We start from the raw sequence: 112,772 nt of genomic DNA on the forward strand, positions 1-112,772 counted from the left end.
GGCCGGTGGCGTTCACCAGGCGGTTCAGCTGGCCATTACGCGAGTAGTACACCTGGCCGTCGGTATTGGTCAGGCGGAAGAAGCCCTTGCCGTTGCTGATGGCCACGTCGAGATTGCGGCCCGACGTCGAGATGTTGCCGTTGGTGAACGATTGCACCACGGCGTTCACACGCGTGCCCAGGCCGATCTTCGAGCCTGCGTACACGTCCGCGAACTGCGCGGTCGATTGCTTGAAACCAACGGTGTTCGCGTTGGCGATGTTGTTACCGATCACGTCCAGGTTGGACGCCGCGGCGTTGAGGCCGCTTACCCCTTGACCAAAACCCATGATGTTTTCCCTAAGTAGGCTGTCGTTCGTGAAATGCCCGCGCGTATGCCCGGACCGGGTGATTCGTTATCAGGAAATGCGGCGCACGTCGTCGACGTTGGCCTTCTTGCCGTCGCCCAGTTCGACCAGCACGCCAGTGCTGTCGCCGCTGATGGCCTGTACCTTGCCGTAGACCAGCGCGATCGGCGTCACGTCCTTGCCGTTGGCGGTGGCGGCTACCTTGAAGGTGTAGTCGCCGTCTTCCACGGCGTTGCCCTGGTCGTTCTTGCCGTCCCAGGCGATGTCATGCACGCCTGCGGTCTGACCCTTCATGTCGATGTTGCGCACCACGTTGCCGTTCTTGTCCAGCACCTGCACGGTCACGCTGTCGGCCGTCGACGGCACGTCCACGCCGATCTTGCCGGCTGCGCCGTCGGCCACGCTCACGGTGGAGCCCGGCACCATCACGGTCTTGCCGATCAGGCTGGCGGAGTCCATGGCGCGGCTGGCGGCGGTCTGCGTCAGCAGCTGCGTCATGGTTTCGTTCATGGTCTGCAGGCCGCTCACGGTGCTGATCTGCGCCAATTGCGACGTCAGCTGCGCGTTGTCCATCGGATTGAGCGGATCCTGGTTGTTCATCTGCGTGACCAGCATCTTCAGGAAGTTGCTTTGCAGGTCGGCTGCGCTGGCGCTGCCGCTTTGCAGGGCCTGGTTCACGCCCGAGTTGGAAGTGCTGTTGCCTACGGTGGAAGTTGCCATGGTTGTTCGGTTGATTCCGGAAGAGATTTCGTTCGGGACTTGCTGCCGTTACTGACCGATCGTCAGCGTCTTGAGCATCATGTTCTTGGCGGTGTTGAGCACCTCCACGTTGGCCTGGTACGAACGCGACGCTGAGATCATGTTGACCATCTCTTCCACCGGGTTCACGTTGGGCATCGTCACGTAGCCGTTGGCGTCGGCCAGCGGGTGCGTGGGGTTATGGATCATGCGAGCCGGCGCGGTGTCCTCCATCACGCCGGCCACCTGCACACCGCCCACGTCGCTCTGGCCGGGCGTGGGTGCCATCTCGAAGATGACCTGCTTGGCGCGATACGGCTGACCGTTCGGCGCCACGGCGCTGTCGGCGTTGGCGAGGTTCGACGCCGTCACGTTCATGCGCTGCGACTGCGCGGCCATGGCCGAGCCGGCCACGTCGAAAATGTTCATGGAAGCCATGGTGTCTCTCCGTTACTGCTGGATGGCGGACAACATCGTCTTGATCTTCGAGCTCATCACCGTCAGGCCCGCTTCGTAGTGCACCGTGTTGTCGGCAAACGCCACACGCTCGGTGTCCATTTCCACGGTGTTGCCGTCGATGCTCGACTGCAGCGGAATGCGGTACTCCAGATTGCGGTCGCTCGTGCTCATGGCCGGGGCCTGGGCGGGCAGATGGCGCGCGGACGTGGTCGACAACGACACGCCATCGCGCTGCTGGTTGCCGCGCTCCACCGACTGGGCCAGCGTGCTGGCGAAGTCGAAATCGCGTGCCTTGTAGCCCGGCGTGTCCGCGTGGGCGATGTTGGAGGCAATTACCCCTTGCCGCTGGGTCCGCAGGCTCAGCGCTTCCTGCTGGAAGCGGAACGCCGCATCGAGTCTGTCCATGATGTCTGCCTTTCCTGCAATGGCTTCATTTCGGGGAGAGAGCTGCCGTAGACCTGGGTATACCTGTTGGACACCGCCGGCCGGGCTTCTTCAGGGTTGCCATCTTAGGGGCCGGGTTGTCACGCCAATCGTCTGAATAGGGACGAGAAACCTGCGCATTTCCGGTTCGGCTTCTCGCGCGAGGCTGCCTACAATGGGTCCCACTGACTGGCATGGCCAAACGCTGCGTAGCGGCGCCTGGCGCGCCACGCAAGGCGCTCCGGTCAGGCGCGCAACACGGCTCCATTCACGGTGAGCACGCGGCGCGCAACGTTTTCAGATGTTCAACTGTTGTGCGACGGCATCGCACGCCGGACGGGTATATGCGGCACGCCGCCAGATACCCCGGCAGTGGCTGCCGTCTCCATCCTTGCTGGGATGCCCCTATGAATTTCCATCTGCAGGCCATCGGGCTGATGGCACTGGCCGGTATTGCGCTGGCTGGTCCCGTGTCGGCCGCCGCCCAGGTCACGCCGGTGGCGTCGCCGGGCGCCGCCCCGGCGCAAGCCGCCCACAATCCTTTTGCGAACGACGACCCCGCCCGGGTTGCCGTCGAGCAGTTCCTGCTGCGCCAGTCCAACGGACTGCCGGGCAAGGTCAGCGTGCAGGTCGTGCCGCCTTCTGGCGGCCGCGCACCCGAATGCGTGGACCCGGAACCGTTCCTCCCCGCCGGCGCCGCGCCGTATGGGCGCGTGAACGTGGGGCTCCGCTGCGGCGGTGAGCGCCCCTGGACGCGCTATATGCAAGCCCGTGTGTCAGTACTGACTGACTACTACGTGGCCGGGCGCGCCATGGGTCCGGGCGAAACTATCACCGCAGCCGATCTGGAGTTGCGCCAAGGCGACCTGGGTGCACTGCCGCGCGCCGTGGTGACGGATCCGTCGCAGGTGGACGGGTCGGTCGTCGCCAACCGCATCGCCGCCGGTTCGCCCATGCGCACCGACCTGCTCAAGAAGCCGATCGCCGTGAAATCGGGCCAGACCGTCAATGTGACCGTGGTGGGAGATGCGTTCCAGCTGTCCAGCGAAGGCAAGGTACTGACCGACGCTGCCACCGGCAACGCGGTGCAGGTGCGGCTGCGCAACGGCCAGGTGGTCAGCGGCGTGGTGCGCAACGGCGACACGGTCGTGCTGCAGCAGTAAGCCAGTGAAGCAGCAAATACGTCACTTTTTGTAGTTCTCGCAGTAACGGGAAGTTAGTCATCACACGGGCTGGGATCCCCGAAGCAGCAGGAAGCAGTCTGCCGTATCAACCGGCGCAGGCGGACCGTGCGAGAATGCGGGCCATCTACTCCGGGGTCGACCTAAAAACACCGGAATTCGCCAGCGAACCGCCTAAAGTTTCCGGTGGCCAGGTCGATAACTCAGAGGAACCCAGCAAGGATTTCACCGTGAAGATCAACAACTCCACTCCGTCCCGGCCCGCCGACACTGCGGCTACCGAAGGCAACGCCCGTGCGGGCGCCAACGGTGCCACGTCTACGGATCCCTCCGCCCTGACCGGCGTGCGCGTCAGCCCGCTGGCCGCACAGGTACGCGACATTGGTGCGCGCCTGATGCAGGACAGCGATAGCGACATCGACGCCGCCAAGGTAGCGGAAGTCCGTCAGGCCATTGCGGAAGGCCGGATCAAGATCGATCCCAGCAAGATCGCCGATGGCCTGCTCGCCTCTTTGCATGAGCTGAGCCAGGGCGGTAGCCAATCCTGAACCTGACATGAGCCAAGCAGCGCTGATCCAGTCCCTTTCGGTTGAAGCCAACGCCATTGCCGCTTTCGGGCGCACCCTCTCTGAAGAGCGCGACGCCATCAAGCGGCAGGATTTCCAGGCACTGAGCGAACTGCTCAATAAGAAGATGGAACTGGCTCAGGCGCTGACCCGCGCCTCGGCCACTCGCGAGGCGCAGATGATCGCGCTTGGCCTGCGCATGGGCGACGGCGGCCTGCTGGTTGGCCGTGAGGTGGAACCCGCGGTCGTCGAGGCATGGCGCAAGGTGGTGTTCTTCGCCCACAAGGCCAAGGACGCCAACGACCTGAACGGCGCCATCGTCAACGCCCATCTGGAATTCACGCAGGAAGCCATCCAGGTACTGCGCCAGGGCGGCATGGTGCCGAACGAGATGTACGGCCGCGACGGCAAGGCCCAGGCGGCTGCCAGCGGCGTGAGCTTGGCAGCGGGCTGACGCATCACCTCGCCCGGCCTGCGCGTCAGAGCCTGCCTACGTCAGGCTCGGCCATTGCCTGATCGCGAACGGCGGGCATCCTCCCTACATTGACATTGAGCCACCCCGCTGTTGCCTGCCGGTGCAGCGGTGTGACGTCCGGTAACCAAAACAATGTCCGGAGGTACAGCCATGTCATTCCTGCTCTATGTGATCGGTCTCGTGGTGCTGGTGGGCGGCATCGCCTGGGGGCTTTCCGTCGCCGGCGTGGCCCATGTCTATATCGGCATTGCCTGCGTGATCGTGCTCGGCATCGGCATCATGATGGCGGTTTCGCGTACGCGCGCCAAAGATCCTTCCTGATTGCCGCGGCTGGCTGACACCGCCGTGGACCTCGATCGCCCAACGCCGGGCCTGCCCCGGCCAGCCCATCCGCAGAATGTAAACATTGCGGAACATGGGCCCCGCTCTATACACTCGAAGCGTTCAGATCTCCGCACGGTGATCGCCGCCATGTTCGAGGCACTGCGAAAAACAACCAGCGCGCTGTTAGACCCCGACCGACGATTCCGGCAAGCCCGCATCTTCCACGCCACGCGCGTGGCGCTGGCCTTGCTGGTGTCGATAGCGCTCACTACCGGCATCAATATCCCCCACGGCGAATGGGCCACGATCACCGTGCTGGTGGTCATCGGGGGGCTGCAGCACCACGGCAATATCCGCCGCCGGGCCGCCGAGCGGGGCGCCGGCACGGTGATCGGCGCCCTGATCGGCCTGTTCCTGATCATCCAGGAAAACTACTTCGGCATTCCCACCCTGACGTGGGGCCTGATGGCTGTCATCTGCGGCTACTGCGCCTATCACGCCGTAGGCAAGGGCGGATACATCGCCTTGCTGGCGGCGGTGACGGTGGTCATCACGGCCGGGCACGGCAACCAAGACGTTTATGACGCGCTGTGGCGCACCGTGGATGTCCTGATCGGCACCGCCATCGCGCTAGTCTTCTCGTTCGCATTTCCGGCGTATGCGTCATATTCGTGGCGGTTCAAGCTGGCCAGCCTGTTGCGTGGCTGTGCGGCGGTACACGCCAAGATCGAGCGCGGCCAGCGCGACGAGAAGGAGCGGCAGCAGGACATGATGAAGCTGTCGGGCCTGCTGGTGCAGATGCGCAGCCTGATTCCGTCGGTGTCCAAGGAAACCAAGGTGCCGACGGCCGACCTGGAAGAGGTGCAGCACAGCGCCCGCGTCTGCATCAGCGCGCTGGAGATGCTGGCCGCCATCGACCCCGATGCCACCGAAGAAACCAGCGACGAGCGCAACATCCGCGACCTGTTGCTTGAAATGGCGTCCGCGCTGGAAGCCGGCGACGAAACGATGGTGCATCAGCACGCCTCGCTGCCGTCGCCGCACCCCGACGATCCGTCGATCGGGCACAGCTCCCACGCCTTCCTGACGTTGCAGCTATCGGCCGAACTGGGACATCTGCGCGATCACCTGTCGCAAATGGCCGTGCAAACCCGCTTTCCGTACGGGGGCCGCTAAACGGCTGCAGCGCCACCGCCCGCATCTCCTACTCGCTTACTTCCGGTCCGACATCGCGATCCGCAACGCCAGCGCACCCAGCACCGTCCCCATGACGTAGCGCTGGGCGCGCAGCCATCGCTCGCTGCGTGACAGGAATGCGGTGATGCCCGATGCGCCAAGCACCAGCAGGCAGTTCACCGCGCCACTGACACCGATCTGCACGGCGCCAAGCTGCAGGCTCTGCGTCAGTACCGAGCCGTTTTCCGGGTGCAGGAATTGCGGGAAGAAGGACAGGTAGAACATGGCCACCTTGGGATTCAGCAGGTTCGTGACGAATCCCATGCTGAACAGCTTGCGCGGCGGATCGGCCGGCAACATCCGCGCCTGGAACGGCGCGGTGCCACCCGGGCGCACGGCTTGCCAGGCCAGCCATAACAGGTACGCCGCGCCCATCAGCCGGATCGCATCGAACGCGAATGGCACCGCCATCAGCAGGGCGGTCAGGCCCAGCGACGCCGCCATCAGGTGGACGACAAACCCAAGCAGCACGCCGGCTAGGGAGACCAGCCCGGCGCCGCGACCCTGGCACAAGGCGCGCGACACGCAATAGATCATGTTCGGCCCCGGCGTCAGCACCAGGATCAGACAGGCCAACGAGAAGAACGCGAGTTCGTGCCAGGTAAGCATGGTGGGGGCTTTCCGATGGGAGGTTCTTGTCGGTTTTGCAGAAAGGGCCGAGCCATTATAGGGTGGCGTCCGGCACCGTGTCAGACAACATCCCCTTGCCTAATGCCCTGCGCTCGGCCACATTGAGGGCACTCCGTCCCGGTGTGCCGCCATGCAACTCCTCGACGCCCGCATCCGCCTGGTGCTTCGGCACCCCGGCCGGTTCCTGCTCGATGCGCTGGGCCACTTTCGCGCCAACCAGGGCCTGTTGCTGGCCGGCGCCGTGGCCTACTACGCGCTGCTTTCCATCGTGCCGCTGCTGATCCTGATGCTGATCGGGCTGTCGCAGCTCGTCGACCCCGTCGAACTGCTGGAAACCGTGGAGCGCTACCTAGAGTGGTTGCTGCCGGGACAATCGCATGCGCTGGTCACGGAACTGGCGCGATTTCTCAACAATCGCGGCGTGATCGGCTGGGTGCTGGGGATCACGATGATTTTCTTCAGCTCGCTGGCATTCACGGTGCTGGAGAACGCGATGTCGGTGATCTTCATCCATCGCGTGGCCATCCGGCGACGCCATTTCCTGGTGTCCGCGATCCTGCCCTACTGCTACATCCTCGTGCTCAGTGTCGGGCTGCTGATCGTGACCGTGGTGGCGGGCGGCCTGCAGACCATCGGCGAACGGCACCTGGAGGTACTGGGCCACGACTGGTCGCTGGGCCGCCTGTCCGGCTGGCTGCTGTATGGGCTGGGCTTCCTGGGCGAGATCCTGTTGCTGACCTCGATCTACCTGGTGATGCCGGTCGGACGACTATCCGTGCGGCATGCGCTGGCCGGCGCCGTCTTCGCGGCCGTGCTGTGGGAAATCTCGCGCCATGTGCTGGTTTGGTACTTTTCGACACTTTCCCAGGTCGGCAAGGTCTATGGATCGTTGACCACGGCCATCGTCGTGCTGCTGAGCCTGGAGATCGCCGCCACCCTGCTGCTGTTCGGCGCGCAGATCATTGCCGACTTCGAGCGAGGCGGCGAGACAACCCACCCGACCAACGAACCCAAGACATTCCATACCTGAGTGCCCCGGGTTAAAAGTTGATTAACAAGCACTTGTGGCAACCGAATACCCGAGCGCCGCACTCGAACTCTTCTATAAGACATAAGAATCGAGAATTTTGCGACTTCCGGATTCCGACCTAAATTGATGAACTTGCATGCCATTGCACGCTGAAGCCTGAAAGATGCGCAATGCAGCGTTGAATGCCGCTGCATACAGCACACAAATTTCACATGAAGGAGCGTACCTCCGCCATGCAAAATCAGGCAAAATTCAAACCTTGCCCCGCACCGCAACCCGGGCGTGGCATTTCCCAACCCGAATTTGATGCGAGATAAGCGATGAGTAACCAGCAGCCCACCATCATCTACACCCTAACCGACGAAGCTCCGCTGCTGGCCACCAGTGCCTTCCTGCCTATCATCCGCACGTTCACCGGCCCGGCCGGCGTCAACGTGGAAACCAGCGACATCTCGGTGGCTGGCCGTATCCTGGGCGAATTCTCCGAATTCCTGACCGAAGAACAGCGCGTGCCGGACAACCTGGCCGAGCTGGGCCGTCTGACGCAGGACCCGGACACCAACATCATCAAGCTGCCGAACATCAGCGCGTCGGTGTTCCAGCTGGTCAGCGCGATCAAGGAACTGCAGTCGAAGGGCTACAAGATCCCCGACTTCCCCGAAGATCCGAAGACCGACGAAGAAAAGGCCATCCAGAAACGCTACTCGAAGTGCCTGGGCAGCGCCGTGAACCCGGTGCTGCGCGAAGGTAACTCCGACCGCCGCGCCCCGGCCGCCGTCAAGAACTACGCCCGCAAGCACCCGCACAGCATGGGCGACTGGAGCATGGCGTCGCGCACGCACGTGGCCCACATGAAGCACGGCGACTTCTATCACGGCGAAAAGTCGATCACGCTCGACGGCGCACGTGAAGTCCGCATGGAGCTGGTGACCAAGAGCGGCAAGACCGTGGTGCTGAAGTCCAAGGTCGCGCTGCAGGACGGCGAGGTCATCGACAGCATGTTCATGAGCAAGAAGGCCCTACTGGCCTTCTACGAAGACCAGATGGAAGACGCGCGCAAGACCGGCGTCATGCTGAGCCTGCACGTCAAGGCCACGATGATGAAGGTGTCGCACCCCATCGTGTTCGGCCACGCCGTCAAGGTCTTTTACAAGGACGCCTTCGCCAAGCACCAGAAGCTGTTCGACGAACTGGGCGTGAACGTCAACAACGGCCTGGTGGACCTGTACACCAAGATCGAGACGCTGCCCGAGTCGAAGAAGGAAGAAGTCATCCGCGACATGCACGCCTGCCACGAGCATCGTCCGGAACTGGCCATGGTGGATTCGGCCAAGGGCATCTCGAACCTGCACGCGCCGAACGACGTGATCGTCGACGCATCGATGCCGGCCATGATCCGTATCGGCGGCAAGATGTGGGGCGCCGACGGCCGCACCAAGGACACCAAGTGCCTGATTCCGGAATCGACGTTCGCCCGCATCTATCAGGAAATCATCAATTTCTGCAAGACCAACGGCGCATTCGACCCGGTGACCATGGGTACGGTGCCGAACGTCGGCCTGATGGCGCAGAAGGCTGAAGAGTACGGTTCGCACGACAAGACCTTCGAGATTCCCGAAGACGGCGAAGCCCGCATCGTCGACAACGCCACCGGCGAAGTGCTGACGGCGCTGACGCAGCAGGTCGAGCAGGGCGACATCTGGCGCATGTGCCAGGTCAAGGATGCCCCGATCCGCGACTGGGTCAAGCTGGCCGTCACGCGCGCCCGCAACTCGGGCATGCCGGCCGTGTTCTGGCTGGACCCGTACCGTCCGCACGAGGCCGAGCTGATCAAGAAGGTAGAAACCTACCTGAAGGATTACGACACCAAGGGCCTGGAAATCCAGATCATGTCGCAGGTGCGCGCCATGCGCTACACGCTGGAGCGCGTGATCCGCGGCCTGGACACCATCTCGGTAACCGGCAACATCCTGCGCGACTACCTGACCGACCTGTTCCCGATCATGGAACTGGGCACCAGCGCCAAGATGCTGTCGATCGTGCCGCTGATGGCCGGTGGCGGCATGTACGAAACCGGCGCCGGCGGTTCGGCTCCGAAGCACGTGCAGCAGTTGGTGGAAGAAAACCACCTGCGCTGGGATTCGCTGGGCGAGTTCCTGGCCCTGGCCGTGTCGCTGGAAGAGCTCGGCATTAAGTCGGGTAACAACCGCGCGAAGCTGCTGGCCAAGACGCTTGACGCCGCAACCGGCAAGCTGCTGGACAACGCCAAGAGCCCATCGCCGAAGACCGGCCAGCTCGACAACCGCGGCAGCCAGTTCTACCTGTCCATGTACTGGGCCCAGGAACTGGCCGCGCAAACGGAAGACGCCGACCTGGCAAAGACGTTCGCCCCGCTGGCCAAGACGCTGACGGAAAACGAGAAGACCATCATTGGCGAACTGGGCGACGTGCAGGGCAAGCCGGTGGATATCGGCGGCTACTACAAGCCGGACGAAGCCAAGCTCGAAGCCATCATGCGCCCGAGCAAGACGCTGAACGCAGCGCTGGAAGCGGTCAAGGGCTAAGCGCCTCTGACCTGACCGTCATGTGGGCTGCCCGCTAGGCCGCATGACGCGTCGGCACCCAATAAAACGCCCCGTGGCAGAGATGCTACGGGGCGTTTTTTCTGACTGACCGCGTGCCGTACGGGAACTGGAGGATCCCCGATATCGCCATTCCGCAGCCAAATTACGCTCATGCGGTGATATGAGTGTTTATCGCATTTCTCATGCTTTTGGATGAGATGTTTCGCGCAGATGGATTGCCTATGCTGTCTTCAGTTTTCACGCATTCCCATTCCATCCCCCAGGCGCGACAGCATCCATCCTGAAGGAGGGCGAACATGCCGATCTTTCGTTATGCCGGCGACCTCAGGCCGCTGGACCGTGGTCCGGACATCCTCGCCATTGGAGACTCCTGGCACTGGTATCCCGAAAACAACCTGCTCAACGTCGTCGACCAGTACTGCCCGGGTACTTTCACGTACTGCGTCGGGGCGAATGGCGCAGAGGCCGTTCAGCTCTCCGGCGGCCGCTATCTGCAGGATGTGCAATCGGCGCTCGAATACGCCTCGATCCGCGTCGTCCTGATCAGTGCCGGCGGCAATGACTTCGCCGGCATGGACGATTTCGCGGCCATCCTGAAATCCGACTGCTCGAACTGCAAGTCACCGGAAGAGTGCTTTGCCATCGACGAGCCGCGCGACCTGTTCAACGATGTGATGAAGGCCTATGAGACGTTGATCACGACGATCCTGGCCAAGCGTCCGGATGCTATCGTCCTTCTCCATGCGTATGACTATGCGGTGCCCGACGGACGCACCTTTCATGGATTGTCCGGACAGTGGCTCAAGGTGCCGATGGATAATTGCCGGGTACCGTTCCCCGGCCTGTGGACGCCGGATTCGTTCCGCCGGAAGCTCGTCAAGCAGTTGATCGATGAACTCGCCAAGCGCCACCAGCAGCTTGCCGCCACCTTCGGCAACCAGGTCCGCTTTATCGATACGCGCGGCGTGCTCGCCGATGACGAGTGGGCGAACGAGCTTCATCCCACACGTGAAGGTTTCACACGGCTCGGCAAGATGCACTTCGCCCCGGCCGTCAACACCGCCCTGACATAGCACGTAGTCCCGAATTAACCTACGTGGCAAACCGCCCCGGGCATCGCTGCGCCGGAGCGTTCTGGCATCGTTCCGGCCCGGCTCAGCTCAACCGGCCTTGCTGCATTTCCCCTGGACCAGCGCCGGGAAGGTAATGGTCGTATTCTCGACCGGCATCTGGATGTCGACGTAGTAGGCCATCGTTGCGGCGTCCAGCGGCAGGAATACCTGCGAACGAAGTCCTACTGTCCCCGGGGGCACCGTCCATTCGGTCGACATGATGCCGTTGATGGCTACTATCTGCGCGATCCCACCCACCGAGTCCCTGGCGACGTTCATATAAAGCGTGGTCGCGGTATTGGTGGCCATGTCCGTGATTTCGCCATCGGCGGAAATCGTGAACACATTGGACTGCATCGCGCCATCCAGGAAGACCGGCAAGCCTAGCCCTGCGGGCCGCAAATACGACACCGCCGGCTGCGAACACGTCCAGCGTCCGGCCACCTGCGCGGCGGTCAGCGTCTGCACGGGGCGGAAGATCGCAGTTCCGGTGATCAAGTCTCCTTGGTCGTTCGGGAAAATCGAGTCCATGTAGAGCGTCTGTACACCGCCGTTGGCTTTCAGTGCGAACACGCGCCCCTGGCGCTGTCCGCCCAGCGTCAGTTCGTACGCGCCGGGGTAGCGGGTCTGGTCTGCCAGCGTCAGACTGCCTGGCAGCCCGTTGACACAGGTGTCGCTGTAGTCGGCCTGGCACATGCGCACCGACCCATCGGCGTTCACCCGCATCTGGCTGCCGATGCCGTTCTGCCCCTTCAGGTTGCCGCTGGTCGCGTAGTACGTGGATTGCGTGGTGATCAGGCTGTACGTGCCGGCCAGACTGGCGGGCGTAGTGGCTGACGACACGCTGCTGGCGCTGACGTGCCCCGACAGCTTGCCCCCGCCCAGCTGCTTGGGCAGCCCGGCGATTTCGCCGGTCAACGTGGTGCCGGACACCGTGAACGTCGCCGTGATCGAGGCAAGCAATGCCGATACGAAGGCCGGTGGCGGATCGGCGCCATCTGCTGCCAGATTGGCGACGGTGTAGACGGCACCGTTCTTCGTATAATCGCCAATCAGCGTGCCGCTCAGACCGAAGGCGGAATCCGCAAAGCGGATCTTGAGCTTGCCAGCTGCCGGGGCATCGAGCGTGATGGCGATCGTGTCCCCAAAACTCATGACGCCCATGTAGGTGACGGCAGCGGGCGTGACCGATCCTCCGCCATCCCCCGTACCACCGGTGCCGCCGGTGCCGCCGGTGCCGCCGGTTCCTATCGAGCCATTGCCGGCATTGCCGCCAGCCCCGCTGCTTCCCCCATCGCCCCCGCCGCACCCGGCCAATGCCAGGCTGACGATCAATGCACGCGCCAGTGCACCCAATCCCCGTTGCGTTGTCGCAATCTTCATGCTGCCCCTCTTCCCCGTCTGTTGTGTGTTGTTTTGCTGCATGCACGTTTTGCGCCGTGGTTTCGCATCCGCGCAACGCGTGCAACAATTCGGGCGGATCGTAGCCTTATCCTCGCGGCATGTATGTCCCCCGAACAAGTGACATTGAAGCCGTTTCCCCTCTTGAGTGGGGACGTTCGCGGTTGCACGAGCCGCTGCCAGTGTCGTGCGCAGCCTTGACGACTTCGCAATCCGACGCCTCGTGACGAACACCCATTCCACGCCCCCTGACCACCTTGCCAAGCCAATCCGTGTCGCCCTGATCGAGGACGATGCGCGCTTCAGCACCGCGTTCATGCAGGCCCTGGCAAGCGCGCCGGACATGCAGGCGGCCGGTACGGCCGCCACGCTGGCCGCCGGGCTGTCGATGCTGCGCGAAGCCATTCCGGCCGACATCCTCGTCGTCGATCTGGGCCTGCCCGACGGTTCCGGCATCGATGCCATCCACGCCACCCGTGGCGCCTGGCCCCGCTGCGAGATCATGGTGGCCACCGTGTTCGGCGATGAGTCCCACGTCATGCGCTCGATCGCCGCTGGCGCCACCGGGTATCTCCTCAAGGACAGCAGCGCGGTCGATATCGTGCGTGAACTCCGGTCGCTGCATCTGGGTGGCAGTCCGATGAGTCCGCTGATCGCCCGACAGGTGCTGCTGCGAATGCGTACGCCGGCCTTGGACGCCCTCGCAAAACCGCAACCGGCGGCGCCGGCCCCCATGCCGTCGACGACGCTGTCGCCGCGTGAATATCAGGTGCTGACCGATATCACGCGTGGCTTCTCCCACGACGAGATCGCGCAGCGCCTGCAGGTATCGCGTCATACCCTGCTGACATATGTGCGCCGCATCTACATCAAACTGGACGTCCACTCGAAAGTGGAAGCCATCAACGTGGCGCGCACGCAGGGCTTGCTCGATGACAGGTAGGCGCGGCTGGCATCGATGGCTGGCCATGGCCCTGTGCCTGACGGCCGTGATTACCAGGTCGCTCGCCGGGGCCCACGCCACCGGTCTGCCCCAGCATCTCACCAGCGCTCAAATGCGCATTACGCCGGGCGGATCGCTCGAATCGCCGCCAGTGCAGTTAGCCATGCCGCCGGACGCCGGGCCCTGGCAGCAGACGTCCCTTCCGCTCGTGGTGCCACGCCAGATCACGCCCGATACCCTCGACAACGGTGCCGTGAAAACCGTGTGGGTGCGCGTGCCCGTGCCCGATGCCGCCCGCACTGGCCAGGCTGATGATCGGCTCTATCTCTACGCGTCGCGCTGGCAGACGGTTGGCCGCCTGGCCGTCTACGTCGACGGCCAGTTGCGCTGGCATTCGCGCGCCGGCCCCGTCTGGAACAGCTACAACTATCCGCTGTGGATTCCGCTGGGGCCCGACCCGCATGAGATCGTCGTGCGCATGGATATGGCCGGGCAGGTCGGCGGCGCCTTGTCGACGATGCGCATTGACACGAACGGGCAGTTGCTGTGGCGCTATGCCCTGCGCAGCTTCCTGCAGACCCAGTTTCCCTACCTTTCCAGCGGCGCGTTGCTGGCCATCGGCATTTTCTCGCTGATGATCTGGTGCCGGCGCCGCGCAGAATCCCGCTATCTGCTTTGCTTCCTGGCTGCCGGCAGCTATTTCCTGCATACGCTGCAGTACCTGGTCGGGCAGGACCCGTTGCCGTTTCCCGAGGCCTGGTTCACATGGCTGGCCTTCAACAGCATCGCCTGGCTGATCCTCACGTGCTACGTCTTCATCTTCCGCTACCTCGACGTGCGCTACCGGCGGCTCGAAGCGGGGCTGATCTGCGTCGTCGTCTTTCTGGCCACCAGCACGCTGCCGCTGTCGTGGTTCACGCACGCGGTCTTCCTGTTTCCGCTGGCGCAACTGCTGCTGGTCTGCCTGAACCTGACCGCGTCGATCGCGGCGCTGCAGGCGTCGTGGCGTGCCCGCTCGCGCGAGGCGCTGCTGTTCTCGATCTGGAACGCGATGAGTACGCCCATCGCCGTCCATGACGTGCTACTGCAGAACTACCGCATCAGCATCGAGGGCATCTACCTGCTGTCATACCTAGGCTGTGTACAGCTGCTGCTGTTCATGTACCTGATGTACCACCGCTACATTGGCGCGCTGGAGCAGGTGGCACAGGTCAATGCGAGCCTGGCGATGCGGCTGGCGCAGCGCGAGGCGGAGCTCAATGAAAGCCACCGTCAGCTACGCGACATCGAGCGCCGCGAGACGCTGGCGCAGGAGCGCCAGCGCTTGCTGGAGGATATGCATGACGGGCTGGGCTCTTCGCTGATGAGCGCCCTGCGTGTAGTCGAACAGCGTAGTGCGGAGATCGATGTCGCGCAGCTGCTGCGCGAGTGCATTGACGACCTGAAGCTCACCATCGACTCGCTGGAGCCCGACTCCGCAGATCTGCTCCTGCTGCTGGCCACGCTGCGCTACCGGCTGGGTCCGCGCCTGGAAGCGGCGGGCATCCGGCTGGTATGGGAAGTGGAAGACGTGCCACCGCTGCAGTGGCTCGATCCGCAGGGCGCGTTGCACGTGCTGCGGATCGTCCAGGAGGTATTCACCAATATCCTGAAGCACGCCAATGCCACCGTGATCCGCGTTCAGACACGCGTCGCGGACGCCACGGTGAGGGTCAGCATCCATGACAACGGTGCGCCGTTCGAGCCCGACACGACTTCGCCCGCGCGCGGCGGACGAGGGCTGACCAATCTGCACCGACGCGCCCAGGCCATTGGCGCCACGATTGGCTGGCAGGCCGATGCCAACGGCACGTGGTTCGCGCTGAACCTTGCCGTGGCACGGGCAACGACCGACGCTTGAGCGGCGTTGGTCGTTGCCGCTACCGCAACGCCACTAGCGCGCGTCGTGCGAATGCACCTGCAGCGCCTCCAGGAAGCGCGACACCATGTTGTAAGCCGCGACGGTGGCGGTCAGCTCCACCACCTGCCGATGCGGGAAGCGCTGGCGGATGGCCTCAGACACCGCTGCCGGTACCTGGATATCGCGGGTCATGGCATCGGTATAGGCCAGCACAGCGCGTTCCGTGTCGTCGAACAGGCTGCTGTCCTGCCAGGACGACAGATCATCCAGCTGTGCCTGCGTCATGCCTTCCTTGAGCGCAATGGGCGCGTGCTGGTCCGCCTCGTAGGGGGCGCCGTTGAGAATGGCCACACGCATGATGACCAGTTCGCGCAGGGCGCCCGGCAAGCTGGACTTCTGCCGGATCGCCGTCAGGTAGGTCAGCCAGCCTTCGGCCACAGGCGGCGCGTGCAGCAGCATCTGGTACAGATGCAGCACGCCGCCGCGTTCGGCCGTGATGCGGTCCACCAGCGGACGTACCGCCGCATCGGACAGATCGGCATAGGGAATGTTTGCCATGGTGCTGTGGTCTCCTGTATTCCTGTATTCCTGGGCTGACGGCTTATTCCGCCACGATGATCTTGCGCTTGACCAGGTCGGCCATCACGTCCGAATCCTTCTTCACGCGCGCCGAGAACGCTTCGGGACTGTTGTTGACGATATCGAACGCATTCTCCGCGAACCGCTTCGACACGTCGGGATCATGCATGACTTCGCGGATGGCCGCCAGGATCTTCTCACGCACGTCGGACGGCAAGCCCTTGGGCGCCACCAAGCCGATCCAGGTTGGATACTCGAAGCCCGGGATCGACTCGCTCATGGTCGGCACGTCGGGCAGCATCGCCGAGCGCTTGGGCGAACTCACTGCCAGCGCGCGAATTTTGCCCGCCTGGATGTGGGGCAGCATCACCGACAGGCCCGCGAACGCGTACTGGATATGCCCGCCGAGCAGGTCGGTCAGCAGCGGCGCGGCGCCCTTGTACGGAATGTGCGTGGTCGACAGCTGCTTCGCGATGTTCAGTTGGGCGCTGTTGACGTGGCCCGCCGATGCCGTGCCCGCCGAACCGTACGATGTCTCCGGATGCATCTTCAGGTAGGCCACCAGCTGGTCGACTGTTTTTACCTGCATGTCGCTGCGCACCACCAGCACCTGCGGTGTGGTCACCAGCAGGCTCAGGTAATCGAACGAGGTGAACGTGTCGAAGCGCAGGTTCTTCACCGTGTAGTGGTTCACCGCCTGGGAATCCAGGGCCAGCATCAACGTGTACCCGTCAGGGCGGGCCCGTGCCAGATCCCCGGCCCCCAGCGACCCGCTGGCGCCGGGCTTGTTCTCGATCACCACGGTTTGCCCCAGTTGCTTACCAAGCGCGTTGGAAATGGTGCGCGCGGTCTGGTCGACGGCGCCACCCGGCGCGAACGGCACGATCAGGCGGATGGGCTGGTTCGGATAGGGCTGCTGCGCCCGGGCGGGCGCCGTGCCCAGCATCGCGGCCACGGCAGTCGCCACCAGCGCGGCGGCACCAAACAGACGTCGTGAAATGCGTGTCATCGTTGTCTCCTTTCTTGATAGGGCGATGCCGGCGGACTCTGCGGTCCGTCGCGGCGGATGCGTACGAGAAACCGATCAGCGCGTTGCGGCCACCAGCCCGCCGTCGACCACGATCTCCGTACCGGTCACATAGCGGCTTTCGTCCGCCGCAAGGAACAGCACCGCGTGCGCGGTATCCCAGCCGTCTCCCATGCGCTTCATCGGCACCTGGCTGTTGCGGTGCGCGATGAAACCTTCGGTGTCGCCCTTCGCGTATTTGGCGGCCAGTCCCTCGATCAGCGGCGTGTGCATCAGCCCCGGCACCACGCAGTTAAGGCGGATGTTGTCGGGGGCGTGGATCACTGCCGTGGTGCGCGTGAAATGCATGAGCCCCGCCTTGGCAGCGGCATAGGCAACCTGCGGCTTGCCCACGTAGCGCAAGCCCGCCACCGATGCCACGTTGATGACGGAGCCCCCACCCTGCCGCTGCATGATGGGCAACACATGCTTGCAGCCCAGGAAAGCGCCCTTGAGGTTGACCTGCATCTGGGCGTCCCACACGGCTTCGTCCATGTCGATGGGGCCGCCGGGCTGCGACAGCCCGACGTTGTTGACCAGGATGTCGATCCGGCCAAAGCGCGCCATGCAGGCCTGGACGGCTTTTTCGACCTGGTCCGCCCTGGTGCTGTCGCAAGCCATGACTTCGGTCTCGAACCCTTCCGCCACGATCAGGTCGCGCGTCTCGTTGGCGTGGTCGAGGTGCAGGTCGGTCCCGAACACGCTGGCCCCCTGGCGCGCCATCAGTACCGCCGTGGCGCGGCCGTTGCCCCAGCCCCTTGCCACCGCGCCGCAGCCCATCACCAGGGCTACCTTGCCATTCAGATCCAGCATGCCGCGTCTCCGTGTGTCGTTGTCCTGAAATTTGCCGGCCCATTCTAGGCAGGCTACATTTATTGCGGAAATTCCATTTATCGATAAATTGATAGGTACCAGGAATGAATGTCACGCCGCGTCAGTTGCGCATCTTCCTTGCGCTGGCCCAGTCGCTGAACTTCAGCCGCACCGCCGAGCAGTTCTTTGTCACCCAGCCATCGCTGAGCAAGACGGTGAAGGATCTGGAGGATGAACTCGGTGTCGCGCTATTCGAGCGGTCCACGCGCAGCGTGCGCTTGACACCTGCTGGCGAGCAGCTTGTGCCGATGGCACGCCGCATCGTCGGGGAATTCGACACCGGCCTGCAGCAGATGCAGAGCCGGGCCGAACAGGAAGCGCATCGGCTGGCCGTGGCGGCGCTGCCGTCGCTGGCCAACGTGCTGCTGCCCGGCGTTTGCGCGGCGCTGGAGCGACGCTATCCACAGCCGCATATCACCGTTCACGATTGCGCGGACCAGGCCGCCGTGCGCCGCGTGATCAACTATCAGGTTGACTTTGCGCTGGCATCGGCCTCGCCGTCGAATCCCGATCTGCACTACGAAGAGATCCTGCGCGACCGCTTTGTGCTGCTGGCGCCGGCGGCCTGGCGGCGGCGGCTGGGCACGCGGACGCGAATGGAAGACCTGAACGATCTGCCGCTGATCAGCATGACCGATGCCAGTACGGCGATGAAGTACATGAGCGCGGCCTTCCTGCAGCGCGGCGTGGTATTCCGTCCCAAGCTGCAGCTCGACCAGATCGGCACCATTGCCGGTTTCGTCAAGCAGGGGCTGGGCATCGCGGTGCTGCCCTACCTGGGCATCATGCCGCTGCTGTCGCTGACGGGCATGTCGGTAGCCGAGATCGTGGACGGCCCGGTGCGGTCGGTGGGCATCGTCAGCCGCAGGGCATCCACGGCATCGGGTATCGCCACGCAGGCCATGGCCGAAGTCCACGCCATCGCGGACCGCCTGATCCAGCAGGCGCCGGAATGGATCTGGCCGCCTGGCGGCGCCTAGCGTGCCGTCGCCCCGCTACCTCGTTACCTCGTTACCCTCGCTATTTGAACGTCGACATCCAGTACGCCCGGATCTGCTTGACCACGGGTTCCGGCAGCGCCACGTAGTTCTCGGCCGAGGCATCGGCCTGTCCTTCCATCAGCGCCCATTGGAAGAATGCCAGCGCATCGCGCGTGGCGGCTGGCGTGCCGGGTCCGCGCGGCATCAGCACGAACACCGTGCCGGTGATGGGCCAGACCGTCTGGCCTGGCGGATTCGTCAGCACCTGATAGAAGTCCTGCTGAGGGTTCCATTCCGCTGCGGCGGCCGCGGCGCTGAACGACTCGCGCGATGGCAGCACGTAGTGGCCGTCGCGATTCTGCACCGAGGCGTAGGGCAGCTTGCGCTGCAGCGCGTAGGTCAGCTCGACATAGCCCAGCGCCCCCTTGACATTACGGATATAGACGGCGACACCGTCATTGCCGCTGGCACTCATGCCCAGCGGCCATTTCACCGTGGTGCCGGCGCCCACCGCGTCTTGCCACTCCGGGCTGACCTTGGAGAGAAAATCGGTCCAGTTGAACGTGGTGCCGGAACTGTCGCTGCGATGCACGACCGTGATGGCCATGTCTGGCAGCAACACCCCGGGGTTGACCGCCACAATGGCCGGATCATTCCACTTGACGATACGGCCCTGGAAAATCGCCGCCAGCAACGATCCCGTCAGGCGCAACTGCCCGGGTGCGACACCTGGCAGGTTGAGCACCGGCACCACGCCGCCCACCACGATCGGAAACTGCGCCAGGCCGGCGCGCTGCAGTTCGTCGGGCTTGAGCGGCATATCGGTAGCGCCGAACGTGACGTTGGCCGCCTTGATCTGCCGGATTCCATTGCCCGAGCCCACGGGCTGGTAGTTGACCTGCTGCCCCGTCTTCGCGTAGTACGTGGCCGCCCATTTCGACATTAGCGGATAGACGAACGTGGACCCGGCACCGGTCACATCGCCGGCCTGCACCGGCCCAGACCATGCACCACAGATCAGCATCGTCGCCATGATCGCGCGCACCGCGCACTGGAAAGCCGTGGGCACACGCGACGCGTCCATGATCGTTCTTCCTTGTTTTTCGCGTGCGACAGGCGCGCCGCTCAAGGACTCAGGCTAGCAGATGGCGTGCGAAGCGAAAGGACTTTCCAACCGCCGCGCGGCGGCGCGCCAGTGGTTTTTGCAGGCGGTGTGATTCATCCGCGCAAAACTGTCAAAAAAGCTTCACGCATCGCGCTGCGGATCAGGGGGAATCAGGGCTGCGCGGCCCACGCATCGCGCGTCAGCCGGTAAAGCACATGCCGTTCGAGCCGATGCCCGGGCGGCAGCGCGGGATGGTCGAAATCGCCGGCTGCGTCATGGTGCATGCCCAGCCGCTGCATCACGCGCTCAGACCGCTGGTTGATCGCCGCCGTGAACGACACGATCTCGTCAAGCTGCAGAACATCGAATCCATAGGCCAGGGCGGCCCGGGCGGCCTCCGTGGCATAGCCATGCCCCCATTGGTCATGGGCCAGTCGCCAGCCGATCTCCACGCAAGGCCCGAAGGGCGGCTGCCATGCCGGAATGCCGAGCCCGGCAAAGCCGATGAACGTGGCGGCCCCCGACATCGCCTTCAGCGCCACCGCCCACAGGCCAAAGCCATGTTGCGCATGATGGGCCACGATGCGGTCGAACAGGGCATCGCTCTGGGCATCGGTCAACGTGGACGGGAAGCAGGCCATCACGCGCGGATCGGCATTCATGGCGCGAAACGGCGCGCGGTCTGCCTCGCGCCAGGGTCGCAGCAGCAGCCGCGCCGTCGGCGCGGGCCACTGCACGGTCATCGGGAATGCACCTTGAAGGCGTCGCCCTGCATGCCGGCGCGATCCACGGCCGCGATGCGATTGCGGCCATTGTCCTTGGCGTGGTAAAGCTGCGCGTCGATCAGGTTCAGGAAGGCCGTGGCATCGCTGCGGTCGTTGGGCACCATCGTGCCCACCCCGAAGCTGGCCGTCACGCGCTGGTCGTAGGGCGAGCGCAGGTGCGGAATGGCGGCCGCCGCAATCAGTTCGCGGCAGAGCTCGGCCACCTTCACGGCGTTGTCGGCATCGGTGTCGCCGAGCACCATCGCGAATTCCTCGCCGCCAAAGCGGCCCAGGAAGTGGTGTTCGCCCAGCGCGTCGCGCAGCACGGACGCAATCCGCTTCAGGCAGGCATCCCCCTGCACGTGCCCGTAGTAGTCGTTGAAGGACTTGAAGAAATCGATGTCCATGATGATCAGCGACAACGGCGTGCCCGCCACCGCCGCCGCGTCCCATTGGGCCTGCAGCACGGCATCGAACTTGCGGCGATTGCCCACGCCGGTCAGGCCATCGGTGAACGACAGGCGCTCCAGCTCCTGCTGCAACTGGGCCAGCATCTCCTCGGTGCGCTTGCGCTCGCTGATATCGAACATGAAGCCAATCAGCGACTCGACCTCGCCTTGCGCGTTGCGCACCACGTGGACCACGTCGCGCAGCCACACATAGCCGCCGTCGCGCGTCAGCGCGCGGTAGTCGGCCTCGTGATCGGTGCCGGCCTGCGACTGCGCCACGCAGAAGTTGACCACCTGCTCGCGGTCGTCCGGATGCATGCGGTCGGCCCAGTCGTTCACGGTCTTCCATGTCGACGGCGCCCAACCCAGCAGCGTTTCGATCTGCGGGCCGATGTAGGCGAACGCCATCGTCGCCCAGTCGATCTTCCACGGAATGGCCTTGGTCGATTCGAGCAGCGTCCGGTAGACGGCGTGATCGTCCTCCCCAGGCGCGTGCCCCGGCGGCGCAAGCGATTGCTCATGGCGCAGGAACGCAGCCTGAAGGGCGCTGTTGGCGGGGTCGTTGGCCGGCTCGCCGGCGGGGTGTCGAGGGTCGTCCTGCTTGGTCATGGCGTGATCGGGTGACGGAGGAGAGACTGGAGGCGGCTATGATGGCACGAACGCGAACAGGAAAGGAGACAACCATGCTGGAACTGCGCCCCACGTGCGAACACTGCAACACCCGCCTGCCGCCGGCCTCCACGCAGGCCCGCATCTGCAGCTTCGAGTGCACGTTCTGCGCCGATTGCGTGGACAACGTGCTCGGCAACGTCTGCCCGAACTGCGGCGGCGGCTTCACGGCCCGCCCCGTCCGCCCGTCGCGCGACTGGAAGAACGGCAACACGGTGGGCAAGTACCCACCTTCCGCCACGGTCAGGCACCGCCCGGTGGACGCCGCCACGCACGAGGCGTTCGCGGCGGCCATTCGCGGCGTGGCACCGCAGGATCGATAGCACTGCCCCGCCACCGCCCGGACGGATCTGGCTCCGCACGGCCTGCACGCTGACGCCGGGCGCGCGAGTGACCGGCACCAGCGCGCAGGCGTCGGCGCGAACTGGCTGCGGGCTAGCCGCCTGCCCTGGCGCCCCGTTCGGCGGGCACCGCACGCCGCCGCTTGCCGGCGTCCAGCCGCAACGCATCGGCAAACGCGCGCACCGCTGGTGGCAGGTGACGCCCGGCCATGGTCTGGATCTGCAGCGCCCGCTGCTGCATCGCCCGGCCGGTGATGGGAACCAGCACCCGGCGGTCGGCCCGCAGGGTATTGCGCACCGCCAGCGATCCGGTCAGGTACACCACATCCACATGGTTCTGATAGGCCACCAGCGCGCCCAGCGAATTGCTGGTCAGCAGCACGTTGGGCCGCAGGCCCTCCAGGCTGCAGGCCAGGTCGAACAGCTGCCGCAGCGTATGCACCGTGCTGGGCAGCACCAGCGGATGCGTCACCAGTTCTCGCAGCGGCACGCGCGCCATGCCCGCAATGGGGTGATTCCTGCTGACGCATGCGAACACCGGCGCCACCTCGGAGTATTCCACCGCGATGCCGTCCTGATCTGCAATCGCGAAGGTCAGGGCGATGTCGACCTCGCCCTCGCGCACCAGCCGCGTGGCTTCCGCCGCCGTCACCACTTCCAGCGCGAACGCCACCCCCGGGTAGCGTCGCTGGAATGATGCGATCAACGTCGGCACGTACTCCCTGGCAAACCCCTCAGTACATGCCACGCGCACGGTACTGTGCGTCAGGCTCATCAGGCCCTGCAGGTCGGCCTGTAGCGTTTCGGTGTCCAGGAGCGCCCGCCGCCCGTACTGTTGCACCACGCGGCCGGCCTCGGTCAGGCGCATGCCGCGCGGCTCGCGATCGAACAGCACCACGCCCAGCTCCTCTTCGAGCCGCGCAATCTGCCGGCTGATCGCCGACACCGCGACATGCAGTGTCTTTGAGGCTGCGGACAGCGAACCTGTCTGCGCCACTTCAAGGAAATAGGCCAGCGGCACGGCGTGGATCGACGTCAGTTTCATGGCGGCTTTGGGGGCGGGATCGGGGACGGCGTGAAAGCAGCTTCGAGGTGGATGGCCATCCGAATTCTGCTTTCCACATGATACGTGCGGGGCCACCGTTGCGTTGCCAATTTTAGAAAGGTCCGTTGCAGCGCCCACGCCCGCTTCTGGTGCCGGCATCGTGCGGATTCCGACGCGCGGGTGGCAGCATGTGCCGTCTTTGCACCGACGGCGAGCGATTGATGGCGCAGTGCGCGCCAATCGTGTGCCGCGATCTGCGCGCCCAGGCAGCCGTCACTGTCACGTTCTGGACACCTCGCTGCCATGCGGCTGTGCCACGCGACCCTGGCCGGCGGTATCGTTGCCATCGCCGACAAGAAAAGGAGACCGTGCAGTGAGCGAAATCTGTTTCATGGACGCCGTATCGATGGCCCGCGCCATCCGTACGCGCGAAGTGTCCGTCAGCGAAGTCATCGAAGCCCATATCGCACAGATCGAACGGGTAAACCCCACGGTCAACGCGATCGTCACGCAGACCCTCGATGTGGCGCGCATCGAAGCTACCGCCGCCGACGTGGCGCTCGCGGCCGGACATCAGCCGGGCCCGCTGTTCGGCCTGCCCGTGGCGCACAAGGATTCGTACCTGACGGCCGGCGTGCGGACGACGTTCGGCTCCGAGGCCTATCGCGACTTCGTGCCGGCGCATGACAGCGCCGTGGTGGCGCGCCAGAAGGCGGCGGGCGCCATCACGCTGGGCAAGACCAACCTGCCGGAATTCGGCGCCGGCTCGCACACGTTCAACACGGTATTTGGCGCGACGCACAATCCGTATCGCCATGGCGTATCGGCTGGTGGCAGCAGCGGTGGCAGTGCAGCCGCGCTGGCCGCCGGCATGGTGGCGCTGGCGGACGGCTCGGACATGGGCGGCTCGCTACGCAATCCGGCCAGCTTCTGCAATATCGTCGGCCTGCGCCCGTCGATGGGCCGCGTGCCGATGGCGCCCTCGGCCTTCGCATTCAATACGCAGACGGTGGGCGGACCCATGGGCCGCACCGTATCAGACGTGGCGCTGCTGATGAGCGTCATTGCCGGGCAGACCGCCGCCGACCCGCTGTCAGTCAGCGAACCCGGCGCGCAGTTTGCCGACCTGCCCGAGATGTCGTGCATGGGCCTGCGCGTGGCGGTCAGCCCCACGCTCGGCGGCCTGCCCTTCGCCCCCGCCGTACGACGTGCGCTGGACGAAGGGGTGCGCATGTGCGAGTCGCTGGGTTGCGTGGTCGACGAAGCCGAGCCGGATTTCACCGGCGCCGACCACGCCTTTGAAGTATTCCGTGCGCTGGCCTTCGCCACAAGCTACGGGTCGGTACGTGCGGAGCATGGCGAACGGATCAAGGAAGCAGTACGCTGGAACGTGGACCTGGGCCTGTCTTTGGACGGCGCGGCCGTGGCCGAAGCCGAGCGGGCCCGTACGCGGCTGTTCGCGCTCATGCAGGCGCTGCTGGAGCAGTACGATTTCCTGATCGCGCCGGTATCTCAGGTACTGCCGTTTTCGGTGGAGACCGAGTATCCGGCGGAGATCGCCGGCGTGGCCATGGAAAGCTACATCGCCTGGATGCGCTCGTGCTACCGGATCACGATCACCGGTCACCCGGCCTTGTCGCTGCCCTGCGCGTTCACGGACAGCGGCCTGCCGGTCGGGCTGCAGATCGTGGGCAAGTATCGCGGCGAGCGCAATCTGCTGGCTTTCGCGCGCATGCTGGAGCGCGCCAATCCGACCGGCCGGCGGCGCCCGCCCGGCATGTAGCCCCGGTGGGCCTGGCCGCCACCTGTTGCATTGCATCCTGTCTTGTTACGTCACCGAAAGGAAAAACATGGTTGGAAGATCGATGAACCGCTGGGGCCAAGCCTGCCTGCTTGCCACCGCATGTGTTGCCGCCACGCCGGCCAGTGCCGAGTCATTCCCGGACAAGCCGATCAAGCTGGTGGTGCCGTTCACGCCGGGCGGGTCCACCGACGTACTGGGCCGGCTGCTGGCCAAGAAACTCACGGAAACGCTCAATGCCACCGTCGTCGTTGAAAATCGCGCCGGGGCCGGCACCATCGTCGGGGCCGACTACGTCGCCAAGTCGGCACCCGATGGCTACACCCTGCTACTGAGCGCGGCCACGACGTTCACGATCAATCCGGTCACCTACTCGAAGCTGCCCTACGACTCGTTGAAGAGTTTCGATGCCATCGGCCTGGTGGGTTCGACGGGGCTGGTGCTGCTGGCCAATCCGTCGGTGAAGGCGAACTCGCTCAAGGAACTGGTAGCCAACGCAAAAGGCGCACAGCCGCTGACCTATGGATCGTTCGGCGCAGGCACGACCGCGCACTTTGCCGGCGAGATGATCAACGCTGCCACGGGGCTGCGCATGCTGCACGTGCCGTACAAGGGCAGCGCGCCGGCGATGACTGACCTGATCGGCAACCAGATTCCGCTCAGCGTCGATACCGTGGTGGCCGCCGCGCCAATGGTCAAGGGCGGCAAGGTCAAGGCGCTGGCGCTGACGTCGGCCACGCGTTCCGCCCTGCTGCCCGACGTGCCGACCGCCGCGGAGAGCGGGTATCCGGATGTGAACCTGTCGACCTGGTTTGCGGTGGTCGGTCCCAAGGGATTGCCCGCGCCGGTCAGGCAGAAGCTCGAAGGCGCGCTGGCCACCGTCATGAAGGACCCCGACATGCGCAAGAGCATGACCGCCAACGGCTTCGAGCCCGAATACGGCACGGCCGCCGATTACGCGAAGCGTGTCAGCGCCGAGATTCCGCGACTCAGGAAGATTGCCGAGACGGCCAATATCAAGGCGGATTGACGCCAGCCCCGGCGGCATCGCCGCCGGGCCGCTTCCCGCTCCGCGGATAGCGGCATCTCCTCGGCGGCTTGACAATCTCCGGCCTTTCGGCGCAGCATTAACGGAACATCGTTCTAACCAATAGAACGAAAGAATTCCAAATGCTGCAGGAGACTCCATGACACGTCGCGCCTTTCTGGGTGCCGTTGCGCTGGCCGCCGCCAGTGCAACGGTGGCCCCCATCCACGCCATTGCCGCCGACACCTTCCCGTCCAAGCCGATCACCGTGATCGTGCCCTACGCCGTGGGCGGCTCCGCAGACCTGATTACACGCCTGGTCACCACGGGCATGAGCGCCAATGGCACCAGCACGGTGGTGGACAACCGCACTGGCGGGGGTGGCGTGATCGGCTGGAGCACGGCGGCGCGCGCCAATCCGGACGGCTACACGCTGCTGACCATGGAGATGTCCTACGCCATCGCGGCGACGCTGCAACCCAAGCTGCTGCCGTTCGATCCGAAGACCGCCTTCCGCCACATCTCCGTCGTGGCATCGGTGCCGCACGTACTGGTGGTCAATCCCAACGTGCCTGCCAAGACCGTGCAGGAGTTCATCGCACTGGCCAAGGCCAACCCGGGCAAGTACTACTATGGTTCCGGCGGCAACGGCACCAATACCCACTTGGGCGGTGCGCTGTTCAACAGCGTGGCTGGCATCAACCTGGTTCACGTGCCCTATCGCGGCGCCGGCGCGGCGCTGCAGGACGTGATGGGTGGCCAGATCCAGGCGCTGATCACCTCGCTGCCGACGGCACTGCAATACATCAAGAGCGGCAAGCTGCGCGCGCTGATGCTGGCCAACGATGTGCGCTCGCCCGTGCTGCCCGACGTGCCGGCCGCACCCGAAGTGGGCATGCCCAGGATGGTGATGAAATACTGGGTGGCGTTCTCGGCGCCGGCCGGCACGCCTCAGCCGGTGATCGACCGCCTGAACAAGGACATCGTGGCGGCCGTCAACACGCCCGAGGTCAAGAAGCAACTGCAATCGCAAGGCCTCGACCCCGAAGGCACCACGCCCGCGCAGGCCAGCAAGCTGGTCGAAGACGAGATCAAGCGCTGGGCCGCCGTGATCAAGACCGCCAACATCAAGGCAGACTGACATCGCCATGTGGAACGTCAACTTCACGCCCCCGCAGATCATTGAAGCACGCGTGCTGACGCGCATGCCCGACCCATTGCGGCTGCCCCAGCGCAGCGCCTGGGCCGACGCGAACAAGCCCGGGCAGATCGCCGACAGCTTCCTGGAAGGACCGACCTTCGACCGCGACGGCAACCTGTACCTGACCGATATCCCGCATGGCCGGCTGTTCCGGATCACGCCGGATCTGCAATGGCACTTTGTCGGCGACACCGGCGGCTGGCCCAACGGCATTGCCTTGCACCGCGGCGGCAGCCTGTGGATTGCCGACTATCGGCGCGGCATCCTGCGGATGACTCCGGGCCGCGGCGATGTCGAAGTGGTGCTCGGCCATCGCAATTCGGAGAGCTTCAAGGGCGTCAACGATCTGACGTTCGACGCGCAGGGCAACCTGTATTTCACCGATCAGGGCCAGACCGGCCTACACGATCCGTCCGGCCGCGTCTACCGGCTGCGCCCTTCCGGCCAGCTCGACCTGCTGCTGTCGAACGTGCCGAGCCCCAACGGCATCGTCATCGATCCGTCAGGCCGCTTCCTTTTCGTGGCTGCCACGCGCGGCAACGCGGTATGGCGCATGCCGCTGCTGCCCGATGGATCGGTATCGAAGGCCGGCGCCTTCCAGACGTTCTTCGGCACCAGCGGCCCCGACGGCCTGGCCATGGACGCCGACGGCCGGCTGGTGGTGGCACACGCCAGCCTGGGCGGCGCATTTGTCATCGACGCGCACGGCTGGTGTACCCATTTCGTGCGAAGCCCGATGGGCGGCACCGTGACCAACGTGGCATTCCGACCCGGCACGAACCGGCTGGTGATGACCGAATCGGCCAGCGGCTCGGTATTGGAAGCAGAGTTGCCGGGGGTTGGGGCGGTGTTGTTTGGGGAAGGCGGGGCCGCCTAGCGCTGACGTCCATCCGCGCCGCTGAAGCGTCACCCAGCGGCCCTATGCATGCCGTCATGCGCTCATCCACTCATGCACTATCTTTGGAAGGCCCTGCCCAACCCATCGTACGCAACCAAAGCGGACGAAAGGAGACTTCCAGATGGCATATATCGACGGATTCCTGCTGGCCGTACCCAACGCCAACCGTGACACCTACCGCCAGGTGGCGCAGAAGGCCTCGGCAGTATTCAAGGAACACGGCGCGCTGAAAGTGGTGGAGTGCTGGGGCGATGACGTACCCGAGGGCAAGGTGACCTCGTTCACGATGGCCGTGCAGCGCAAGGATGACGAGAGCGTGGTGTTCTCGTGGATCTGGTGGCCGTCAAAGGAAAAGCGCGACGCGGGCATGGCCGCAGCCATGCAGGACCCACGCCTGAAGGAGGGCATGGATCCGATGCCGTTCGATGGCCAGCGGATGATCTATGGGGGATTCGAGGTCATCGTCGACGCCTAGGCGCCGGGTCCACAAAAAAGCCAGGTGCCGCGATGGCTCAGAACTCCACCATCGCAAAGTCTTCCTTGCCGACATCGCATTCCGGGCAACGCCAGTCGTCCGGAATGTCTTCCCAGCGCGTGCCGGGCGCGATGCCGTCTTCGGGCAGGCCGGCGGCTTCATCGTAGACCCAGCCGCAGATGATGCAGACCCACTGCTTGAACTCGGCCTCCGCTGCGGCCGACACCGGCTGCCCGCCCGGTACGGGCGCCGCCTTGGATTCCGGCTCCGCCGGCCCTTCGAGGCTGAACACCAGCGGCGCGGCGGTGCCTTCGGTGGCCTGGGTCAGGTGCGTCTGCAGGCGTTCAAGCAGCGCCTGCGCCTCGTCGATCGACAAATCCACCCAATACGGATCGCCGGCGGCGTCGTTCAGGCGTTGCGGGGGAAACTGGATTTCGACGGAAGTGCCTTTCTGGTACATGCGGGGGCTGAGAGAACTTGAGGACGTGAGGAAAGCAAACAGGCCCCAGATGGGGCCTGTTTGCAAGATTTCAAGACTTCCGCGTCTCGTGGCGGGCGTTACGGCTTGCCGCCCGCCCACTGCGTGCCGCTGCCCGCGTCGCCGGCCACGGAATACAGTGCGCCCGGCGCATTGCGCGTCTTCTGGAAGTCTTCCAGCGATTGCCCGCGCATGGCCGCGTAGATATGCAGGTTCGACACCCCGCTGACCGCGCCGAGCTTTTCCAGCAGGAAGAAGATCACGCCGTAGTGGATCATGCCGCGCCAGTCGCGCCGCGAAATCAGGTCGCGTTCCTCATCGGTCAGCCCGGCCGCGTCGTAGGTGGCAGCCGGATCGCTCCGGAAGCGCTCGCGGAAAGCCGGGTCGATCAGCTGGTGCAGATAGCTGTTGATGCGATACGCGCGTACGCTGCGTTCGAGCGTGAACGGGTACGTACCCTCCAGATCGTCGATGCCCTTGAGCTGATGGCCGATATGCGCGCGCTGTTGTGCCGATCGCGCGGCCACCACGTCAGCGTCCTCGGTGGCCACATTCTCGTACACCGCCACGGCGATGCCGGTCATCGAGGGCAGGTAGTAATCGCGATGCAGGCAGCGCACGTCGCCCATCGCGCCACGCATCACCATCCACATCACCACCTCGGCGCTCTCGAAGCCGCCACGTCTGGCAAATTCGGCGTGCGTGATGTCCAGCAGCTTCTGCGGCTCGCGCTCGAACAGGTCCAGGAATTCGTGGTCCCAGGTCGTGTTGTTGAAGCCCGCCCGCTCGCCATGCACCTGGTGCGACAGCCCGCCGGTGGCAACGATCGCCACCTTGAGGTCTTCCGGATAGCTCTCCACGGCACGGCGAATGGCCTGGCCCAGCTTGAAGCAGCGTCGCGCGGACGGCGCCGGGAACTGCAGCACGCCCACCTGCAGCGGCAGGATCTTCACCGGCCATGCACCGTCGTGCGGCAGCATCACCGACATTGGCGAGAAGCAGCCGTGATCGAGCGGCTTGTCCTGGAAGAACGACATGTCGAACTCGTCGGCCACCAGCGACGCGCCAACGTGCCGGGCCAGTTCGGCGTGCCCGTATGCCGGCGGCAGGTTGCGCGGGCCGCCCCCTTCGTCGGCGGCCTCGTACTTCTCGCCGATGCCCAGCGCGAAGGCCGAGTAGTGATCGAAGAAGAACGACGTGACGTGATCGTTGTAGATCACCAGCAGCACGTCGGGCTTCTTTTGCTGCAGCCACTCGCTCACCGGCGCATATGCCGCGAAAATCGGGGCCCATGCGGGGTCTTGCTGCTTGCCCGCGTCCAGCGCAAAGCCGATGGTGGGCGTATGGGATGAGGCGATTGCGCCGATGATGGTGGCCATAAGTCAGTACGTCAGGCTGTGACCGCGCGAAGCTGTGCCCGCTTGGTCGAAACAATGGAAATCGCTGCCACGGTGGCGGGGATGGCCAGGATGGCAATCACTGCGCTGAAGCTCCAGCCCATCGACAGCAGCACACCACCGGCCATCGAGCCCGTGATGCTGCCGAAGCGGCCGATGCCGAGCATCCAGCTCACGCCGGTGGCACGCACCAGCGTCGGGTAGCACTGCGGTGCGAACGCGTTCAGGCCGGTCTGCGCACCGCTCATGCAGAAGCCAGCCAGCAGCACATAGGCGGCGAACGTCGACGACATCACGCTGCCCGAAGCCAGCAGCAGGATGAATACCGCGCCCGTCACATAGGCCACGCCAATCACGCGATGCGGCGCAAAGCGGTCCATGCAGTATCCCACCACCAGCGCGCCGACGGTGCCGCCGAGCTGGAACAGCGCCGTCAGGTTGGCGGCGCGTTCGATCGGCAGGCCAGCGTCCTTGATCAGCGTGGGCAGCCAGCCGCTGAGCAGGTAGATCACCAGCAGGCCCATGAAATAGGTCACCCACAGCGCCAGCGTCATGCCGCGGTAGCCCGTCGACAGCAGCGTGCGCACCGGTTGCTTGCCCGGCACGGCCGGCTCGCTGATCGTGAACGTCGTGCCTTCCGCAATCTCGCTGCCCACCACGCGCCGCAGCGTACGGGCGATGCGGTCGGGTGACGCATTGCGCGCCACCAGAAAGCGTGCCGACTCCGGAACCAGCAGGATGTAAAGCGGCAGGCAGACCAGCGGAAGCGCACCGCCAACGATCAGCACCGCGCGCCAGCCGTGCTCTGGCAAGATGGCGGCGGCACCGAAGCCAACCAGCGCCGAACCCAGATTGAAGCCCGTGAACATCGTCGCCAGCAGCATGCTGCGCGAGCGCTCAGGTACGTATTCGGACAGCAGCGTGGTAGTGCTCGGCATTGCCGCGCCCAGGCCCAGCCCGGTCAGAAAGCGCAGCAGCGACAGTTGCGTGGTGTTCTCCGCGAACGCGCACAGCAGGTTGAACACGCCGAACAGGAAGACCGAGCCGATCAGCAGCTTCTTGCGGCCGAAGCGGTCGGACATCGGGCCTACCAGCAGCGCGCCGATCGCCAGGCCGATCGGTGCGGCGCTCATCACCACGCCGAACGCCGCCTTGGAAATCCCCCACTCCTTGGTAATGCCCGGCGCCAGGAAGCCCATGATGGCCACGTCGATGCCGTCGGTGGCCACGATCATGAAACACAGCACCAGCAGCAGCCACTGGTAGCCGGACATCTTTCGGTCGTTGATATGGGCCCGGATATCGAGCCGTTGGGTGGTCATGTGCCGTCTCCTGGCATGGTTCCGCCGTGCAGGCCGCAGCGGAATCTTGTTATCAATAAGCTAATCGCCGCATGGGCGACTTGCCGCACACCCCCTGTGTACGGCAACGGCAGTCTACGTTCGGGCAGCGTCTGCAGTATTGCTTTGTAGGGCGGCCCGCGTTGCCTTTTACTTATCGACTGGGGTTTCCATGGATTGGCTGGCGTGCCGCAGCGCGGCGATCAGGGCGTCAGCGCCCGGAGACAGGCGCGCGCCGGCGCGCGTGGTGATGCCGATGCTGCGCGTGGTGTCAGGCAGCGGCAGGTCCAGCTCGACCAGCCAGCCGGCCTCGATCTCATGGTGCAGCTGGTGCGCCGACAGCGCTGTGACCAGATCGCCCTGCAGCAGCAGCCCGCGCACCAGCGCCAGATCGCCCGTTTCCACCAGCGGCTGGGGCAGCGGCAGACCACGCGATGCGAAAACGCCATCCAGCGCCTGCCGCGAAGGCGATGCGGCGCGCGACAGCACCCATGGATAGGGCTCCAGGTCGGCCAGCGTGACGCGCTTGCGGTTGGCCAGGGGATGCGAGGCGCGCGCGATCAGCGCAATACGGTCGCCAAACAGGACTTCCGTGGCCAGGCCCTGCGACGGGTGGGGCCGCAGCGCACCGAGGATGAAATCGATGCGCCCGCTGAGCAGGCCAGCGGTCAGTTCCTCATAAGGGCTTTCCAGCGAGCGGAAGCACAGGCGCGGATGCCGGTGGTGGACATCCGCGATGGCCATCGGCAGCAGCAGCGTACGGCCCAGCGGCAACGCGCCGATGGTCACCGCGCCTTCCAGCACGCCTTGCAGCGCAGCAATATCGGCCCGGATATGGCGCAGTTCCGCCAGGGCGCGTTCAAAACGCACCACCCATCGGCTGCCTGCATCGGTGGGCACCATGCCGCGCGCCGTCCGTGTAAACACGGGTTGGCCCAGCGCATCCTCCAGCCTGGCGATGGCTTGGCTCACCGCCGATTGCGAGACGCCCACCGATGCCGCCACGCTAGGCATATGGTGGACCTCCGCCAGCATCACGGCCACTTCCAGGCGCCGCTCGTTGTGCAGGGCTTCCAGGCTGGCCACCGTCACGCCGGGCCGCACACGCAGGCGCACCGCTTCCTCGCGCACCTCGCGCAATGCGGCCTCGATATGGCGGGCACGCTCCAGCACGATTTCGCCGGCGCGCGTCAGCAACATGCCACGACCCTTGCGCTCGAACAGCGCCACACCCAGCGTCTGTTCCAGTGCCGCCACCGATCGCGCAATGGCCGACGACGCACGGTGCAGCGATTCGGACGAGCGGCGCACGCCGCCCGCGGCGGCCACACCGGCAAAGACGTGCAGGTGATGCAGGCTGATTGTCTCCATATCGCTATTGTCGTATCGGTGTGGCATGGCGCCTACGGGCGATAAGCAGATTAGAACAATTGTCCCGCGACATCGCAACCAAGGACTTGTACCGGGCGCGGATACTGCGGGCACCTGATAACGCCCGAGCCTGCCAGCGCCGCCCGCCATGACGCCATGCCTTGATTCCGACCTGCGCGCCATCCCCTGCACCCTGATGCGGGGCGGCACGTCGCGTGGGCCGTTCTTCCTGGCCAGTGACCTTCCCGCCGACACCGCCGCACGCGACCGCGTGCTGCTGGCGGCCATGGGCTGCCCCGATCCGCGCCAGATCGACGGCCTTGGCGGCGCGCATCCGCTGACCAGCAAGGCCGGCATCGTGGCGCACGGCACGCCCGGACAGGCCGACCTCGACTTCACGTTCGCGCAGTTGCAGCCGAACGCGGACACCGTCGACACCACGCCGAACTGCGGCAACATGCTGGCCGCCGTATTGCCATACGCTATCGAACGCGGTCTGGTTGCGCCGCAAGACGGCGTCACCCGTGCCCGCGTGCTGACGCGCAACACGGGCATGCTGTGCGACATCACGATGCAAACGCCATTACGCGTGCCCCGCTTCGGCGGCGAAGCCCGGATCGACGGCGTGCCGGGCACTGCGGCGCCCATCGTGATCGACTTCCTCGACACCGCTGGCTCGGTGTGCCGCGCGCTGCTGCCCACGGGCAACACCGTGGACAAGCTCACGATCATCGATTCCGAATCCGGCAAGCCGCTCACCATCGACGCCACGCTGATCGACAACGGCATGCCCATGGTGCTCATGCGCGCGGCAGACCTCGACCGCACGGCCCGTGAGACCGTGGCCGACCTGAACGCGGACACTTCGCTGAAGCAGCGCATCGAAGCCTTGCGACTGGTCGCTGGCGAATTGATGGGCCTGGGCAACGTGGCACAGAAGAGCTATCCGAAGATGTGCCTGATTGCCGCGCCGCGCGCCGGCGGCAGCATTGCCACGCGCTGCTTTATCCCGCGCGTCTGCCACGACGCCATCGGCGTACTGGCTGCCATCACGGTGGGCACGGCCTGCGTACTGCCCGGCACGATTGCAGCCGGCGTGGCCGTCGTCGAGGCAGGCCCGGTCCACGCCATCAGCGTCGAACACCCCACTGGCGAGTTTGCGGTGGAACTCGAAACCGATCCCGCCGATCCCGGCACGATCCTCCGCAGCGCGCTGATCCGTACGGCGCGTCCCATCATGCGCGGCGAGGTACTGGTCCCGTCCAGCACCTGGCCACTCTGAGCACTTCTTCATGATCATTGATTGCCACGGGCATTTCACCACCGCCCCGAAAGCACTGGAAATCTGGCGCCAGCGCCAGATTGCAGGCCTTACCGCACCGGAGCTGGCGCCGTCCGTCAGCGACCTGCAAATCAGCGACGACGCACTGTGCGAGGCCATCGAAGGCAACCAGTTGCGCCTGATGCGCGAGCGCGGCGCCGACCTGACGATCTTCTCGCCGCGCGCCTCGTTCATGGCGCACCACATCGGCAACTTCGAGACCAGCGCCACCTGGGCCGCCATCTGTAACCTACTCTGCCATCGCGTCAGCGAACTGTTTCCCGATCACTTCGTGGGTGCCGCCATGCTGCCCCAGTCGCCGGGTGTGGATACACGGAGCTGCGTGGCCGAGCTGGAACGCTGCGTGCTGGAGTACGGCTTTGTCGGCGTGAACCTGAATCCCGATCCGTCGGGCGGCCACTGGACGTCGCCGCCCCTGTCCGACCCGTACTGGTTCCCCCTCTACGAAAAGATGGTGGAGCTTGACGTGCCGGCCATGATTCACGTCAGCACCAGTTGCAACGCGTGCTTCCACACCACTGGCGCGCACTACCTGAACGCCGACACCACGGCCTTCATGCAGGTGCTGACCAGTGACCTGTTCCAGCGCTTTCCCACACTGAAGTTCGTGATTCCGCACGGCGGCGGCGCGGTGCCCTATCACTGGGGCCGCTTCCGTGGCCTTGCGCAGGAACTGAAGCTGCCGCCGCTGCAGGAGCATCTGCTGAACAACGTGTTTTTCGATACGTGCGTCTATCACCAGCCGGGCATCGACCTGCTGACGCACGTGATCCCGGTGCGCAACGTCCTGTTTGCCTCGGAAATGATCGGCGCCGTGCGCGGCATCGATCCCGAAACCGGCCACTACTACGACGACACGCGCCGCTACATCGACCAGGCCGCGTTGTCCGCCGAAGAACGACATCTGATCTACGAAGGCAACGCGCGCCGCATCTACACCCGCCTGGATGCGCGCCTGAAGGCCCGCGGGTTGTAGCAACACGGAAGTACGCGGCACAGACCGAACAAGAATATCAACGGAGGAGAAAACGATGAAACTGCGCCACCTGGCGTTTTCGATCGCGCTTGGGCTGCCTGCCCTGGCGCAGGCCCAGTCCGTGACGCTGTACGGCGTCATCGATACGGGCATCGAGTACCTGAACCACGTCGGCACCGCAGGCAATTCCGTGGTGAAGATGGCCAACCTGAGCGGCACGGTGCCGTCGCGCTGGGGCCTGCGCGGCACCGAGGATCTTGGCGGCGGCATGAAGGCCAACTTCGTGCTGGAATCGGGCTTCGCGCCGGACAGCGGCGTTACCAACCAAGGCGGCCGCCTGTTCGGCCGGCAAGCCTGGGTAGGCCTGAGCGGCAACTGGGGCCAGATCAGCCTGGGCCGCCAGTACACGATGCTGTTCTGGGCGATGCTCGATACCGATATCCTGGGGCCCAACGCCTATGGTTCTAGCTCGCTCGACAACTACCTGCCCAACGCGCGCGCTGACAATGCGATCGGCTACAAGGGCAAGTTCGGCGGCTTCACTGTCGGGGCAACCTATAGCTTCGGCCGCGATTCGGTCAACGCCGGCCCCAGCCCGTCAGGCACCAACTGCGCCGGCGAGACGGCGGGAAGCATGGCCACCTGCCGCGAATGGTCGGCCATGCTCGGCTACGAGACCAACTGGTGGGGCGTGCTCGGTGCCTACGATTCACTGCGGGGCGGTCCCGGCGCCTTCGCCGGCCTGACGTCGAGCGAACTCAAGGACGACCGCGCCACGGTGGGTGGCTACATGCTGGTGGGCCACGCCAAGATCGGCGCCGGCTGGCTGGCCCGCCGCAACGGCGCGCTGACCACGCCGCGCAGCAACATGTACTACGCCGGCGTCGCCTACGACATCACGCCGCAGGTCACGCTGTCGGGCGAGGCGTACTACCTCGACTACCGCCACAGCTCCGACCGGGCATGGCTTGGCGCCGTGCGCGCCAGCTACGCGTTCTCCAAGCGTACCTCGGTGTACTCCACGCTCGGCTACATCGACAACGGCGGCAAGCTCGCCCTGTCGGTGGACAGCGCTTCGACAGGTGCCGGCCCGGTGGCGGGCGGCACCCAGCTTGGCGCGATGCTCGGCATCAAACACATCTTCTGACCTCGTCGCGACACACGGGGAGCTCCAACTGCCCACGCTCCGTTAGTGCTGACGGGCGTGGGCTTTTTTTGGGCTGGAATTGACTTGAATCCGTTCCCGATACTCGCGCACTCGGGCATAGTCTCGACACCGCCCTAATCTGTCCTCTCCCGGATGTATATGCCGGTGATGACTCTAGGTTCGACTCCGGCCCGCCTTGTGCGGGCCGACTACATGTCGCATCCCGGAAATATGATCGCTGTTTGGTCCATCGGCGGACGCGTTGTCGACCAGCATCATTCTCTGCATGTCATACCACGTAGACCACACGGTATCCGTCCGATCCATGGAGACGAGCCATGGAACCAACGCCCCATGGATCCACTGAAGGAGAACCAGGCCTTCGCGGTGCAGCTGGGCAACGCCGCCGTTACGCCAAAGAAGCACAGGTTCATGATGAAACGTCCGGTTCCGGAGCATCCGGATCCTTTTGATCAGAGACGATAGCTTCGCCCGCGTTCGATCGACCTTTGGACAACCGGGAAATGCCTTGCGCAAGGCAGACCACAGCTCCGACTGGAATTCGGCGTTGAACCTCCTGCATCGCTCAAGCCGAGGCGCCGAGAACAGCTTTTCAGCATCCGTCCATTTCACGATCGACTTCCCCTCTCTGGTGAAGTCGAAATTCCAGCAGCAGACGACAAAGAAATCCATGAGACGACGGAGCAAAATTGTGTCCGCTGGCCGGCAGCATCCCTCGACTATGTCTCCGGCGAATCGGCAAACGGCAGCATGGCCGCCCTCACCCCTTCTGGGAGCGTTTCGCAAGCCATCCGAAACACATTGCCCTCTGGATCTTCCAGCACTACCTGCCATTGCCCGTAGTAGGTCGAGAAGGGCCCTTTGATCAGCTTTCCACCCATGTCCGCGGCCGTCGCTGCTGCCACGCCAACAGCTTCCGTGGCGTCGACCATGAACGTGGCGTATGCAATCGTCGGCGCGGACCCGCCAGCCTCTGGCTTCCTGTCTTCTATCCCCAGCAATGCATACGCCGCCGCCCCATTGAACCCAAACTGGAACGTTGGCGCTTCCAGCGCGCGGTAGATCGGTGAACGGCTCTTTGCCGCCTCGGGCAGATCGAGCACCTGCCGGTAGAACGCAAACTGCGCGTCGATATCGCGGCACAGCAGGTTGAACCAGAGTTTCATACCGACACCTCCGGGACATAGGTCTTCCGGTACATCTCTGTCAGGTGTTCCCCAGCCGTGCAGGGTGCAAAGCGCGGCATCTCGCCCGCTTGCAGGGTGCCCGGCACCGGCTCGATGCGGGCCAGGTAATCAGGCTCGTAGAAGAACGGAATCGAATAGCGTGGTGCGCCGCCGGAGTGGACATTGCGCACGCGGTGCGGGTTCGAGTGGTAGCGGCCGTTTGTCCAGCGCGGCACCATGTCGCCCAGATTGACGACAAGGCTGCCGGGCATCGGTGTAGCCGCCACCCAGTCGCCGCCCGGCATCTGGACTTCGAGCCCGCCATGCGCGTCCTGCGCCAGGATCGTTACGGCGCCCCAATCCGTATGCGCGCCCGCGCCAAAGGTCCGCGCGTCGGCATCGGTCGGATGGGCGGGGTAACGGATCATGCGCAGCGTTACCATCGGACTTCCGCTCGTGTGGTCGAAGTAGTGTTCCGGCAAATCGAGCGATAGCGCCATCAACTGCATCAGCCGGCGAGACAGCACGAGCATGGCGTCGATATACGCCTGACACTGCGCCGGCGCGTGCGGCAGTTCGACAGGCCACTGGTTGTGGCCGTAAGTCTGATAGCCCGCCAGCACGTATGGATGATCGTCCGGATACGCCATGCCGCAGTAGAAGCTCTCCTTCAGATCGGGCCGCGCGGCGGCGTCGAGCCGTTGGTCACCCAGGTTTTCGAAGCCGCGCATGGTCGGCGAATGGGCCATGGCCAGCGCGTGCCGCGTGGCAAGCGGAAGGTCGAGCAGAGCCTCGGCCAGCGCGAATTGCCGCGTGACCGTGTCCGCCGCCACGCCGTGGTTGCGGACATAAAAGAAGCCCGACGACATGGCCGCCGTACGGAACGTCTGCGCCACCTCGGCGCTGCGTGGGCCACCGGCGACCAGCGCATCGGTGAGATCGATGACAGGAATCGACATAGGCGCCTCCGCGTCAGGCCTTGAGCTTGCGATCCGCCGCCGACGGCAGGAACTGGTCGGTCCAGATGTCGGCCACCGTCATGCCCGGCTTGATGCCGAAGGCGCCCACCGTTTCGTCCACCGTGGCCTGCAGCCGCGCCTGCGTGGCTGCGCCCCATCCGTCGCGCAGCGTATCGGGCGTGCGCATCGCGCCATCGACGATCAGCTTCAGCCGCTCGAACTCCAGCGCCTGCTCGGCCAGCGGCTCGCGCGCCTTGACCGCCGCGGCGCCGGCCTTCGGGTCCGCCATGGCTTCGATCCAGCCGCGCGTCGACGCCTTGACGAAGGCCTTCATGGCCTCGGGCTGCTCCGCCATGCTCTTGCGATTGGCCACCAGACCGTTGCCGTACGACTTCATGCCGTAGTCCGAGAAACGGAACACCGTCAGTTTCTCCGGACCCATGCCGCGCGCCTTCAGGTTCAGCAGGCCAGTAAAGTAGAAGTAGGCGGCGGCATCGAAGTCTCCCTTCGCGAAGCGCGTGTCGCCAATGTCCGGGGTCACGCTCTCCCACTTGATCGTCGATGGATCGAAGCCCTGCGCCTTGGCAAACACCGGAAACAGCTTGCGCGACGCATTGAACGGCTGGCCGAGAATCGACTTGCCGGCCAGGTCGCCCGGCTTGACGATGCCACCGCCCTTGCGCACGATCACCGCGTTCGGGTTCAGGTCGTACTGGATAGCCACCGCCTTCAGCGCGGCGGCCGGATTGGCAGCGTTGAATTCGATCATTGCCGCAAGATCCGCCGACGCGCAGTCGTAGGCGCCACCGGCCACCAGGCTGATGGCCGAAGCCGAACCGTTGCCGGTATCGATCAACACGTCCAGTCCGGCATCCTTGTAGTAGCCGCGCTGCAACGCCAGCAGGAAACCGGCGCCCGAGGCTTCCACCTTCCAGCCAAGGTTGAACTTGAACTTCTGCAGCGACCCGGCGGCGCGCACGATGGCCGGCGCGGCGAGCAGCGATGAGATGGCAGTGGCGCCAGTGGCGCGCAGGAAGGAACGGCGTCGCATAGAGAGCTCCGGAAACGGATGTGTGGGCACATGGCGAGCAATTTCCGGGCGGCGCGGGCCGCTGAACGCTTCTACTCTCCAGCCTGCTGTCCAGCAGGTTCCGTGCCACCCGCATTCACGAAATTGGCGCGCGCATTGCACCGCGATGCGGCAATGCGGATGTCGGCATGCGCCGGGACGGCGCAGATGCTTGCCCCGTGGTGGATAAGGCAGTACCTTGTGACGCCATGACTGCCCCCACCTCCTCCCCCCACCCTTCCGCCCCGCGCATCGCGGTCATTGGCGCCGGCATCGTCGGCAGTTGCATCGCGCTGATGCTGCGCAAGCGTGGTGCCACGGTGACGCTGATTGATCGCGAAGGGCCAGCAACTGGTTGCAGCTATGGCAACTCCGGTGCGATCAGCGTCAGTTCCATTGCGCCGCTAGCCATGCCGGGCGTGCTGGCATCCGTACCGAAGATGCTGGCGGATCCGGACAGTCCGCTGCGCTTGCCGTTGAGCTATCTGCCTGCCGCCATGCCATGGCTTGCGCGTTTCGTGCTGTCGGCCACGCCCGAGCGCGTAGAGCGTGCGGCCGCCGCGCTCACGGCGCTGCATGCGGGCGCCGTGGACAAGCACAAGGCGCTGGCACACGAAATCGGCGTGCCCGAGCTGTTCATACGGCGGGGGCACCTGCATCTGTATCCGAGTGCGGCAGCGCTGCAGGCGGACAGCGCAGCGTGGCAACTGCGGCAGCGGTTTGGCTTCCGGTTCGACAAGCTCGACCGCGCTGGCATCGATGCGCTCGAGCCTGGCGTCGCAGCGCGCTATCACGCGGCGATCTACCTGGCCGATCACGGCACGATCCTGAATCCCGCGCGCTATACCCGTGCCGTGGCCGATGCGTTCGTATCGCGCGGCGGCCAGCTGGTGCGTGACGATATCCAGCGGATGACCGCTGGCGCCGGCGGCTGGACGCTGCATGGGGTCAACGGCACGCATGCCGCCGACCATGTCGTCGTGGCAGCAGGCGCCTGGTCGCGGCAACTGCTCGATCCGCTCGGCGTGCGGCTGCAACTGGAAAGTCAGCGCGGCTACCACGTGCAGTTCACGGGCACGCGCGACGTGGTGTCGCGCACCGTGGTGCTGACCGACCACAAGATCTTTGTCACACCGATGGAAGAAGGGCTGCGCGTCGGCGGCACGGTCGAGATCGCCGGCCTGAAGCGACCGCCCGATCCGCGCCGCGCCGCCATCCTCGAAGGCATCGCACGACAGACCTTCCGGGGTCTCGAACACAGCGCCGCCACCACGTGGATGGGCCATCGTCCCTGCATGCCCGACTCGGTGCCCGTGGTGGGTCAGGCAGATGGCCACCAAGGTCTGTGGCTTGCCGTCGGGCACGGCCATCTCGGGCTGACCGATTCCATCCCCACTGCCGAGCGGATTGCCGACGCCCTGCTTGCCCAGTGACCCTCAGGGAAATCGCTAGATTCCGCCACCTGCAATTAGTTATACAGTAGAACAATTCGGCGGCGGCGCCGAGGAGGAGACACATGAAGATCGCGATCGCCGGGGGCGGTATCGGCGGGCTCACGCTTGCCCTGCTCTGCCATCAGCAGGGGTTCGATGTCGAAGTCTGGGAGGCCAGCGAGTCACTGCGGCCGCTTGGCGTGGGCATCAATCTGCTGCCGCATGCGGTGCGCGAACTATCGGCGCTGGGCTTGCAGGACGATCTGGCGCGCATCGCCATCGAGACGTCGTCACTGTCCTACTACAACAAGCTCGGCCAGCAGATCTGGCAAGAGCCGCGCGGGCGCGCCGCCGGGTATGACTGGCCACAGTTCTCCGTGCATCGCGGCGAGTTCCAGATGCTGCTGTATCAGACGGCGGTGGCCCGGTTGGGCGCTGGCTGCATGCACACCGGTCATGCGCTGGAGTCCATCGCCAGCACCGGCGGCAACGGCGAACCCGCGCGCTTCACGCTCCGGCGCCGCAGCGACGATAGCCTCGTCGAAGCCAGCGCTGACGTGCTGGTGGGCGCCGACGGCATCCATTCGGCCGTGCGTCGGCATTTCTACCCCACGGATGATGCGCCCCGGTTCTCGCGCCGTCTGCTGTGGCGCGCCACGACCGACGCCGTGCCCTACCTCGACGGCCGCTCGATGTTCATGGCAGGCCATCAGGACCAGAAGTTCGTGGCCTATCCGATTTCCGAGCCGCTGCGCGCGCAGGGCCGATCGCGCATCAACTGGATTGCCGAACTGCGCGTGCCCGACGACTACCCCGACACCCCGCCGCGCAGCGACTGGAATCGCCAGGTCGACAAATCCGTCTTCCGGGCCGCGTTCGCACGCTGGCATTGGGACTGGATCGACATCCCGACGCTGATCGACGGCGCCGATGCCATCTACGAATTCCCGATGGTCGACAAGGACCCCCTGCCGCGCTGGACATTTGACCGCGTCACGCTGCTGGGCGACGCCGCGCATCCGATGTATCCGATCGGCTCGAACGGTAGCGCCCAGGCCATTGTCGATGCACGCTACCTGACCGATTGCCTGCTTGCGGAACGTGACGTCGACTACGCGCTGCGCGAGTACGAGGCCGAACGGCTGCCGCGCACGGCCGGCATCGTACTGCGCAACCGCATGAACGGACCTGAACAGGTCATGCAGCTGGCCGAAGTGCGCGCGCCCCAGGGCTTCGCCAGCATCGACGATGTGATCCCGCGCGGCGAACTCGAAGCCATTTCGCAGCGCTACAAGACACTGGCCGGCTTCGGGCAGCAGCAACTACAGGCCAGCAAGCGGTAAGCCACAAGCCATCAACAGAACAGGATCGGAGGAGACCACACCATGCCCCAGTTCCGTATGCCTCGCACCGGCCTTGCGCTGGCCACCCTTGCCCTCGTCCTGGCCAGCGGTGCGGCGCAGGCCGATGTGACCGTTGGCGTCAGCATTGCGTCGACGGGGCCGTCGGCGTCGCTCGGCATTCCGCAGAAGAACACCATGCCGTTCCTGCCCGAGACGATTGCTGGCGAGAAGATCCACTACATCGTCATGGACGATGGATCGGACCCGACGCAAGGCACCAAGATCGCCCGGCGTTTTGTCACGGAAGACAAGGTCGACATCATTCTCGGTTCCTCAGCCGTGGCCCCTTCGATTGCGATTTCCGAAGTGGCGGATGAAAGCCAGACCGTACAACTGGCGTTCTCGCCTATCGAACTGAAGCCCGGACGCGGCACCTGGACTTACCGGCTGGCGCAGCCGGTGCGGCTGATGGCCGATGCGGTGGCTGGTGCCGCCAAGGCGAACGGCGTGAAGACGGTGGCATTCATTGGCTTTGCCGATGCCTACGGCGAGACCTGGCTCAAGGCGTTCACCTCGGCGGCACAGGCCAACGGCATGCGCGTGGTTGCCACCGAACGCTATGCACGCTCCGATACCAGTGTCACGGCTCAGGCACTGAAGCTGATTGCGGCTCGCGCCGACGCCGTGCTGATTGCCGGCGCCGGCACCGGCGCCGCGCTGCCGCACACCACCTTGCGTGAGCGCGGCTATACCGGGCCGATCTACCAGACTCACGGCGCAGCCACGCGCGACCTGATTCGCATCGGCGGCAAGGCGGTCAATGGCGCGATCCTGCCGGCGGGCCCGGTGATCGTGGCCGAGCAATTGCCGGCGTCCAGCCCGATCAAGAAGCCCGGCATGGACTACGTGACGCTCTACGAGAAACAATATGGACCCGAAAGCCGCACGCAGTTCGGCGCGCATCCGTACGATGCCGGTCTGATATTGCAGCGCATCGTGCCGGTCGCGCTGAAGAAGGCCAAGCCCGGTACGCCCGAGTTTCGCAAGGCCCTCAAGGATGCACTGGAAAGCGAACGCGACATCGTGGTATCCCACGGCGTGCTGAACTACACCGCAGAGGACCACTTCGGCTTCGACCAGCGCGGTCGCGTGCTGCTGACCATCGACAACGGCAACTGGAAGCTCGTCAAGTGAACCCCTCCACTTCGACCATTGCACTGCCAAAACTGGAACCTGTGGCCGACTTCAGTTTGCAGGTGGCCGCACCGACCGAGGTGGGCGTCACGCCACTGGGCCAGCGGCGCGTGATCCCGATCCTGTCGGGCACGGTACGCGGCCCACGCCTGAACGGGCGCATCCTGCCCGGCGGGGCCGATTTCCAGCTGATCCGTCATGGCGATGGCAGCGACGTCACCACCGCCGACATCGAAGCCCGATACGTGCTGGAAACGGACGACGGTGCCCACATCTATATCGTCAACGCCGGTGTGCGCAGCGGGAGCGCGGCCGTGATCGCGCGTCTCAACCGCGGCGAACAGGTGGACCCCTCCGAGGTCTATTTCCGTACAGCGCCGCACTTCGAGACCGCCGCGCCGCAATATCGCTGGCTGATGCAGCACCTATTCGTGGCAGCCGGCGCTCGCTACCCGGATCGTGTCGAGCTGCGCTACTTCCTGGTCAACTGAGCATGGCGCCACCCCGCAAGCCGCGCGACACACTCGCGCCCGACCCCAACGGCAGCCACTTCGAGCCACACCTGCCAAACGTGGACTACGGCGTGCTCGACTCGCTGATCGGATACGCCATCCGGCGGGCACAGATTCGCGTGTACGAGGATTTCGTGGCCTCGCTGGCCACGTGGAACATCACGCCGCCGCGCTTTTCCGCGCTGCAGATCATCGCGTGCAATCCGAGCCTGAAGCTGACCGACCTGGCCCAGATCCTGGGTATCGCACGTTCCGGCGCCGTATTGCTGGTGGATGCGCTGGAGTCCATGGATCTGGTGAAGCGATTGCCATCGCCCACCGACCGGCGTGCCTTCGGCCTGGCGCTGACCGAGGCCGGCCGCAAGACGCTGAAGGAGGCCACCGCCGCCGTGTGCGCGCATGATGCGCGCATCGCTGCGGGGTTGTCCGATGAAGAACAGACGGTGCTGAAGGAGCTGCTGGAGAAGCTCGGGCGCTAGCAGCGCCCTCGGCCCTTTTTCCCTCAGGTCACGACCGGCATGCCCGCCAGCAGTTTGTCGAGCGTCGCGGGATAGTCACGCACGCGCACGCCAGTGGCGTGATACACGGCATTCAAGACTGCGGCCGCCACGCCGCAGATGCCCAGTTCCCCACCCCCCTTAGCCTTCATCGGCGACGAGATCGGGTCGGTCTCGTCGAGGAAGATGACCTCCTGGTGCGGGATGTCGGCGTGTGCTGGCACCTCGTAGCTGGCCAGATCATGGTTGGCGAAGAAGCCCACGCGCTTGTCGACATGGAGCGCCTCCATCAGCGCAGCGCCGACGCCCATCGTCATGGCCCCGATCACCTGGCTGCGCGCCGACTTCGGATTCAGGATCCGTCCGGCCGCGCAAACCGCCAGCATCCGCTGCACGTGCACTTCCGCCGTGCCCTCGTGCATCACCGCCAGGGTCAGGCAGGCATTGAGGCGCCGGCCGTCGACGATCACCGTGCACGCGCCGCACTGCCCGTGGTCGCAACCCTTCTTGGTGCCGGACAGTTGCAGGTGCTCGCGCAGCGCGTCGAGCAGCGTGGCGCGCGTGTCCGGCGTTAGCGAGCGCGGCTGGCCGTTGACGATGAACGAGACGTTTGAAGCCACCGGCTTGAGCGCGCCGGGCGTGACCCGCGATGGCGGCGCGGTGGCGGTGGCGGCACCGGCGGGCAAGGCGGCGGCGCTCACCGACGCCGCGCCTGCCATCACGAATTCCCGCCGAGAAAGCTTGATGTCGCTGAAATCTTCCATGTCGTTGGATCCTTTCTGGCTGACAGATGACGGACAGAGGATGGCAGCGTGACGGCCCTTGCAAGTAGGAATTACATGGCGTTAGCGGGCATTGCAGACACAATGCCGCCAAAGATATGAAAGGGCTGCTGCACAGGGGACGAATGTCGCGCTTGCCGCACGTTGCTTGGGCGGAAAGGCGCAGGAAGCGTGCCACCGCGACGCGGGGCAGTGGCATGGTGGGGAATACGGCGATTCCCCGGCACAAGTCAGTGTGGACCTATCGGCCAGAGACAGGCCGTGACGCTCAGCGGTAGCTGACGGTCACCTCATTGCTGCGGCCCTGGAGCATCGGCGCGAGTCCGCCCTGCCCCGGTACGCGATAGGCAAAGACAAAGCCCTTGGTAGCATCGTCGCCCACGAACGCATCGGTCTTGCCCTCGGCGCCCGACAGCAGCACGCAACGGTCGGCATTGCACAGGTACGCCTGCAGGTCCACGGGCGGCGTGCGCGTGAAGCTGTAGCGCCAGCGTACCGACGTGATCCGGCCCATGGCCTGCGGCATCGTTGCCAGCGGCACCACGGGCGAAGACAAGGCCCGCTGGCCCTTGTTCGTGATCTGCGGCCCGACGGACGACGCCGTCCATGCAAAGCGCGATCCGGTCAGTTCGTAGGTGGCCTTCGTAAAGACCGGCGCGTACGTCTGCGCGTGGGCCGCCGCTGGACCCATCGCGCACAGCACGGCCAGGACCAGCGCGCGCCGCATCACAGCATCCCGCGCAGCTGGGTGCGCAGGCGTCCGATCGCCTGGCTGCGGATCTGGCACACGCGCGATTCGGTCACTTCCAGCACCGCGCCGATTTCGCGCAGGTTCAGTTCCTGGTCGTAGCACAGCGACAGCACCAGCTTCTCGCGCTCGGGCAGCTTGTCGATGGCGCGGATCAGCGCCTCGCGCATGCCCGACTCCATCAGCACGGTCAGCGGGTTGCCATCGTCGGTGACGCCCAGGTGGCGATCGAGAAAGTCTTCCTCGCCCGAGCGCTCGAAGTCCTCATAGTGCAGCAGCTGGCAGCCATAGACCTCGTTCAGCAGCTCCTGATATTCCTCGAGCGGCATCTCCAGTTCCTTGGCCACCTCGGAATCGATCGGCGTGCGGCCAAGCTTCTGCTCCAGCTGACGCTGCGTGCGCTCGATCTTGCGCGTGAACTGGCGCAGGCTTCGCGACTGCCAGTCGTTGGCACGCACCTCGTCGAGCATGGCGCCCCGGATGCGTTGGCTTGCGTAGGTCTCGAACCGGGCGCCATGGTTGTCTTCATAGCGCTTGGCGGCGTCGAGCAGGCCGATCATGCCGGCCTGTATCAGGTCGTCGATCTGTACGCTGGCGGGCAGCTTGGCCGCCAGTTGCAGCGCAATACGCCGCACCAGCGACGCGTGTGACTTGACCACGTCCGCCTGCTCGAGCTTTCCCTGAATCGTATACATGGTGGAATTCTCGTTAATAGCTTACTGTTTGTGCCAGCGCCGGAGAGGCTGAGAATCGGCAGCTGGCAGGCTGAGTTTCCGGTCTTGTCGAGACTTCTTGTTCTTGCGTTTATGCGGCAACGGCCGAGGCCATTCCCGCGGGCGATGCTTCGTGACGCAGCGGCCATGCACCGATACCGCTGGCGATGTGCCGCAACGCGCTGGTGGCCGCGGCGGCGGGATACGCCTCCACCACGCACCGCCCAAGCTGGAGCGCACGCGCCACCAGCGGATCCATCGGCAGGTACCCTGCCAGGCTGGCCTCCACGCCCAGGTACTGGCTCGCCGTGCGGGCCAGGTTGCGCGCGAGTGCCGTGACCGTCCCCTCCGCGGCCGCCAGATTGACGACCAGCTGGAAGTGACGGCATGCGTATTCGTGATGCAGCCGCTTGATGCAGGCATAAGCGGCGGTGATCGACGTGGCCTCCGGGCGCATGACGATCACGAAGTTGTGGGCCATGCCAGCCAGGGGCGACAACGCGCCGGTGATATCGCGGCGGGCGTCGACCAGCATGGAGCGCACGTCGGGCAGTCGTGCCGTCAGCACACGTTCGTCGGGCCGTGCGGCAATCGCGCCTGCCTGCAGCACGGCAATGCCGCTGGCGCCACGCGTGCCGGCTGCGGTGGCCAGCGGCGCGCGGCCTTCCAGCACATCGGCCAGCGTGGCGACCGGCGCGGCGCCCGCGAGTCGCAGCGCCCGCGCGCCGTACATGTCTTCATCGGCCAGCAGCACGCGCTCGCCCTGCATCGACAGGGCGTTGGCCAGGCCCAGCGCTACCGTGGTGGTGCCGACGCCTTGCTCCGCGCCCACTACGGCGATACGCCGCGTGACACGCGGCGCCAACAGGCGGCGCAGGCTTTCGGCCTGATCGGAGGCCATCGTGTTCAACGCTTACTCCCCGGCGGCCGCAAACTGCGGCGTCACGTCCATCGCATCCAGCGCGTCCATGGAATCCATGGCTGCCATCGCATGCATGGCAGACGCAGCCGGTTCCGGCGCGTCTTCCGACATCGACGACACCGCCGTCATGCCGCGGCCCGGATAGTTTTCCAGCACGTCGAGCAGTGCGAGCAGGCGGCCCATGCCCTCGTTAAGCACGGCACCCGGCACCGGCGCATTGACCCGTGCCGAAGCACGGCCGGCCAGGCGCGACAGGAATGCCGGCGCCGTGGGCGTGGGCGTGTGTTGCAGCCGCAGCGCGGTCAGGCCCAGTTGCACGGCCACCATGCCGGCACACAGCGCCGCGTCGGCATCGCCTTCCTGCGCGAAGTGTTCCGTGGCGTGGCGCAGCGTGCGGAATTGTTCCTCGGCGGCAACCGTCCAGTGCGACCAGCGTGCCACTTGCGATGCATCGCCGGCCAGCGCCGGATCGCACAGCACGTATTCGACGGACAGCGTGTCACCGGTTTCGTGGTCGATCATGCGCGACACCACCAGGCAGGCCTCGATGCCAGCTTCGGCAGCGTTGCCGCGACCACGCGCGGCCGTGCGGACCTGGCCTTCGGGGATGCGGACCAGGCAGTGCGCCAGCCAGTGCGCGGCGGCACGATCGCGGCAGGTCACGTCGCCCACTGCGTGGAACGTCAGCGTGTCGGCCACGGTATCGAGCTTGCTGGCCAGACCATCGGCAATCACACGCGTGGTCTTGCGTGTGCCAGCGACCCAGCGCTCGCCCAGCTGCTGCCAGCGTGCCAGCGTGGCCGGGCTGGGCAGCGAAGTATTCAGGTTGACCACGGTACGGGCGGCGGCCAGCGTGGCGCGCACGGTGGCGGCTTCGGCATCGGCCTCGGCTTCGGTCAGCGACTGGCGGGCACGGCCCACCGGCACCACGGTGCTGGCCAGCGGCATGCCGTCGCGGTCGGCCAGCCAGAGCGTGTGCAGCATCATCTGCGGCGCGCGGCGGCCCTGCACGGTCTGGGCCACGCTCTGCGTGACGGCCAGCACGTAGCGGTCGCAGGCGCGGCTGGCGTCGCGGCACATGGCCAGGCGCACTTGCTGCACCATCGGGCGCAATGCCGACACACCGGCGCTGCGATGCTGCCAGAGCTGGCGCGCCACGTCGAAGCCGTACTGGGCCGCGTTCAGTTCGTCGACGCAAACCCCGACCGCATTGGCGCTGTCGGTCAGCGAGCGCAGCATGTCATCCGCGCCGCTACGTTCGGTCTTGTTCGGCGCGGCTGCCTCGGCGCTGCCCGCCTGGCGGCGTGCCACGTCGACGTCATTGAACAGCGAGCCGCGACGCGGCGTCAGGAACGCGCGCTCGACCAGCGCGGCGCCCTGTGCCAGTTCCAGGTGTTCCGGCACGCGCTGGCCGGTGGACGCATAGAACACGGGCAGGCGATGGCGGATCACCACGTCCAGCACCGAGCCCAGGTGCGTGGCTTCGTCGAGCTTGCTGATGATGCAGCCGTCGATGCCACCGGCGGCACCGGCAGCATCGTTGCGATAGGCATGCACCACTTCGTTGAGCGTATCGCCATGTGCCGCGCCGTTGAGAAGCAGCACGCGCTGCATCGGCGCCTGCACGCCGGCCAGCATGCCGATCTGGTCGGACAGGCTGCGGTCGCGCTGGCTCATGCCCACCGTATCGATGATGACGAGGTGCTTGTCCTTCATGGCCGACAGCGCAAAGCGCAGGTCGGCGGCGTCCTTTACCGCATGCACGGGCACGCCAAGGATGTCGCCATAGATGCGCAGCTGCTCATGGGCGCCGATCCGGAAACGGTCGGTCGTCAGCAGCGCCAGGCTTTGCGGGCCGTGGCGCAGCACGAAGCGCGCGGCCAGCTTGGCGGTGGTGGTGGTCTTGCCCACACCGGTCGGGCCGATCAGCGCCAGCACGCCACCCTGGGCAAACAGCGAATCCTCATCGGTCAGCACCGGCACCTTGCTGGCCAGCTCCTGGCGAATCCAGGCCATGGCGGCCGGGCGATCGGTGCCCACCGGCAGGCGCGACAGCAGCGTGCGCGACAGCTGGCCCGAGAAGCCTGCATTGACCATCCATTCGAAGAGCGATTCACGCAGCGGATCGCCGGCGGCCACGCCGTTCGTACCTTGCGACAGGCCGGCAAACTGACGTTCCAGCATCGATCGCATCGACGCCAGTTCACCACGCAGGTCGCCCAGTATCACGTCTTCCTGGCCGATGCCGGCGGGCAGGGCCGACGGCGCGGACGGTGCGGACATGGCGCCCAGCGGCATGAACGGCTCGGGGCTGGCGGGATGCAGGTCCTGCAGCGACTGGAGCATCGGCAGCGGAGACGGGGACGACAGTGACTGCGACAGTGAAGCCGGCAGCGCCAGCGCGGACGGCTGGTACAGCTGCGCGCCAGCACTCACGGCGCCCAGATCCGTGTCGCGCATGGCCACGATTTCCACGCCACCCTCGATGGAGCGGTTGGAGAGCACCACGGCGTCGGGCCCCATGGCCTCGCGCACCTTGCGCATCGCTTCGCGGCCGTTGGCCGCCACAAACTTTGCCACGCTCATTGTTCAGTCCTCACGCTGCTCCGCCGATCATGGCGGTGATGCGAATGTTGCGGTTGTCCGGTACTTCGGCGTGCGACAGCACCTTCAGCTGCGGCAGCGTGCGGCGCAGGAAGCGCGCCATCAGCGGTCGCATCGGGGGCGGCACCAGCAGCACCGGATCCAGGCCCAGTTGCTCCTGGCGCACCACGGCGCCCTGTGCCTGCTGCAGCAGCGCATCGGCCAGGCCCGGCTCGATGCCGCCGCCGTTGGCCAGCGCCTGCGTCAGCACGCGCTCCAGGCCGGCGTCCAGCCCGATCACCTGCATGTCGGCGTTGTTGGGGAACAACTGCTGCGTGATGGCACGGCCCAGCGACACGCGCACCAGCGTGGTCAGCTCGGCTGGATCGTTGATCTTCGGCGCGTTGTCGGCCACCACATCCAGGATGGTGCGCATGTCGCGGATCGCCACGCCTTCGTCCAGCAGGTTCTGCAGCACCTTCTGCAGGCCGGTCAGCGAGATCGTCTTCGGCACCAGGTCCTCGGTCAGCTTCGGGGCTTCCTTGGCGATGCGGTCCAGCAGCGCCTGCACTTCCTGGCGGCCCAGCAGTTCCGACGCGTGCATCTGGATCAGGTGGTTCAGGTGCGTGGCCACCACGGTGCTGGCGTCCACCACCGTGTAGCCGTAGGCCTGCGCCTGCTCCTTGAGTGCGGCGTCGATCCACACGGCCGGCAGCCCGAAAGCGGGGTCGCGCGTGGTGGCGCCCGGCAGCGTACCGCTGACCTGGCCCGGGTTGATGGCCATCCATTGACCCGGATTGGCTTCGCCGCTGCCAATTTCCACGCCCTTGAGCGTGATGCGGTATGCGTTCGGCTTCAGTTCGAGGTTGTCGCGGATGTGCACCACCGGCACCAGGAAGCCAATGTCCTGCGCCATCTTCTTGCGGATGCTCTTGATGCGTCCCAGCAGTTCGCCGTTCTGCGCGCGATCTACCAGGGTGATCAGGCGGTAGCCCACTTCCATGCCCAGCGGGTCGACCATCGTGACGTCTTCCCAGGTGGCTTCGGCCACTTCGGCCTGCACGGCCGGGCTGCGCTCTTCGTTGGCCTTGGTCTCGGTAGCCTTGACTTCGCGGCGCATCTGATAGCGGCCGAACCAGATCAGGCCGCCGGCCAGCAGCAGGAAGGCAAAGTGCGGCATGCCCGGGATCAGGCCCATCGTGCCGATGATCGCAGCGGTGATGAACATCACGCGCGGGTTCGAGAACAGCTGGCCGGTCAGCTGCTGGCCAACGTCCTGCTCGTTCGACACGCGCGACACGATCACACCGGCCGCCGTGGAGATCACCAGCGCCGGGATCTGCGCCACCAGGCCGTCACCGATCGTCAGCAGCGTGTAGTTGTGTACGGCGGTGCCAAAGTCCAGGTCGTGCTGCACCATGCCCACCACCATGCCGGCGGCCACGTTGATGAACATGATCAGCAGGCCGGCGATGGCATCGCCGCGCACGAACTTCGAGGCACCATCCATGGCACCGTAGAAATCCGATTCCTGGGCCACTTCGGTGCGGCGCTTGCGGGCGCCTTCCTCGTTGATCAGGCCGGCGTTCAGGTCGGCGTCGATGGCCATCTGCTTGCCGGGCATGGCATCGAGCATGAAGCGCGCGCCAACTTCGGCGATACGGCCCGCACCCTTGGTAATCACCATGAAGTTGATCACGACCAGGATGGCGAACACCACGATACCGACCGCGAAGTTGCCGCCCACCAGGAAGTGGCCGAAGGCTTCGATCACCTTGCCGGCGGCGTCGGGGCCGGTATGGCCTTCCAGCAGCACCACGCGGGTGGACGCCACGTTCAGCGACAGGCGCAGCAGCGTGGAGAACAGCAGCACGGCCGGGAACGCGGCAAAGTCCAGCGGGCGCTGGGTGTACATGCCCACCAGCAGCACCATGATCGACAGCGCGATGTTGAAGGTGAACAGCAGGTCCAGGATGAATGCCGGCAGCGGCAGGATCATCATGCCGAGGATCATGACGATCAGCAGCGGGCCAGCCAGCGCCTTCATCTGGGCGCCACCCCGCAGTGCGGGCATGTTGAAAAGGTTGGTCAGTGCGTTCATGCGCGGCTTTCCGGTACGGCAAGTTCATCTGGCACCAGCAGTTCGGTCGGCGAATCGGGCTGCGGACCGTAGCTGTAGTGCCAGTTCTTCAATTGATAAACCCAGGCCAGAACCTCGGCCACGGCGGTGTACAGGCCCGCAGGGATTTCGTGGCCCAGTTCCACGTGCCGGTGCAGCGCCCGCGCCAGCGGCGGGGCGGACAGTACCGGCACGCGATGCTCCTTGGCCAGCTCGCGAATGCGAGCGGCCACATCGTCGGCGCCCTTTGCCACGACGCGCGGCGCGTTCCAGCGCGCGCCTTCGTCGTATTTCAGTGCCACGGCGAAGTGGGTGGGGTTGGTCACCACCACGTCCGCCTTGGGCACCTCGGACATCATGCGGCGCCGCGCAATGGCCCGCTGCTGCTGGCGGATACGGGCCTTGATGTGCGGATCGCCATCGGTTTCCTTCATCTCCTGCTTGACCTCTTCCTTGGTCATGCGGAGCTTCTTGTAGAACGTCCAGAGCTGCCACGGCGTGTCGATGGCCGCCACCAGCAGCAGCGACCCGGCCACCATGCCGCACACATAGAGCACCATCTCCATCATGTGCAGCAGCGCTTCGTGGACCGGCGCATTCATCAGCGCGATGGCCTCGGGCAGCTTGTGCCAGACCATCCACGCACCCACGCAGCCCACCAGCAGCGACTTGGCGATGGCCTTGACCAGTTCCACGACCGTGTGGGACGAGAACATGCGGCCGATCCCTTGCAGCGGCGACAGGCGCGAGAAGTCGGGCGAGAACGACTTGGTCGAAAAGCTCCAGCCACCCAGCGCCAGCGGTGCGATCAGGGCCGCCACGCCAAACATCAGCAGCAGCGGAAAGAACGCCAGCAGGCTGTCCCAGATCGCCATGCCGAACTGCGACAGCATGCGGTTGGTGTCAAAGGCCGTGGCCGGCTCAAAGGCCAGCGTTGTCTGCATGACCGCATTCAGCTTGCGGCCCAGCGTGCCGCCCATGACGTACAGGCCCAGCACACCCGTCATCAGCATCACGAACGTGCCGAGCTCGCGCGAACGCACCACCTGCCCCTCCTCGCGCGCCTTTTCAAGGCGCCGGGGTGAGGCGGGTTCGGTTTTCTCGAGATCGCTTTCCTCGGACATGAATGCTCCAGTGCGAAGCACGCGGGCGGCACTTCGTCACCGAGGATTATCAAATCCCTAGGGGCAAGGCATTGGGGGGAAAAGGCGGGGAAACAGGTGCCTGTTTCAGGAATGAGAGGGGCAGCGGAAATAACGGCCCGGGGAAAGGCGATCTTTAGGGTCAAGACGCCAAATAGTGCCGATCTCGCCCGGTTCGGTCGGGATCGGCACCGATGATGTCACAGATTGCGCGTGACATCCAGAACCAGCGGCGCTGCCGCCGGCCCTGTCTCTGTATACATACAGCGCTTGCCAGACAGCGGCCGCTTAGCGGACCACATCCTCATGGTCGGTCGAGATCGACAGATCGCGCCAAGCTGCCAGTTCGGCCTCCACCGCCTTGTGCTTGGCTTCGATCCGGGCCACGGCATCGGAGCCCAGCGGCAGGCGCAGCGGCGGCCGCTGGCTGTCGGCCAGGCGCAGGATAGCCGCCGTCAGCTTGGCCGGATCGCCCGGCTGCGCATGATTGGCGCTCTTGGCAAAAACGCGCATCTGGCCCACCGTCTCGGCGTAGTCGTCGATGATGGTCTGCGTCGACACCAGCGAATTGTCGTTGAGAAAGTCCGTGCGGAAGAAGCCCGGCTCCACGACGGTCACGTGGATGCCCAGCGGCGCCAGTTCCTGCGACATGGCTTCCGTCAGCCCTTCCACCGCAAATTTCGACGCACCGTAGACGCCCCAGCCGTAGTAGGCCGAGTAGCCGCCCAACGACGAGATGTTGATCACATGACCGCTGCGCTGCTTGCGCATCTGCGGCAGCACGGCGCGCGATACGGCCAGCAGGCCGAACACATTAGTATCGAAGTTAGCCTTTGCTTCGGCTACCGTCGTTTCTTCCACGGCACCGAGGATGCCAAAGCCGGCGTTGTTGACCAGCACATCGATGCGGCCAAAACGCTCGACACCCTGGCGCACCGCCTCGACAGCGTCTTCCTCGCGGGTGACGTCGACCTTTACCGCCAGCAGGTTCGGGTGGTCGCCGAAGGCTTCGACCACCTGCAGCGGGTTACGTGCCGTAGCAATCACACTGTCACCACGCTGCAACGCTGCACGCACGATCAACGTGCCGAAGCCGCGCGACGCGCCGGTGACAAACCAAACCTTGCTGCCGTTGTTCTGGGATCGGATCGATTGGGACATGACTGACTCCTGGAAGTATCTGGATCGGGTTAGCGTTCCGGAGCCGTCTTGCCTTGTCGGGGTGCGGCACCGGCGCCGTTGAGACCCATGGTAGGCAGGTCATCGTTCCCAAACAATGGTGATGTAAATTGATCTAATAGCAACTAATTTTTGTGAATACTCATGACTGTTCCCGCGGCGCCGCTCCGGCGGCCTCGGGCAGGTCTTCGGCCTAACGTCCGCGCAGCCACGCCATACCAGCTTGCTGCATTCGATCATCGACGTCAGTTCAAGCAACCCCCGCAGTTCCGCCGTCTTGTCCGCCGGCAGCTTCAGCACTTCGGTCAGCAAATACCTCAGGGTGGAAGGGCTGTCTTCCAGCGTGGCCTTGAGCATGCCCAGGGTGAAGCGGCAATCTTGCTGACGGCCTGTGCGAAAGACCTCCAGATGCTCGTGAATGCCCAGCGCGCAGATGTCGAACCGCTCGCGGCGCGCCACCTCGATGGCATCCCCGGCAATGCCTTCAAACGGATAGACGCCCTCGGTCTTCCAGCGATGGACAGTGCGCTGGCATCCTCGGCGCGCTGGCTGCGATGCCGGGCCTGCAGGGATTCCCGTGCCGTCCTGACCACGTGCTGCATGGCGGGGTCTATACGCTTGTGCAGCGGCCGGTCCGGCCTGCCTGACTGCGCAGGTTCGATACAGGCGATCGGCATCCGGACTGTTATGGAACCGAGATTTCGCATTTCCATCGTGACCTCCGTCGCTTGAACACGCAAAGGAGGCTAACACCGCACCACACGCAGCGGGCGGGTTGGACACATGTTGTGACAGCGTTTCAGATTCGTCTCACTCGAGCCTGCCGGGCTCGATCTCGATGCCGAGTTGCCCGGCCATCTCCACCACCAGCGCCTGCAGTCGCGTCACTTTCTCTTCGAGTGCGCGATGGCTGATGCGCAGCGCTTCAAGCTCGGAAGGCGATGGCGTCGCCTCGCCGCCACCGCGCGACGACGGCGCAGCGAACTCTGGCATGGCCACTTCACCGCAGAGCAGGTGCATCCAGCGATGTTCGCGTTCGCCGGGCGCGCGGGGCAGCTTCACCACCAGCACCGGCGAGCGCTCGGCCAGTTCATCCAGGAACGCCTCGACCGACGAAATATCCGCAAAGGCGTGCAGCCGGGCCGAATTCAACCGCAGTTCGGCCGCCGTCTGCGGACCGCGCAGCATCAGCGTGGACAGCAGCGCGGCCGACTGGCTTGGCACGCCCAGCACCTTGCCCAGGTTCTGTTCGAAGCGCGGCACGCGGCTGCTGCTGCCCTCGAACACCAGGCTCAACGACTTCAGGCCGTCGATCGCGGTCAGGATCTCGTCCTCGGTCACGCTCATCACGGGCGAGCGCGCGGTCTTCTGGTTGCAGCCGGACGCCAGCGCGTTCAGCGACAGCGGGTAGGTGTCGGGTACGGTGTATTGCTTTTCCAGCAATACGGCCACCACGCGTGCCTCCAGCGGCGTGAGGGTGCGCAAGGCGGGGCGCGAGGGGGTATCGGGGGTTTGGTCCATGGATGACATCGGCAGGTTGGCGGGCCCGGAGGGCCGAGGCGCCCATTGAAGCGCAAGGGCGGCGGCGATGCAACCGTCCGCCCGCACCGGGCTTTGTGTCGCAATGTATCAGCCCGGCGCGCCGAGACACACGCATACCGGGCGCGCACCCGGTGACACAACGCCGATACGCCCGGCAGTCACGCTGCAGCCAACGTCCCGTTTCAAAAACCGGCATCCCTGGAGGATCATCATGAAGCTGTATGCCAACGAGGTTTCATCGGCCACATCGCGCGTGCGGATCGCGCTGGCCGTCAAAGGACTGGCCGTCGACGTCCAGCCCGTCACGATCTTCGGCGACGCCGCCCAGTCGCGCCAGGCCGCTTACCGCGCGATCAACCCGCAGGGCCTGGTGCCGGCCCTAGAGACCGACGCCGGCGAGCTGATCACGCAATCGCTGGCGATCATCGAATACCTGGATGAACGGTTTCGCACACCGCCGCTGCTGCCCGCCGACCCCGAAGACCGCGCATTCGCACGCGCCGTTGCGCTGGCCATCGCCAGCGAGATCCATGCGCTGCTGCCTCCGCGCGTGGCGGCCCGGCTATCCCAGATTCCGGGCATGGATGCCGACGGCATCACCGCGTGGGTACGCCACTGGGTCGATGTCGGCCTGACCGCCGTCGAAGACCGACTGGCCGCGCGTCGCACGGGCCCCTATGTGGTGGGCAATGTCCCGACGATTGCCGACATCTACCTGTTCCCGCAAGTCATCAGCGCGGCGCGCATGGGCTTCGACGTGGCGCAGCGCTGGCCGAACATCGCGGAAATCGTGGCACGCTTGCACGACATTCCGGCGTTCGCGCAGAACGCACCAGCACCGCGCACGTAGCCGCCCCGATATGGCGGGCGGCGGCCCGGCATGGCGGCCCGACCATCGCCGCCGTGCGGCAGCATAAGAAACCGCGAAAACATTCGTTGGCCCGCGCGGCGGGCAAGCGTACGGTCTGGCTTTCCGCCACTCCTTTCGTACGCACGCATGTCCAGCACCCGCCGCCAGTTTCTGCACGCCGCCAGCGCCGGCGCCTTGACTACCCTGCTGCCCAGGCTCGCGCAGGCCCAACCTCGCCAGGTATTGAAGGCCGGCGACCAGAAAGGCGGCTTGCGCGCCCTGCTGGAGTCAGCCGACGCGCTCAAGGGGCTGGCCTATGACATCCAGTGGACCGAATTCCCGGCCGCCGCACCGCTGGCCGAAGCGCTCAATGCGGGCGCCGTCGACAGCGGGCCCATCGGCGACGCGCCAGCCATCTTCGCGCTGGCCGCCGGTACACGCATCCGGCTGATCGGCGCCAACCGCTCCGACCCCTACGGCACCGCCGTGCTGGTGCGCCCCGATTCGCCGCTGAAGAGCGCGGCTGACCTCAAGGGCAAACGCATCGGCACCAATCGTGGATCGATCGGCCATTTCGTCGCGCTCAAGGCGCTGGCATCGGCCGGGCTGAAGCCAGAGGAAGCCGATTTCCGATTCCTGCCACCTGCTGACGCCAAGCTGGCGCTGACCAACGGCTCGGTCGACGCGTGGTCGACGTGGGAGCCGTACACGGCCATGGCCGAGACCAGCGGCCACGCGCGTGTGCTGGTGAGCGGAAGGGGGTTGTGGTCTGGCTTGAGCTATCTGGCGGCCACCGACACCGCGCTGGCCAGCAAGCGGGCCGTGCTGGCCGACTTCCTGCAGCGCGTGGTGCGCGCGCAGGTCTGGTCCTACCAGCACGTTCCCGAGTTCTCGACCACGCTGGCGCGCATCATCGGCATTCCGCCCGAGGCGGCGCGCCTGCAGTTCGAGCGCCGCCGCACCCAGTGGCAGCCCATCGATGCAGAACTGGTGGCCATCCAGCAGCAGACCGCCGACTTCTACCTGAAGGCGGGGCTGCTCAAGCAGCGGCTGGACGTGGCCATCACGTTCGATCGCGGCTTCGCGCTCAGCGCGTAGCCGCCGGCCTGGCGGGCCGCTTGGCCAGCAGCGGGTCGCCGACGCCGTCCACGCCAACCAGGCCCAGTACCGTGGTCAGGCCCCATTGGGCACCCTCATAGGCATTGGTGGGGTCGAACCACTCGTCACGCGAATGCGATCCACCCGACTTGCCGCCGCTGCCGATGATGATGGCCGGAATGCCCAGCGCCATCGGCACGTTGGCGTCGGTGCTGCCGCCGCGCAGCGAAGGCGCTTCTTTGCTGTGGGCCCTGATGACGCGCACGGCCGACTGCACGATCACCGAATCGGTGGGCGTGATGCCCGCGGGCCGGTCGCCGATCATGCGCGCTTGGTAGGTAATTTCCTGCCCCTTCGCCGGCGTCCAGCGGGCGTTCTCGTCCGCCACGCCGGCGGCAATGGCATCCATGATGTGCTTCTCGGTTTCCAGCAGCGACGGCGTGCCGTTCGAGCGGATGTCGATGGCCATGCGGGCGTCGCCGGCAATCGCGTTCACCGAGGTGCCACCGCCAACGGTGCCCACCGTGAACGTGGTCTTGGGGTCAGCGGGCGTTTTCACGTCACCAATCTTGCCGATCGCGCGACCCATCGCGTGAATCGCGCTGGGCAGGCCGAAGGCCCCGAAGCTGTGTCCGCCCGGGCCCTTGAACGTGACTTCATAGCGATGGCTGCCGGTGCCCTGCGTCAGCACGCGTTCGCCGGTGCCGGGCTCAATACCGACCATGCCATCGATATCGGGATGTTCGCGGAACACCGCCTTCATGCCGCGCAGATTGCCCAGTTCCTCTTCGCCGACGTTCCCGACGAACACGAGGTCGCCAACCGTACGCACCTTGTTTTCGTTGAGCACCTTGAGCCACGACAGCAGCACGGCTAACCCACGCGTATCGTCGCCGATGCCCGGGGCATAGAGCTTGCCGTCGCGCGACTTCACCGTGACGTCCGTGCCTTCCGGAAAAACGGTATCGAGGTGGGCGGAAATCAGCAGCCGGGGACCGTTGCCGGTGCCCTTGCGGATGCCGATGGCATTCCCTTCGGCATCGATATGGGCATCGGCCAGGCCCAGGGCCTTGAGCCGCGACACGAAATACTCGGCCCGCGCCTTTTCCTTGAACGGCGGCGCCGGGATTTCGGTCATCGTCTTGAGCTCCGTCAGCGCCCGCGCGTCGTCGGCACGCACGTCGGCCATCAGCTTTTGGTAAAGCGGCGCGGCTTCTAGCCGGGCATAGGCACTGTCAACGTTGGGAGAGACCTGCGGGACGGTCAGCGTCTGACCTTGGGCGATGCCGGCGAATACGGAAACGGCGGCGGCGACGGAAACTGCAACAACGGTACGGCGAGCATGCATGGGGGCGATCCTCTGGCAGTAGGAAACCGTGGTTGCCCACGATTGTGCCAGCGAATGCGCCGCCATGTGACGGAATGCGCGCGTACGGCGCATTCCCGCAACAGGCCCGGGACGGCCGGCAATCCTGCCGGTCGTCCCGTTTGCCGGGCCTAGAAGCCCAGGCTGGCCAGCAGGTCGTCCACCTGCGACTGGTCCGACACCACGTCGGTCTTGCCTTCGGGGTTGATCTGCGGACCGTTCAGGAGCGAGGAGGGGGGCGCCTCGACGCGCCGGTCGGCCGGCACGTTGTCGATCAGCACCTGCAGCAGTTCCTGCTCCAGGGTGCGGATCATGTCCATCATCTTCTTGATCACCTGGCCGGTCAGGTCCTGGAAGTCCTGGGCCATCATGATTTCGAGCAGGTGGCTGCCGGTGGTCTTGGCCTTCTGCGGAACTTCGGTCAGAAATTCACGCGTGTCCAGCACCAGTGCGCGGGCATCGCCCAGCTCCACCGGTTGCGCGAACCACTCGTCCCAACGTTTGTCCAGCGCGGTGGCCTTGCTTTCCAGATCTTCCTGCAGCGGCTGTGCTAGTTCGACGGCGGTGAGCGTACGCTCGGCCGCCTGCTCGGTCATGGCGGCGATGTAGCTCAGGCGGTCGCGTGCATCGGGAATGGCCAGGGCGGCCTTCTCGATTTCCTTGTCGAGCCCCAGCTCCCGCATGTTGTCGCGCAGCATTCGCGTCAGGTTGCCGATGCGATGGATGATCTGCTCGGCCGATTCTTGGCTGAAAGTCGGAGTCGTCGACATGTCGCGTACCTCTTTTTATTGACCCAGCTTCTCGAAGATCTTGGTGATCTTTTCGTCGAGCGTCGCGGCGGTGAAGGGCTTGACCACGTAGCCATTGGCACCAGCTTGCGCGGCGGCAATGATGTTCTCCTTCTTGGCCTCGGCCGTCACCATCAGCACCGGCGTCTTGGCGATCTCGGGAATCGCACGGATCGACTGCAGCATGGTCAGGCCATCCATGTTCGGCATGTTCCAGTCCGACACCACGAACTGGAAGCTGCCGTCCTTGACTTTATCCAGGCCGGCGGCGCCGTCTTCGGCTTCCTCGACGTTGGTGAACCCCAGCTCCTTGAGCAGGTTGCGAATGATCCGACGCATGGTCGGGAAGTCATCGACCACGAGGATCTTGATGTTCTTGTCCACTATACGGCTCCAAAACGGTTGCGGATGACTGGGCCATCCGGTTGATGTTGCTGATCTGCCCTCTCGCGCGCGAGATCCAGGACTACACGCGCTGCGCCCGTGCGCCAAACGTGGCCAGGTGCGCCATCACGCGCTGGCTCATCTGGTTCAGGGGCACCACTTCATGCACGCCGCCGGTGGCGATAGCTTCCTTCGGCATGCCAAACACGATGCAGGACTGTTCGTCCTGCGCCAGGTTGTACGATCCGGCCTCGCGCATGCGCAGCATGCCGCGGGCGCCATCCTTGCCCATGCCGGTCAGGATCACGCCGGTCACGTTCTTGCCGCCGTGGATCGCGGCGGAATCGAACAGCACGTCCACCGACGGGCGATGCCGGTTCACCGGCGCTTCCTGCGACAGGTGCGCCACGTAGTTGGCACCGCTGCGCGCCAGCAGCAGATGGGAATCGCCCGGCGCGATGTACGCGTAGCCGGGCAGCACGCGCTCGCCGTGCTCCGCTTCCTTGACCGTGATGCGGCACAAGCCGTTCAGGCGCTGCGCGAACGACTTCGTGAAGCCGGCGGGCATGTGCTGCACGATCATGACGGCCGGCGAATCGGGCGGCAGCGGCATCAGGAATTCCTTGATGGCCTCGGTGCCACCGGTCGATGCGCCGACGATGATCAGTTTTTCGGTCGACAGCAGCGGCGCACGCAGCATCGGTGCGGCCGGGGCGCTGCCCGCGGCGGCCTCGGACCGGGCGCGCACGCGCGCACGGGATGCCGCGCGCAGCTTGTCGGCGATGGTATCGGTGTATTCGATCAGCCCCTCGCGGATGCCGAGCTTGGGCTTGGTCACGAAATCGACCGCGCCCAGTTCCAGCGCGCGCATCGTGATTTCGGACCCGCGCTCGGTCAGCGAGGACACCATCAGTACCGGCATCGGCCGCAGGCGCATCAGGCGTTCCAGAAAATCGAGCCCGTCCATCCGTGGCATTTCCACGTCCAGCGTCAGCACGTCCGGGTTCAGGCGCTTGATCATGTCACGCGCCACCAGCGGGTCGGGGGCGGTACCTACCACCTCCATGTCCGGCTGGCTGTTGATGATCTCCGTCATCAGGCTGCGAATCAGCGCGGAATCATCCACGCACAGCACCTTGATCTTCGCGGCGGTCATGTTCGTCTCTACGTCTTCAGTTTTCAGGTCGGCGACTTGGCCGATGCCTGCCGCGTAAACAAAGCCACGGCACCACGGTCAGGCGCCTTTGTGGATGTGGAAAGCACGCGTGCCAGGGCACGCTCGTCGCGCTCCACGCCAACGGTATCGTCCTGGCGGGTCAGCCGGCGCACCAGCGCCAGACCCGTGCCAGGAAAATAGCTGACGCGTCGCGCGTGCGGCCCGCGCAAGTCCTGCGCGGCCACCCGTATCTCTTCGGTGCGCAGGTACTTCAGTACGAAATCGGCATTCCGGTCCCCAATATTGAGGGTCGTCATGTTCGCCAGTACCGCGCCGCCGCCAAATACCTTGGCTTCCAGGCGCTCGCGCCGAGCGCCCATCTTCAGCAGTTCATTGATCAGCACCTCCAGCGCGTAGCAGCCGTAGCGCATCGACGCCGACAGCATGCGGTCGGGGCCGGCGTTCTCGTCGTCGGGCAGCATGAAATGGTTCATGCCGCCCACGCCGGCCACTTCGTCGCGGATGCAAGCGGCCACGCACGATCCCAGCACCGTGGTCAGCACCACGTCGTCACCGGTCACGTAGTACTCGTTGGGCAGCAGCTTGATGGCCTGCTTGCCGAACTCGCGATCGAAGTACTTTCGCGTGGCAATGGCCTCGGGCATCTGGGGGGTGCCGCGCATCATGCACCTCCGCCCTTGCCCGCCAGTTCATACACGGTCTGCCCGCGCAGCTGGAACGCGCGCGTGACATACGAGAAGTTCTCCGAATGGCCGGCAAACAGCAGGCCGTTCGGCTTGAGCAACGGTGCAAACCGCTCCAGGATGCGGCCCTGGGTCGGCTTGTCGAAATAGATCATCACGTTGCGGCAGAAGATCGCATCGAACTTGTCGCGAATACCCCAGTCGGGCGCCAGCAGGTTCAGCGGCTCAAACGAGATGGTCGATGCCAGGTCTGGCTTGACCTTGACCGAGCCTGCACGCGCGCCGGTGCCCTTCAGGAAGAAGCGCTTGAGCTGCTCCTGCTGCAGTCGGGCCACCTGCTCGGTCGTATAGACGCCGGCGCGGGCTTTGGTCAGGACCTGCGTGTCGATATCGGTGGCCAGCACGGTGCCGGCACGGTCGCCCAGCGCCTCGGCCAGCGTGATGGCGATCGAGTACGGCTCCTCGCCAGTCGACGCCGCCGCGCACCAGACGCTGTAGGGCCGGCCTATCTTCTTGGCATGCTCGGCCAGCAACGGGAAGTGATGCGCCTCACGGAAGAACGACGTGAGGTTGGTCGTCAGCGCGTTGGTGAAGTATTCCCACTCGTCAGACCGGTCGTCCGATTCAAGCAGTTCCAGGTACGTGCCGAAGTCGCTCAGCTGCAGCGAGCGCAGCCGTCGCGCCAGACGGCTGTACACCATCTCTCGCTTGTGGCTGCCCAGCGAGATGCCGGCGCGCTTGTGAATCAGCGCGCGCACCTTCTCGAAGTCGCGCTCGGTCAGCAGGAAGTCACGCATGTCGTCGCGCAAGGGCGCCAGCACCGGTGCTGCCGGGCTGGCGGCCGCGCCTGGCTTCCCGATGGCGCTGGAGGAAGAACGGAGCGGCGTCATGAGTGTATTTCGTCAGGGTTGCCGATAGTCGGCGGTACAAGCGTTTGGGGGCGATCCGGCGCGCGCTCAGGCGAGCTCGGCTTCGATCAGTTCCATCTCGGCGCTGGTCATCATGCGCTCGATGTCGATCAGGATCAGCATCCGGCCGTCCACCGAACCGAGGCCGGTCAGGTGTTCGTTGGATACCGACACGCCGAATTCCGGCGCTGCCTTGATGTCGTCACCGGTCAGCGTCAGCACGTCCGACACGCCGTCGACGACGATGCCGAGCACGCGTCCCGCCACGTTCAGGATGATCACCACGGTCTGGTGGTCATAGCGCACGTTGGCCAGGTTGAACTTGAGGCGCAGGTCCACGATCGGCACGATCACGCCGCGCAGGTTCGTCACGCCCTTGATGAAGTCTGGCGCGTTAGCGATGCGGGTTACCGTCTCGTAGCTGCGGATCTCCTGCACCTTGAGGATGTCGATACCATATTCCTCGGTGCCCAGCGTGAAGACCAGGTATTCCTGGCCAGAGGCTTCGCTGCCCTGGGTATCGATGTGTCCGATGCCGGCCATGTCTGTTCTCCTTGCTGTCGATTACAGTGCAACCGCCATGTCCTGGCGGCGCACGCCGGTGCGCTGCAGCGCGGCCACGTCCACGATCAGCGCGACGCTGCCGTCGCCCAGGATCGTCGCGGCCGAAATGCACGGCACCTTGCGGTAGTTGGTTTCCAGGTTTTTCAGTACCACCTGGTGCTGGCCAATCAGCTGGTCCACCAGCAGCGCGAAGCGCTTGCCTTCGGCGGCCAGGATTACGGCGATGCCCTGCGTGGGCTCCTGCACCGCATTGGCCACGTTGAAGACCTTGTGCAGTTCCAGCAGCGGCAGATACTCGCCACGCACGTTCATCACACGCTCGCCGTTGGCGGCCGTGTGCACATCGTCGGCCTTCGGCTGCAGCGACTCCATCACGCAGTTCAGCGGCAGGATGAACGTCTCTTCGCCGGTGCGCACCGACATGCCGTCCAGGATGGCCAGCGTCAGCGGCAGCACGATACGGGTGGTAGTACCCAGGCCCTGGCGCGAGCTGATCTCGACATGCCCGCCCATTTCCTGGATGTTCCGCTTGACCACGTCCATGCCGACACCGCGGCCCGACACGTCGGTCACCACTTCGGCGGTGGAGAAGCCCGGCGCGAAGATCAGCTGCCAGACTTCGTCGTCGGGCATGCTTTCGGATACGCCCGGCAGGTTATTCTGCAAGGCCTTGGACAGGATGCGGTCGCGGTTCAAGCCACCACCGTCGTCGCTCACTTCGATGACGATGTTGCCGCCAGCGTGTTGCGCCGACAGGATCAGCTGGCCTGTCGGCTCCTTGCCGGCCGCCACGCGTTTCTCGGGCGTTTCGATGCCGTGGTCCAGGCTGTTGCGCACCAGGTGCGTCAGCGGGTCGATGATGCGTTCGATCAAGCTCTTGTCGAGTTCGGTCGCCTTGCCGAACGTGACCAGGTCGATCTGCTTGTTCAGCTTGCTGGCCAGATCGCGCACCAGGCGCGGGAAGCGCGAGAACACGTAGTCCATCGGCATCATGCGGATCGACATCACCGCTTCCTGCAGGTCGCGCGCGTTGCGTTCGAGCTGGCCCATGCCGGAGAACAGGCGGTCGAACAGCACGGGGTCGAGCGACGACGCGGTCTGCGCCAGCATCGATTGCGTGATGACCAGTTCGCCCACCAGGTTGATGATCTGGTCAACCTTCTCAGTCGGCACACGGATCGAACCCGAATCCGGAGCATGCGCGGCAGCGGCCGCCGCAGGCTTGGCCTTCTCTTTTTCCTTGTCCTTCGCTGCCGGGGCAGCGGCGGGTGCTGCGGCGACCGGGGCCGGCGCAGCGACGGGTGCAGGCGCCGGCGCGGGCGCGGCGGCGGCCGGCGCTTCGCCGGCGGCCACCGCTTCCACGACGATCTGCTTCTCGTCGATCACGAAGCAGCAGACCGCAATGATGTCGTCGGTACCGCACGGGCTGTTCAGCCAGATGGTCAGGTCGCCGTCCGCCTCTTCCTGGCCGGTGATTTCACCCAGGTTGGCCAGTTCCTCGCGCAGCAGCGCCTGGTCCCCGGCCGATACCTTGATCAGGCGGACCTTCAGGTTGCCGCCAGCCGGTGCGGCGGCCGGTGCGGGGGCCGCCACGGGCGCGGGTGCGGGGGCCGGAACGTGGGCCGCATCGCCGCCAGCTTCCTGGGCCAGTTGCTGCAGGACGGCGCAGATACGCTTGAACGTTTCCGGATCGGGTTCGGTGCCGTTGCGATAGGCATTGAGCTGGTCTTGCAACACGTCCTTAGTTTCCAGAAAGGTGTCGATGATGACCCGCGTGAGGGCCAGTTCCCGCCGACGAGTACGGTCGAGCAGGTTCTCAAAGATGTGCGTGGTCTCGGTCAGGGCCGTGAAGCCGAACGTGGCGGCACCGCCCTTGATCGAATGCGCGGCACGAAAGATCGCGTTGAGTGCTTCGGCATCGGGGGACTCGATGTCCACCTCGAGCAGCAGCTGCTCCATTTCTACGAGCAGTTCCTCTGCCTCTTCAAAGAAGGTCTGGTAAAACTGCGTGATATCGATATCGACAGACATGATCGTCCTGGCTCGCTAGATTTCTGGGAAGACGCGCCACCCACCGCGGCGGCGCGTCCTCGTTCCTACCTGCCCGTGGGCGCGTTGGCCGGCGTTGCCGCGGGCGCCGAAGCGGCTTCCGCCTGCGACGGCACCTGCGACTGAATTTCCTCGGCCATGCGCCCCTTCTGCGCCTGCACCGATACGTCTGCCGCACTGGCGTTCTCGGCCTCGAACTGGGCTTGCGCACGCTTGTTGAGCACCACGATGCTGATGCGGCGGTTGGTCGGCGCCAGCGCGTCGTTCTTTTCCAGCGGCATGGTGTCCGCCAGGCCCAGTACGCGCAGCACCTTGCCGTCCTGCATGCCGCCGGCGATCAGTTCCTGACGCGACGCGTTGGCGCGGTCTGCCGACAGTTCCCAGTTGCTGTATGCGCGCTCGCCCATCATGTAGGTGGCCGAGTCGGTATGGCCCGACAGGCTGACCTTGTTCGGCATCTCGTTGAGCACCGGGCCGATCTCGCGCAGGATCGCTCGCATGTACGGCTCCACCGCCGCGCTGCCGGTACGGAACATCGGCCGGTTCTTCGTATCCAGGATCTGGATGCGCAGCCCCTCACTGGTGATGTCCAGCAGCAGCTGGGGGCGGAACTGGCGCAGCGTCGGATTGTTTTCGATGATCTGTTCCAGACGGCCCTTCAGCGCGCGCAGGCGCTCGCTGTCCATCTGGTCGCGGCGACGCTGGGCGTCGGACGGATCGTTGGTCAGGGCCTTCATGACCTCGCCGTCCTTGGCCATCGGGTCCTTGCCGCCGCCGGGGATGACGCTCTTCGACAGGCTGCTCTTGTCGCCACCGGCCATGGCCACCTTCAACGGCGTCTTGAAGTACTCGGCCACGCCGACGAGCGTTTTGGGGGAAGACGAACTCAGCAGCCACAGCACCAGGAACAGCGCCATCATGGCCGTCATGAAGTCGGCGTAGGCGATCTTCCAGCTGTGGTTGCCGTGCGGCTTGGCGTGCGACTTCGACTTCTTGATGACGATCGGACGCAGGTCCTGGGCGCTGCTCATGGCTGCTCTCCCGTCACGTCAGGCTTTTGACTTCACGGACGTGGTCGTCGAGCTCGAGGAACGACGGACGTACCGTGGAGTACAGCACCTTGCGGCCGAATTCCACCGCCACCAGCGGCGCATAACCGTTGAGCGATGCCAGCAGCGTGACCTTGATGCACTCGTACATCTTGATGCTCTCGGACACCTGGTGCTCGACACGCGACGCCAGCGGCGACACAAAGCCGTAGGCCAGCAGAATGCCCAGGAACGTACCGACCATGGCGTGGGCGATCAGGGCGCCCAGTTCCGCCGGCGGCAGGTCGGCCGAGGCCAGTGCATGCACCACACCCATCACCGCGGCCACGATACCGAAGGCGGGCAGGCCGTCGCCGACACGCGACAGCGCATGGGCGGGAATCTCGGCCTCGTGGCGGAACGTTTCGATTTCGTGGTCCATGAGCGCTTCGATCTCGAAGGCGTTCATGTTGCCGTTGACCATCATGCGCAGGTAGTCGGTCAGGAACTCCATCATCTTGGCGTCGGCCAGGATGCGCGGGTACTGACTGAAGACACTGCTCGATGCGGGATCGGCAATTTCCTTTTCGAGGAACAGGATGCCCTCGCGGCGTGCCTTGGACAGCAGCACGTACAGCAGCGCCATCACGTCCAGGTACAGTTCCTTCTTGTACTTGGAGCCCTGCAGCAGCGAAGGCATAGCCTTCATCGTGGCCTTGATGGCCTTGCCGCTGTTGGAGCTGATGAATGCGCCGACGGCGGCACCGCCGATGATGATGAGCTCCGCCGGTTGATAAAGCGCGCCCATATGTCCGCCGGTGAGGGCGTAACCGCCCAACACCGCCACGACTACGACGACATAGCCAATAACTACTAGCACGATCGGATCCCCGTCTGAAAAACACGCGTCAGGCACGCACTGGGCATCCGGCGCAGACGAGCGGCGTCACCGCCCGCCGTTGCCGGGACCCACCTGCCACGCGGACGTCAGGCCCGGTGAATCAGGCTTGCGTCTGCGCGGATGCGGCGTCCTTCGAGAGCTTCTTCACCTTTCCGGCGCGCGAAGGCGGGCGGCACAGGCTGCAGACAAAGTTCGCGTGCGGCTCATAAGCATGCGTCACGAACTTTCCGCCGCAACAGGTGCACGCAGAAAGCTGCAGCATGTTGCTCTCGAAAAACCGTACTAACGTCCAGGCACGGGTGAAACTTAAGACGATTTCGCCACCGAGCAGCGAAACGTGCTCGAGGTACAGACGGTAAGCGGCCACTACGGCACGAATGCCCGACGTCTCGCCTTCCTGCACCATGAACTGGAACGCGGAGAAGAACAGCGACGAATGGATATTCGGCAGCCAGGTGGTGAACCAGTCTGTGGAGAACGGGAGCATGCCCTTGGGCGGCGATGCTCCCCGGAGCTCCTTGTAGAGGCGAATCAACCGGTCGCGCGAGAGCGTGGTCTCGGCTTCAAGCACTTGCAGGCGCGCACCCAGGCCGATCAGCTCGATGGCGAGCTGGGTCTGGTTGGCGTCCTGCAGGACGCTCTTGCGGTTGGGTACGGGAGCAGCCGTGAAACTGCGGGCCGACTGGGCCTGGAGGAGCGCGGTCAATTGAGCGACTCCACAGGTTGCCGGGCCAGCAGGATAGCAGCGTGGATCTGCTGCATATCATGGCTCTTGGCCGTATGGGTAAGGGTGGACAGCAATGCGTGATCGTCGAAGCGGAAACGGCACAGCACCATGTTCGATGCGGCCAGCTTGACGAGTTGCGCCGAGGTCAGTTTGGCAAGAATCTCAGCAATTTCCTTGCTGACACCAAGCCTGAACATGGCTTCCACCTGGTTTTCGCGCACCAGTCGTTGCGCAAGCAGAAGATAGGCGAGATTGACCTCCCTAATCTCCTGGAGAACTTCACTGCTTTCCAATTTTTCCCCGCTACCAAAAAACCCCTCGACCGCTTGTCCGGCGCTTACCTGCAAGGAAACCTTGCCGGCGACCAGATCGTTTGTTGCGTGTTCGAGTGGGTACGACGTACTACGAAAGGAACTTCGCCCGGTTACACCCTAACTCTGAAACGTTACAGATGTTACAGAGTGTAAGTGAAACTGTTACGTTTATATCGGCATTCCGCCCACAATGCCAATCCCTACTTACGTTGGGGATTGGGTAATGTCGTAAGGAAAAGACATGACCCCTGAAGTTTGTAACAGCCACTATGACTGTCTTCTGATTTTCATCAAAGGTGTAACAGTTTGCGTACTGAACGGAAACGGGTTTCAGACGGTGGACACGCATCTCACGAAAGGGGGGTGCTGGTTACCACTATTGACGAACGAGCGCACCTTGGCTAAACACGCGACGCAACCACGCCGCCAGCCGTGCAAACACGTCGTCGGGTGCTTCACGGAACAGGTGCGGACGCGCGCGCTCCACCTGCTCAAGGACGCGAGCGGCTTCCTCCGCGCTCACCGACCGGTATTCCAGGGCCAGCCCCAGCAGGGCACGCAGTTCGCCCACCTTGCTGCGGCCCAATGCCTCGCTCTCCTCGGTCTGCAACGCGTACATGACGTCGTAGGCGCGCTGGCGCAGGCTGTCTGAAATGCGCCACGCCGGCGTGCGCATGCGTTCCTCGATGGTGCGTACGTCGACGGCGGAAGCCGATATCTGCGCCGCCAGCGCCTCGGTGAACGCGGCATCGGCGCCGGCCTCGGCCAGGATGTTCGCCGCCCACTCCCGCGCGTGTTCCACGCGCTGCTGGGACGTCCATTCCGGCTGCACGGCCAGGGCAAACCCGAAGCGTTGCGCATCGCGCATCAGCGCCGCCAGCGCGTTCGGCAACTGCTTGTCGAAGACCTTCCTGGCCCAGCCGTACTCGCCGCTGGCCAGCAGGCGCATGACGGCACGCTCGGTCAGCGGGCCATCCTGCTGCATCAGCCGCGCACGCATGAAATCGTCGAAGGCTGGCGGAATGAATTGCGGGTCGAGACCGGTGGAAACTTTTACAAACGCATCGAAATCTGCGCGCAGCCGCGCTGCGGCTTCGGCCGACAGGGACAGACTGAATTCGGTATGCATGATGTTCTGCAGACGAGTGAACGCCCCGGCGCAACATTTACAACGCTGTGCCGGGGCGCTGCCGTCCTTTTCAGACGACGATTATGTGGCCGTCGGATGTAGGGCCGATGACGCTCAGAAGGCGCTCCAGTCGCCGTTATCGGATGCCGGGCTGGCCGACGCAGTCGCCGTCAGCGCAGGGCGCTTCTTCTGTGTATCGGCATCCTCGTCGGCAACTTCAGCCACGGCCGGCGCGGCAGCCACCAGCGCGGTGCCGGCCTTGACCGGCTTGCCCCGCTTGCCGCCCTTGGCCACACGGCTCACCGGGGCTTTGGCGGCGGGCTTGACCACCGAACGCACGACGGGCGCCGCCGGAGCAGCGAGCATCGGCGCCGAAGCCATCGATGCATCGTTGTCCGACAGGCGGAAGCCCGACACCGAATCCATCAGGCGCGATGCCTGGTCCTGCAGCGAACCCGCTGCCGCCGCTGCCTGCTCCACCAGTGCCGCGTTCTGCTGCGTCACTTCGTCCATCTGCGCCACGGCCTGATTTACCTGTTCGATGCCCGAGCTCTGCTCGGCCGACGCCGCGCTGATCTCGCCCATGATGTCGGTCACGCGCTTCACGGCCTGCACGATCTCGTCCATCGTCGTGCCGGCCTGGCTCACCAGCGCCGCGCCGGTATCCACCTGCGCCACCGAGTTGTCGATCAGCGTCTTGATTTCCTTGGCGGCGTTGGCGCTGCGTTGTGCCAGGCTGCGCACCTCGCCGGCCACCACGGCAAAGCCACGGCCCTGTTCGCCGGCACGTGCGGCTTCCACAGCGGCATTCAGTGCCAAGATGTTGGTCTGGAAGGCGATGCCCTCGATCACGCCGATGATGTCGACAATCTTGCGCGAGGCATCGTTGATCTCGCCCATAGTGTCCACCACGCGGCCCACCACCTCGCCACCGCGCACAGCCGTGTCCGACGCATTGGCAGCCAGGCCGCTGGCCTGACGGGCGTTGTCGGCGTTCTGGCGCACGGTGCTGGTCAGCTCTTCCATGCTCGAAGCCGTTTCCTCCAGCGAGGCGGCCTGCTGTTCGGTGCGTTGCGACAGGTCATTGTTGCCGGCAGCAATCTCGCGCGAGGCCGTGCCGATCGATTCGGCCGAGTCCTTGAAGTCGCGGACCATCGACGACAGCTGCTGCTGCATCTGGCCGATCGCGTGCAGCAGGCTGTGGTCGTCGCCACGGCGCAGCTCCACCTTGGCCGAGAAGTCGCCATCGGCAATCTGTGCGGCGATCGACGCTGCATAGCCCGGTTCGCCACCCAGCTGGCGCGACAGCTGGCGAGCCAGGAACATGCCCAGCAGCACCGAGATCACCACGCCACCCAGCACCAGCACCAGCATCAGCACGCGCGAGCTGTTGTAGACGTTGGTCGACTCTTCCATGTTCGACTTGGCGCGGTCGTCGCGGCGCTTGACCATCTTGAACAGCACGTCTTCCAGCGCGCGGCTTTCCTTGAGCAGGTCAGCGCTTTCCGTGAAGACCGTGCTCTCGAACTGCGACGTGTCCAGCGGCTGCTTGCTCACCAGTTCCACGTACTTGGTCATGCGGTCGCGGAACGGCGGTACCAGCGTTTCATACTGCTTGAACAGCGCCTGGCCTTCCGGCTGGCTGAACGAGTCCTTTGCAGTTTTTACGCGTGCTTCCATCGTCGTCAGCGACTTCTGGATCTCTTCCTTCTCGGTCGCGCGTTCGCCCATGGTCGATGCCGACAGCAACGCGATCTGGGCGCGGCTGGCGTAGACCAGGTTGATGTTGCCGTCCTGCACGGCCTTCAGCGCCTGCAGGTCGGTGTTGTAGATCTTGCCGGTCCAGTCCGCCATGCGCCCCATGTTGACCACGCCCAGCAGGCCGATGACGGCGCCGATCACCGATACCACCAGGAAGCCCGCGATCAGCCTGGTCGTAACGCGTAGTTGATTGAACCACTGCATAGAACTACCCCCTTCTTCTGTCAGAAATGACCGGGATGGACAATGCCACCCGGGTTGTTGTCGCGGCCGCCTGCGTGGGCGGCTGCTCTACCCCGTTCCTGATGCCGCGTGTTTTGGCGCGGCCCTTTATGAAATGGCCCTTGCCCCAAAGGGCGCGGGCCTGCTCCCCACTTCAGCCAGCCGCCTCCGCCATCGTCTCCATCTGGCGCTGGCGCGCGGGCCGGACTTCGGCCTGCGTGCTCACGCGGAATGTGGAGATCGACTCGCGCAGGCGGTCGGCCTGCTCTTCCAGTGCGCCGGCCGCGGCAGCGGCCTGCTCCACCAATGCTGCGTTCTGTTGCGTGCCTTCATCCATCTGCGCCACGGCCTCGTTGACCTGCTCGATGCCCGCGCTTTGCTCGGCCGATGCCGAGCTGATGTCGCCCATGATGTCGGTCACGCGCTTCACGGCCTGCACGATCTCGTCCATCGTGGCGCCGGCGTCGCCCACCTGCGCCGCGCCGTTTTCCACGCGCGACACGGTGTTGCCAATCAGGCCCTTGATTTCCTTGGCGGCGTTGGCGCTGCGCTGCGCCAGGCTGCGCACCTCGCCTGCCACCACTGCAAAGCCGCGGCCCTGCTCGCCGGCACGGGCAGCTTCCACGGCAGCGTTCAGTGCCAGGATGTTGGTCTGGAAGGCGATGCCCTCAATCACGCCGATGATGTCGACGATCTTGCGCGATGCCTCGTTGATTTCCTGCATGGTCTGCACCACGCGTCCCACGGCTTCGCCGCCGCGCACGGCCGTCTCCGACGCGTTGGCGGCCAGCCCGCTGGCCTGGCGCGCGTTGTCGGCGTTCTGACGTACCGTGCCAGTCAGTTGCTCCATGCTCGACGCGGTTTCCTCCAGCGAGGCCGCCTGCTGTTCGGTACGCTGCGACAGGTCGTTGTTGCCGGCGGCTACCTGGTGCGTGGCCGTCGAGATGCTGGCCATGCCTTCCTGGATGTCATGCACCACCGACAACAGGCTGCGCTGCATCGTGCGCATGGCGCGCGCCAGCGCACCCACCTCGTCGCCGGCCTTGTGCTCGAATGTGGTGGTCAGGTCGCCGGCGCCCATGCGCAGCGCGAAATCGAGCATCTCGCCCACGGGCTTTTCCACGCGCGACACCAGCATGGCGCCCGAAGCCATCGACGAAATCACGGCCAGCGCGAATGCCCCCCACAGCCACGGCCACAACTGGGCGGCGGCTTCGGCGGACATCCAGTGCACGCCGACCAGCGCCACCAGGAACCATACGAGCCCGGCCATCTGGGCCCAGAGAATGCGGCGACGCAGGTTCATGCGGGTCAGCCGGCCGACGAAGCCGGCCACGCCGGTCCGGACCACCGCCCCGTCGCGAATCGCCAGCCCGGCGGCGCGATGCTCGCGAAAGCGCTTGTAGGCGGCCTCGGCGGCTTCAATCTGCTCGCGTGAAGCCATCGACCGCACCGACGTATAGCCGATGATGCGGCCCGCCACGCGCGTCGGCGTGACGGTGGCCTGCACCCAGTAGTGATCGCCGTCCTTACGGCGGTTCTTGACGATGCCCACCCACGACTTGCCGGCCTGGATCGACGTCCACAGGTCGGCAAACGCTTCGGGCGGCATGTCCGGATGGCGCACCAGGTTGTGCGCCGCGCCCAGCAGCTCTGCCGTCGAGAAGCCGCTGGTCTCCACGAACGCCCGGTTCGCGAACGTGATGCGACCCTTGAGGTCGGTTCGGGAAATCAGGTAGTCGTCCGGCGAGAGCGGATGCTCACGCTGCGTGACAGGCTGGTTGTTGCGCATGGGTGTTTGAACTGCGTTGAAGGCTCCGGCGTCGGGGCCCCCGCATTCTCGCGGGCGCCACGGGCCGCTTGTTACGGGATGGATCAGGCGGTGCCGGCGGCGGCGTCGAGCGCCGCAAGATCGTCGACGTTCATCAGCTTCTCGATATCGGCCAGGATCAGCATGCGGCCCTCGAGCGAGCCAAGCCCGCGGATGTAGTCGGTGGCCACGCCGCCGGACAGCGCCGGCGCCGGCTTGATCTGCGCCGGGGTCAACGTGAGCACATCGGATACGCCGTCAACCACGATGCCCGTGGTGCGTTCATGGATATCAACGATGATCACCACGGTGTACTGGTCGTAGCTGATCTCGGCCTGGTTGAACTTGATGCGCAGGTCTATGATCGGGACGATGGTGCCGCGCAGGTTGACCACGCCCTTCAGGTAGTCGGGCGCGTTGGCGATCTGCGTGACCGATTCGTAGCCACGGATTTCCTGGACCTTGAGGATGTCGATGCCGTATTCCTCGCGGCCCAGCCGGAAGGCTAGGAATTCTTCTCCCGCGCCGTCCGCGCGGTTGTTGCTGGTATTCATGTTGCCCCCGCTGGCAAGGTTGGTCGTGGCCGGGGTAGCGTGCCCCTGGCTGCTGGCGACCCGAGGTGATCAGCCGGCCTGCGGCCCAATGGACCAAGCCGGACCACCTGCTATGGCCCTCCAGTATTTACGGCACGATGCGGGGTGAATTAAGGACGACTTGGCGCCCGGCTTACCCCTCCGTGGGAGGGTCCAGTAGCGCGTGGACGGAAGCCAGCAGGTCTTCCGGATCGAAGGGCTTGGCCAGGAAACCCGAGGCGCCAGCCTCGCGGGCCTGCTCCAGGATGCGGTCGTCGTGCTCGGTCGAGAGCATCAGGATCGGAATCGACTCATAGGCCGGCGTGGCGCGCAGGGCGCGGATCAGCGACAGGCCGTCCATGACGGGCATCACCTGGTCGGTGACCAGCATGCCGAATTGTCCCTCCAAGGCCACCTCGTGCGCCTCCTTGCCGTCGGCCGCCTCCGTCACCGTGAATCCGCCCGCACGCAGGCAGGCGCCGGTCATGCGGCGCAGGGATGGCGAATCGTCGACGACGAGGATGTGCGGAAGGGACATCGGGGACTCCGTGTGGGTTGGTCCGCCAGTGGCAAGTCAGCGCGGCCGGCGACGGACAGGCCAGCTGGCCAGGGCGTGCGAAATCCGGCATGCGCCACTGCCCTGTCACCTTCATAACGACGCGCCAGGCGCACGCTTTAGCGTTGTTGACGAATTTTCACGTTTCGCCCGGCCGCTCAGCCGCGCAGCGGCTGGGCACCATGCAATTGTTCGGCAAAGGCCGGGGCATCGAGCGGCACTGCCATCAGGTAGCCCTGCACCTCGTCGCAGCCCATACCGTGCAGGATGTCCAGCTGCGAGGCCGACTCCACGCCCTCGGCCACCACCTTCATGCGCAGTTCGTGCGCCAGTGCCACCATCGACCCCACGATCGCCCGGCCCTGCGGATCGGCGTCCAGCCCGCCAATCAGCGTGCGGTCGATCTTCAACGTGCCCACGCGCAGCCGCTTCAGGTAGCCCAGGCTGGAATAGCCGCTGCCGAAATCGTCCAGCGCCACGTGGATGCCCAGCGACTGCAGCTCGGCCAGCGTCTCCATCGACTTGCCGATGTCCTTCATGGCCGCCGTCTCGGTAATTTCGAGCGTGATGGCCGAGGGCGGAATGTCGTGCTGGTGAATCTGTTCGAGCAGGTATTGCGGGAAGTTGCGGCTGGCAAAGCGCAGCCCCGATACGTTGATGGCCACCGGCACCGTCGGCAGCCCGGCGTCCTGCCACGCGCGCACCTGGGCGCAGACCGTGGCGATGACCCAGTCGTCGAGCTTGTCAATCTGGCCCGACTGCTCGGCCACCATGATGAATTCGGCCGGATTGACCGGGCCCAGCGTTGGATGCCGCCAGCGGCACAGCGCCTCGGCCCCTACTACGCCGCGCGACTTCACGTCGTACTTCGGCTGGTACATCAGCGACAACGCGTCGTCCTGGATGGCCGGCCAGAGATCGCGGCGGATGACGCGCATGCGGCGCGCCCGTTCGCCGGCGGCGGAATTGAACACGCGCATCTGGTTCGAGCCGCTTTCGCGCGCTTCCGTCAGGCTGACGCGCGCCGCCTGCATCAGCGATTCCGAAGTGGCCGCGTCGCGCGGATAGATGGCAATGCCGATGTTCACGCCGATCTGCATCTGCAGCCCGCGCGCCGCCACGAATTCGGACAGCGATCCAAGCACGCGCGCACCCAGATCGTGCGCCCGGTTGTGCTGCACCAGTTCCGGCACCCCTACCGCGAATTCATCGCGCGCCAGCCGTGCCAGGAAGTGGTGCGGTTCCAGCGCGGCCTGGGCCAGCGCGCCCGCATCCTGCGCCAGGATGTCGTCGGCGCGTACCTCGAAGACTTCGTCGACCTCGCGGAAATCGGCAATATGGATCAGCAGCACGGCGCAGGCGGTTTCCGACAACCGGGCATGCGCGATGGTCTGGTCGAGCCAGCGCGCAAAGGCGGTGCGATCGGGAAGATCCTCGTTGCTCACGCTGTACTCGCCAACGGGCGGCTGGTCGCGGCCCGACGCCCGCACGGTCAGCCCGGCCAGGCGACCGTGGCCACGCCGCACCAGACGCGGCTCGCCGGCACGCCCGGCGGCCGGGAATTCGTCAGAAACGCCGGACACATCGTCGGCCAGCGCCCCCTCGGCATACACCCCCGCCCACTTGCGCGACTGGATGCGATGCATCGCATAGAGCGCAGAGCACAGCAGCATCAGCCCACCGGCCAGCCACGCCGACCCGTGCAGGCCAGCCACGTCTAGGCAGTCGCGCGGCGACATCGACAGGCCGCCGCACGCCCCGCCCAGCCGCGCGCCGGCCACCGCCACCAGGCCCGCGCCGGCCAGCATGGCCGTGACGATGGCAACCTGCCAGCCACGCCCGCCCTGGCGCATCCAGTGCCAGGCGGGGGCGATCAGGTGCGATGCGGCCAGGCTTGCCGCCAGCGTCGCGGCGAAGGTTGCCGCCACGTCGGCGCCGCGATTGGCCGCCGTCAGCGTGCCCGAAGCCACCGCCACCCAGAGCGGCATGCCGGTGGTGAACTGCGACAGCAGCGCGGCCGACCACGCCAGCGATCGGACAGCCGTGCGCCCCGGCTCGCCTTCCGGCTTGGCAGCGCGCAGGCCTCGCGCGGCAACAACGCCGAGCGCGGCTGCAAGCAGCAACAGGAGGGTATTCGTGGCAATCATTGGGGCTGCGCGAAGGGAAACGGCAAAGGCGCGGGGAACACCGGAATGCGGGGCAGACAAAACCCCACATCATGGCATCTTGCGCGCTCCGTGTGAACCTTGTGGCACTCAGTCCTGTTTATGTCGACCTCGAAATAATCAGAAGGCCGCCCAGTTGTCGTCCGAATTCGATGCGCCAGCCGGCTGGTGCAGCGCGGGGCGCAGCAGCTTAGGCTCGCGCGTCTTGCGCACGACCGGAGGACGCTTGGCGGCCGGACGCACCGGCGCACGTTCCTGCGTACGGACAACGGCGGCGGGCCTGGGCGCGGCAGCCTTGGCAGTCACGGGTTGGGCCGGCGCCAGTGCATGCACGGGCCGGACCGGCGCTGCCAGCTGGCGCGGCGCACCGGCGTCGGACGCCAGCGAGAACACCGACACCACGCTCTTGAGCTTCTGCGCCTGTTCTTCCAGCGCACCGGCGGCGGCAGCGGCCTCTTCCACCAATGCCGCGTTCTGCTGGGTGACCTGGTCCATCTGCGCCACGGCCTGATTGACCTGCTCGATGCCGGTGGTCTGCTCCTGCGACGCCGCGCTGATCTCGTTCATGATGTCCGTCACACGACGCACGGCCTGCACGATCTCACCCATGGTGTTGCCGGCTTCGGCCACCAGCTTCGTACCGCTTTCCACACGCTGGCCAGATTCGCTGATCAGCGATTCGATTTCCTTGGCGGCGTTGGCGCTGCGCTGCGCCAGGCTGCGCACCTCGCCGGCCACCACGGCAAAGCCGCGGCCCTGCTCGCCAGCACGCGCGGCTTCCACAGCCGCATTCAGCGCCAGGATGTTGGTCTGGAAGGCGATGCCCTCGATCACGCCAATGATCTCGACCACCTTGCGCGACGCGCCGTTGATCTCGTTCATGGTGTCCACCACGCGGCCCACGACATCGCCACCCTTCATGGCGATCTGCGATGCCTCGCCGGCCAGCACGCCAGCCTGGCGGGCGTTGTCGGCGTTCTGGCGCACCACGGTGGTCAGTTCTTCCATGCTGGCGGCAGTCTGCTCCAGCGATGCGGCCTGCTCTTCGGTACGCTGCGACAGGTCGGTATTGCCGGCCGAGATCTGCTGGGTGGCCGAGGCGATCGAATCGGTGCCGCCGCGCACTTCGGACACGATGCCCGACAGGCTGTCCTGCATCTTGGCCAGGGCCTGCATCATGCGGCCAACCTCGTTCTTCGACATGCTGTTGATGCGCGACGTCAGGTCGCCAGCGGCCATGCGCTCGAACACGGACAGCGCTTCTTCCACCGGGCGCACGATGGCACGGTGCAACATCATCGCCGCCACCACGGCAATGGCAAGGCCGAAGGCGATCAGCAGGATCGACATGGTGCGGATCGTGGCAAAGCGATCCTGGGCGGCCTCGAAGTTGGCCTTGCCCGCTTCCATCTGGAACTTCTCGAGCTTCTCGTGCGCGGCGGCCATGCTGCGTTGCAGGTCGGGCATCACGTCGCGCGCCATGCGCAGCGATTCCTCGCGGTTGCCCGAGGTCAGCGCCTGCTGCCACTTGGCCACGCCCGCGTCGAAGAACTCCTGGCGCTTGGCGGCCAGGGCGCTGGCGAGCGCCTTTTCCTCATCGTTCTGCGGCAGCGCCATGTAACGCTTCCAGCCCTTGTCCGACGACTCGACGAAAATCTTCGAGCGTTCGACGTGCTTGTTCATGTCGTCGCCCTCGCTGCCGGGCATGACCGTGCGGTCCAGCGCCAGACGCAGGCGCGTGGTGCCGAGCATCGCTTCGGCCAGCGCCTGGGATGAAGCCATCTGGTTGGCGTAAGTCTCCTTCAGCGCATCATTGGACTGGGAAATGCCCTGCAATCCCGCCCCGCCCACAACCAGCAGGATGGCCCCCAATGCGGCCATGGCTCCCCGCAAGAGGGTCTTGATCTGAATATTCTGATGAAAGGACATGATGTGCTGATCATTAGGAGATAACCCGAAGCCACTCCCTTGCTTCGGTCCGGCAGACCGACACCCCGTGCGGTCTGCTCAGGACTCCATAACGGCCGGCGCACAACCTTCCTTGAGTTGCAGACCAAATGGATTTCAGGTATGGCGACTGATGCACTTTGAATGACCTGAATATGCGCTGCCTGCGCCGCGACCAGTGCGTTTCCCATGGCGCAAATGAATATGCCGACGGGCTGAATTCAGCGTTCGCTGAAACTCTCTTGCGCCGGACCGCGCACGCCAAATGCCAGGATTAAGCTGCGATTCCCGTTTCAGGGCCGTCAGCCCGATGTTGCCTTGCGCAGCTGGGCTGCCCCAGCAGATGGGCATTCTGGCAGGTTGGGCAAGCGAAGGCCGACTGGCACCCCTGTCATAAGTTCAGTAATTCTTTTTAATTGAGAATTTTCGTATTTTTCGGTTTGTCGCCGCAAAGGATTTGCAGCGTGGCCGACAGTGGTTATAATGCTTTTCGTCAATTCACGGACCCACCCAGTAAATCGAGGGATACAAATGGCGACATATCAGGAAATCGTTCAGAAAATCAGCGAACTGCAACGGCAGGCCGAAGAGATCAAGGCGCGCGAGCAAGCCACCGTGATCGCCGAAATTCGCGAGAAAATCGAACAGTTTGGCCTGACCGCCGAAGACCTCGGATTTGGAAGCAAGGGCGTGGCCGGCAAGAAGGCCACTACCGCGCGCAAGGTTCCGGTCCGTTATCGCGATAGCGCCGGGAATACCTGGACGGGTCGCGGCAAGCGTCCGGGCTGGCTGACGCAGGCATTGGCGAATGGCAAGGCGATGGAAGACTTCCTGATTCGCTAAGCGGCGACGCCACGCACGCGAGCAAAAGAAAAACCGGGCCTTGGCCCGGTTTTTTATTGGCGTATGCCGGTCACGCGGCAAACCCCTGGGGATTCATCGACTGCCACCGCCAGGAATCCTCGCACATGCGGTCCAGGTCGTGGCGGGCACGCCAGCCCAGCAGTGCGTGGGCCAGCGCCGGATCGGCATAGCACGACGCAATGTCGCCCGAGCGCCGCTCGACGATCTGATAAGGCACCGCGCGTCCGCTGGCACGTTCGTAGGCCTTCACTACCTCCAGGACGCTGTAGCCACGGCCCGTGCCCAGGTTCACCGTCATCCCGCTTGGATGCTTGCGCAGGTAGTTCAGCGCGGCCACATGGCCGTCGGCCAGGTCGCTCACGTGGATGTAATCGCGCACCCCGGTGCCATCGACGGTCGGGTAATCGCCGCCGTAGACGCTCAGTTTTTCACGTCGGCCGCCGGCCACCTGGGCCACGTACGGCATCAGGTTGTTCGGAATACCACCCGGATCCTCGCCAATCAGGCCGCTGTCATGCGCCCCAACCGGATTGAAATATCGCAAAAATGCGATACGCCATTCCGGATCGGATTTTTCCAGATCGCGCAGGATCTGTTCGCCCATCAATTTTGTCTGGCCGTACGGATTGGTTGCCGACAGCGGGAAATCCTCGAGAATCGGCACCGTATGGGGATTGCCATAGACGGTGGCCGACGAACTGAACACCAGTTGCCTGACGCCAGCAGCCTGCATTGCGCTACATAGCCTGATCATGCCTTCGAGGTTGTTGCCGTAATACTCCAGCGGCTTGCTGACCGATTCGCCCACCGCCTTGAGTGCCGCAAAATGAATCGCGCCGGCAATCTCGTGCTCGGCAAACAGGCGGTCCAGCAGCGCGCGATCCCGCACATCGCCTTCGACGAAATGCGGCGCGGTACCGGTAATGCGGGCCAGCCGGCTCACGACCTCACGATTGCTGTTGCACAGATTATCGAGTCCGATCACTTGATAGCCCGCCTCATGCAACGCCACCCAGGTGTGCGAAGCGATATATCCGGTTGCGCCAGTCAGCAGTAAGGTTTCAGCCATGGAAATAGTCAGGTCGGTAAGTGTTTCACGACGCGGTGCGAATCTCCTGTTGCAATTCGCAGACCACGATTCGCCGGTCGGGCCCACATCTTAACCGGCCCATATTACGGCCGCCTGCGCGGGCATTCAAACGAATGTCAGGATTCCCGCACAGGCCGCGCAGCCTGCGGCGTCATCAAGGGCAATCCGGCACGTGCCTGCCACGCCTCATAGGCCGCGTGCAGACGCCAGCCCGATTCGAGATCGCGCATGCCCAGCAACTGGGCGACGGCGGCCGGCGTCGTGCCGGCATCGAAATGCATCGCGCCACAGGTATTGCGCAGGGTCTGTGGCGACGCCCGCTCGCTGCGGCCGGCCAGCACGCCGGCTTCTTCGAGCAGGATCTCGATGCGGCGATAGATCGAAGCGGCGTGCATGGGGCGGCCGTTGGCCATCGCCGGGAATACCAGGTCGCCCAGCGACTCGGCGGCCCGACGCACCGCCAGCCATCGGCGCAGCGGCGCATGGGCGAAGCCGAACAGCGGCACCATATAAGTACGCCCGTTGTCGGGGCGCACCATCCGGATGGCCATCGCACCCTCGTCGATGCCGTCGATGGCATCCAGGCGCAACCCGCGCACTTCCGCCACCTTCAGCCCACCGCCCAGCAACACCGCTAGCAGGGCCACATCGCGGGCGCGCTTCCAGGCCGTAGGAGACATGTCGCCCCTGGCGTCCTTGCCCGGAAGGCTTTCCGGCGAAGGCGCCAGGATGCGCGCCACCAGCAGGTCGCGCTCGCCCGGCAGCAGGAAGGCGGTGGGATCGTTCTCGCCGTCGGCCAGATGTGCCTTCACTGCCTGGCTCGCCGGATTGTGCAGATTCTGTTGCAGTGTGGCCAGATGATGGAATATCCGCTCTATCAAGCGCGCGTATCGATAGCGGTGACGTTTGTGAAGATTCTGCGCATCGAGAAAGGCGCCAATCTGGGCAGCGGACCATTTCAGCGGCGGCACGCCCTGTTCACCCGACCAGCGCAGGAGCTTGCCCCACATCGCGCGATACACGATGGCCGTGCCGGGGCGGAAGCCATGCCGTGCCAGCCAGCCGTCGAATGCGCGCTCCGGCTGTCGGTACCAGGCGGCCAGGTCGGCGTCGAACAGATCGTCGGACACCGGCGGCGCGCCATCGGCCGAGCCGGCATCGATCGCGGGGTGAGTCACCACTTCATCTCCTGCATGGCGCATAAGGCAATGCGCCCATTGTAGACAATGCGCCACTGGCCGCTGCGGCGGTGCCGCAAATTGTCGTTGCAACCGGTTGCAGTGCGCCCCGCGAACGTGATACCTTGCGATTCATCATGCAACTGGTTGCATATATCGCGGGATCGCCTCCCGGCATCGATTGCATGTGCCCCACCGATTTGCTGCGTTCATCCGAAGGAACCGTCATGGCCATTCCCGCCCTGCTGCAAAACCTGTCGCTGCCGGCCGTCTGCTCGCCGCTGTTCATCATTTCCAATCCCGATCTGGTCATCGCGCAATGCAAGGCCGGCGTCGTAGGATCGTTCCCGGCGCTCAACGCGCGCCCGGCAGAGAAGCTGGAGGAATGGCTCGACCGCATCACGACCGAACTGGCCGAGCACGATGCCAAGCACCCCGACCGCCCGTCCGCGCCGTTCGCGGTCAACCAGATCGTGCACAAGTCCAATGACCGGCTCGAACACGACCTGGAGATGTGCGTGCGCTACAAGGTGCCCATCGTCATTACGTCGCTGGGCGCTCGCGTGGAGGTCAACGAGGCCGTGCATTCGTATGGCGGCATCGTCCTGCATGACGTGATCAACAATACCTTTGCCCGCAAGGCGATCGACAAGGGCGCCGACGGCCTGATCGCCGTGGCGGCCGGTGCGGGCGGCCATGCCGGCACGCTGTCGCCGTTCGCGCTGCTGCACGAGATCCGCGAATGGTTCGACGGCCCGCTGCTGCTGTCCGGCGCCATCGCCAGCGGCGACGCCGTGCTGGCCGCCCAGGCCGCCGGTGCCGACCTGGCCTATATCGGCTCGGCCTTCATTGCCACGCTGGAAGCCAATGCCCAGGACGCCTACAAGCAGATGATCGTCGACAGCACCGCCGACGACATCATCTATTCCAACCTGTTCACGGGCGTACACGGCAATTACCTGCGGGACAGCATCGTGCGCTCGGGCCTGGACCCCGAGGCGCTGCCGACGTCGGACGCCACGGCCATGAACTTCGGTTCGACCCGCGTCAAGCCATGGAAGGACATCTGGGGCGCCGGCCAGGGCGTGGGCGCCATCAAGCGCGTGGTGCCGGCTGCCGAACTGGTGCGCCGTTTCGTGGAAGAGTACGCGCTGGCACGCCGCCGCCTGGGCCTGGCCCCGGCCGAAGCTGCCGCGCATGCGGCCAGCGTCGCCTGATTGGCGTTTTTCTGATGTATTTCTGAAGTTTCCTGAGGTGTCCCTTTCCCGCCCGGTGTAGGCACTGGCGGGAAAGGGCATCGGCAGCAGGGGATCTGCCGTCAGCCTTCGCTGGGTTTTTCCAGCAACGGCATCAAGTCCCGTCCCCATTTCACCCAGTCCTCCTGGAACCGGATGCCTCGCCGCAGCAGCGCATACTGGATTTGCTGGCGCCGATCGAGCGTGCCGCCGAAATCCTTGCGTTCGATATCGCGGTAGAGCGCCAGGCGATCCTCGTGCAGGGCGATCAGCCGCTGCATTTCCTCGTCCAGCCCAAGCGGCCCGATTGCAGCATCTGCACGTAGCTTGACCAGAATTTCCTCACGCTGGTCCAGCCCCGCGCCGGGCGACAGCACCCACCGCACCAGCTCGTCACGGCCGGCCGGCAGCACGTAGTACACCTTCTTTCGATTCTTTTTCTCCGCCGGCACGCCGTCGGGCGTGCTTGCCGGACTGGCCAGGCTCGCCTGTTCCTTGCCACCGTCCTCGGCCGCAATCCAGCCCATTTCGGCCATCCGCCCCAGTTCGCGGTAGATCTGCTGGTGCGTGGCGTGCCAGAAATAGCCGATGGACTTGTCGAAACGGCGCGCCAGGTCGTAGCCCGACGATGGCTTTTCGATCAGGGAAATCAGGAGCGCGTGCTGGGTGGACATTCGCCTTGGAGATGGTGGCCCGGGTTGGCACGAACGTTGCAGCCTTGAGCCGGGAATGTTCAGGGTGGCGCTATGGTAGCGCGCAAGTCAGGGCGCGTCATGCCGTTAACCCTTGCAACGCCTGTTCGGCAGATCGCTACGCGGGTACACCATCCGGATATCGACGGGGCCGAAGGAATCCTAAATATGACAATTCAGGCAATTATCCTGAAACTGATGTAAAAAAATCGAAATGGCTTTTCGCGACCGCCTGCAATACATTCCAGACATTGCCACCCGCATGCGCGCGCATTTTCCTTGCCGGCCCAACGTTCAGCGCCATGCGTCTCCTGGGAGTCGTCGATGAACGCAAGACCGGAAATTACCGAAGGCACGGCGGCTGGAGAGACCTCGGCGTCCATCAGCGCCGCACGCGCACGTGCCGGCACGGCCCCGATCTACTACCGGCTGCCCGATACCCCGGACGGCCACCATATCAAGGAATACGCCAGCGGCCTGCGGCAGCTGGTGCGCTTCGTCGGTGTCGAGGAACAGGTCGTCAAATACAGCCTGACCTGATCGCCCTGCGGGCTGCCGGGCCATGCCCGGTGGCGCGCCGAAGCTGCTGCTTGTCTCCTCCTGTCCTGCACGGACCTGGGATTTGCGCCCGCGACAACCTCGCGGGCTTTTTCTTTGGTGCGGAGTTTGGCGCCGGTTCTGGCGCGAGACAATAAAAAACCGGCCGCCGGGCAGGCGCCCGTGGCCGGTTCGAGTACTGCGAAACTGCGGTACTGCTTTTTTACAGCGCTGGCGATCAGTCCACCGTTGCGCCCGAAGCCTTCACCACCTTGGCCCACTTGGCGGTTTCGGACTTCATGAAAGCGGCCAGTTGGGCCGGCTTTTCCGGGTTCGGCTCGGCGCCTTGCTCGGCCATCTGCTTCTTCACTTCCGGCATGGCCAGGATCTTGACCACTTCGGCGTTCAGGCGATCGACGATCGGCTGCGGCGTGCCGCCGGTAGCGTACAGGGCGAACCACGACGTGGCTTCATAGCCCGGCACACCGGCTTCGGCCACGGTCGGCACGTCCGGCAGGGCCGGCGAGCGCTTGCCCGAGGTCACGGCGATGGCGCGCAGCTTGCCAGCCTTCACGTGCGGGTACGACGACGGCATGTTGTCGAACATCAGGCCGATCTGGTTGCCCAGCAGGTCGTTCACGGCCGGGGCGCTGCCCTTGTACGGAATGTGCTGGATATGCAGGCCCGTCATCGAATTGAACAGCTCGCCCGACAGGTGCATCGACGAACCGCTACCCGACGAACCGTACGACAGCTTGTCCGGGTTGGCCTTCACGTAGGCGATCAGTTCCTTGATGTTGTGGACCGGTACCTTCGGGTTCACCACGACGATGTTCGGCACCATGGCCACGCGCGTGATCGGCGCGAAATCCTTGACCGGGTCGTACGGCAGCTTCGAGTACAGCGACTGGTTGATCGCGTGCGTGCCGATCGTGCCCATGAACAGCGTGTAGCCGTCGCCCGGTGCCTTGGCGGCCAGCGACGCGCCGATGTTGCCGCCCGCGCCCGGACGGTTGTCCACCACCACCGGCTGACCCAGCGCCTTGCCCAGTTGCAGGCTGACGATACGGGCCAGGATGTCGGTGGTGCCACCTGCCGAGAACGGCACGATCATCGTGATCGGCTTGGTCGGGTAGTTGCCCTGCGCCTGAGCGCCGGTCATGACGGCAAAGCCAGCGGCCATTGCCACGCCAGCGGCCAGCAGGCGTCTGCGCGCCTTCGAGGTTTGATTGGTGATGCTCATCTTGTGCTCCAGGATATCCATGCACGTCAGCGGGCAAACCTTGTGAGCGCCACTGACGCCAATGCTTTGAATCGCTATTCCACCCCGTGCCTCGGGGCGGGCAACTTTCTTATACGGGTGCCACACCCAGTGTAGTTCCGCCGCAGACGTACAGCACTTGTCCCGTCACGAAACCGTTCTCGGGTGCGAGGAAGAACAGCGAGGCACGCGCCACGTCTTCTGGCGTTCCCATTCTCTTCACGGCGATGCTTGCCAGGATGCGCCGTGTCTGTTCGCTGCCCTCCGGATTGCTCTTTCGGAACAGCTCGGTGGCGATGGGACCCGGTGCCACGGCGTTGACGGTGATGCCGTCGCCGCCCAGCTCCATCGCCAGCGTTCGGGTCATGCCAACCAGCCCCGCCTTGGCCGCGGAATACACCACGCGCTCGGGCTTGCCCAGCGCCGCGCGCGAGGCCATGTTGACGATGCGGCCAAAGCCGGCCGCGCGCATGGCGGGCAGGCAGGCCTGGGTCAGCAGCATCGTGGCCTGCAGCGTCAGGCCCACGACGTAATCGAGATCAGCGGCGGTGGCCGTGTCGGCCGTGCCGGGACGCGTGGCGCCGGCGTTGTTGACCAGCCGGGTCACCGCAAACTGTGAGGTCACCTGCGCCGCCACCGCGCGCGTGGCGTCGGCATTGGTCAGGTCGGCCTGGAAAAAGGTCAGGTTCGGATGCGACCACGTCGGTTCTGCATAGTCGACATTGATCACACGGGTCACGCCATCGGCGAGCAGCATTTCGGCAATCGCACGACCAATGCCGGAACTGGCGCCGGTAACAAGCGTGGCAACGGGAAGGGACATCTCAAAACTCCGCACCGGCATACAAAACCGGGTCAGTCAGAAAAAAGATGCGGCTAGACCGGCGAGCCCGTCGGCCTGGCCGCAATGCTCTACCTCGTTGGGGAAGAGACACCACTGAAACTTCCCACCTGAATTAACGGCAGGAAACAAGGGAAATTAAGCGTTCGATGAATTGGGAATCTGCTGCCTGCCGCCTTCTGTTTGCTCCCCTCTCCCATTGCATGCGAGAGGGGGCCGCATATTTCAGACAACGAACAAGCTCAAACCCCTAAACCCTTAAACTCGCTCGATCACCATGGCGATGCCCTGGCCCACGCCGATGCACATCGTGCACAGCGCGAAGCGGCCGCCAGTGCGCTCCAGCTGGTACAGCGCCGTCGTCACCAGACGCGCGCCGCTCATGCCCAGCGGGTGGCCCAGGGCGATCGCGCCGCCGTTCGGGTTCACACGCTTGTCGTCGTCGGCGATGCCCAGTTGACGCAGCACGGCCAGGCCTTGCGCAGCAAAGGCTTCGTTCAGTTCGATCACGTCGATCTGGTCCAGCGACATGCCCAGTTGCTTCATCAGCTTCTGGGTGGCCGGTGCCGGGCCAATACCCATCACGCGCGGTGCCACGCCGGCCGTTGCCATGCCGACGATGCGGGCACGCGGCTTCAGGTTGTGCTGCTTCAGGCCCGCTTCGCTGGCCAGCAGGATCGCGCAGGCGCCGTCGTTCACGCCCGATGCGTTACCGGCGGTCACGGTGCCGTCCGGACGCACCACGCCGCGCAGCTTGGCCAGCGCTTCCATGCTGGTAGCGCGCGGGTGTTCATCACGGTCGACCACGATCGGGTCGCCCTTCTTTTGCGGAATCGTGACGGCGGTGATTTCCTGGGCCAGCGTGCCGTCGGCCTGGGCGCGCGATGCCTTTTCCTGGCTGCGCAGCGCCATCAGATCCTGGTCTTCGCGGCTGATCTTGTAGTCCGTGGCCACGTTTTCGGCGGTCTCGGGCATCGAGTCCACGCCGTAGGCGGCACGCATCGCCGGGTTGATGAAGCGCCAGCCGATGGTGGTGTCGAAGATTTCAGCCTGGCGCGAGAACGCCGAGGTGGCCTTGCCCATCACGAACGGGGCGCGGCTCATGCTTTCCACGCCGCCCGAGATCATCAGGTTGGTTTCACCCGACTTGATCGCGCGGGCTGCGGTGCCCGTGGCGTCCATGCCCGAACCGCACAGGCGGTTGATCGTCGAACCCGGCACGGCTTCCGGCAGACCAGCCAGCAGCGCCGACATGCGGGCCACGTTACGGTTGTCTTCGCCCGCCTGGTTGGCGTTGCCGTAGATCACGTCGTCGATGGCCGACCAGTCCAGGCCGGCGTTGCGTGCCATCAGTGCCTTCAGGGGCACCGCACCCAGGTCGTCCGCGCGCACGCCGGACAGGCTGCCGCCGTAACGGCCGATGGGGGTACGGATGGCGTCAACGATAAATGCGTCGCTCATGTTCTGTCTCGCTCGGTTTTGGTGGTCTGGGTGTTGGATCAGGCGGCTTGCGTCTGCTTCAGGGGCACGCCGGTCAGGCGTTGCAGTTCTTCAAACGACAGGCCTTCCGCGAGGTCGCGGGCAACCAGGCCGTCCGGCGTCACGTCGAGGGTGGCCAGGTCAGTGTAGATGCGCGTCACGCAGCCGATGCCGGTCAGCGGATACGTGCACTCGGGCACGATCTTGCTTTCGCCCTGCTTGGTCAGGTGCTCCATCATCACGAACACCTGCTTGGCGCCGATCGCCAGGTCCATCGCACCGCCCACGGCGGGAATGGCGCCCGGGGCACCGGTATGCCAGTTGGCCAGATCGCCCTTTTCGGACACCTGGAAGCCGCCCAGCACGCAATAGTCGAGGTGGCCGCCGCGCATCATCGCGAACGAATCGGCGTGGTGAAAGTACGAGCCGCCGGCCTTGATCGTCACCGGCTGCTTGCCAGCGTTGATCAGGTCGCCGTCTTCCTCGCCGGCTGCCGGCGCGGGGCCCATGCCGAGCAGGCCGTTTTCGCTGTGCAGCAGGATTTCCTTGTCGGCCGGCAGGTGATTGCCAACCAGGGTGGGCAGGCCGATGCCGAGGTTCACCACGGCACCGTCCGGAATGTCTTTGGCCACACGGGCGGCCATCTGGTCACGGGTCAGGCGTTGCATGTTCTATCTCCTTCTGCGCTCAGGCGGCCTGGGCAGCCGAGCCGCCCACCTTGACCACACGCTTGACGAACAGGCCCGGCGTGATGATGTGCTCGGGGTTCATGTCGCCCAGTTCGACGACGTTGTCGACCTGCACGATCGCGCACTTGGCAGCCATGGCCATGATCGGGCCGAAGTTGCGGGCGGTCTTGCGGTACGTCAGGTTGCCCCAGCGGTCGGCCGTGTCGGCCTTGATCAGCGCGAAGTCGGCATGGATCGGCTTCTCGAACACATAGCCCTGGCCGTCGATGATGCGCGTTTCCTTGCCCTCGGCCAGCGGCGTGCCGTAGGCCGTACGCGTGAAGAAACCGCCAATGCCGGCGCCGGCGGCGCGGATGCGCTCGGCCAGGTTGCCCTGGGGCACCAGTTCCAGTTCGATCTCGCCAGCGTGGAACAGCGAATCGAACACATACGAATCCACCTGCCGCGGGAACGAGCAAATGATCTTGCGCACGCGCTTGGTCTTCAGCAGTGCTGCCAGGCCCGTGTCGCCGTTGCCGGCGTTGTTGTTGACGATGGTGAGGTCGCGCGCACCCTGGGCGATCACGGCATCGATCAGCTCCGCCGGCATGCCAGCCAGGCCAAAGCCGCCGATCAGGATCGTGGCGCCGTCGTGGATGCCGGCCACTGCCGCTTCCACCGAGTCATATAGCTTGTTGATCACTTGCGTTCCAGTACGGAAGGGTCCGGCATCGCGCCGGGACCGGCCGCAAGAGGGGCGGCACGCAAAGATGTCTCCGGCAGACTGCTCGGACGGGCGTCCTGCGGTGCCGACCCATGCTGTGCACGGTGACGACATCGGGACAGGGTCCACAATCTTGCAGTTGTCTTGATGAGCCGTCTTGCGGCGGCTTCTGTGATGGTCGGCGGATCAGGGGTCAGCGATGTTCGCTATACGAACCCCAATTCGCAGAATGAACAAAGGTTACACCCGCCGTCAAAACAGGGTCAATAAGGGGCTGCGCGTGGCGGGCGATAATCGGTCATCGCCCGCGCACCGGATTGTCCGGCCCTTGTCAGGGCAGGCGCAGCACCGCCTGGCTGCCGCTGACACCGGGGCGTACTTCCAGCCGCACATCGATCCGCTCTCGCAGTTCGGCCACGTGCGAGATGATGCCGACCAGCCGGCCCGCCTGCTGCAGATCCAGCAGCGTGCGGATGGCAAAGTCGAGGCTTTCCGGATCGAGCGTGCCGAACCCTTCGTCCACGAACAGCGTGTCGAGCTGGATGCCGCCGGCGCGCGACTGCACCACGTCGGCCAGCCCCAGCGCCAAGGATAGCGACGCCAGGAAGCCTTCGCCACCGGAAAGCGTGTTGGCCGGCCGCGTGGCGCCGGTATCGTGGTCGAACACCTCCAGGTCGAGCCCGCCGGCCATGCGCTGGTCGCCCAGTTCGCGCACACGCTGCAGCGCGTAGCGGCCGCGGCTCATGCGCAGCAGCCGCAGCGACGCCGCCTCCAGCACCTCGTCAAGGAGCGTGGCCAGGACAAAGCGCTGGAACGTCATGCGGCGCGGATTGTTGCCGTTGGCCACTTCCGACAGGCGGCCCAGCACCGCATAGCGCGTTTCCACCTCGCGCCCTTCGGCTGCCAGCGCTTCCACCTGCCCCCTGCATTGCAGCAGCGTGTCGCGCGCCGCGGCCAGTTCGCTGCGCTCGCGGATGGCGGCTTCGAGCCGCACTGCCGCCTGGTCGCGCGTGGCCAGCAACGCGGGCATGTCGGGCACCTGCAGCGCCTGGGCGATGGTGGCGGTGCGCGCATGCCATTCGGCCGCGCGGGCCAGTTCGACATCGAAGGCCCGGATCGCGTCGTCGAGCGACGACGTGTCGTCAGCGGACAGGCACGCAGCAAGGTAGGTGTCGTCGTGGTCGAAGCCGGCCGCGCGCATGGCATCGGCCAGTACGGTCTCGCGCTCGGTGACGCGGGCATCGGCCAGGGCGACGTTGTCACGCGCGGACGCCAGCGCCGCAGCCGTTGCCGCCTGCAGGGCCACGGCGTCGCGCTCGGCGCCCTGCGCGGCCTGCAGCGCGGCTTCGAGCGCGCCGGCTTCGCGCCGAGCCGCCTCCAGCGCGGCAGTCATGGCATCGGGGTCACGAGAATCCTCGGGCACCTGCTCGCAAGCGGCCTGCCATTCGCCGTCCAGCCGTGCGTGTTCGTGCGCGGCGGCGCGGGTGGCCGTGTCGGCGGCCTTGGCTGCCGCCTCGGCGGCCTGAACTGCCGTGCGCGCCTGAGCGACCTGCGCTGCCAGCGTGTCGGCCCGCTTGGCGGCCAGTTCGGCGTCGCGCGCGGCCTGCGCCAGCGTGGCGATCTCGGCATCGAGCGCCTGCGCCGCAGCGGCCCCCATTGCCGTCCCCGCTGTGCCTTCGCCCAACGCTTCCGCCAGGTCGGCCAGCCGCGCCTGCCATTGCGCCACCCTGGCGTCTGCCTGCTGATGCGCGGTGCCGGCTTCCGCCAGCACATCCTCGGCGCGTTGCAGTGCCAGCCGCGCGGCATCGAGATCGTCGTCGCTCACCAGCGCCAACGTCTGTTGCGCCAGCGCCGGATGATCCTTGCCGCCACAGACCGGGCACGGCTCGCCGCGCTTGACGCTGCCGGCCAGGCGCGCGGCCTGCCCGTGACGCCAGTCCACCTCGGCCTGACGCATGGCCACGCGCGCCGCATCGCGGGCCTCGACGGCACCACGCTTCTGGCCTTCGCTGGCCACCAGCGCCGCGCGCAATGGCCCCAGTTCGGCCTCGATCTGACGATATCGCGCAATGCGCGCCGCGCGCTCGCGCGCCTGCTCCAGCCGCAACTGCAGCGCCTGCAGCCCGGCTGCGGCGGCGCGGGCCTGCTCGCCATCGGCTTCCAGCGCCTTGAGTGCCGTGCCGGCTGCCTGGAAGGCATCGATCTTCGCCACGCATGCCGACTGCGCCATGGCCAGCGTGGTGCCGGCCTGTGCCACGGCATTACGCAACACCCCGAGCCTGCGCGCCTGCGGCAACAGGTGTTCGAGCCTGGTCACCGTGCGTTGCGCGGCGGCGCGGGTCTCCTGGCGCGACTGCTCGGCACGCAGCGCGTGGGCGGCGGTCTCCGCCGTCTGCGCGGCACGCGTGGCCAATATTTCGGCTTGCGCCTGGGCCGCGCGCACCCTGGTCTGATCCTGCCGGGCCGCCTGCAGTTGCTGCACGGTCGGCGTCACCTGCGCCGCACGTCGCGCCGCCTGCAGCCGCACGCGATCGACATCGACGGCGGCCACCTTCGCGTTCAGCATGGCATGCGCGCCCTCGGCTTCGCGCCAGGCCTTGATCTGGGTATGTTCGAGTTCGCCCTTGCGCAGCGATGCCTGCGCGGCCTCGCTATCGGCGCGCGCGACGTCCTCGCGGCGCAACAGCTCGGCCAGCGTGACCTGCAGCGCGTCGATGCGATCGGTCAGGGCATCGATCGACGCAAGCGCGTGCTGGTCCAGCAGCGTCTTGCGGCGCACCGCAATCTGCTCGGCCTCGCGCCGGATGCTGGCGGCCTGCTCCTTGAGCTGCTCTTCCACGCGACGATAGAGCTCGGTATGGAACAGCCGCTCCAAGATGCCCTGGCGCGCCCGCGAATCTGCGGTCAGCAGCTCGCGAAAGCGGCCCTGCGGCAGCACGATCACCTGGCGGAACTGCGCGCTGTCAAAGCCCAGCAGATCGCGCACGGCATCGCTGACGCGGCCGGGCTGGCTGGCATGGCTCTTCCAGGCGCCGTCGAGCATCGCGTCCAGTTGCGCCTTGGCGGCTTCCTTGACGAAGCCGCCCGCCGCGCGCTGGCTGGGTCGATCCTGCGTGGGCGAGCGCGTCACGCGGTAATGCATCGCCCCAAGGCCGAATTCCAGCGTGACTTCGGTGCGCAGCGCGGGGTCGGCATTGGCGCTGCGCATGTCCTGCGCGCTGCGCTCGCCGCCCGACGTGTCGCCGTAGAGCGCAAAGCAGATGGCATCGAGCAGCGTGGTCTTGCCCGCGCCCGTGGGTCCGTGGATCAGGAAGAACGCCTGCTCGCCGAGCCGTGTGAAATCGATGGTCTCGGTGGCAGCAAACGGACCGAAAGCCTGCAACTTCAGGTACAGCGGTTTCATGCCGATTCCCTTTCCGAAGCCTCCATACCGGCCAGAAGATGGTCCAGTGCGCGGCGTTGGTCGCCGTCCAGGTCCGCGTCAGCCACTTCGCGGAAGAAATTTGCAAACAGACTGCCTGTGTCCAGCTCGCGCATGCGCCGGCCGGCCTCCCCCGCCTGCCCGCTGCGCGCCAGAATGGACCGCTCGATGGCCAGCGCGTTCGGATACGCCTCGCGCAGCCGCGCCATCGGGTCCAGCAGCGCGCCGGTATCGGTCAGCACCGCGTAGACGTAGTCGTCGCGGCGCGCGTCGGCCAGGCCCGCTTCCACCAGCCGGGCCAGCTCGCCGGTCAGGATGCGCAGGTCGCGGCGCGGTTGCAGCGCGATCGGCTCGATGCGCACAGCGCCCTTTTCGTCCAGTTCGACCAGCGAAACGGTCTTGAGGTGATCGGCTTCCGACAGCGAATACTTGAGCAGCGACCCGGCGTAGTGAATGCGCTCGCCGATGGTCTGCGGCCGGTGCAGGTGGCCCAGCGCCACGAAATCGAAGCCGTGGAACAGGCCCGCCCCCACCGCGCCACTGCCGCCCACCGACAGCGGCCGTTCCGATTCACTGACCGCGCCGCCCACCACGAACGCGTGTCCAACCGCCACGGCGCGCACGCCCGCCGGATGACTGGCCCGGATCCCGTCGAGCTGCGCACCCAGCGCCGCCTCGTGCGATGACAGGTCAACACCGAGCGCGTCGCGCACCACCGCCGGCTCCGCATACGGCAGGGCATAGATGCGCACCTCGCCATGGGCGTCGCGCAACGACACGCAGGCGGTCTCGGGCCCGGTGCGGCCCGCCACATGCAGGCCGCGCGCGGCCAGCAGGCGCGCGCCGAAATCGAGCCGCTGCGCGCTGTCGTGGTTGCCCGCGATCATCACCACCGGCACGTTGGCTTCCACCACGATGCGCGCCAGCACGTCGTCCAGCAACGCCACGGCCTCGGGCGGCGGCACCGCGCGATCGTACACGTCGCCGGCAATCAGCACGGCATCGGGCCGCACGTCGCACACCAGCGCCACGAACTGGTCGAGCACATGCGCCTGGTCTTCAATCAGGCTGCGGGCATGGAAAAGCCGACCAAGATGCCAGTCGGCGGTGTGGAGAAAACGCAATTCGGGTCCTTCGGCGCAGTGGCGCGTAATGCACGGCCTTGCCGTGCGGTCCCGCATCATAACGTCCCGGTGCCGGCAAGCGGCCCTCAGACCGGCTCCGCCTCGCTGTCGGCGATCTGGAACTTGCGCATCTTCTCCCACAGCACCTTGCGGCTGATGCCCAGGCAGGCGGCCGTATCCTGGCGGCGCCAGCCGTTGGCATCAAGCGCCGCGATGATGCGGCGGCGCTCCTCGACATCGCCACGCGGATCGCCGCGCTCGGCACCGTCGAAGGCGCCCGGCCGCAACCCCCGGAACAGCGGACGGATGCGGTCCTCGTCCCAGCCGCCGTACTGCCGCGCCGTTATGCCCACGCGTTCGGCCAGGTTGCGCAGTTCGCGAACGTTGCCGATGAAGAACGCCGTGCCCACGGCCCCCTTGAGCCAGTCGGGCATGGGCGGCAGCGCGTCGTAGGCGGCCGGGCCCATCATGTGGCGCAGGAACGACTGCAGCAGGCCCACCTTGTCGCCGGGGCCGCGATCTTCCAGGCTGGGAATGCGCAGTTCGATCACCGCCAGCCGGAAGTACAGGTCGGCGCGGAAGCGCCCCTCGCGCACCGCCTCGCGCAAGTCCTTGTTGGTGGCCGCCACCAGCCGGAAGTCGAGCTTCACGGCCACGGTCGATCCCAGCCGCGTCAGCGCGTTCTCTTCCAGCACGCGCAGCAGCTTGACCTGCTGGAACAGCGGCAGGTCGCCGATCTCGTCCAGGAACAGCGTGCCGCCGGTGGCCTGCTCGAAGAATCCGCGATGCGCGAACATCGCACCGGTAAAGGCGCCCTTGGCATGGCCGAAGAACTGCGACTCGAACAGCCCGTCGGGAATCGCCCCGCAGTTCACGGCGACGAACGGCCCCTTGCCATACTGGCTGTTGCGCTCGTGGAACAGCCGCGCGATGCGCTCCTTGCCGGCACCGGTCTCGCCGTACAGCATCACGTTGCTGTCGAAGTTGGCGAAGGTCCCCACCTGTTCCAGCAGTTCCTGCATGGCGGGCGATCCGGCCACCAGGTCGGCCACGTCGGGACGCGCCTCGCCGGCGGCCAGCAACTGCGGCATCAGCTTGGCAATCTGGTTGCGCAGGTCGCTGCCATTGAAGTCGTGCGGCAGGATGTACGCGTACTCGGGCGGAAAGCGGCCTGGATCGGTCTCGCGGTCCGGCGCGCCCACCCAGATCACCGGCATGCCATGGGCGGCCTCCCAGTCCAGCGTGAACTTGGCCGAGCCAATCGCCGACGCGCTGATCACGGCAATGCACGGCTTCACGCGCGCCTCGTTCGGCAGCGCGTCCAGCGCACCGGCACGAATCACCTCGGCGCCCAGCGGCGTCAGGAACCGCGCCACGCGGTCGGCAATCTCGTACTGGCCTTCCCACACATAGACTTCAAGGCTCTCGTAGGCCCAGCGCTCTGCTTTCATGATGGTTCAGAGTTCAAAACACAAGTTCGGCGTTGTTGCAGTCCACGCCGTTCAGCCACACGTCCGCGTTGGCGATGCTGATGCCGAGGGTATTCAAAAGTCGGATGACCACTTCGTCGAGCAGGTCCGCAACGGGCCTGAGAAACAGGCCAAGCACGTCGCCGGCATTCACGGACGCCAGGTCCAGCGCAGCAAGCTTGATACTGAACGACGGATTCAGCGCCGCCAGCAGGTTGCCCACCGCGCTCTTCAATGGATTGCTGCCGGACGTCTGGACATGCCCGCCTGGCGACAGCACGATATCGTTGCCCGTTCCTGCATCCGACGTCTGCATGGGTACGGGCAGGCTGGTAATGTTGGTCGAAGCCAGCAGGCCGCCTAGCAGCGTCACGCTTACCAGGTTCACCGGAACGCCATTCGGCGCGCAGTCTGCCCCCTGGCCGGCCAGGCAGGCTTGCGCGATATGGGTCGACACGTTGATGGTGGCAGTGCGCTGCGCCGGCGTCGCCGCACACTGCAATTGCGTCAGGTCGCCCTTGGCCGTCCCCACTTTCAGCCACAGCGGCACATTCAGCGCCGCGTTGGCAATGGCGCCCACGCCGATCGATGCCGCCAGCGACAACTTCAGCCCGATCTGGCCGGTACTGGCCGTGGTCTTCCAGGTGCCATCCGGCAGTTGCCGCGCAGGCCCGACTGCCACCTTGGGCGGCTCGATGACATAGAGCGACCCCGTGGCCGACGCGATGCCAAGGTTCAGGTTCAGTCCATCGAGGCTGACCGCGCTGCTGCCCCGCGCGACGTAGGCCGCCGTCGTCAACAGCGATGCCACGTTCAGGCCAACCTCGGCCGCCGAGGATGCGGCGGGTGTCAACACGCCAAGGTCGAGCATTTGCCCTAGCGTAAGCGTGGTGCCAATGCCATTGAGCCCCAGTTGCGTGGCCGGGCTGCCGAGCGCCACGCCAAGCAGGGACTGTTTGCCCGCCGCCGTCAGCACCAGGGCATAGAAGTCCTGGATCGACAGCGTCGTGTCGAGCAACTGGTTGACCGTGCCGGCGTTAGCCTGCAGGCGCAATTGGTCCAGCGTGACGTTGGCGCCCACCAGCCCGCTCCAGTCGGCTGCCGAAAGGTTCACCGCGTTGCCCAGCAGCAGGCTCAGGATGCCGTTGGCCGTGCTGACGTTCAGCAGACCGCTGCCCAACGAGAACGACGCCACTGGCGGGCTGGCCGCCGCGATAGCTTCGGCATGGAGTTGGCGCGATGTGCCACCGGGCAGCACGAACAGCAGCGGCACCGTCAGCGTGCCCTGCACGCGCACCGCGTTGGGCGATAGCGTTGTCGTGTCATAGCCCGCGTTGAAGTGCCGCACACCGTCGCCGTTTGCGGCATCGGCCGGGTCCCACACGCCCAGGCACGTGCGCATGCCGTCGCCCGCACCCGACGCGGCTTCGGCGCAATCCGGGCCAACCGCATTGGGATAGCCGTTCTGGCTGGCCGCTGCCGTCACCGACGCCATCACGTTGGCCGTGGTGGTGGGCAGGTCATCGGCGCGCTTGAGTTGCTGGGCGCCAGACAGCGCCGCCAGGTCGACCGACTTCTGCAATTGCCGCTGGCTGTAGAAGACAAAGCCGACATCGATCGACACCAGGGCGCCAATGGCCACGGTGGCAATGAGCACGGCGGCCATCATGCTGACGGCGCCCCGCTGTCGAAGGAGATCGGCCCGACGCTGCATGGCGTGTCGCTATTGGCCGTTCATCGGCTGGCTGCCCGCGCCGCCGCGCAACGGGCTGCCGGTGGAAATCGTCGAGAAGAACTCAGGCAGCGGATGCGTGAAGCTGCGCATGTAGCGCGCGTAGCCCAGCGTCGCCTGGTCGCCGGTCAGCGGCTGCATCGGGCCGGCTTGCGAGCCATTGCGCTGGATGTCGAGCACGTTGCGCGTGGTGTCGCCCACCGCCACATCGTTGGGACGTGCCTCGGTGGGTGCCGGCGGCTGCTGGGCCACGGCCGGCGCGGCGGCAGCCAGCGCGCACAGCGTGGCCAGCAGGACGACGCGCGGCGCAAACGGGGAACGGATCATGGCCTGGCTCCTGCGTTGAGCGCCACGGACTGCGCGGCGCCCGGGTTCGCGGCGGGATTGGGATTGGGATTGGGATTCAGATTGGCGTTGCCGCGTGGCGCCGTCTTGTCGCGCGGTTTGTCGTGTAACTGGGCGGCGCGTGTCACGCGGTCCGCTTCCTTGCGGATGGCGATACGCGTCGGCTCTGGCATCGCGGCCCGATGCATCATCGCCGTGGCCTCGCTGCGCTTGCCGGTGGCCAGCATCCACACCACGGCGTTGCTGATGACGCGCGGATTATTGGCGTCCAGCTCCAGCGCCTGCAGCACCGGCACGCGCGCCTCCTGCAGCGCGCCACCGCGCATCAGCGCGTAGCCCAGGTCGTTGGCCACCTGGGCGTTGACGGGCTCAAGCGCGGCCGCCTGGCGCAGTTCCACCGTCGCCCCCGTGAAGTCGCCCTGCCGGCCCAGCACCAGGCCGATGCCGTGGCGTGCGCGGGCCGCGCGATCGGTGTTCAGCAGGTCGCGATAGGCCTGCAGCGCCGCGTCGTCCTGGCTGGTCTCGCGCAGCGCATCGGCGCGCAGCACCTGCAGCGCGGTGCTGCTGCCGTACTTCTGCTGATACGCATCGATATGGGCCAGCGACGCGTAGTACATGCCTTCCTGCTGCATCTTGCCGATCAGGCCCAGATACACGTTCTGGTCGTTGTACTCGGCCCGTGCGGCCTTGTCCTGCAGCCTGGCCAGTTCGATCTGCGCATCGGCCTGCCGCGCCATGGCCTCGGCACTGTTGGGCGTGCTGGCACAACCGCCCAGCAGCGTAATGACCCCCGCGAGTACGCCCGCCAGCAGCGGGTGGGATTGCCTTGTCATCCATGTCCTCCGTTCATGCGGGCCAGCATCCGGATCACGCCCAGGAAGCCCGGTCCTGCCGTCAGGATCAGCAGCACCGGCAGCAGGCTGACCACCATCACGCCGGTCATCTTCACCGTCAGCCTGCCGATCTTGTCTTTCATGCGCGCCTTGCGGGCCACCTGCAGCCGTTCGCCAAACTGGCGCAACGGCTCCTGCACCGCGCCGCCATGCTTGTCCACCTGCGTCAGAAGCGTGATCAGGCTCTTCAGGTCTTCATCGTCGAACAGCTTGCCAATGCGCTGCAGCGTCTGTTCCCGCGAGCGTCCCGACGCAAACTGCTGGTTGGCGCGCTGCAGCTCGGACCCCAGCACGCGCAGCATCGCGCCGAATTCGGTAACGATGACCTGCAGGCTCTGGTCGATCGACAAGCCCACGCCCTGCAGCAGCCGCAGCATGTCGATCAGCACCGGCAGTTCCTCGGCCACCTCCCGCTGGCGGTTGCGCGCCCAGCGGCGCAAGACCATCTTCGGCAGCAGGTACCCCAGCGCGAACGTGGCGAACCCGCACGCCAGTGCCTGCGCCGTCGCGCCATCGATCCGCCACAGCAGCATGGCACCCGCCAGTACCGCAGGCACCAGCAATCGCAGGCCTCCAAACACGGCGCGCGGCTGCAGACCGTGGAAGCCGCACTGCTCCAGCAGTTGCTGTTCCTCGGCAGTGACCACCGCCCGGCCAAGGCGCGACTCCAGCCAGCGCTGGTTGAAGCGGTCGCCGAACGCCTCGCCGAGCCTGGCGCCGAGCGTGGCCGGCCTTGGCCTGGCCGCTGCGGCTGGCCGCGGCGATGCCTGTGCCAGCGCGGCGGCCGCAGCGGCGGCGCGCGCCGACATCTGCGGAGCGGCGGCGGCGGCCCCCAGGGCCGTCGCCTGTGTTGCGGCCGGCGCCGCCTGGGGCTGGCCCGGAACGGCCTCGCCCTGCGCCACGGGTACACCGTGTGCCGCCTGCCGCTGCAGCGCGGCGTCGATGGTCCGCGCGGCCTCGCGCCGCTGCCGCCACTGCCGCAGCAGAGGCCATGCCAGGACCAGCAGGGCCATGGCGGCAGCGGCCAGGCTCGCGGAGATCAGGGTGGTGACATCCATCTGCATGGTCGTGGGCGCCTAGATGGATTTCGCGAGCCGATACAGCATCAGGATGCCGGCCACTTCAAGCCCTGCAGCGCTCAACAGCATCACGCGGCCGGTCGGGTCTTTCCACATCATCATGATGTAGCCGGCGTTCATCATGAACAGCCCGCCGGCCACCACCAGTGGCAGCAGGCCCAGCACCCAGGCGGACAGGCGCGTCTCGGCCGACAGCGCCATCAGCTCGCGCTGCGCTTCCTCGCGGTCACGCATGAAGGTGGCGGTGCGCTCCATCACCACGTCGGCGCGCCCGCCATAGCGTTGCGACAGCCGCAGCACCGACGACACGACGACCAGTTCCTCCAGGTCGTAGGCGCGACCCATCTGCATCACGGCCTGGTCCAGTTCCTTGCCCGCGCGCTGCAGGTGGATAGCCTGCACCAGGCATTGGCGCAGCGGCGGCTCGGTATTGGCCACCGAGTTCTGGAACGCGGCTGGCACGCTGCTGCCGATCGTCATCAGACGCACCACGCCATCGAGGAATCCCGGCAGCTGGCGCAGCATCTTGCCCTTGAGCCGGCTGATACGCAGCCACAGCAGGAATGCCGCCGTCGCCACGCTCACCACCAGCATCGCCACCGCGCCGATCGCCCCGCCCGTCGCCGCGCCGCCCACAATCAGGCACAGCATGGGCACGCCCCAGCGCAGGTACGTGCCACGCGTCGGCGTCATGTCGGCGCGGCGCAGCAGGTCGGCCCAGCGCCGGCGCAGGTCGCGCACCGCGCCGTGCGGGTCGGGCTCCGTGGCCTGCGCGTAGCGCGCGCGCACCTGTTCCGTCTGCGCGGCCAAGTGGGCTCGTGCGCGTTCCGCGTTGGCGCGGCCACGGGCCGATGCCAGCATCAGCAACCCCAGGCCCAGCAGGACCAGGGCGAACGTGGCGATGAACAGGCTGGCGCTAGAGATCAAAGCGGTCGTCCAGGGCAAAGGTGGCCGGACGCATGCGCGCCAGCTTGGGCGAATGCGGCAGTATGCCAAGCGACTGCCAGCGGTCGGTCTCGGTGCCGTCGGCATTGGTCACGGGCTCGTAGCGGTACAGCTCCTGCGTGGAAATGATGTTGTCGCCCAGGCCCGTGACCTCGGTAATCGACAGGATGCGCCGGCGTCCGCTGGACAGCCGCCCAATCTGCACGATGAAGTCGACGGCATTGGCAATCTGCCGGCGCAGGCTCACTTCGCTGCCCTGGAACCCGGCGAAGCCGGCCAGCATTTCGAGCCGGTACAGGCATTCGCGCGGGCTGCTGGCGTGGATGGTGCCCATCGACCCGTCGTGGCCCGTGCTCATGGCCTGCAGCATTTCCAGCACCTCGCCGCCGCGCACTTCGCCCACGATGATGCGGTCGGGGCGCATCCGCAGGCTGTTGCGCAGCAGGTCGCGGATCGTCACCGTGCCCGTGCCCTCGAAGCCGCCGGGACGGCTTTCCAGCCGCACCACGTGCGGGTGGTTCAGCGCCAGTTCGGCGGTGTCCTCGATCGTGATCACGCGCTCGCCGGACGGCATGAACGTGGCCAGCGCATTGAGCAGCGACGTCTTGCCCGAACTCGTGCCGCCGCTCACCAGGATGTTGCAGCGTGCCCGCACCGCGGCTTCCAGCAGCTCCGTGATCTCGGGGCTCATGGTGCCCAGCGCCTGCAGGTCGGCCGGCGTCAGCGGGTCCTTGCGGAACTTGCGGATCGACACCACGGGGCCGGCCAGCGCCAGCGGCGGGATGATCACGTTGATGCGGCCGCCGTCCGGCAGGCGCGCATCGACCATCGGGTTCGACTCGTCCAGACGCCGGCCAATCGGCGCCAGGATGCGGCGCACGATGCGCAGCAGGTGCCCGTTGTCGGCAAAGCGTACGGGCATGCGCTCCAGCACGCCGTGCCGAGACACGTAGACGTCGAGATGCCCGTTCACGAGGATGTCTTCCACGGCCACGTCGTGCAGCAGGTCCTCGATCGGGCCGAAGCCGGCCAGTTCCTTGGTCAGCGCCTCGGAAATCTGATGCAGCTCGGCCTCGTTGATCGGTATGCGGCGCAGGCGCGTGAAGCTTTCCAGCTCCAGGTCGACAAAGCGCTGGATAGCGGTGCGCGTCCAGCGGCCGAACTCGGCACCAAGCTCCTCGATGCGCGTCAGCAGGTGTTCGTGCGCGGCCTCCTTGATCTTGTGGAATTCCTGCGACACCGGAAACGGCGCCGCGGCGTTGTCCGAGAATTCGATGGCTTCGGTCATGTCAGTTCCCCGCCCGCGCGGCGCGCGTAACACGCAATGCCTCGGGCAGCTTCTCCTTGATCCGGGCCAGGATGCCGCGCTCGGAAGCCTGTTCCGCGCGGAAGCCCAGCCGTTCCTTCAGCGCGCCCACGGCGCGCACGTAGGGGTCGGCCGGCGCGGTCTGCGCCAGTACCGCGCCACGATTGGCGGCCTGCACCAGCGCCGCCCGCCGGTCGGGCAACGTATCGACCGATGCCACGCCGACGCGCTCGGCAATCTGGGCCGCGTCCACCCCCAGTTCGGGATCGAAGCGCGACACCATCAGATGCAGATCGGGGCGCTCGATCTCCCGCTTCTTCAGCTCATGCAGCAGTTCCGCCGCCGAGACAATGGCGCCCACGCTCTGCTCGGCCACCATCACCACGGCATCGGCGGCCTTGACGATCTGCGACATGAACTCGGTATTGGAGAACCCGCCAAGGTCAATCACCTGCAGGTCGAAGAACGCGCGCAGGCGGTCCAGCAGCGCCAGCGCCTCGGAAAACGACACGTCGCGCAGTTCGGCCAGCGTGGCCGGCAGCGGTAGCACCGACACGCCGCTGGCATGGCACGCCAGCGCGGTATCAACAAACACCTGGTCAAAGCGGCGCAGATTGCGCACGGCTTCGACAAAGTGGAATTCGGGCGCGATGTTCATGTAGAGCGCGCCGTCGCGCACGGGCAGGCCCAGGTCCAGCAGCAGCACCTCCGCAGCGGCGCCGGCACCTTCGCGCTGGCGCACGCTGGCGGCCAGGTTCACGGCCAGCGTGCTCACGCCGACGCCAGGCCGCGCCCCCAGCAGCGCCACGATCTTGCCGTGCCGGTGCGTCGGCGCCACGGGCCGCACCTGCGCGCGCGGCACCATCAGGCGCCGCACGGCGTCGGTGGCCTGCGCCGGCGCACCGCGCAAGTCGATGAAATCGCGCACGCCGGCGCGCAGCGCGGCCAGCATGGCGTCCGGTTCGCCGGCGTTGCCAACCGCCACCAGCGGCAGTTGCGGAAACAGCCGCGCCACCTGTTCGGCCAGGCGGGCCGATGCCTCGACATGCGTCGCCGCGAAATCCAGAAAGACCAGCCCGGGGCGAATGGCCCCGACCTGCTCGATAAAGGCTTCCTGCGCGCCGTCCTCCGCTACCAGCGTGCCAGCGTCGCCCAGTGCCTCGTCCAGCCAGTGGCGCAGGGACTCGCGTTTGGTGTTCAGCAGGAAGGCATCCATCCTCGTCACTCGCTCCATCTGCCGCCGCTACCGCGAGAAACCGGGCAGGGTCGGGTCTGCGTACTCGCCCAGCACGAAGCGCCCCCAGACATTGGGGCTGGCGCTCGTGCGGCCGTCGTTGGCCACGTTCGCGGCGGCCTGGGAATCCCGCGCCAGCGGCTTCACCAGGCGTGGCGTGACCACGATCATCAGTTCGCGGTCTTCCTGGTGGAAGTTCAGGTTCTTGAAGAAGCTGCCGATGATCGGCAAGTCTCCCAGGAACGGCACCTTGTTCACGTTGCTGACCGTGTTGCGGCTCACCAGGCCGCCGATCACGAAGCTCTCGCCATCGCCCAGCTCCACCGTGGTATCGGCGCGCCGCGTGACGATGGCCGGCACGGAGGCCCCGTTGATGCTGATGCCGCGCGACGGATCGAGATCGCTGGCCTCGGGCGCCACCTTCAGCGCGATGCGCGACTTCGACATCACCGTCGGCGAGACCGTCAGGCCGATACCGAACGGCTTGAACTGGATGGTCGTGGTGCCCAGTGCCTGCGGCACAGGAATCGGGATCTCGCCGCCCGCAAGGAAGCTCGCGCTCTGGCCCGACAGGGTCACCAGGCTCGGCTCGGCCAGCACCCTGACCAGGCCATTGCTTTCCAGCAGGCTCAGGTTGGCAAAGATGCCTTCCTTGGCCCAGGCCGCCACCAGGTTGAACGCGCTGCTCATTGGCAACGCGCCTTCAAACGACGGCGACGGACCGATCGTCGTCTTGGTCAGCGATGTCGGGCTGAACTGCCCGAACGTGAAGCCGCCGCTGCTCTTGATGAAATTGAGCCCAACCTCCTTCAGCACGGTCTTGCTGATCTCCACCACCTTCACATCGACCTGCACCGTGTTCGACGCCGGCACCACGGAACGGTCGATCACCACGCCGCCCTTGCCGTCCGGCCCCGCCACCGCCGCCCGTGCCGCCTGCTGGGTGCGCGCGGCCGTGCCGGCGTCCGGCGATTCGCCGCGAATGGTGGCGCCGGCGGCGGACATATCCACCTGCGCGCCATCGGCATCCTGTGCCACGGCATCGACCTGCACGCTGTAGGTCACCGGCGCCCCGTTGCGACGCCAGATCATCATGTCGGTCACGCCCGGCTTTTTCGCCACCACCAGCACGGTGGGCGCGCCATTGCGCTGCTTGAGCAGCAGGGCATCGGCCACGGCTGGATTGCCCACGGCCACGCGCTCCAGCGACTGGCCCGGCTTGATCTCCTGCTGCGCGCCCGCCATCAGGCGCAGCGTGCGCGCGGCGGGCGGCGGTGCGGCGTCCTGCGCCATGGCCGGGCGCATCGCCCCGACCATTACAGCGGTGACGCAAGCGGCAACGGCCATCGTCAGCATGGCGGCCATGCGGCCGTTGAAGCGGCTATTGCCGATCTGGCGCGCGCGCGCCCACTCACGGTCTATCGTCAATTTGGGCATGCCGTGTCGTCCGCTATTCGATGGCTCGCTTGCCGGCGCGGATCACTTCCACGCCGTTGTTGTTGTCGGGGGCTTCGCGCCGTTGCGCCGAAGCTGTCAACGCCGCCGCCGCCGGTGGCACGGTGGCGCGCAGGGACGGCGCAGGGGCCAGGGCGCGCGGCGTGGTGGTGCTAGCGTGGCCAGCTTGCCCGACAAGACCGGCCAGACTCACGCCGGCGGCGGCCTTGTCCACGGGCGCGCGCTCCGCTTCCGCGGGCACGCCGGCGCGGGCCTGCAGCACCGCCGGCGGGTCGGCAAACATGCCGTCGCTGGGCATCGAGGCATCGGTCGGATTGCGCAGCGCCAGCACCAGCCGACCGGCCTGCTGCGCCATGGCCAGCTTGCCCACCTGATCCACCGGCACGGACAGCACCGCCGTCTTCGCGCCGTCGCGGCGCGCCATCATCTGTTCGGCCTGCACCTTGCGTGATTCGTTGACGCTGCCGTTGCCGTACGCGAGCACGCGCAGGCGCGACAGCAGCAGGCGCGTCTGGCTTTCGGCAATCTCCTGGTTGTCGCGGCGCAGGATCACGAACACATCGACAAAGTCGCCGGGCTGCACCTGATGGCCCACGCCGACGGCCTCGTCCACGGACACGGCCAGCGCACGGTCGCCTTCGGGAATCTGCCGCGCCAGCCCGGACAGCAGTTGCCCTTCCAGCACCGGCACGTTGCTGCCCAGGTTAACCACGGGCACCTGGCCGACTACGCGGGCCGCATCCTGGTAGGCGCCGGCGGGCTCGATCGGCAACTGCATGACCGTGAGCGCGTCGGCCGTCAGCGGCTTGCCGGCTTCGACGGCACGCGTGGTGACCACCACGGCATGGGTGGGCGGTGTCTGTGCGGCGGTGACGGGCACCGCCTGCCGGCGCGCGACCTGCCACGCCAGCAGCGCGAGCAGTCCGGCCAGTATCAGCAGGACGGTGGCAAGGATCCGGATCTGTTTGCTGCTCATGTGTCCTCAGATATCTGGAGAGAGCTGGACCACGGCGACGCCGATCAGCGAGGCGGGCACCGGCACGAACGGCACCACCGGCAGGATCGTTTGCGTCGAAAGATTGAGCGTGACCTGCACGCATTGCGTGCCGGCCGGCGCGGCACATGCCACGGCCTGGGCCAGCGACCCGCCCGTAAAGCGCTCGGCGATATTGGGTGGCAGCGTGCTGCGCGCGGCCTGGTCGGCGGCGATGACCCGCTGGTCGAGCGTCGTCGCCAGCGTGCCGCCGTTCGCGGTGAGCGGATAACGCAAGGCAGCCCGCGCACCTTCTTCGGCGGCGAGCGTCAGGACTTGCTGCAGGGCCAGCACCATGCCGTAGTAGACGATGCCAAGCACCACCGCAAACAGCAGCGGAAACACTATCGCGAACTCGATCGCGGCCACTCCACTTGCGCGGCGCCGGTTCGCGCTCCCCCGTAATGCCATGCTTCACCCGGTTTTTTCAACTTGCATGCATTGGCGACACACGACACCGCGCGGCGGGCACCGGCATGACTGCCCGATGCCCGCCCCGGCGTGCCCGAAAGGCTGTGTCGTACTACGTTGCGCGACTTGAAACCACTCTTACCGTTCTTGCCCGGCCGTCCATATCCCTGCCTGCGGCCAGTGCCTACCGCTACCACTTGTGCCACTGCGTTCCGGCAGGCGTACAGATGCCCACCGCGGCTGGCATTGCTGCCAGCACGGTGCTCTGGTAAATGGTCTGGACACGTCAGGTCAGCACGAAAGACGCCGTGCGTCGCGCACGAACGCCGCTTCTGCTGTCCGGATGATCAGTGGAACCTGTCGCCAGGCATCAGGTGCCGGCGTTCTTCGCGAACATGCTCGTGACCTGTTTGGCAAGGCCGTTGAAACCGTCGCTGATACCTGTGCCGAGGGCCTGTGCGCCCACGACAATGCCTAATGCAATCAGGCCTACGATCAGGCCATACTCGATGGCGGTGGCGCCGCGTTGGGTTTTGCGATGGCGCGCCAGATTCTTTTGCATGACGTTCACTCCCGAAAGTGCGTGACCCCTGCATGGATCCCCAGCTTTACGTTCCTGACCCCGATCCGACTGCCATCTGTTTGAACTTCACCTGTGGCGTTTTTGTGATTTTTTGCGCTGGTGAAAACATTTATAAAACATGCCATGTATCAACCATACCCCCCGTTCGGGCTATGGTTGTCCCAGCTTAAAGGAGGACATACGTTTGAAACAACGCGGCGCGCTTTGCGCCATCGGGGTGAATTCGTCCGAATTGTTAAAGAGCGCGCAACAAACGAAACGTGCCGTGCAGCCCCCTGCACGTTGTCATGCAGGGGGCCTCACAGCACGAAATAAAAGGATGCGCCGCGCGGGGTAAGGACGACAGCGCACCATAAATTAGCCGGGGCGGTTGACAGGGAAAGTCCCGACGTCTTCCGCGGGGGATGTCAGATCAATGGCGCGTCAGACCACCAAGCAGGCCAGTGATGGGGGCCAGCGGGTTGCTGCCGCCGTTGCTGGACGTGGTGGCGCCGCTTGCCGCACTGGTCAGCCCGCCGGTGACCGTGCCGAGCAGACCCGTGACGGGAGCCAGCGGATTGCTGCCGCCCGAGGTGCCGCCCGCCGCGCCGCCAACCGGGCCCAGCAGGCCCGTGACCGGTGCCAGCGGATTGCTGCCCGACGTGCCACCGAAGGCACCGGCGGCGCCGTTCAGTGGCAGGTTGTTCAGCAGGCCGCCAAGCGGATTGCCACCGACGCTGCCATTCCCGTGGAGTAGCACGCCTGCCACGGCGACGGTCTTGCCGGTTTCGTTGACCACGCCACCAATCGGCGACACGACGGGCGTATGGGTGTAGACGATCATGCTGCCGACCGTGGCGACCGTATTGCCCACCTGCGTCAGCAGGTTGTTCACCGGCGCGCCCAGGCCCGTGGCCGCGCCCACGGTCTGCGTCGCGTTGGTCAGTTGCGTGGTCAGCGGCACAATGGTCTTGCTGGTGCTGTCCGTCAGTTGCGCGACGGGGCCGGTTGACAGGGCGTCGCCAAGCTTGCCGCCAAGGCTCATCACCCCTGCGCCCACGGTCTGCACCAGGCCCCCTGCGGGATTGGTCACGGGCGCCAGCGGCGACAGCTGGTCGCTGCCGAGTGCCTTGACCAGGCTGCCCGTGCTAACCACCGTAGCTCCTGCTTGCGTCACAACGTTGCCGGTATTGGCAACGGTCACGCCCACCGGGTTGTCGACCGCGCCAATCTTGCCCAGGCCATCGCGCACGCCGGCGCCGAGCGCGGCAACCGTCTCGCCGGTCTGGATCACCACGTCGCCGGTCGCGTTCTTCGCCGTGGCCGGCACCAGGGGCACGCTGGTGTCCTTGATCTGCTGGCCGATCTGGCTCACCGCGCTGCCGGTGGATACCACCGCGTTGCCGGTCCCTTCCACCGCCTTGGCCGTGGGCGTGGTCTCGGCAGTGGGCTGCGGATTGGTCGTGCCCGGATTGGTGGGCGTGGAAGGCGTGGACGGATTGGCGCCGCCGCCACTGGAACCGCCCGAGGCGCAGCCCGCCAGCAACGCCACCGTCGCGGCACAGGCGATCGCCATCACGTTGAGGGGGCGCGTCTGCTTGGTTGCATGCATGTCCTGATCTCCTGAGTGTGTTCTGTGTGAGTCCGCTGTCTTCACGCGCTTCGCCGCGACCCGGTCGGCGACGTGGTAGGTCCGGCGTGGCTGCGGACCGATAGCGCAAGCGGTATGCCAGCCTCAATCGCGTGTTCGATACGAGCGCTGGATGCCAGCGCAATTCGGATCGGAATGCGTTGTGGCGCAAGGCTTTCGAGGATGCGGGCCAGCTTCGGCGATGGGCCCCGGACGCCCGCGCGTGATGGCGTTGCGGTGTTACGTGCTACGTAACGTGTTCCCGCGCCGGCGTTACGGCAGATGGGCCGTACGCAACGTGCGGCCGGGGCCACGGCAGGCGCCGTGATGCGGCCCATGTCACCGCGCATGTCACGTGGCGTTACGTAACGCGTAACGCCACACACGCGGCGCGCCACGGCCGCGCGCTTCATGCGTGCGTTTGATCCATCGGCCGCAAAGCCTTGCCGCGCGTGCGTTTGCGCACTTCATCCCCTGCTTTGGCATGGCCCGGCCGACAGTGGCCGACGGCACTGGCACACCGCTTGCGCAATACAGCGCAGCCACGGCACGTCACGCAAGCCCTCGCGGCAATCGAGCAAGCGAATACGCGAAGACGTGAATCCGGGTCGGGACATCCATAAAGGGAAAAGGTCATGCGCACACAACAACATTCCGCGAAGCAGCTGTTCGTGACGGCATTGCTGGGGTCGCTGCTGACACTGGCAGGCTGCGCCAGCGGCAGTGGTTCGACGTCGATGGGCACCAGCGGCACCGGCAGCTCGGGTGGCGCCAGCAATGCTGCCAACACGGGCGGCACCGGTGGGACCGACTCCGCCAACAACGGCGGCACGAACAACGGCGGCGGCGGGAACAACAACAACGGCGGTGGCAATAGCGGAGGCGGCGCCACGGCGCTGACGCCCACCAGCGCCATCGTCAGCAGCGCGGGCGGCATCGTCACCGGCGTCGGCGGCACGGTCAGTGGCGTGGGCGATGCCATCAAGGACGCGAACGTGCCCGTGGTGTCGTCGCAGACCAGGGACGGATTGGCCGGCGTGGTGAATTCGGTCGGCGATGCCGTGGGCGTGCTCGGCACCGGCGTGCAATCGGGCCTGGGCAATATGCCCAACGCCGCGAATCCGGTGGGCACCACCGTGGCCAGCACGGGCGGCGTGGTCAGCGAGCTTGGCAATGCCGTCAGCAGCGCCGGTAGCGCGGTCAGCGGCCTGGGCAGCGGCCCGCTGGCACCGCTGGCCGCCGTGACCACGCCCTTAGGCGGCGTGGTGTCGCAAGTGGGCGGCGCGGTGAACAAGGTCGGCGGCCAGCTGGGTACCGCGCTGTCGACCGGTCCCGTCGAACAACTGACCAGTGGCGTCAGCAAGGCCATCGTGCCGCTGACGTCGACGCTGACCAACGGCACGCAGACACTGGGCGCGGCCACCGGCCTTGGCCAGCCGGTCAACAACCTGCTGGCGACGGTCGGTGGTGCGTTGGCCACGGCCGGCACGCAACTGACCCATACCAATACGCCGGTGGTGTCCGGTGTTGGCGGCATCGTCACGGGCACCGGCAATACGGTGGCGTCCCTCGGCGGCGTGGTGAACAACCCGGCCGGCGGTGCCGTGGGCAGCCCGCTCGCGCCCGTCACCGGGCTGGTCAGCGGCCTGACTGGTGGCCTGACCAGCGCGACCGGGGGCACCTCCAGCCCGCTAGCGCCGGTCACCGGTCTCGTCAACACCCTTACCAGCGGCCTGAGCAGCGCCACCGGTGGCGGCGGCACCAGCCCCCTTGCTCCGGTCACCGGCCTGGTCAGCGGCATCACCAACGGCATCACCGGCGGCCTGACCGGCGGCAATGCGCCGGCCAGCGGCACCCCCACATCCGGCGGCACGACGGCAGGCACCAAGCCCGCCAACCCGCTGGCGCCGGTTACCGGCCTGGTCGGCGGGCTCGTTGGCGGCCTGACGGGCGGCCTGGGCGGCTTGGGCGCACTCGGCGGCAAGCACTAGTTCCACGCGGCGCGCGAGAGCGCGCCCAATCCAAAACAAAGCGTCACGGCCACCCATGGGCGGCGGGGGAGCGGCATCCCTTCCGTCCCGTGGCACGCGACCTCATAGCCGCACTGCAGGTTTCCATCGAGGGGTAAGACCATGCGACCACGCCATCGCGTTGCCGCGCTGATGCTCAGCGTCGGCGTCATCCATAGCAGCCTGTCTCACGCCGAACGGGGCCCCGTGCAGGGCGATCCCACCCAGACCCTGCCCAGCATCGCACCGAGCAAGCCCGCGCAATCCAATGTCACCGTGCAGGTGGAGCGTCCGGACTCGGCGCTACAGAACCTGCTGGCCTCGCGCCTCACGCCCCGGCACTTCCAGATCGAAGGCGCGAAGACGCTGCCGTTCGCGCAGATCGCGGCAAGGTTCAGCCCGTTGGCCAATCGCGAGATCACCATCGCCGAATTGCTGCAGGCCGCCGAATCGGTCACGCAGATGTACAAGGACGCCGGCTATCCGCTGTCGTTCGCCTTCGTGCCCGCGCAAGCGTTCGAGAACGGCAACGTGCTGGTCACCGTGGTGGAAGGCTACGTGGCCAACATCACCGTGAAGGGCAAGCCTGGCCCGGCCGAGGCGCGGCTGCGCAAGATCGCCGACCAGCTGAAGAAAGACCGCCCGCTGCGCCAGGAAAGCTTCGAGCACTACGTCAACGTGCTGGCGCAGCAGCCCGGCATGCAGGTCAACGCCACGGTACAGCCGCCCACCACCACCGATGGGGCGTGTGACATGGTGCTGGAGGTCAAGCGCAAGCCCTTCACGTTTGGCACCGGTGTCGAATGGATGTCGCCCGGCGTGCGCGCCATCGCCACGGCCACCACCAACAGCCTGACACCGTTGGGCGAGCAGCTATCGTTCTCCACGTTGTTCCCCAAGGGCCGCGACAACGAGGAGTACTACGCCGCCACCTACGCCCAGCCGCTGGGCACCGAAGGCATGCTGGCGAAGGTCACGGCGTCGCACTATCGCGGCGTGCCGGAGAACAGCACGCTGGCCCCGATCGGCTTCGATCCGCGCTACGTGAACGACGCCAAACGGCTGGGCGGCACGCTGAGCTACCCGGTCATCCTGAACAATCGCCATGCGCTGACGCTGACCGGCGGCTTCTATGCCAACAACCAGTTTGAACGGTACACGCAGGCGGTGCAGCCCGGCGCCGGACGACAGGTGGAACTGTCGACCAGCGTGCGCGTGGCCAGCGCCGAGGTGTCATACCTGCAGCGCGGCACCGGCGTGACGCGCAGCGCCACGCTGGGCGTGTACAAGGGCTTCGATGCGCTGGGCGCCGATCGCCAGAACAACCTCAACGACCTGAGCTTCTGGCGCACGCGGCTGCTGGTGTCGCAGGCCAGCGACCTGCCGATGGGTTTCGGTATGGCGCTGTCGGCGGCGGGGCAGTACAGCGGCAACCGGCTGGCGTCGAGCGAGCAGATCAGCTTCGGCGGCCGCTTCTTCGGGCTGGGCTACCCGGCCGGCGAGGTTGCTGGCGACAAGGGCTGGGGCGCGTCGGCGGAACTCAACCGGCTGTTCGCGGTGGATTTCACGTACCTGAAGACGCTGCAGCCGTTCCTGGCCGCCGACATGGCGCGCGTGTACGCGAACAGTATTTCGCTGTCGCATCGCACGCTGCAGTCTCTGGCCATCGGGCTGCGGTTCTCGGACCGCCGCTACTACACGATGGACGTCTCGCTGGCCCAGCCCGTGGGCGACAAGCCCACCAATGCCAGCCACCGCTCGCCGCGCATCAACCTGCTGTGGTCGTACCAGTTCGATTGAGCGGGCCAGCGGCGCGGCTTTCGCGTCAGTTCACGCGGAAGCCGATCTTCAGCGTCACCTGGAAGTGGCCGACCTTGCCGTCCGTGACATGGCCGCGCGTTTCGATCACTTCAAACCAGTCGATATGCTTGATGGTCTCGCCGGCCTTGGCCAGGGCAT

The 112,772-nt window shown here is 65.8% G+C and carries 106 protein-coding genes (2 of these 106 cut by a window edge); 33 read left to right on the forward strand and 73 right to left on the reverse strand.

Going from position 1 to position 112,772, the window contains the following annotated elements:
• From flgE to flgB, 4 genes are all read right to left on the reverse strand, one after another.
• Nucleotides 1-328, reverse strand: the start of a protein-coding gene (flgE, locus tag CYJ10_RS10425) for a flagellar hook protein FlgE (protein ID WP_101681402.1). Its footprint begins 914 nt before the window's first position; the window shows 328 of its 1,242 coding nt (coding positions 1-328); the start codon lies at nt 326-328; its stop codon lies off the left edge, out of view.
• Between the two features lie 69 nt (nt 329-397).
• Nucleotides 398-1,066 (reverse strand): flagellar hook assembly protein FlgD, encoded by a 669-nt coding sequence (locus CYJ10_RS10430; RefSeq protein ID WP_101681403.1) that lies wholly within the window; start codon nt 1,064-1,066, stop codon nt 398-400.
• Between the two features lie 48 nt (nt 1,067-1,114).
• Complete coding sequence (gene flgC / locus CYJ10_RS10435) at nt 1,115-1,522, reverse strand: flagellar basal body rod protein FlgC (RefSeq protein WP_101681404.1); 408 nt, start codon at nt 1,520-1,522, stop codon at nt 1,115-1,117.
• A 12-nt stretch (nt 1,523-1,534) separates the two neighbouring features.
• Nucleotides 1,535-1,951 (reverse strand): flagellar basal body rod protein FlgB, encoded by a 417-nt coding sequence (gene flgB, locus CYJ10_RS10440; protein WP_101681405.1) that lies wholly within the window; start codon nt 1,949-1,951, stop codon nt 1,535-1,537.
• Between the two features lie 422 nt (nt 1,952-2,373).
• Between flgB and flgA the strand changes: the two genes are divergently transcribed.
• The 5 genes from flgA (at nt 2,374) to CYJ10_RS10460 (ending at nt 5,688) form a co-directional block, all read left to right on the forward strand.
• Complete coding sequence (gene flgA, locus CYJ10_RS10445) at nt 2,374-3,129, forward strand: flagellar basal body P-ring formation chaperone FlgA (RefSeq protein ID WP_101681406.1); 756 nt, start codon at nt 2,374-2,376, stop codon at nt 3,127-3,129.
• Between the two features lie 248 nt (nt 3,130-3,377).
• Nucleotides 3,378-3,695, forward strand: coding sequence for a flagellar biosynthesis anti-sigma factor FlgM (flgM, locus tag CYJ10_RS10450; protein WP_180862899.1), 318 nt, complete (start codon nt 3,378-3,380; stop codon nt 3,693-3,695).
• 7 nt (nt 3,696-3,702) lie between these two features.
• Nucleotides 3,703-4,167, forward strand: coding sequence for a flagellar protein FlgN (locus CYJ10_RS10455; RefSeq protein ID WP_101681408.1), 465 nt, complete (start codon nt 3,703-3,705; stop codon nt 4,165-4,167).
• 171 nt (nt 4,168-4,338) lie between these two features.
• Nucleotides 4,339-4,509, forward strand: a complete 171-nt coding sequence (locus tag CYJ10_RS34070) for a hypothetical protein (RefSeq protein WP_175459908.1) — start codon at nt 4,339-4,341, stop codon at nt 4,507-4,509.
• A 150-nt stretch (nt 4,510-4,659) separates the two neighbouring features.
• Nucleotides 4,660-5,688: an FUSC family protein gene (locus CYJ10_RS10460; protein WP_101681562.1), complete on the forward strand. Its 1,029-nt coding sequence runs from the start codon at nt 4,660-4,662 to the stop codon at nt 5,686-5,688.
• A gap of 36 nt (nt 5,689-5,724) precedes the next feature.
• Here CYJ10_RS10460 and CYJ10_RS10465 read toward each other — a convergent pair whose 3' ends face one another.
• A complete protein-coding gene (locus CYJ10_RS10465) occupies nt 5,725-6,357 on the reverse strand; it encodes a LysE family translocator (RefSeq protein WP_101681409.1) in 633 nt (210 codons plus the stop codon).
• A 151-nt stretch (nt 6,358-6,508) separates the two neighbouring features.
• Here CYJ10_RS10465 and CYJ10_RS10470 point away from each other — a divergent pair, with 151 nt between their 5' ends.
• The 3 genes from CYJ10_RS10470 (at nt 6,509) to CYJ10_RS10480 (ending at nt 11,066) form a co-directional block, all read left to right on the forward strand.
• The gene (locus CYJ10_RS10470; RefSeq protein ID WP_101681410.1) at nt 6,509-7,408 is read left to right on the forward strand and encodes a YihY/virulence factor BrkB family protein; all 900 of its coding nucleotides are present in this window, start codon (nt 6,509-6,511) and stop codon (nt 7,406-7,408) included.
• A gap of 320 nt (nt 7,409-7,728) precedes the next feature.
• The gene (locus tag CYJ10_RS10475) at nt 7,729-9,972 is read left to right on the forward strand and encodes an NADP-dependent isocitrate dehydrogenase (protein WP_101681411.1); all 2,244 of its coding nucleotides are present in this window, start codon (nt 7,729-7,731) and stop codon (nt 9,970-9,972) included.
• A 317-nt stretch (nt 9,973-10,289) separates the two neighbouring features.
• Nucleotides 10,290-11,066, forward strand: coding sequence for a GDSL-type esterase/lipase family protein (locus CYJ10_RS10480; protein ID WP_101681412.1), 777 nt, complete (start codon nt 10,290-10,292; stop codon nt 11,064-11,066).
• Nucleotides 11,067-11,153: 87 nt separating this feature from the next.
• Here the strand turns inward: CYJ10_RS10480 and CYJ10_RS33670 are convergent, their stop codons facing one another.
• The gene (locus CYJ10_RS33670; RefSeq protein WP_146002007.1) at nt 11,154-12,488 is read right to left on the reverse strand and encodes a hypothetical protein; all 1,335 of its coding nucleotides are present in this window, start codon (nt 12,486-12,488) and stop codon (nt 11,154-11,156) included.
• Nucleotides 12,489-12,729: 241 nt separating this feature from the next.
• Here CYJ10_RS33670 and CYJ10_RS10485 point away from each other — a divergent pair, with 241 nt between their 5' ends.
• Complete coding sequence (locus CYJ10_RS10485) at nt 12,730-13,449, forward strand: LuxR C-terminal-related transcriptional regulator (protein WP_257993226.1); 720 nt, start codon at nt 12,730-12,732, stop codon at nt 13,447-13,449.
• Nucleotides 13,439-15,349, forward strand: a complete 1,911-nt coding sequence (locus tag CYJ10_RS10490; protein WP_146002008.1) for a sensor histidine kinase — start codon at nt 13,439-13,441, stop codon at nt 15,347-15,349. The genes CYJ10_RS10485 and CYJ10_RS10490 overlap by 11 nt, the downstream gene beginning before the upstream one ends.
• A gap of 33 nt (nt 15,350-15,382) precedes the next feature.
• Here CYJ10_RS10490 and CYJ10_RS10495 read toward each other — a convergent pair whose 3' ends face one another.
• The 3 genes from CYJ10_RS10495 to CYJ10_RS10505 all read right to left on the reverse strand — a co-directional run bounded on the left by CYJ10_RS10495 (nt 15,383) and on the right by CYJ10_RS10505 (nt 17,807).
• Nucleotides 15,383-15,907: a carboxymuconolactone decarboxylase family protein gene (locus CYJ10_RS10495; RefSeq protein ID WP_101681414.1), complete on the reverse strand. Its 525-nt coding sequence runs from the start codon at nt 15,905-15,907 to the stop codon at nt 15,383-15,385.
• Between the two features lie 43 nt (nt 15,908-15,950).
• Complete coding sequence (locus tag CYJ10_RS10500; protein WP_101681415.1) at nt 15,951-16,937, reverse strand: Bug family tripartite tricarboxylate transporter substrate binding protein; 987 nt, start codon at nt 16,935-16,937, stop codon at nt 15,951-15,953.
• A 75-nt stretch (nt 16,938-17,012) separates the two neighbouring features.
• On the reverse strand, nt 17,013-17,807 hold the full coding sequence (locus CYJ10_RS10505; protein ID WP_101681416.1) for an SDR family NAD(P)-dependent oxidoreductase: 795 nt from the start codon (nt 17,805-17,807) through the stop codon (nt 17,013-17,015).
• 104 nt (nt 17,808-17,911) lie between these two features.
• Here CYJ10_RS10505 and CYJ10_RS10510 point away from each other — a divergent pair, with 104 nt between their 5' ends.
• Nucleotides 17,912-18,847: a LysR family transcriptional regulator gene (locus CYJ10_RS10510; RefSeq protein ID WP_101681417.1), complete on the forward strand. Its 936-nt coding sequence runs from the start codon at nt 17,912-17,914 to the stop codon at nt 18,845-18,847.
• A gap of 40 nt (nt 18,848-18,887) precedes the next feature.
• On the opposite strand, the gene pstS is transcribed toward CYJ10_RS10510, so the two are convergent.
• The 3 genes from pstS to CYJ10_RS10525 all read right to left on the reverse strand — a co-directional run bounded on the left by pstS (nt 18,888) and on the right by CYJ10_RS10525 (nt 21,774).
• Entirely contained in the window at nt 18,888-19,931 is a 1,044-nt protein-coding gene (gene pstS / locus CYJ10_RS10515) for a phosphate ABC transporter substrate-binding protein PstS (protein ID WP_101681418.1), read from the reverse strand.
• A gap of 191 nt (nt 19,932-20,122) precedes the next feature.
• Nucleotides 20,123-20,695 (reverse strand): GNAT family N-acetyltransferase, encoded by a 573-nt coding sequence (locus tag CYJ10_RS10520; protein WP_101681419.1) that lies wholly within the window; start codon nt 20,693-20,695, stop codon nt 20,123-20,125.
• A complete protein-coding gene (locus CYJ10_RS10525) occupies nt 20,692-21,774 on the reverse strand; it encodes a sensor domain-containing diguanylate cyclase (protein WP_101681420.1) in 1,083 nt (360 codons plus the stop codon). The genes CYJ10_RS10520 and CYJ10_RS10525 overlap by 4 nt, the downstream gene beginning before the upstream one ends.
• 74 nt (nt 21,775-21,848) lie before the next feature.
• Here CYJ10_RS10525 and CYJ10_RS10530 point away from each other — a divergent pair, with 74 nt between their 5' ends.
• Nucleotides 21,849-22,157, forward strand: a complete 309-nt coding sequence (locus CYJ10_RS10530) for a DUF1272 domain-containing protein (RefSeq protein ID WP_101681421.1) — start codon at nt 21,849-21,851, stop codon at nt 22,155-22,157.
• A 112-nt stretch (nt 22,158-22,269) separates the two neighbouring features.
• Here the strand turns inward: CYJ10_RS10530 and CYJ10_RS10535 are convergent, their stop codons facing one another.
• Nucleotides 22,270-23,220, reverse strand: a complete 951-nt coding sequence (locus CYJ10_RS10535) for a LysR family transcriptional regulator (RefSeq protein ID WP_101681422.1) — start codon at nt 23,218-23,220, stop codon at nt 22,270-22,272.
• A 391-nt stretch (nt 23,221-23,611) separates the two neighbouring features.
• Here CYJ10_RS10535 and CYJ10_RS10540 point away from each other — a divergent pair, with 391 nt between their 5' ends.
• The 5 genes from CYJ10_RS10540 (at nt 23,612) to CYJ10_RS10560 (ending at nt 28,622) form a co-directional block, all read left to right on the forward strand.
• Nucleotides 23,612-25,003: an amidase gene (locus CYJ10_RS10540; RefSeq protein WP_101681564.1), complete on the forward strand. Its 1,392-nt coding sequence runs from the start codon at nt 23,612-23,614 to the stop codon at nt 25,001-25,003.
• An 82-nt stretch (nt 25,004-25,085) separates the two neighbouring features.
• Nucleotides 25,086-26,051 carry a Bug family tripartite tricarboxylate transporter substrate binding protein gene (locus CYJ10_RS10545; RefSeq protein WP_101681423.1) on the forward strand — a complete coding sequence of 322 codons (966 nt, stop codon included), beginning with the start codon at nt 25,086-25,088 and terminating at the stop codon, nt 26,049-26,051.
• 157 nt (nt 26,052-26,208) lie between these two features.
• Nucleotides 26,209-27,189, forward strand: coding sequence for a Bug family tripartite tricarboxylate transporter substrate binding protein (locus CYJ10_RS10550; protein ID WP_101681424.1), 981 nt, complete (start codon nt 26,209-26,211; stop codon nt 27,187-27,189).
• 7 nt (nt 27,190-27,196) lie between these two features.
• Nucleotides 27,197-28,126 carry an SMP-30/gluconolactonase/LRE family protein gene (locus CYJ10_RS10555; protein ID WP_101681425.1) on the forward strand — a complete coding sequence of 310 codons (930 nt, stop codon included), beginning with the start codon at nt 27,197-27,199 and terminating at the stop codon, nt 28,124-28,126.
• A gap of 142 nt (nt 28,127-28,268) precedes the next feature.
• Nucleotides 28,269-28,622 carry a DUF1428 domain-containing protein gene (locus CYJ10_RS10560; RefSeq protein WP_101681426.1) on the forward strand — a complete coding sequence of 118 codons (354 nt, stop codon included), beginning with the start codon at nt 28,269-28,271 and terminating at the stop codon, nt 28,620-28,622.
• Nucleotides 28,623-28,659: 37 nt separating this feature from the next.
• Here CYJ10_RS10560 and CYJ10_RS35095 read toward each other — a convergent pair whose 3' ends face one another.
• The 4 genes from CYJ10_RS35095 to CYJ10_RS10580 form a co-directional block, all read right to left on the reverse strand.
• Nucleotides 28,660-29,082, reverse strand: coding sequence for a rubredoxin (locus CYJ10_RS35095; RefSeq protein ID WP_101681427.1), 423 nt, complete (start codon nt 29,080-29,082; stop codon nt 28,660-28,662).
• A 98-nt stretch (nt 29,083-29,180) separates the two neighbouring features.
• Nucleotides 29,181-30,479 carry a gallate dioxygenase gene (locus CYJ10_RS10570; RefSeq protein WP_101681428.1) on the reverse strand — a complete coding sequence of 433 codons (1,299 nt, stop codon included), beginning with the start codon at nt 30,477-30,479 and terminating at the stop codon, nt 29,181-29,183.
• 11 nt (nt 30,480-30,490) lie between these two features.
• Nucleotides 30,491-31,819: an MFS transporter gene (locus CYJ10_RS10575; RefSeq protein WP_101681429.1), complete on the reverse strand. Its 1,329-nt coding sequence runs from the start codon at nt 31,817-31,819 to the stop codon at nt 30,491-30,493.
• Nucleotides 31,820-31,987: 168 nt separating this feature from the next.
• Complete coding sequence (locus tag CYJ10_RS10580; protein WP_101681430.1) at nt 31,988-33,208, reverse strand: LysR family transcriptional regulator; 1,221 nt, start codon at nt 33,206-33,208, stop codon at nt 31,988-31,990.
• A 148-nt stretch (nt 33,209-33,356) separates the two neighbouring features.
• On the opposite strand from CYJ10_RS10580, the gene CYJ10_RS10585 reads away from it, so the two are divergent.
• From CYJ10_RS10585 to CYJ10_RS34640, 4 genes are all read left to right on the forward strand, one after another.
• Entirely contained in the window at nt 33,357-34,490 is a 1,134-nt protein-coding gene (locus CYJ10_RS10585) for a 4-oxalomesaconate tautomerase (RefSeq protein ID WP_101681431.1), read from the forward strand.
• 10 nt (nt 34,491-34,500) lie between these two features.
• Nucleotides 34,501-35,526 carry an amidohydrolase family protein gene (locus CYJ10_RS10590; protein ID WP_101681432.1) on the forward strand — a complete coding sequence of 342 codons (1,026 nt, stop codon included), beginning with the start codon at nt 34,501-34,503 and terminating at the stop codon, nt 35,524-35,526.
• A 55-nt stretch (nt 35,527-35,581) separates the two neighbouring features.
• Nucleotides 35,582-36,673, forward strand: coding sequence for a porin (locus CYJ10_RS10595; RefSeq protein WP_101681433.1), 1,092 nt, complete (start codon nt 35,582-35,584; stop codon nt 36,671-36,673).
• A gap of 354 nt (nt 36,674-37,027) precedes the next feature.
• Nucleotides 37,028-37,159 carry a hypothetical protein gene (locus tag CYJ10_RS34640; RefSeq protein ID WP_257993227.1) on the forward strand — a complete coding sequence of 44 codons (132 nt, stop codon included), beginning with the start codon at nt 37,028-37,030 and terminating at the stop codon, nt 37,157-37,159.
• 254 nt (nt 37,160-37,413) lie between these two features.
• On the opposite strand, the gene CYJ10_RS10605 is transcribed toward CYJ10_RS34640, so the two are convergent.
• Genes CYJ10_RS10605 through CYJ10_RS10615 form a run of 3 tightly spaced genes read right to left on the reverse strand, consistent with a single transcriptional unit; the run spans nt 37,414 to nt 39,870 of the window.
• Nucleotides 37,414-37,860 carry a VOC family protein gene (locus CYJ10_RS10605; protein ID WP_101681435.1) on the reverse strand — a complete coding sequence of 149 codons (447 nt, stop codon included), beginning with the start codon at nt 37,858-37,860 and terminating at the stop codon, nt 37,414-37,416.
• Entirely contained in the window at nt 37,857-38,819 is a 963-nt protein-coding gene (locus CYJ10_RS10610; protein WP_101681436.1) for an isopenicillin N synthase family dioxygenase, read from the reverse strand. The genes CYJ10_RS10605 and CYJ10_RS10610 overlap by 4 nt, the downstream gene beginning before the upstream one ends.
• 13 nt (nt 38,820-38,832) lie before the next feature.
• Entirely contained in the window at nt 38,833-39,870 is a 1,038-nt protein-coding gene (locus CYJ10_RS10615) for an ABC transporter substrate-binding protein (RefSeq protein ID WP_180862887.1), read from the reverse strand.
• Nucleotides 39,871-40,097: 227 nt separating this feature from the next.
• Between CYJ10_RS10615 and CYJ10_RS10620 the strand changes: the two genes are divergently transcribed.
• The 5 genes from CYJ10_RS10620 to CYJ10_RS10640 all read left to right on the forward strand — a co-directional run bounded on the left by CYJ10_RS10620 (nt 40,098) and on the right by CYJ10_RS10640 (nt 44,849).
• Entirely contained in the window at nt 40,098-41,321 is a 1,224-nt protein-coding gene (locus tag CYJ10_RS10620) for an NAD(P)/FAD-dependent oxidoreductase (RefSeq protein WP_180862888.1), read from the forward strand.
• Between the two features lie 83 nt (nt 41,322-41,404).
• On the forward strand, nt 41,405-42,664 hold the full coding sequence (locus CYJ10_RS10625) for a flavin-dependent oxidoreductase (protein ID WP_101681437.1): 1,260 nt from the start codon (nt 41,405-41,407) through the stop codon (nt 42,662-42,664).
• Nucleotides 42,665-42,706: 42 nt separating this feature from the next.
• A complete protein-coding gene (locus CYJ10_RS10630; RefSeq protein WP_257993228.1) occupies nt 42,707-43,858 on the forward strand; it encodes an ABC transporter substrate-binding protein in 1,152 nt (383 codons plus the stop codon).
• Nucleotides 43,855-44,349, forward strand: coding sequence for a DUF3237 domain-containing protein (locus CYJ10_RS10635; RefSeq protein WP_180862889.1), 495 nt, complete (start codon nt 43,855-43,857; stop codon nt 44,347-44,349). Before CYJ10_RS10630 ends, CYJ10_RS10635 begins: the two co-directional genes overlap by 4 nt.
• Before the next feature lie 2 nt (nt 44,350-44,351).
• The gene (locus CYJ10_RS10640; RefSeq protein ID WP_101681439.1) at nt 44,352-44,849 is read left to right on the forward strand and encodes a MarR family winged helix-turn-helix transcriptional regulator; all 498 of its coding nucleotides are present in this window, start codon (nt 44,352-44,354) and stop codon (nt 44,847-44,849) included.
• Between the two features lie 23 nt (nt 44,850-44,872).
• Here the strand turns inward: CYJ10_RS10640 and CYJ10_RS35340 are convergent, their stop codons facing one another.
• From CYJ10_RS35340 to CYJ10_RS10695, 10 genes are all read right to left on the reverse strand, one after another.
• Nucleotides 44,873-45,631: a molybdopterin cofactor-binding domain-containing protein gene (locus CYJ10_RS35340; protein ID WP_445347041.1), complete on the reverse strand. Its 759-nt coding sequence runs from the start codon at nt 45,629-45,631 to the stop codon at nt 44,873-44,875.
• A gap of 286 nt (nt 45,632-45,917) precedes the next feature.
• Entirely contained in the window at nt 45,918-46,376 is a 459-nt protein-coding gene (locus CYJ10_RS10655) for a flagellar protein FlhE (RefSeq protein WP_101681567.1), read from the reverse strand.
• Complete coding sequence (locus tag CYJ10_RS10660; protein WP_101681440.1) at nt 46,376-47,092, reverse strand: RNA polymerase sigma factor FliA; 717 nt, start codon at nt 47,090-47,092, stop codon at nt 46,376-46,378. The genes CYJ10_RS10655 and CYJ10_RS10660 overlap by 1 nt, the downstream gene beginning before the upstream one ends.
• A gap of 109 nt (nt 47,093-47,201) precedes the next feature.
• On the reverse strand, nt 47,202-48,011 hold the full coding sequence (locus CYJ10_RS10665; protein ID WP_101681441.1) for a MinD/ParA family ATP-binding protein: 810 nt from the start codon (nt 48,009-48,011) through the stop codon (nt 47,202-47,204).
• 12 nt (nt 48,012-48,023) lie between these two features.
• Entirely contained in the window at nt 48,024-50,618 is a 2,595-nt protein-coding gene (gene flhF, locus CYJ10_RS10670; protein ID WP_101681442.1) for a flagellar biosynthesis protein FlhF, read from the reverse strand.
• Between the two features lie 10 nt (nt 50,619-50,628).
• Entirely contained in the window at nt 50,629-52,716 is a 2,088-nt protein-coding gene (gene flhA, locus CYJ10_RS10675) for a flagellar biosynthesis protein FlhA (RefSeq protein ID WP_101681443.1), read from the reverse strand.
• Nucleotides 52,713-53,858, reverse strand: coding sequence for a flagellar biosynthesis protein FlhB (gene flhB, locus CYJ10_RS10680; protein WP_101681444.1), 1,146 nt, complete (start codon nt 53,856-53,858; stop codon nt 52,713-52,715). The genes flhA and flhB overlap by 4 nt, the downstream gene beginning before the upstream one ends.
• A 306-nt stretch (nt 53,859-54,164) precedes the next feature.
• Nucleotides 54,165-55,037 carry an oxidoreductase gene (locus CYJ10_RS10685; protein WP_101681445.1) on the reverse strand — a complete coding sequence of 291 codons (873 nt, stop codon included), beginning with the start codon at nt 55,035-55,037 and terminating at the stop codon, nt 54,165-54,167.
• A 99-nt stretch (nt 55,038-55,136) separates the two neighbouring features.
• The gene (locus tag CYJ10_RS33675; protein ID WP_146002009.1) at nt 55,137-55,838 is read right to left on the reverse strand and encodes a hypothetical protein; all 702 of its coding nucleotides are present in this window, start codon (nt 55,836-55,838) and stop codon (nt 55,137-55,139) included.
• 27 nt (nt 55,839-55,865) lie between these two features.
• Nucleotides 55,866-56,576: a YceH family protein gene (locus tag CYJ10_RS10695; protein WP_101681447.1), complete on the reverse strand. Its 711-nt coding sequence runs from the start codon at nt 56,574-56,576 to the stop codon at nt 55,866-55,868.
• Between the two features lie 232 nt (nt 56,577-56,808).
• Between CYJ10_RS10695 and maiA the strand changes: the two genes are divergently transcribed.
• Entirely contained in the window at nt 56,809-57,447 is a 639-nt protein-coding gene (gene maiA / locus CYJ10_RS10700) for a maleylacetoacetate isomerase (protein ID WP_101681448.1), read from the forward strand.
• A gap of 147 nt (nt 57,448-57,594) precedes the next feature.
• On the forward strand, nt 57,595-58,545 hold the full coding sequence (locus CYJ10_RS10705; RefSeq protein ID WP_101681449.1) for an ABC transporter substrate-binding protein: 951 nt from the start codon (nt 57,595-57,597) through the stop codon (nt 58,543-58,545).
• Here the strand turns inward: CYJ10_RS10705 and CYJ10_RS10710 are convergent.
• The 19 genes from CYJ10_RS10710 to CYJ10_RS10800 all read right to left on the reverse strand — a co-directional run bounded on the left by CYJ10_RS10710 (nt 58,535) and on the right by CYJ10_RS10800 (nt 79,578).
• On the reverse strand, nt 58,535-59,893 hold the full coding sequence (locus tag CYJ10_RS10710; RefSeq protein WP_101681450.1) for a M20/M25/M40 family metallo-hydrolase: 1,359 nt from the start codon (nt 59,891-59,893) through the stop codon (nt 58,535-58,537). The genes CYJ10_RS10705 and CYJ10_RS10710 overlap by 11 nt on opposite strands.
• Nucleotides 59,894-60,042: 149 nt before the next feature.
• Complete coding sequence (gene cheZ / locus CYJ10_RS10715) at nt 60,043-60,681, reverse strand: protein phosphatase CheZ (RefSeq protein WP_101681451.1); 639 nt, start codon at nt 60,679-60,681, stop codon at nt 60,043-60,045.
• 15 nt (nt 60,682-60,696) lie between these two features.
• A complete protein-coding gene (gene cheY, locus CYJ10_RS10720; RefSeq protein WP_092140832.1) occupies nt 60,697-61,083 on the reverse strand; it encodes a chemotaxis response regulator CheY in 387 nt (128 codons plus the stop codon).
• 82 nt (nt 61,084-61,165) lie between these two features.
• The gene (locus CYJ10_RS10725) at nt 61,166-62,239 is read right to left on the reverse strand and encodes a protein-glutamate methylesterase/protein-glutamine glutaminase (RefSeq protein ID WP_092598853.1); all 1,074 of its coding nucleotides are present in this window, start codon (nt 62,237-62,239) and stop codon (nt 61,166-61,168) included.
• A 23-nt stretch (nt 62,240-62,262) separates the two neighbouring features.
• Entirely contained in the window at nt 62,263-62,925 is a 663-nt protein-coding gene (gene cheD, locus CYJ10_RS10730; RefSeq protein ID WP_374703251.1) for a chemoreceptor glutamine deamidase CheD, read from the reverse strand.
• Nucleotides 62,922-63,833, reverse strand: coding sequence for a CheR family methyltransferase (locus CYJ10_RS10735; protein WP_101681453.1), 912 nt, complete (start codon nt 63,831-63,833; stop codon nt 62,922-62,924). The genes cheD and CYJ10_RS10735 overlap by 4 nt, the downstream gene beginning before the upstream one ends.
• Before the next feature lie 66 nt (nt 63,834-63,899).
• The gene (locus tag CYJ10_RS10740) at nt 63,900-64,394 is read right to left on the reverse strand and encodes a chemotaxis protein CheW (RefSeq protein ID WP_101681454.1); all 495 of its coding nucleotides are present in this window, start codon (nt 64,392-64,394) and stop codon (nt 63,900-63,902) included.
• Between the two features lie 21 nt (nt 64,395-64,415).
• Nucleotides 64,416-66,446, reverse strand: coding sequence for a chemotaxis protein CheA (gene cheA, locus CYJ10_RS10745; RefSeq protein WP_101681455.1), 2,031 nt, complete (start codon nt 66,444-66,446; stop codon nt 64,416-64,418).
• A gap of 65 nt (nt 66,447-66,511) precedes the next feature.
• Nucleotides 66,512-67,495, reverse strand: a complete 984-nt coding sequence (gene motB / locus CYJ10_RS10750; RefSeq protein ID WP_101681456.1) for a flagellar motor protein MotB — start codon at nt 67,493-67,495, stop codon at nt 66,512-66,514.
• 13 nt (nt 67,496-67,508) lie between these two features.
• On the reverse strand, nt 67,509-68,372 hold the full coding sequence (motA, locus tag CYJ10_RS10755; protein WP_049815961.1) for a flagellar motor stator protein MotA: 864 nt from the start codon (nt 68,370-68,372) through the stop codon (nt 67,509-67,511).
• Nucleotides 68,373-68,493: 121 nt separating this feature from the next.
• The gene (gene flhC, locus CYJ10_RS10760; protein ID WP_101681457.1) at nt 68,494-69,099 is read right to left on the reverse strand and encodes a flagellar transcriptional regulator FlhC; all 606 of its coding nucleotides are present in this window, start codon (nt 69,097-69,099) and stop codon (nt 68,494-68,496) included.
• Nucleotides 69,096-69,413, reverse strand: coding sequence for a flagellar transcriptional regulator FlhD (flhD, locus tag CYJ10_RS10765; protein WP_008647543.1), 318 nt, complete (start codon nt 69,411-69,413; stop codon nt 69,096-69,098). The genes flhC and flhD overlap by 4 nt, the downstream gene beginning before the upstream one ends.
• 397 nt (nt 69,414-69,810) lie before the next feature.
• Nucleotides 69,811-70,563 (reverse strand): DUF4088 family protein, encoded by a 753-nt coding sequence (locus CYJ10_RS10770; protein WP_101681458.1) that lies wholly within the window; start codon nt 70,561-70,563, stop codon nt 69,811-69,813.
• A gap of 114 nt (nt 70,564-70,677) precedes the next feature.
• Nucleotides 70,678-72,528 (reverse strand): methyl-accepting chemotaxis protein, encoded by a 1,851-nt coding sequence (locus tag CYJ10_RS10775; protein ID WP_101681459.1) that lies wholly within the window; start codon nt 72,526-72,528, stop codon nt 70,678-70,680.
• A 172-nt stretch (nt 72,529-72,700) separates the two neighbouring features.
• Nucleotides 72,701-74,338, reverse strand: coding sequence for a methyl-accepting chemotaxis protein (locus tag CYJ10_RS10780; RefSeq protein WP_101681460.1), 1,638 nt, complete (start codon nt 74,336-74,338; stop codon nt 72,701-72,703).
• A gap of 83 nt (nt 74,339-74,421) precedes the next feature.
• The gene (locus tag CYJ10_RS10785; RefSeq protein ID WP_101681461.1) at nt 74,422-74,910 is read right to left on the reverse strand and encodes a chemotaxis protein CheW; all 489 of its coding nucleotides are present in this window, start codon (nt 74,908-74,910) and stop codon (nt 74,422-74,424) included.
• Between the two features lie 172 nt (nt 74,911-75,082).
• On the reverse strand, nt 75,083-75,466 hold the full coding sequence (locus CYJ10_RS10790) for a response regulator (RefSeq protein WP_101681462.1): 384 nt from the start codon (nt 75,464-75,466) through the stop codon (nt 75,083-75,085).
• 176 nt (nt 75,467-75,642) lie between these two features.
• Nucleotides 75,643-77,631 (reverse strand): putative bifunctional diguanylate cyclase/phosphodiesterase, encoded by a 1,989-nt coding sequence (locus CYJ10_RS10795; RefSeq protein ID WP_101681463.1) that lies wholly within the window; start codon nt 77,629-77,631, stop codon nt 75,643-75,645.
• A gap of 138 nt (nt 77,632-77,769) precedes the next feature.
• Entirely contained in the window at nt 77,770-79,578 is a 1,809-nt protein-coding gene (locus tag CYJ10_RS10800; protein ID WP_101681464.1) for a methyl-accepting chemotaxis protein, read from the reverse strand.
• Nucleotides 79,579-80,127: 549 nt separating this feature from the next.
• On the opposite strand from CYJ10_RS10800, the gene CYJ10_RS10805 reads away from it, so the two are divergent.
• Nucleotides 80,128-80,439: an H-NS histone family protein gene (locus CYJ10_RS10805; RefSeq protein WP_101681465.1), complete on the forward strand. Its 312-nt coding sequence runs from the start codon at nt 80,128-80,130 to the stop codon at nt 80,437-80,439.
• A 70-nt stretch (nt 80,440-80,509) separates the two neighbouring features.
• Here CYJ10_RS10805 and galE read toward each other — a convergent pair whose 3' ends face one another.
• Together galE and CYJ10_RS10815 are read right to left on the reverse strand one after the other, a co-directional pair.
• Nucleotides 80,510-81,529 carry a UDP-glucose 4-epimerase GalE gene (galE, locus tag CYJ10_RS10810; protein ID WP_101681466.1) on the reverse strand — a complete coding sequence of 340 codons (1,020 nt, stop codon included), beginning with the start codon at nt 81,527-81,529 and terminating at the stop codon, nt 80,510-80,512.
• Nucleotides 81,530-81,666: 137 nt separating this feature from the next.
• Nucleotides 81,667-82,752, reverse strand: a complete 1,086-nt coding sequence (locus CYJ10_RS10815; protein ID WP_101681467.1) for a tyrosine-type recombinase/integrase — start codon at nt 82,750-82,752, stop codon at nt 81,667-81,669.
• A 203-nt stretch (nt 82,753-82,955) separates the two neighbouring features.
• On the opposite strand from CYJ10_RS10815, the gene CYJ10_RS10820 reads away from it, so the two are divergent.
• Nucleotides 82,956-83,945: an NAD(P)H-dependent flavin oxidoreductase gene (locus CYJ10_RS10820; RefSeq protein ID WP_101681569.1), complete on the forward strand. Its 990-nt coding sequence runs from the start codon at nt 82,956-82,958 to the stop codon at nt 83,943-83,945.
• Nucleotides 83,946-84,046: 101 nt separating this feature from the next.
• On the opposite strand, the gene CYJ10_RS10825 is transcribed toward CYJ10_RS10820, so the two are convergent.
• A complete protein-coding gene (locus CYJ10_RS10825) occupies nt 84,047-84,637 on the reverse strand; it encodes a PadR family transcriptional regulator (RefSeq protein WP_101681468.1) in 591 nt (196 codons plus the stop codon).
• Between the two features lie 342 nt (nt 84,638-84,979).
• On the opposite strand from CYJ10_RS10825, the gene CYJ10_RS10830 reads away from it, so the two are divergent.
• Nucleotides 84,980-85,195, forward strand: coding sequence for a hypothetical protein (locus CYJ10_RS10830; protein WP_101681469.1), 216 nt, complete (start codon nt 84,980-84,982; stop codon nt 85,193-85,195).
• Nucleotides 85,196-85,430: 235 nt separating this feature from the next.
• Here the strand turns inward: CYJ10_RS10830 and CYJ10_RS10835 are convergent, their stop codons facing one another.
• From CYJ10_RS10835 to CYJ10_RS10930, 20 genes are all read right to left on the reverse strand, one after another.
• Entirely contained in the window at nt 85,431-86,435 is a 1,005-nt protein-coding gene (locus CYJ10_RS10835) for a Bug family tripartite tricarboxylate transporter substrate binding protein (protein ID WP_029051535.1), read from the reverse strand.
• A gap of 109 nt (nt 86,436-86,544) precedes the next feature.
• Nucleotides 86,545-87,276, reverse strand: coding sequence for an SDR family NAD(P)-dependent oxidoreductase (locus CYJ10_RS10840; RefSeq protein ID WP_066742670.1), 732 nt, complete (start codon nt 87,274-87,276; stop codon nt 86,545-86,547).
• Between the two features lie 276 nt (nt 87,277-87,552).
• A complete protein-coding gene (pcaF, locus tag CYJ10_RS10845) occupies nt 87,553-88,755 on the reverse strand; it encodes a 3-oxoadipyl-CoA thiolase (protein WP_101681470.1) in 1,203 nt (400 codons plus the stop codon).
• 38 nt (nt 88,756-88,793) lie between these two features.
• Nucleotides 88,794-89,441 carry a CoA transferase subunit B gene (locus CYJ10_RS10850; RefSeq protein WP_066742676.1) on the reverse strand — a complete coding sequence of 216 codons (648 nt, stop codon included), beginning with the start codon at nt 89,439-89,441 and terminating at the stop codon, nt 88,794-88,796.
• Between the two features lie 19 nt (nt 89,442-89,460).
• Nucleotides 89,461-90,144: a 3-oxoacid CoA-transferase subunit A gene (locus tag CYJ10_RS10855; RefSeq protein ID WP_101681471.1), complete on the reverse strand. Its 684-nt coding sequence runs from the start codon at nt 90,142-90,144 to the stop codon at nt 89,461-89,463.
• A gap of 352 nt (nt 90,145-90,496) precedes the next feature.
• A complete protein-coding gene (locus CYJ10_RS10860) occupies nt 90,497-93,568 on the reverse strand; it encodes an AAA family ATPase (protein WP_101681472.1) in 3,072 nt (1,023 codons plus the stop codon).
• Entirely contained in the window at nt 93,565-94,710 is a 1,146-nt protein-coding gene (locus CYJ10_RS10865) for an exonuclease SbcCD subunit D (RefSeq protein WP_101681570.1), read from the reverse strand. Before CYJ10_RS10865 ends, CYJ10_RS10860 begins: the two co-directional genes overlap by 4 nt.
• 86 nt (nt 94,711-94,796) lie before the next feature.
• On the reverse strand, nt 94,797-96,161 hold the full coding sequence (locus CYJ10_RS10870) for a sigma 54-interacting transcriptional regulator (RefSeq protein ID WP_101681473.1): 1,365 nt from the start codon (nt 96,159-96,161) through the stop codon (nt 94,797-94,799).
• A gap of 13 nt (nt 96,162-96,174) precedes the next feature.
• Nucleotides 96,175-97,848, reverse strand: a complete 1,674-nt coding sequence (locus tag CYJ10_RS10875; protein ID WP_257993230.1) for a TadG family pilus assembly protein — start codon at nt 97,846-97,848, stop codon at nt 96,175-96,177.
• Between the two features lie 54 nt (nt 97,849-97,902).
• Nucleotides 97,903-98,238, reverse strand: a complete 336-nt coding sequence (locus CYJ10_RS10880; RefSeq protein WP_101681474.1) for a DUF3613 domain-containing protein — start codon at nt 98,236-98,238, stop codon at nt 97,903-97,905.
• A complete protein-coding gene (locus CYJ10_RS10885) occupies nt 98,235-99,089 on the reverse strand; it encodes a pilus assembly protein TadD (protein WP_257993232.1) in 855 nt (284 codons plus the stop codon). Before CYJ10_RS10885 ends, CYJ10_RS10880 begins: the two co-directional genes overlap by 4 nt.
• On the reverse strand, nt 99,086-100,207 hold the full coding sequence (locus tag CYJ10_RS10890; protein ID WP_101681573.1) for a type II secretion system F family protein: 1,122 nt from the start codon (nt 100,205-100,207) through the stop codon (nt 99,086-99,088). Before CYJ10_RS10890 ends, CYJ10_RS10885 begins: the two co-directional genes overlap by 4 nt.
• Before the next feature lie 18 nt (nt 100,208-100,225).
• Nucleotides 100,226-101,152, reverse strand: coding sequence for a type II secretion system F family protein (locus CYJ10_RS10895; protein WP_101681574.1), 927 nt, complete (start codon nt 101,150-101,152; stop codon nt 100,226-100,228).
• Nucleotides 101,145-102,461, reverse strand: a complete 1,317-nt coding sequence (locus CYJ10_RS10900; protein ID WP_101681475.1) for a CpaF family protein — start codon at nt 102,459-102,461, stop codon at nt 101,145-101,147. Before CYJ10_RS10900 ends, CYJ10_RS10895 begins: the two co-directional genes overlap by 8 nt.
• Before the next feature lies 1 nt (nt 102,462).
• Nucleotides 102,463-103,695 (reverse strand): pilus assembly protein, encoded by a 1,233-nt coding sequence (locus CYJ10_RS10905; RefSeq protein ID WP_101681476.1) that lies wholly within the window; start codon nt 103,693-103,695, stop codon nt 102,463-102,465.
• 27 nt (nt 103,696-103,722) lie between these two features.
• Nucleotides 103,723-105,030, reverse strand: coding sequence for a type II and III secretion system protein family protein (locus tag CYJ10_RS10910; protein WP_257993246.1), 1,308 nt, complete (start codon nt 105,028-105,030; stop codon nt 103,723-103,725).
• A 133-nt stretch (nt 105,031-105,163) separates the two neighbouring features.
• On the reverse strand, nt 105,164-106,144 hold the full coding sequence (gene cpaB, locus CYJ10_RS10915; protein ID WP_101681477.1) for a Flp pilus assembly protein CpaB: 981 nt from the start codon (nt 106,142-106,144) through the stop codon (nt 105,164-105,166).
• Nucleotides 106,145-106,150: 6 nt separating this feature from the next.
• Entirely contained in the window at nt 106,151-106,612 is a 462-nt protein-coding gene (locus CYJ10_RS10920) for a TadE/TadG family type IV pilus assembly protein (protein ID WP_101681478.1), read from the reverse strand.
• A gap of 370 nt (nt 106,613-106,982) precedes the next feature.
• Nucleotides 106,983-107,174 carry a Flp family type IVb pilin gene (locus CYJ10_RS10925; RefSeq protein ID WP_101681479.1) on the reverse strand — a complete coding sequence of 64 codons (192 nt, stop codon included), beginning with the start codon at nt 107,172-107,174 and terminating at the stop codon, nt 106,983-106,985.
• Between the two features lie 433 nt (nt 107,175-107,607).
• Nucleotides 107,608-108,786 (reverse strand): collagen-like triple helix repeat-containing protein, encoded by a 1,179-nt coding sequence (locus tag CYJ10_RS10930; protein WP_101681480.1) that lies wholly within the window; start codon nt 108,784-108,786, stop codon nt 107,608-107,610.
• A 653-nt stretch (nt 108,787-109,439) separates the two neighbouring features.
• On the opposite strand from CYJ10_RS10930, the gene CYJ10_RS10935 reads away from it, so the two are divergent.
• Together CYJ10_RS10935 and CYJ10_RS10940 are read left to right on the forward strand one after the other, a co-directional pair.
• On the forward strand, nt 109,440-110,795 hold the full coding sequence (locus CYJ10_RS10935; protein ID WP_101681481.1) for a collagen-like triple helix repeat-containing protein: 1,356 nt from the start codon (nt 109,440-109,442) through the stop codon (nt 110,793-110,795).
• A gap of 141 nt (nt 110,796-110,936) precedes the next feature.
• Nucleotides 110,937-112,613 carry a ShlB/FhaC/HecB family hemolysin secretion/activation protein gene (locus tag CYJ10_RS10940; protein ID WP_101681482.1) on the forward strand — a complete coding sequence of 559 codons (1,677 nt, stop codon included), beginning with the start codon at nt 110,937-110,939 and terminating at the stop codon, nt 112,611-112,613.
• A 25-nt stretch (nt 112,614-112,638) separates the two neighbouring features.
• On the opposite strand, the gene CYJ10_RS10945 is transcribed toward CYJ10_RS10940, so the two are convergent.
• Nucleotides 112,639-112,772 carry the 3' portion of a dodecin gene (locus tag CYJ10_RS10945; RefSeq protein WP_101681576.1) on the reverse strand. Its footprint extends 73 nt past the window's final position, so only the last 134 of its 207 coding nucleotides appear in the window; its start codon lies off the right edge, out of view — the gene reads right to left on this strand; the stop codon is at nt 112,639-112,641.

The organism is Cupriavidus pauculus (assembly GCF_002858765.1).
GTDB lineage: Bacteria > Pseudomonadota > Gammaproteobacteria > Burkholderiales > Burkholderiaceae > Cupriavidus > Cupriavidus pauculus_B.

Excerpts from the sequence above, each read along its gene's own strand:
- CYJ10_RS10685 (WP_101681445.1), bottom strand. The coding sequence starts at position 55,037 with ATGTCCCAATCGATCCGATCCCAGAACAACGGCAGCAAGGTTTGGTTT.
- CYJ10_RS10705 (WP_101681449.1), top strand. The coding sequence starts at position 57,595 with ATGTCCAGCACCCGCCGCCAGTTTCTGCACGCCGCCAGCGCCGGCGCC.
- CYJ10_RS10460 (WP_101681562.1), top strand. The coding sequence starts at position 4,660 with ATGTTCGAGGCACTGCGAAAAACAACCAGCGCGCTGTTAGACCCCGAC.
- CYJ10_RS10710 (WP_101681450.1), bottom strand. The coding sequence starts at position 59,893 with ATGCATGCTCGCCGTACCGTTGTTGCAGTTTCCGTCGCCGCCGCCGTT.
- flgA (WP_101681406.1), top strand. The coding sequence starts at position 2,374 with ATGAATTTCCATCTGCAGGCCATCGGGCTGATGGCACTGGCCGGTATT.
- CYJ10_RS10605 (WP_101681435.1), bottom strand. The coding sequence starts at position 37,860 with ATGAAACTCTGGTTCAACCTGCTGTGCCGCGATATCGACGCGCAGTTT.
- CYJ10_RS10550 (WP_101681424.1), top strand. The coding sequence starts at position 26,209 with ATGACACGTCGCGCCTTTCTGGGTGCCGTTGCGCTGGCCGCCGCCAGT.
- CYJ10_RS10875 (WP_257993230.1), bottom strand. The coding sequence starts at position 97,848 with ATGATGGCCGCCGTGCTCATTGCCACCGTGGCCATTGGCGCCCTGGTG.
- CYJ10_RS10480 (WP_101681412.1), top strand. The coding sequence starts at position 10,290 with ATGCCGATCTTTCGTTATGCCGGCGACCTCAGGCCGCTGGACCGTGGT.
- CYJ10_RS10930 (WP_101681480.1), bottom strand. The coding sequence starts at position 108,786 with ATGCATGCAACCAAGCAGACGCGCCCCCTCAACGTGATGGCGATCGCC.
- CYJ10_RS10885 (WP_257993232.1), bottom strand. The coding sequence starts at position 99,089 with ATGACAAGGCAATCCCACCCGCTGCTGGCGGGCGTACTCGCGGGGGTC.
- CYJ10_RS10495 (WP_101681414.1), bottom strand. The coding sequence starts at position 15,907 with ATGGCAAACATTCCCTATGCCGATCTGTCCGATGCGGCGGTACGTCCG.
- CYJ10_RS10555 (WP_101681425.1), top strand. The coding sequence starts at position 27,197 with ATGTGGAACGTCAACTTCACGCCCCCGCAGATCATTGAAGCACGCGTG.
- pcaF (WP_101681470.1), bottom strand. The coding sequence starts at position 88,755 with ATGAGCGACGCATTTATCGTTGACGCCATCCGTACCCCCATCGGCCGT.
- CYJ10_RS10940 (WP_101681482.1), top strand. The coding sequence starts at position 110,937 with ATGCGACCACGCCATCGCGTTGCCGCGCTGATGCTCAGCGTCGGCGTC.
- flgC (WP_101681404.1), bottom strand. The coding sequence starts at position 1,522 with ATGGCTTCCATGAACATTTTCGACGTGGCCGGCTCGGCCATGGCCGCG.
- CYJ10_RS10620 (WP_180862888.1), top strand. The coding sequence starts at position 40,098 with ATGACTGCCCCCACCTCCTCCCCCCACCCTTCCGCCCCGCGCATCGCG.
- CYJ10_RS10455 (WP_101681408.1), top strand. The coding sequence starts at position 3,703 with ATGAGCCAAGCAGCGCTGATCCAGTCCCTTTCGGTTGAAGCCAACGCC.
- CYJ10_RS10835 (WP_029051535.1), bottom strand. The coding sequence starts at position 86,435 with ATGAGCATCACCAATCAAACCTCGAAGGCGCGCAGACGCCTGCTGGCC.
- CYJ10_RS10825 (WP_101681468.1), bottom strand. The coding sequence starts at position 84,637 with ATGTCCACCCAGCACGCGCTCCTGATTTCCCTGATCGAAAAGCCATCG.
- CYJ10_RS10800 (WP_101681464.1), bottom strand. The coding sequence starts at position 79,578 with ATGTCCTTTCATCAGAATATTCAGATCAAGACCCTCTTGCGGGGAGCC.
- CYJ10_RS10655 (WP_101681567.1), bottom strand. The coding sequence starts at position 46,376 with ATGCGGCGCGCGCTGGTCCTGGCCGTGCTGTGCGCGATGGGTCCAGCG.
- flhA (WP_101681443.1), bottom strand. The coding sequence starts at position 52,716 with ATGAACGCACTGACCAACCTTTTCAACATGCCCGCACTGCGGGGTGGC.
- CYJ10_RS10580 (WP_101681430.1), bottom strand. The coding sequence starts at position 33,208 with ATGGAGACAATCAGCCTGCATCACCTGCACGTCTTTGCCGGTGTGGCC.
- CYJ10_RS10595 (WP_101681433.1), top strand. The coding sequence starts at position 35,582 with ATGAAACTGCGCCACCTGGCGTTTTCGATCGCGCTTGGGCTGCCTGCC.
- CYJ10_RS10665 (WP_101681441.1), bottom strand. The coding sequence starts at position 48,011 with ATGGCCTCCGATCAGGCCGAAAGCCTGCGCCGCCTGTTGGCGCCGCGT.
- CYJ10_RS10505 (WP_101681416.1), bottom strand. The coding sequence starts at position 17,807 with ATGCTGGATCTGAATGGCAAGGTAGCCCTGGTGATGGGCTGCGGCGCG.
- CYJ10_RS10570 (WP_101681428.1), bottom strand. The coding sequence starts at position 30,479 with ATGGCCACCATCATCGGCGCAATCGCCTCATCCCATACGCCCACCATC.
- CYJ10_RS10790 (WP_101681462.1), bottom strand. The coding sequence starts at position 75,466 with ATGTCCCTTCCGCACATCCTCGTCGTCGACGATTCGCCATCCCTGCGC.
- CYJ10_RS10430 (WP_101681403.1), bottom strand. The coding sequence starts at position 1,066 with ATGGCAACTTCCACCGTAGGCAACAGCACTTCCAACTCGGGCGTGAAC.
- cpaB (WP_101681477.1), bottom strand. The coding sequence starts at position 106,144 with ATGAGCAGCAAACAGATCCGGATCCTTGCCACCGTCCTGCTGATACTG.
- CYJ10_RS10820 (WP_101681569.1), top strand. The coding sequence starts at position 82,956 with ATGGCCATTCCCGCCCTGCTGCAAAACCTGTCGCTGCCGGCCGTCTGC.
- CYJ10_RS10935 (WP_101681481.1), top strand. The coding sequence starts at position 109,440 with ATGCGCACACAACAACATTCCGCGAAGCAGCTGTTCGTGACGGCATTG.
- CYJ10_RS10520 (WP_101681419.1), bottom strand. The coding sequence starts at position 20,695 with ATGACCGTGCAGTGGCCCGCGCCGACGGCGCGGCTGCTGCTGCGACCC.
- CYJ10_RS10500 (WP_101681415.1), bottom strand. The coding sequence starts at position 16,937 with ATGACACGCATTTCACGACGTCTGTTTGGTGCCGCCGCGCTGGTGGCG.
- CYJ10_RS10905 (WP_101681476.1), bottom strand. The coding sequence starts at position 103,695 with ATGGATGCCTTCCTGCTGAACACCAAACGCGAGTCCCTGCGCCACTGG.
- cheZ (WP_101681451.1), bottom strand. The coding sequence starts at position 60,681 with ATGTCGACGACTCCGACTTTCAGCCAAGAATCGGCCGAGCAGATCATC.
- CYJ10_RS10860 (WP_101681472.1), bottom strand. The coding sequence starts at position 93,568 with ATGAAACCGCTGTACCTGAAGTTGCAGGCTTTCGGTCCGTTTGCTGCC.
- flhF (WP_101681442.1), bottom strand. The coding sequence starts at position 50,618 with ATGAGCGTGGCAAAGTTTGTGGCGGCCAACGGCCGCGAAGCGATGCGC.
- CYJ10_RS10470 (WP_101681410.1), top strand. The coding sequence starts at position 6,509 with ATGCAACTCCTCGACGCCCGCATCCGCCTGGTGCTTCGGCACCCCGGC.
- CYJ10_RS10780 (WP_101681460.1), bottom strand. The coding sequence starts at position 74,338 with ATGCGCAACAACCAGCCTGTCACGCAGCGTGAGCATCCGCTCTCGCCG.
- cheD (WP_374703251.1), bottom strand. The coding sequence starts at position 62,925 with ATGATGCGCGGCACCCCCCAGATGCCCGAGGCCATTGCCACGCGAAAG.
- CYJ10_RS10660 (WP_101681440.1), bottom strand. The coding sequence starts at position 47,092 with ATGTATACGATTCAGGGAAAGCTCGAGCAGGCGGACGTGGTCAAGTCA.
- CYJ10_RS10630 (WP_257993228.1), top strand. The coding sequence starts at position 42,707 with ATGCCCCAGTTCCGTATGCCTCGCACCGGCCTTGCGCTGGCCACCCTT.
- CYJ10_RS10695 (WP_101681447.1), bottom strand. The coding sequence starts at position 56,576 with ATGGACCAAACCCCCGATACCCCCTCGCGCCCCGCCTTGCGCACCCTC.
- CYJ10_RS10535 (WP_101681422.1), bottom strand. The coding sequence starts at position 23,220 with ATGAAACTGACGTCGATCCACGCCGTGCCGCTGGCCTATTTCCTTGAA.
- CYJ10_RS10925 (WP_101681479.1), bottom strand. The coding sequence starts at position 107,174 with ATGCAAAAGAATCTGGCGCGCCATCGCAAAACCCAACGCGGCGCCACC.
- CYJ10_RS10465 (WP_101681409.1), bottom strand. The coding sequence starts at position 6,357 with ATGCTTACCTGGCACGAACTCGCGTTCTTCTCGTTGGCCTGTCTGATC.
- CYJ10_RS10890 (WP_101681573.1), bottom strand. The coding sequence starts at position 100,207 with ATGGATGTCACCACCCTGATCTCCGCGAGCCTGGCCGCTGCCGCCATG.
- CYJ10_RS10920 (WP_101681478.1), bottom strand. The coding sequence starts at position 106,612 with ATGGCATTACGGGGGAGCGCGAACCGGCGCCGCGCAAGTGGAGTGGCC.
- CYJ10_RS10740 (WP_101681454.1), bottom strand. The coding sequence starts at position 64,394 with ATGGCCGGCATCGGACACATCGATACCCAGGGCAGCGAAGCCTCTGGC.
- CYJ10_RS10840 (WP_066742670.1), bottom strand. The coding sequence starts at position 87,276 with ATGTCCCTTCCCGTTGCCACGCTTGTTACCGGCGCCAGTTCCGGCATT.
- CYJ10_RS35095 (WP_101681427.1), bottom strand. The coding sequence starts at position 29,082 with ATGTACCAGAAAGGCACTTCCGTCGAAATCCAGTTTCCCCCGCAACGC.
- cheA (WP_101681455.1), bottom strand. The coding sequence starts at position 66,446 with ATGTCTGTCGATATCGATATCACGCAGTTTTACCAGACCTTCTTTGAA.
- CYJ10_RS10475 (WP_101681411.1), top strand. The coding sequence starts at position 7,729 with ATGAGTAACCAGCAGCCCACCATCATCTACACCCTAACCGACGAAGCT.
- CYJ10_RS10575 (WP_101681429.1), bottom strand. The coding sequence starts at position 31,819 with ATGACCACCCAACGGCTCGATATCCGGGCCCATATCAACGACCGAAAG.
- CYJ10_RS10770 (WP_101681458.1), bottom strand. The coding sequence starts at position 70,563 with ATGCATACCGAATTCAGTCTGTCCCTGTCGGCCGAAGCCGCAGCGCGG.
- CYJ10_RS10610 (WP_101681436.1), bottom strand. The coding sequence starts at position 38,819 with ATGTCGATTCCTGTCATCGATCTCACCGATGCGCTGGTCGCCGGTGGC.
- CYJ10_RS34640 (WP_257993227.1), top strand. The coding sequence starts at position 37,028 with ATGGATCCACTGAAGGAGAACCAGGCCTTCGCGGTGCAGCTGGGCAAC.
- CYJ10_RS10510 (WP_101681417.1), top strand. The coding sequence starts at position 17,912 with ATGAATGTCACGCCGCGTCAGTTGCGCATCTTCCTTGCGCTGGCCCAG.
- CYJ10_RS35340 (WP_445347041.1), bottom strand. The coding sequence starts at position 45,631 with ATGGAAGATTTCAGCGACATCAAGCTTTCTCGGCGGGAATTCGTGATG.
- CYJ10_RS10775 (WP_101681459.1), bottom strand. The coding sequence starts at position 72,528 with ATGCAGTGGTTCAATCAACTACGCGTTACGACCAGGCTGATCGCGGGC.
- CYJ10_RS10625 (WP_101681437.1), top strand. The coding sequence starts at position 41,405 with ATGAAGATCGCGATCGCCGGGGGCGGTATCGGCGGGCTCACGCTTGCC.
- CYJ10_RS10805 (WP_101681465.1), top strand. The coding sequence starts at position 80,128 with ATGGCGACATATCAGGAAATCGTTCAGAAAATCAGCGAACTGCAACGG.
- CYJ10_RS10870 (WP_101681473.1), bottom strand. The coding sequence starts at position 96,161 with ATGAAAGCAGAGCGCTGGGCCTACGAGAGCCTTGAAGTCTATGTGTGG.
- CYJ10_RS10735 (WP_101681453.1), bottom strand. The coding sequence starts at position 63,833 with ATGACGCCGCTCCGTTCTTCCTCCAGCGCCATCGGGAAGCCAGGCGCG.
- CYJ10_RS10795 (WP_101681463.1), bottom strand. The coding sequence starts at position 77,631 with ATGATTGCCACGAATACCCTCCTGTTGCTGCTTGCAGCCGCGCTCGGC.
- CYJ10_RS10640 (WP_101681439.1), top strand. The coding sequence starts at position 44,352 with ATGGCGCCACCCCGCAAGCCGCGCGACACACTCGCGCCCGACCCCAAC.
- CYJ10_RS10830 (WP_101681469.1), top strand. The coding sequence starts at position 84,980 with ATGAACGCAAGACCGGAAATTACCGAAGGCACGGCGGCTGGAGAGACC.
- CYJ10_RS10490 (WP_146002008.1), top strand. The coding sequence starts at position 13,439 with ATGACAGGTAGGCGCGGCTGGCATCGATGGCTGGCCATGGCCCTGTGC.
- CYJ10_RS10910 (WP_257993246.1), bottom strand. The coding sequence starts at position 105,030 with ATGGTCGGGGCGATGCGCCCGGCCATGGCGCAGGACGCCGCACCGCCG.
- CYJ10_RS10585 (WP_101681431.1), top strand. The coding sequence starts at position 33,357 with ATGACGCCATGCCTTGATTCCGACCTGCGCGCCATCCCCTGCACCCTG.
- galE (WP_101681466.1), bottom strand. The coding sequence starts at position 81,529 with ATGGCTGAAACCTTACTGCTGACTGGCGCAACCGGATATATCGCTTCG.
- motB (WP_101681456.1), bottom strand. The coding sequence starts at position 67,495 with ATGAGCAGCGCCCAGGACCTGCGTCCGATCGTCATCAAGAAGTCGAAG.
- pstS (WP_101681418.1), bottom strand. The coding sequence starts at position 19,931 with ATGGACGCGTCGCGTGTGCCCACGGCTTTCCAGTGCGCGGTGCGCGCG.
- CYJ10_RS33670 (WP_146002007.1), bottom strand. The coding sequence starts at position 12,488 with ATGAAGATTGCGACAACGCAACGGGGATTGGGTGCACTGGCGCGTGCA.
- CYJ10_RS10530 (WP_101681421.1), top strand. The coding sequence starts at position 21,849 with ATGCTGGAACTGCGCCCCACGTGCGAACACTGCAACACCCGCCTGCCG.
- CYJ10_RS10540 (WP_101681564.1), top strand. The coding sequence starts at position 23,612 with ATGGACGCCGTATCGATGGCCCGCGCCATCCGTACGCGCGAAGTGTCC.
- flhB (WP_101681444.1), bottom strand. The coding sequence starts at position 53,858 with ATGTCCGAGGAAAGCGATCTCGAGAAAACCGAACCCGCCTCACCCCGG.
- CYJ10_RS34070 (WP_175459908.1), top strand. The coding sequence starts at position 4,339 with ATGTCATTCCTGCTCTATGTGATCGGTCTCGTGGTGCTGGTGGGCGGC.
- CYJ10_RS10615 (WP_180862887.1), bottom strand. The coding sequence starts at position 39,870 with ATGCGACGCCGTTCCTTCCTGCGCGCCACTGGCGCCACTGCCATCTCA.
- CYJ10_RS10815 (WP_101681467.1), bottom strand. The coding sequence starts at position 82,752 with ATGCGCCATGCAGGAGATGAAGTGGTGACTCACCCCGCGATCGATGCC.
- maiA (WP_101681448.1), top strand. The coding sequence starts at position 56,809 with ATGAAGCTGTATGCCAACGAGGTTTCATCGGCCACATCGCGCGTGCGG.
- CYJ10_RS10880 (WP_101681474.1), bottom strand. The coding sequence starts at position 98,238 with ATGATCCGTTCCCCGTTTGCGCCGCGCGTCGTCCTGCTGGCCACGCTG.
- CYJ10_RS10545 (WP_101681423.1), top strand. The coding sequence starts at position 25,086 with ATGAACCGCTGGGGCCAAGCCTGCCTGCTTGCCACCGCATGTGTTGCC.
- CYJ10_RS10590 (WP_101681432.1), top strand. The coding sequence starts at position 34,501 with ATGATCATTGATTGCCACGGGCATTTCACCACCGCCCCGAAAGCACTG.
- CYJ10_RS10560 (WP_101681426.1), top strand. The coding sequence starts at position 28,269 with ATGGCATATATCGACGGATTCCTGCTGGCCGTACCCAACGCCAACCGT.
- CYJ10_RS10725 (WP_092598853.1), bottom strand. The coding sequence starts at position 62,239 with ATGACCGCCGCGAAGATCAAGGTGCTGTGCGTGGATGATTCCGCGCTG.
- CYJ10_RS10785 (WP_101681461.1), bottom strand. The coding sequence starts at position 74,910 with ATGAATACCAGCAACAACCGCGCGGACGGCGCGGGAGAAGAATTCCTA.
- CYJ10_RS10850 (WP_066742676.1), bottom strand. The coding sequence starts at position 89,441 with ATGCAACGCCTGACCCGTGACCAGATGGCCGCCCGTGTGGCCAAAGAC.
- CYJ10_RS10525 (WP_101681420.1), bottom strand. The coding sequence starts at position 21,774 with ATGACCAAGCAGGACGACCCTCGACACCCCGCCGGCGAGCCGGCCAAC.
- CYJ10_RS10900 (WP_101681475.1), bottom strand. The coding sequence starts at position 102,461 with ATGACCGAAGCCATCGAATTCTCGGACAACGCCGCGGCGCCGTTTCCG.